Annotated in this window: 87 protein-coding genes and 2 tRNA genes (2 of these 89 cut by a window edge); 48 read left to right on the forward strand and 41 right to left on the reverse strand. The window is 36.2% G+C overall.

The window, feature by feature from the left end; all coding sequences use genetic code 11:
• From R2782_RS08980 to R2782_RS09000, 5 genes are all read right to left on the reverse strand, one after another.
• On the reverse strand, positions 1 to 453 hold the 5' portion of the coding sequence (locus R2782_RS08980) for a CoA transferase subunit A (RefSeq protein WP_371267901.1). It extends 246 nt beyond the left edge of the window; the window shows 453 of its 699 coding nt (coding positions 1–453); the start codon lies at positions 451 to 453; the stop codon falls past the left edge of the window.
• An 89-nt stretch (positions 454 to 542) separates the two neighbouring features.
• Entirely contained in the window at positions 543 to 2822 is a 2280-nt protein-coding gene (locus R2782_RS08985) for a penicillin-binding protein 1A (protein ID WP_371267902.1), read from the reverse strand.
• 1 nt (position 2823) lies between these two features.
• Positions 2824 to 3309: a gliding motility lipoprotein GldH gene (locus R2782_RS08990; protein ID WP_371267903.1), complete on the reverse strand. Its 486-nt coding sequence runs from the start codon at positions 3307 to 3309 to the stop codon at positions 2824 to 2826.
• Entirely contained in the window at positions 3293 to 4456 is a 1164-nt protein-coding gene (locus R2782_RS08995) for a stage 0 sporulation family protein (RefSeq protein WP_371267904.1), read from the reverse strand. The genes R2782_RS08990 and R2782_RS08995 overlap by 17 nt, the downstream gene beginning before the upstream one ends.
• Before the next feature lie 179 nt (positions 4457 to 4635).
• Complete coding sequence (locus R2782_RS09000; protein ID WP_371267905.1) at positions 4636 to 6003, reverse strand: rhodanese-related sulfurtransferase; 1368 nt, start codon at positions 6001 to 6003, stop codon at positions 4636 to 4638.
• 163 nt (positions 6004 to 6166) lie between these two features.
• Between R2782_RS09000 and R2782_RS09005 the strand changes: the two genes are divergently transcribed.
• Positions 6167 to 6424 (forward strand): hypothetical protein, encoded by a 258-nt coding sequence (locus tag R2782_RS09005; RefSeq protein WP_371267906.1) that lies wholly within the window; start codon positions 6167 to 6169, stop codon positions 6422 to 6424.
• A 17-nt stretch (positions 6425 to 6441) separates the two neighbouring features.
• Complete coding sequence (locus R2782_RS09010) at positions 6442 to 8505, forward strand: glycosyltransferase family 9 protein (RefSeq protein WP_371267907.1); 2064 nt, start codon at positions 6442 to 6444, stop codon at positions 8503 to 8505.
• A gap of 58 nt (positions 8506 to 8563) precedes the next feature.
• On the opposite strand, the gene R2782_RS09015 is transcribed toward R2782_RS09010, so the two are convergent.
• The 3 genes from R2782_RS09015 to R2782_RS09025 all read right to left on the reverse strand — a co-directional run bounded on the left by R2782_RS09015 (position 8564) and on the right by R2782_RS09025 (position 11901).
• The gene (locus R2782_RS09015; RefSeq protein WP_371267908.1) at positions 8564 to 8947 is read right to left on the reverse strand and encodes a hypothetical protein; all 384 of its coding nucleotides are present in this window, start codon (positions 8945 to 8947) and stop codon (positions 8564 to 8566) included.
• A 126-nt stretch (positions 8948 to 9073) separates the two neighbouring features.
• Complete coding sequence (locus R2782_RS09020; protein WP_026709649.1) at positions 9074 to 9484, reverse strand: BrxA/BrxB family bacilliredoxin; 411 nt, start codon at positions 9482 to 9484, stop codon at positions 9074 to 9076.
• Between the two features lie 116 nt (positions 9485 to 9600).
• A complete protein-coding gene (locus R2782_RS09025; RefSeq protein WP_371267909.1) occupies positions 9601 to 11901 on the reverse strand; it encodes a TonB-dependent receptor domain-containing protein in 2301 nt (766 codons plus the stop codon).
• Positions 11902 to 11987: 86 nt separating this feature from the next.
• Here R2782_RS09025 and R2782_RS09030 point away from each other — a divergent pair, with 86 nt between their 5' ends.
• Positions 11988 to 12641, forward strand: coding sequence for a metal-dependent transcriptional regulator (locus tag R2782_RS09030; RefSeq protein WP_188361460.1), 654 nt, complete (start codon positions 11988 to 11990; stop codon positions 12639 to 12641).
• Position 12642: 1 nt separating this feature from the next.
• Positions 12643 to 13464, forward strand: a complete 822-nt coding sequence (locus R2782_RS09035) for a ZIP family metal transporter (protein WP_371265993.1) — start codon at positions 12643 to 12645, stop codon at positions 13462 to 13464.
• 189 nt (positions 13465 to 13653) lie between these two features.
• On the opposite strand, the gene R2782_RS09040 is transcribed toward R2782_RS09035, so the two are convergent.
• The 4 genes from R2782_RS09040 to R2782_RS09055 all read right to left on the reverse strand — a co-directional run bounded on the left by R2782_RS09040 (position 13654) and on the right by R2782_RS09055 (position 19128).
• Positions 13654 to 15894, reverse strand: coding sequence for a TonB-dependent receptor family protein (locus R2782_RS09040; protein WP_371267910.1), 2241 nt, complete (start codon positions 15892 to 15894; stop codon positions 13654 to 13656).
• A gap of 139 nt (positions 15895 to 16033) precedes the next feature.
• On the reverse strand, positions 16034 to 18139 hold the full coding sequence (gene feoB, locus R2782_RS09045) for a ferrous iron transport protein B (protein ID WP_371267911.1): 2106 nt from the start codon (positions 18137 to 18139) through the stop codon (positions 16034 to 16036).
• Positions 18140 to 18147: 8 nt separating this feature from the next.
• Positions 18148 to 18381, reverse strand: coding sequence for a ferrous iron transport protein A (locus R2782_RS09050; RefSeq protein WP_371267912.1), 234 nt, complete (start codon positions 18379 to 18381; stop codon positions 18148 to 18150).
• 84 nt (positions 18382 to 18465) lie between these two features.
• Entirely contained in the window at positions 18466 to 19128 is a 663-nt protein-coding gene (locus tag R2782_RS09055; protein ID WP_371267913.1) for an SCO family protein, read from the reverse strand.
• A gap of 116 nt (positions 19129 to 19244) precedes the next feature.
• Here R2782_RS09055 and R2782_RS09060 point away from each other — a divergent pair, with 116 nt between their 5' ends.
• Positions 19245 to 22625 carry a T9SS type A sorting domain-containing protein gene (locus R2782_RS09060; RefSeq protein ID WP_371267914.1) on the forward strand — a complete coding sequence of 1127 codons (3381 nt, stop codon included), beginning with the start codon at positions 19245 to 19247 and terminating at the stop codon, positions 22623 to 22625.
• Positions 22626 to 22628: 3 nt separating this feature from the next.
• A complete protein-coding gene (locus R2782_RS09065) occupies positions 22629 to 24683 on the forward strand; it encodes a M13 family metallopeptidase (RefSeq protein WP_371267915.1) in 2055 nt (684 codons plus the stop codon).
• Positions 24684 to 24937: 254 nt separating this feature from the next.
• Here R2782_RS09065 and R2782_RS09070 read toward each other — a convergent pair whose 3' ends face one another.
• The 7 genes from R2782_RS09070 to R2782_RS09100 form a co-directional block, all read right to left on the reverse strand.
• Complete coding sequence (locus tag R2782_RS09070; protein WP_371267916.1) at positions 24938 to 26104, reverse strand: iron-containing alcohol dehydrogenase; 1167 nt, start codon at positions 26102 to 26104, stop codon at positions 24938 to 24940.
• 118 nt (positions 26105 to 26222) lie between these two features.
• Positions 26223 to 26804 carry a nicotinate (nicotinamide) nucleotide adenylyltransferase gene (gene nadD / locus R2782_RS09075; RefSeq protein WP_371267917.1) on the reverse strand — a complete coding sequence of 194 codons (582 nt, stop codon included), beginning with the start codon at positions 26802 to 26804 and terminating at the stop codon, positions 26223 to 26225.
• A 24-nt stretch (positions 26805 to 26828) separates the two neighbouring features.
• Positions 26829 to 27194 (reverse strand): four helix bundle protein, encoded by a 366-nt coding sequence (locus tag R2782_RS09080; RefSeq protein WP_371267918.1) that lies wholly within the window; start codon positions 27192 to 27194, stop codon positions 26829 to 26831.
• A 39-nt stretch (positions 27195 to 27233) separates the two neighbouring features.
• Positions 27234 to 27803, reverse strand: coding sequence for a guanylate kinase (gmk, locus tag R2782_RS09085; protein ID WP_371267919.1), 570 nt, complete (start codon positions 27801 to 27803; stop codon positions 27234 to 27236).
• A gap of 57 nt (positions 27804 to 27860) precedes the next feature.
• Entirely contained in the window at positions 27861 to 28721 is an 861-nt protein-coding gene (locus R2782_RS09090; protein WP_371267920.1) for a YicC/YloC family endoribonuclease, read from the reverse strand.
• Between the two features lie 92 nt (positions 28722 to 28813).
• A complete protein-coding gene (locus R2782_RS09095) occupies positions 28814 to 29695 on the reverse strand; it encodes a DMT family transporter (protein WP_371267921.1) in 882 nt (293 codons plus the stop codon).
• Positions 29688 to 30044 carry an arsenate reductase family protein gene (locus R2782_RS09100; RefSeq protein ID WP_371267922.1) on the reverse strand — a complete coding sequence of 119 codons (357 nt, stop codon included), beginning with the start codon at positions 30042 to 30044 and terminating at the stop codon, positions 29688 to 29690. The genes R2782_RS09095 and R2782_RS09100 overlap by 8 nt, the downstream gene beginning before the upstream one ends.
• Positions 30045 to 30198: 154 nt before the next feature.
• On the opposite strand from R2782_RS09100, the gene R2782_RS09105 reads away from it, so the two are divergent.
• Both R2782_RS09105 and R2782_RS09110 read left to right on the forward strand, forming a co-directional pair.
• Positions 30199 to 30272, forward strand: a tRNA-Ile gene (locus R2782_RS09105).
• 258 nt (positions 30273 to 30530) lie between these two features.
• Positions 30531 to 30758, forward strand: coding sequence for a hypothetical protein (locus R2782_RS09110; protein ID WP_371267923.1), 228 nt, complete (start codon positions 30531 to 30533; stop codon positions 30756 to 30758).
• Between the two features lie 20 nt (positions 30759 to 30778).
• On the opposite strand, the gene R2782_RS09115 is transcribed toward R2782_RS09110, so the two are convergent.
• On the reverse strand, positions 30779 to 31375 hold the full coding sequence (locus R2782_RS09115; RefSeq protein WP_371267995.1) for a riboflavin synthase: 597 nt from the start codon (positions 31373 to 31375) through the stop codon (positions 30779 to 30781).
• A gap of 58 nt (positions 31376 to 31433) precedes the next feature.
• Here R2782_RS09115 and pdxA point away from each other — a divergent pair, with 58 nt between their 5' ends.
• The 6 genes from pdxA (at position 31434) to accC (ending at position 36426) form a co-directional block, all read left to right on the forward strand.
• Positions 31434 to 32483: a 4-hydroxythreonine-4-phosphate dehydrogenase PdxA gene (gene pdxA / locus R2782_RS09120; RefSeq protein ID WP_371267924.1), complete on the forward strand. Its 1050-nt coding sequence runs from the start codon at positions 31434 to 31436 to the stop codon at positions 32481 to 32483.
• A gap of 84 nt (positions 32484 to 32567) precedes the next feature.
• Complete coding sequence (locus R2782_RS09125) at positions 32568 to 33107, forward strand: DUF177 domain-containing protein (RefSeq protein ID WP_371267925.1); 540 nt, start codon at positions 32568 to 32570, stop codon at positions 33105 to 33107.
• Between the two features lie 9 nt (positions 33108 to 33116).
• Complete coding sequence (gene rpmF / locus R2782_RS09130; protein WP_026709628.1) at positions 33117 to 33311, forward strand: 50S ribosomal protein L32; 195 nt, start codon at positions 33117 to 33119, stop codon at positions 33309 to 33311.
• A 161-nt stretch (positions 33312 to 33472) separates the two neighbouring features.
• Positions 33473 to 34471 (forward strand): beta-ketoacyl-ACP synthase III, encoded by a 999-nt coding sequence (locus R2782_RS09135; RefSeq protein WP_371267926.1) that lies wholly within the window; start codon positions 33473 to 33475, stop codon positions 34469 to 34471.
• Positions 34472 to 34491: 20 nt separating this feature from the next.
• Positions 34492 to 34986 carry an acetyl-CoA carboxylase biotin carboxyl carrier protein gene (gene accB / locus R2782_RS09140; protein ID WP_371267927.1) on the forward strand — a complete coding sequence of 165 codons (495 nt, stop codon included), beginning with the start codon at positions 34492 to 34494 and terminating at the stop codon, positions 34984 to 34986.
• A gap of 93 nt (positions 34987 to 35079) precedes the next feature.
• Positions 35080 to 36426 carry an acetyl-CoA carboxylase biotin carboxylase subunit gene (gene accC / locus R2782_RS09145; protein ID WP_371267928.1) on the forward strand — a complete coding sequence of 449 codons (1347 nt, stop codon included), beginning with the start codon at positions 35080 to 35082 and terminating at the stop codon, positions 36424 to 36426.
• Positions 36427 to 36507: 81 nt separating this feature from the next.
• On the opposite strand, the gene R2782_RS09150 is transcribed toward accC, so the two are convergent.
• The 3 genes from R2782_RS09150 to R2782_RS09160 form a co-directional block, all read right to left on the reverse strand.
• Positions 36508 to 38940: a ribonucleoside-diphosphate reductase subunit alpha gene (locus tag R2782_RS09150; RefSeq protein WP_371267929.1), complete on the reverse strand. Its 2433-nt coding sequence runs from the start codon at positions 38938 to 38940 to the stop codon at positions 36508 to 36510.
• Positions 38941 to 39073: 133 nt separating this feature from the next.
• On the reverse strand, positions 39074 to 40051 hold the full coding sequence (locus R2782_RS09155; RefSeq protein ID WP_371267930.1) for a ribonucleotide-diphosphate reductase subunit beta: 978 nt from the start codon (positions 40049 to 40051) through the stop codon (positions 39074 to 39076).
• Positions 40052 to 40309: 258 nt separating this feature from the next.
• Entirely contained in the window at positions 40310 to 40882 is a 573-nt protein-coding gene (locus R2782_RS09160) for a DUF3109 family protein (RefSeq protein WP_371267931.1), read from the reverse strand.
• A 127-nt stretch (positions 40883 to 41009) separates the two neighbouring features.
• Here R2782_RS09160 and R2782_RS09165 point away from each other — a divergent pair, with 127 nt between their 5' ends.
• Genes R2782_RS09165 through R2782_RS09175 form a run of 3 tightly spaced genes read left to right on the forward strand, consistent with a single transcriptional unit; the run spans position 41010 to position 42440 of the window.
• A complete protein-coding gene (locus R2782_RS09165) occupies positions 41010 to 41585 on the forward strand; it encodes a MarC family protein (protein WP_371267932.1) in 576 nt (191 codons plus the stop codon).
• Between the two features lie 39 nt (positions 41586 to 41624).
• Positions 41625 to 41825 carry a hypothetical protein gene (locus tag R2782_RS09170; RefSeq protein ID WP_248436639.1) on the forward strand — a complete coding sequence of 67 codons (201 nt, stop codon included), beginning with the start codon at positions 41625 to 41627 and terminating at the stop codon, positions 41823 to 41825.
• Positions 41826 to 41828: 3 nt separating this feature from the next.
• Complete coding sequence (locus R2782_RS09175; RefSeq protein WP_371267933.1) at positions 41829 to 42440, forward strand: FAD-dependent oxidoreductase; 612 nt, start codon at positions 41829 to 41831, stop codon at positions 42438 to 42440.
• Between the two features lie 58 nt (positions 42441 to 42498).
• Here R2782_RS09175 and R2782_RS09180 read toward each other — a convergent pair whose 3' ends face one another.
• From R2782_RS09180 to R2782_RS09190, 3 genes are read right to left on the reverse strand one after another with little or no spacing between them, the layout of a single operon-like run.
• Positions 42499 to 44070, reverse strand: coding sequence for a S41 family peptidase (locus R2782_RS09180; RefSeq protein WP_371267934.1), 1572 nt, complete (start codon positions 44068 to 44070; stop codon positions 42499 to 42501).
• A 20-nt stretch (positions 44071 to 44090) separates the two neighbouring features.
• Positions 44091 to 44519, reverse strand: a complete 429-nt coding sequence (locus tag R2782_RS09185; RefSeq protein ID WP_371267935.1) for a cytidine/deoxycytidylate deaminase family protein — start codon at positions 44517 to 44519, stop codon at positions 44091 to 44093.
• A 23-nt stretch (positions 44520 to 44542) separates the two neighbouring features.
• The gene (locus tag R2782_RS09190) at positions 44543 to 45136 is read right to left on the reverse strand and encodes a HupE/UreJ family protein (RefSeq protein WP_371267936.1); all 594 of its coding nucleotides are present in this window, start codon (positions 45134 to 45136) and stop codon (positions 44543 to 44545) included.
• A 174-nt stretch (positions 45137 to 45310) separates the two neighbouring features.
• On the opposite strand from R2782_RS09190, the gene R2782_RS09195 reads away from it, so the two are divergent.
• Complete coding sequence (locus tag R2782_RS09195; protein WP_371267937.1) at positions 45311 to 45742, forward strand: TerB family tellurite resistance protein; 432 nt, start codon at positions 45311 to 45313, stop codon at positions 45740 to 45742.
• Positions 45743 to 45898: 156 nt separating this feature from the next.
• On the opposite strand, the gene fbp is transcribed toward R2782_RS09195, so the two are convergent.
• On the reverse strand, positions 45899 to 46909 hold the full coding sequence (gene fbp / locus R2782_RS09200) for a class 1 fructose-bisphosphatase (RefSeq protein WP_371267938.1): 1011 nt from the start codon (positions 46907 to 46909) through the stop codon (positions 45899 to 45901).
• Between the two features lie 144 nt (positions 46910 to 47053).
• On the opposite strand from fbp, the gene R2782_RS09205 reads away from it, so the two are divergent.
• The 4 genes from R2782_RS09205 (at position 47054) to R2782_RS09220 (ending at position 52943) form a co-directional block, all read left to right on the forward strand.
• On the forward strand, positions 47054 to 47530 hold the full coding sequence (locus R2782_RS09205) for an N-acetyltransferase family protein (RefSeq protein ID WP_371267939.1): 477 nt from the start codon (positions 47054 to 47056) through the stop codon (positions 47528 to 47530).
• A 24-nt stretch (positions 47531 to 47554) separates the two neighbouring features.
• On the forward strand, positions 47555 to 48808 hold the full coding sequence (locus R2782_RS09210; RefSeq protein WP_371267940.1) for an aspartate kinase: 1254 nt from the start codon (positions 47555 to 47557) through the stop codon (positions 48806 to 48808).
• 122 nt (positions 48809 to 48930) lie between these two features.
• Positions 48931 to 52338, forward strand: coding sequence for a hypothetical protein (locus R2782_RS09215; RefSeq protein WP_371267941.1), 3408 nt, complete (start codon positions 48931 to 48933; stop codon positions 52336 to 52338).
• 68 nt (positions 52339 to 52406) lie between these two features.
• Positions 52407 to 52943: a hypothetical protein gene (locus R2782_RS09220; protein ID WP_371267942.1), complete on the forward strand. Its 537-nt coding sequence runs from the start codon at positions 52407 to 52409 to the stop codon at positions 52941 to 52943.
• A 50-nt stretch (positions 52944 to 52993) separates the two neighbouring features.
• Here the strand turns inward: R2782_RS09220 and R2782_RS09225 are convergent.
• Positions 52994 to 53067: transfer RNA gene (locus tag R2782_RS09225), tRNA-Ala, on the reverse strand.
• A 123-nt stretch (positions 53068 to 53190) separates the two neighbouring features.
• On the opposite strand from R2782_RS09225, the gene R2782_RS09230 reads away from it, so the two are divergent.
• Both R2782_RS09230 and R2782_RS09235 read left to right on the forward strand, forming a co-directional pair.
• Positions 53191 to 53367: a hypothetical protein gene (locus R2782_RS09230; protein WP_371267943.1), complete on the forward strand. Its 177-nt coding sequence runs from the start codon at positions 53191 to 53193 to the stop codon at positions 53365 to 53367.
• A 33-nt stretch (positions 53368 to 53400) separates the two neighbouring features.
• Positions 53401 to 53850, forward strand: coding sequence for a 6-pyruvoyl tetrahydropterin synthase family protein (locus R2782_RS09235; protein ID WP_371267944.1), 450 nt, complete (start codon positions 53401 to 53403; stop codon positions 53848 to 53850).
• A 74-nt stretch (positions 53851 to 53924) separates the two neighbouring features.
• On the opposite strand, the gene R2782_RS09240 is transcribed toward R2782_RS09235, so the two are convergent.
• The 3 genes from R2782_RS09240 to R2782_RS09250 form a co-directional block, all read right to left on the reverse strand.
• Positions 53925 to 55802 carry an OmpA family protein gene (locus tag R2782_RS09240; protein WP_371266712.1) on the reverse strand — a complete coding sequence of 626 codons (1878 nt, stop codon included), beginning with the start codon at positions 55800 to 55802 and terminating at the stop codon, positions 53925 to 53927.
• Positions 55803 to 55822: 20 nt separating this feature from the next.
• Positions 55823 to 56755, reverse strand: coding sequence for a type IX secretion system membrane protein PorP/SprF (locus R2782_RS09245; RefSeq protein ID WP_371266711.1), 933 nt, complete (start codon positions 56753 to 56755; stop codon positions 55823 to 55825).
• Positions 56756 to 56825: 70 nt separating this feature from the next.
• Positions 56826 to 63467, reverse strand: coding sequence for a choice-of-anchor L domain-containing protein (locus R2782_RS09250; RefSeq protein WP_371267945.1), 6642 nt, complete (start codon positions 63465 to 63467; stop codon positions 56826 to 56828).
• 209 nt (positions 63468 to 63676) lie between these two features.
• On the opposite strand from R2782_RS09250, the gene R2782_RS09255 reads away from it, so the two are divergent.
• Positions 63677 to 64423, forward strand: coding sequence for a UDP-2,3-diacylglucosamine diphosphatase (locus R2782_RS09255; RefSeq protein ID WP_371267946.1), 747 nt, complete (start codon positions 63677 to 63679; stop codon positions 64421 to 64423).
• On the opposite strand, the gene recJ is transcribed toward R2782_RS09255, so the two are convergent.
• Genes recJ through R2782_RS09275 form a run of 4 tightly spaced genes read right to left on the reverse strand, consistent with a single transcriptional unit; the run spans position 64420 to position 68220 of the window.
• Positions 64420 to 66108 carry a single-stranded-DNA-specific exonuclease RecJ gene (gene recJ / locus R2782_RS09260; RefSeq protein WP_371267947.1) on the reverse strand — a complete coding sequence of 563 codons (1689 nt, stop codon included), beginning with the start codon at positions 66106 to 66108 and terminating at the stop codon, positions 64420 to 64422. The two genes, R2782_RS09255 and recJ, sit on opposite strands and share 4 nt — an antisense overlap.
• A gap of 21 nt (positions 66109 to 66129) precedes the next feature.
• Positions 66130 to 66552: an OsmC family protein gene (locus R2782_RS09265; protein WP_371267948.1), complete on the reverse strand. Its 423-nt coding sequence runs from the start codon at positions 66550 to 66552 to the stop codon at positions 66130 to 66132.
• A 30-nt stretch (positions 66553 to 66582) separates the two neighbouring features.
• Positions 66583 to 67260: a 16S rRNA (cytidine(1402)-2'-O)-methyltransferase gene (gene rsmI, locus R2782_RS09270; RefSeq protein WP_371267949.1), complete on the reverse strand. Its 678-nt coding sequence runs from the start codon at positions 67258 to 67260 to the stop codon at positions 66583 to 66585.
• The gene (locus tag R2782_RS09275) at positions 67261 to 68220 is read right to left on the reverse strand and encodes a hypothetical protein (protein ID WP_371267950.1); all 960 of its coding nucleotides are present in this window, start codon (positions 68218 to 68220) and stop codon (positions 67261 to 67263) included. It abuts the gene before it with no gap.
• Between the two features lie 102 nt (positions 68221 to 68322).
• Here R2782_RS09275 and R2782_RS09280 point away from each other — a divergent pair, with 102 nt between their 5' ends.
• The 10 genes from R2782_RS09280 (at position 68323) to R2782_RS09325 (ending at position 79680) form a co-directional block, all read left to right on the forward strand.
• A complete protein-coding gene (locus R2782_RS09280) occupies positions 68323 to 68943 on the forward strand; it encodes a thymidine kinase (RefSeq protein WP_371267951.1) in 621 nt (206 codons plus the stop codon).
• Between the two features lie 3 nt (positions 68944 to 68946).
• The gene (locus tag R2782_RS09285) at positions 68947 to 71388 is read left to right on the forward strand and encodes a bifunctional UDP-N-acetylmuramoyl-tripeptide:D-alanyl-D-alanine ligase/alanine racemase (RefSeq protein WP_371267952.1); all 2442 of its coding nucleotides are present in this window, start codon (positions 68947 to 68949) and stop codon (positions 71386 to 71388) included.
• Positions 71389 to 71454: 66 nt separating this feature from the next.
• Positions 71455 to 71862 (forward strand): large conductance mechanosensitive channel protein MscL, encoded by a 408-nt coding sequence (gene mscL, locus R2782_RS09290; protein ID WP_371267953.1) that lies wholly within the window; start codon positions 71455 to 71457, stop codon positions 71860 to 71862.
• A gap of 139 nt (positions 71863 to 72001) precedes the next feature.
• Complete coding sequence (locus tag R2782_RS09295; RefSeq protein WP_371267954.1) at positions 72002 to 73003, forward strand: aspartate-semialdehyde dehydrogenase; 1002 nt, start codon at positions 72002 to 72004, stop codon at positions 73001 to 73003.
• 32 nt (positions 73004 to 73035) lie between these two features.
• Positions 73036 to 73614, forward strand: coding sequence for a hypothetical protein (locus R2782_RS09300; RefSeq protein ID WP_371267955.1), 579 nt, complete (start codon positions 73036 to 73038; stop codon positions 73612 to 73614).
• Between the two features lie 76 nt (positions 73615 to 73690).
• On the forward strand, positions 73691 to 73993 hold the full coding sequence (locus tag R2782_RS09305) for a hypothetical protein (RefSeq protein WP_371267956.1): 303 nt from the start codon (positions 73691 to 73693) through the stop codon (positions 73991 to 73993).
• A 77-nt stretch (positions 73994 to 74070) separates the two neighbouring features.
• Positions 74071 to 76452, forward strand: a complete 2382-nt coding sequence (locus tag R2782_RS09310; protein WP_371267957.1) for a TonB-dependent receptor — start codon at positions 74071 to 74073, stop codon at positions 76450 to 76452.
• 12 nt (positions 76453 to 76464) lie between these two features.
• Positions 76465 to 77019 carry a type 1 periplasmic binding fold superfamily protein gene (locus R2782_RS09315; protein WP_371267958.1) on the forward strand — a complete coding sequence of 185 codons (555 nt, stop codon included), beginning with the start codon at positions 76465 to 76467 and terminating at the stop codon, positions 77017 to 77019.
• Positions 77020 to 77176: 157 nt separating this feature from the next.
• Positions 77177 to 77527 (forward strand): DoxX family membrane protein, encoded by a 351-nt coding sequence (locus tag R2782_RS09320; protein WP_371267959.1) that lies wholly within the window; start codon positions 77177 to 77179, stop codon positions 77525 to 77527.
• Between the two features lie 86 nt (positions 77528 to 77613).
• On the forward strand, positions 77614 to 79680 hold the full coding sequence (locus R2782_RS09325; RefSeq protein ID WP_371267996.1) for a prolyl oligopeptidase family protein: 2067 nt from the start codon (positions 77614 to 77616) through the stop codon (positions 79678 to 79680).
• A gap of 76 nt (positions 79681 to 79756) precedes the next feature.
• Here the strand turns inward: R2782_RS09325 and mtgA are convergent, their stop codons facing one another.
• Both mtgA and R2782_RS09335 read right to left on the reverse strand, forming a co-directional pair.
• Positions 79757 to 80437, reverse strand: coding sequence for a monofunctional biosynthetic peptidoglycan transglycosylase (mtgA, locus tag R2782_RS09330; protein ID WP_371267960.1), 681 nt, complete (start codon positions 80435 to 80437; stop codon positions 79757 to 79759).
• Between the two features lie 3 nt (positions 80438 to 80440).
• Entirely contained in the window at positions 80441 to 81556 is a 1116-nt protein-coding gene (locus tag R2782_RS09335; RefSeq protein WP_371267961.1) for an NAD(P)/FAD-dependent oxidoreductase, read from the reverse strand.
• A gap of 241 nt (positions 81557 to 81797) precedes the next feature.
• Between R2782_RS09335 and R2782_RS09340 the strand changes: the two genes are divergently transcribed.
• The 6 genes from R2782_RS09340 (at position 81798) to R2782_RS09365 (ending at position 91887) form a co-directional block, all read left to right on the forward strand.
• Positions 81798 to 85460, forward strand: a complete 3663-nt coding sequence (locus R2782_RS09340; protein ID WP_371267962.1) for a reprolysin-like metallopeptidase — start codon at positions 81798 to 81800, stop codon at positions 85458 to 85460.
• A gap of 88 nt (positions 85461 to 85548) precedes the next feature.
• The gene (locus R2782_RS09345) at positions 85549 to 87453 is read left to right on the forward strand and encodes an alpha/beta fold hydrolase (RefSeq protein WP_371267963.1); all 1905 of its coding nucleotides are present in this window, start codon (positions 85549 to 85551) and stop codon (positions 87451 to 87453) included.
• Positions 87454 to 87531: 78 nt separating this feature from the next.
• Positions 87532 to 88680 (forward strand): aminotransferase class I/II-fold pyridoxal phosphate-dependent enzyme, encoded by a 1149-nt coding sequence (locus R2782_RS09350; protein WP_371267964.1) that lies wholly within the window; start codon positions 87532 to 87534, stop codon positions 88678 to 88680.
• Positions 88681 to 88749: 69 nt separating this feature from the next.
• Entirely contained in the window at positions 88750 to 89370 is a 621-nt protein-coding gene (gene bioD, locus R2782_RS09355; protein ID WP_371267965.1) for a dethiobiotin synthase, read from the forward strand.
• A gap of 48 nt (positions 89371 to 89418) precedes the next feature.
• Positions 89419 to 90684, forward strand: a complete 1266-nt coding sequence (bioA, locus tag R2782_RS09360) for an adenosylmethionine--8-amino-7-oxononanoate transaminase (protein WP_371267967.1) — start codon at positions 89419 to 89421, stop codon at positions 90682 to 90684.
• 36 nt (positions 90685 to 90720) lie between these two features.
• On the forward strand, positions 90721 to 91887 hold the full coding sequence (locus R2782_RS09365) for a beta-ketoacyl synthase N-terminal-like domain-containing protein (RefSeq protein WP_371267968.1): 1167 nt from the start codon (positions 90721 to 90723) through the stop codon (positions 91885 to 91887).
• A gap of 1 nt (position 91888) precedes the next feature.
• Here the strand turns inward: R2782_RS09365 and R2782_RS09370 are convergent, their stop codons facing one another.
• Complete coding sequence (locus R2782_RS09370) at positions 91889 to 92368, reverse strand: regulatory protein RecX (protein ID WP_371267969.1); 480 nt, start codon at positions 92366 to 92368, stop codon at positions 91889 to 91891.
• A gap of 129 nt (positions 92369 to 92497) precedes the next feature.
• Here R2782_RS09370 and R2782_RS09375 point away from each other — a divergent pair, with 129 nt between their 5' ends.
• The 5 genes from R2782_RS09375 to R2782_RS09395 all read left to right on the forward strand — a co-directional run bounded on the left by R2782_RS09375 (position 92498) and on the right by R2782_RS09395 (position 106259).
• Positions 92498 to 96403 carry a choice-of-anchor D domain-containing protein gene (locus tag R2782_RS09375; protein ID WP_371267970.1) on the forward strand — a complete coding sequence of 1302 codons (3906 nt, stop codon included), beginning with the start codon at positions 92498 to 92500 and terminating at the stop codon, positions 96401 to 96403.
• Positions 96404 to 96574: 171 nt separating this feature from the next.
• On the forward strand, positions 96575 to 101233 hold the full coding sequence (locus R2782_RS09380) for a reprolysin-like metallopeptidase (RefSeq protein WP_371267971.1): 4659 nt from the start codon (positions 96575 to 96577) through the stop codon (positions 101231 to 101233).
• Positions 101234 to 101411: 178 nt separating this feature from the next.
• Positions 101412 to 105953: a lamin tail domain-containing protein gene (locus tag R2782_RS09385; protein WP_371267972.1), complete on the forward strand. Its 4542-nt coding sequence runs from the start codon at positions 101412 to 101414 to the stop codon at positions 105951 to 105953.
• Positions 105925 to 106071 carry a hypothetical protein gene (locus tag R2782_RS09390; RefSeq protein WP_371267973.1) on the forward strand — a complete coding sequence of 49 codons (147 nt, stop codon included), beginning with the start codon at positions 105925 to 105927 and terminating at the stop codon, positions 106069 to 106071. Before R2782_RS09385 ends, R2782_RS09390 begins: the two co-directional genes overlap by 29 nt.
• 26 nt (positions 106072 to 106097) lie before the next feature.
• Complete coding sequence (locus tag R2782_RS09395; RefSeq protein ID WP_371267974.1) at positions 106098 to 106259, forward strand: T9SS type A sorting domain-containing protein; 162 nt, start codon at positions 106098 to 106100, stop codon at positions 106257 to 106259.
• A gap of 231 nt (positions 106260 to 106490) precedes the next feature.
• Here R2782_RS09395 and bioB read toward each other — a convergent pair whose 3' ends face one another.
• The 3 genes from bioB to R2782_RS09410 all read right to left on the reverse strand — a co-directional run bounded on the left by bioB (position 106491) and on the right by R2782_RS09410 (position 109940).
• A complete protein-coding gene (bioB, locus tag R2782_RS09400) occupies positions 106491 to 107588 on the reverse strand; it encodes a biotin synthase BioB (RefSeq protein WP_371267975.1) in 1098 nt (365 codons plus the stop codon).
• Positions 107589 to 107676: 88 nt separating this feature from the next.
• Positions 107677 to 109011: an HTTM domain-containing protein gene (locus R2782_RS09405; protein ID WP_371267976.1), complete on the reverse strand. Its 1335-nt coding sequence runs from the start codon at positions 109009 to 109011 to the stop codon at positions 107677 to 107679.
• Positions 109011 to 109940, reverse strand: a complete 930-nt coding sequence (locus tag R2782_RS09410) for a bifunctional riboflavin kinase/FAD synthetase (RefSeq protein ID WP_371267977.1) — start codon at positions 109938 to 109940, stop codon at positions 109011 to 109013. Before R2782_RS09410 ends, R2782_RS09405 begins: the two co-directional genes overlap by 1 nt.
• A 164-nt stretch (positions 109941 to 110104) precedes the next feature.
• Between R2782_RS09410 and R2782_RS09415 the strand changes: the two genes are divergently transcribed.
• Together R2782_RS09415 and R2782_RS09420 are read left to right on the forward strand one after the other, a co-directional pair.
• Complete coding sequence (locus R2782_RS09415; protein WP_371267978.1) at positions 110105 to 112756, forward strand: reprolysin-like metallopeptidase; 2652 nt, start codon at positions 110105 to 110107, stop codon at positions 112754 to 112756.
• Between the two features lie 105 nt (positions 112757 to 112861).
• Positions 112862 to 115343, forward strand: partial view of a reprolysin-like metallopeptidase gene (locus tag R2782_RS09420; protein ID WP_371267979.1) — the 5' portion only. Its footprint extends 797 nt past the window's final position; only the first 2482 of its 3279 coding nucleotides appear in the window; the start codon lies at positions 112862 to 112864; its stop codon lies off the right edge, out of view.

The following is a 115343-nucleotide window of genomic DNA, read 5'->3' on the forward strand; positions in this document are numbered from 1 at the left end:
ATCAGCTTTGTAAGCTTCTTCCATTACATACATTTTTCCATTGAATTCGCGGGTTTCTTTTCCTTCCGCCACTTCGGTTCCATATCCGGCAGGTGTAAAAAAAGCAGGGATTCCATGTTGAGCAGCTCTGCATTTTTCGGCTAAAGTCCCCTGTGGGGTAAGTTCTACTTCTAATTCTCCCGATAACATTTGACGTTCAAATTCTGCATTTTCTCCAACATAAGATGAAATCATTTTTTTTATTTGCTTTTTTTGAAGAAGTAATCCCAATCCAAAATCATCTACTCCTGCATTGTTCGAGATACATGTGAGGTCAGTTACATTCATCTTAACCAACTCAGCAATGCTGTTTTCAGGAATGCCACAAAGGCCAAATCCACCAAGCATAATGGTCATATTATCGGTAATTCCAACAAGAGCTTCTTGAACAGAATTTACTTTTCTTGTAATCATATTGTTTGTTTGTTTTCGAATTTTAAAGGTATAAAAAAATGGGCTTTTTGCAAAGTCCATTCTTTTATAATTATTTTTAGATGAATTTTCTAAAAATTGAATTCATCTAAGTCTTGATCAAAATCCAAGGTGTCTTTAGCCGCTTTCCAACAATCTACTTTTACAGTAATGTTTTCGGGTCTTTCAAAAGGATCTTTAGATACATTAAGTTTTTTGTCTTTGTAGCATTTATCCATGTAGATTCCCCAAATTGGCAATGCCATTGTGGCTCCTTGTCCCATGGCAGTAGTATTAAATCGAGCAGAACGGTCTTCACATCCTACCCAAACACCTGTACATAGGTTTGGAACAAAGCCCATAAACCATCCATCGGAATTATTTTGAGTAGTTCCGGTTTTTCCGGCAATTGGGTTGTCAAGTTTGTAATCATAATGCCTGAATCCTGCCCTACCTCCTCGAAGTCGGGTTCCTGTTCCATCCTCGGTTACACCTTCCATTAATTTTACAACTGCATAAGCAATATCTTGACTCAAAACATCATGACTTTCCGGGATGTTCTCATAGATAATATTCCCGTTTTTATCTTCGATACGGGTAATCATCTGTGGTTTGATGTAAATACCTTTGTTGGCAAAAGTACTGAATGCAGCCACCATATCATGTACTGTAATTTCAACGGCACCTAGACAAATGGATACTTGTTCAGGGATTTCAGCAGAAACGCCTAATTTATGCGTTAAATCTATAACTGCTTTTGGACCGGTTTTATCAATTAATTTGGCAGAAATGGTGTTTACGGAATTTGCTAATGCTTTCTTTAAATTAATCATTCCTCTATATTTACCATCCGAATTTCTTGGTGTCCAATCGGCACTAACGTTATGCCTTCCTCTACGAATGGTAAAGGGAGCATCAATAATTGAATCACAGGGAGACATTCTTAGTTCTTGTATAGCTGTGGCATATACAAATGGTTTAAAAGTTGATCCTACTTGTCTGGCTCCTTGTCCGGCATGGTCATATTGGAAGTGTTTATAATTGATACCGCCCACCCACGCTTTAACGTGTCCGGTTTGCGGTTCCATTGAAATCATACCGCTTCGTAAAAAATGCTTATAATACCGAATGGAATCCATGGGGGTCATAATTGTATCACGCTCTCCCTTCCAAGTAAAAACCCTCATTTCTGTTTTTATATCAAAGGATTTGATGATTTCCTCTTCACTTTTATTTTGGGCTTTCATCTGTCGCCAACGCTCTGAATTTTTCATTGCTCTTTTTAACAGTCTTGTTGTTTCATCCTCTGTAATTCTGTAAAAAGGAGCATTTTTGTTTTTCTTCTGACTTTTAAAAAATTCTGCTTGTAGGTTTTTTAGATGTTCGTGTACCGCTTCTTCGGCATGTTTTTGCATGCGAGAATCAATGGTTGTGTAAATTTTTAAGCCATCGTTATAGATGTTGTATTCTGTGCCGTCCGGTTTTTTATTTTCTTTTACCCATTTTTTCATGTAATCCCGGAGGTATTCTCTAAAATAAGTAGCGATTCCTTCTACATGGCTTTCCGGATTAAAATCTAAAATGATTGGTTTTTTTTCCAATTGAGCTTTGGCTTCCGGTTCTAAAAAATTGTTTCTTACCATTTGATTGAGAACAGTATTTCTTCTTTTTAGAACTAATTCTTTTCTTTTTTCTCGGGTTGGATTGTATAAAGAAGGGTTTTTTAGCATTCCCACTAATAAAGCACTTTCTTCAATTGTTAACTCTTTTGGTTCTTTCCCAAAATATACTTTAGCGGCAGATTTTATTCCCACTGCGGTATTTACAAAATCAGCCCTATTTAAGTATAGAGCAATAATTTCGTTTTTGGTGTATTGCCGTTCAAGTTTTGTAGCAATAATCCATTCTTTAACTTTTTGGACCATTCTAAAAAGAATAAATCGAGAGCCTTCACCGTGGAATAATAATTTAGCCAATTGTTGTGTAATTGTACTAGCACCTCCATCAGCTCCTAATTTTAAAGCTGCCCCAAATGTTCTTCGGGCATCTATACCGGAGTGTTCATAGAAGCGTTCGTCTTCTGTTGCAATTAGAGCGTCAACTAAGTGTTTTGGGAGTTCTTCATATTTTACCGGAGAACGATTTTCTCTATAAAATTTACCTAAAACCACACCGTCTGAGGAAATAATTTCAGTAGCTAAATTAGAATCAGGATTTTCCAGTTCATCAAAACTGGGCATAGAGCCAAATAAACCAAAATTAGCAAATACAAAAAAGAGAACTACACCACCCAAACCAAAGAAAAATACTTTCCAGAATTTTTTTTGATAGTAAGCGATGTCTTTTGCAGACGAATTATTTTTTTTTGCCATATTATTCTACTTTTTCTATTCGTAAACCAACGTCAGTAACGCCATCTAGCGTTTCAACCCCTTCAATTTTACCTGATTTTCTAACAGCTTGTTGAATGTTGATAAAATATTTTCCTACTTTAGGAAATGTAAAATTCTCTTTGTAAAACAATTTGTTTTCTTTTGTGTCTGTAATTCCTTTCCCCATCAAAGAACCATCCGGATTAGCCATTTCATATTCTAAAGTGTCAATAATGATTTTTTTATCCGGTTGTTCCATTTCTACAATTAAAAACAAATTGCGAAAAGGGTAATTGTTATTATTGCGAATCGTAACAAATAAATTTTTACGTAAAGAGGAATCTTTTTCTTCATATACAAAAGAAATAATGCTGTCCTTATGCCAAGTGTTACCTACTTTTTGGTATTCATCAAAAAGCCTTCTTTTGTCACATGACGTGCAAAAAATTACTAGCAAGACAAAAATCAGACTACTTTTTTTGATCATTTTTAACTGATTTATTTGGTCTTCTTTTTTTGTTGTTATTTTTTTTCTTTTTAGGTTGATCAAAACGAGTCAAACTTTCTTGCCCCATCGCATTATTAAAATCTTGCTTTGGTTCTTGAGCTATATCTAAAGCAAAATCCTCCAAAGAACTTACTTTTCTTTTTTGTTTGTTTTCCGCTACTATTTCTTTTACCTGAGCAATTTCTAAAACATGCCAATTAGCCATGTTTTCGGCATAAGCATACCACATTAATCCTTTAAAAATATCTTGTTTTTGGCAATACGCCACTCCTTTTTCAGTCTCCAATTTAGTTTCAAAGTCAGGAAAATCTTTCAAGACATCCATATAGGTGTCTAACTCGTAGTTTAAACAACACTTTAATTTTCCACATTGTCCGGCCAATTTTTGAGGGTTTAAGGAAAGTTGCTGGTAACGAGCGGCAGATGTATTAACACTTCTAAAATCAGTCAGCCAAGTGGAGCAACATAATTCTCTGCCACAAGAGCCAATTCCCCCTAAACGAGCTGCCTCCTGACGGAAACCAACTTGTTTCATCTCAATTCGGGTTTTGAAAGATTGGGCGTATTCTTTAATCAATTGGCGAAAATCTACGCGGTCTTCTGCGGTGTAATAAAAAGTAGCTTTAGAGCCATCTCCTTGAAATTCAATATCGGAAATTTTCATTTGCAATTGTAAACGAATCGCAATTTCACGAGCCGTAACCTTCATAGGTTCTTCCTTAGCACGAGCATCGGACCAAATATCAATATCTTTTTGAGACGCTTTTCGATAGATTTTAGTGATTTCAGAGCCCGAAGGATTGACACCTTTTTTCTTCATCTGAACCTTTACCAATTCTCCGGTAAGTGTGACAATTCCGATATCATGACCCGGAGAAGCTTCCGTGGCCACAATATCACCAATAGAAAGTGAAATTTTTTCAGTATTGCGGAAAAATTCTTTTCTTCCGTTTTTAAATCGTACTTCAACACAGTCAAACTGTTCCTGACCACTTGGCAAACTCATGTTGGAAAGCCAATCAAAAACTGTTAATTTGTTGCAGCTGTCGGTGCCACAAGTCCCTTTATTTTGACATCCTTTGGGAGCTCCTTCTTTACTCCCGGTAGAACAATTTGTACAAGCCATAATTTTATATATTGGTCATCTCGTTATGTATAACAAGACTACAGATAGTAAACGTTAAGTGTGTAAAGATAGTATTTTTTGATAGAAGTAAACGGGAAGTTTTTTCAGATTTTTAAGATTCAAAAAACCCCATTTCGAAAAATTGAAATGGGGTTTGATAATTTTTATTAATTAAAAATTTATTGGATATACTTAAATAATTTATCAGACAAACGAATACGAAACGGAACAGTAAAAGTCAATTTATCACCTGGTTTTGCGAGATTACTTTCTTTTCCATTTACAAAAATTTTATCTAAAATCAATTCCTGATTTCCAGTGGTTGGTCCGGAAATTAAAATTTTATCTCCTGATTTTACATCCTGATTTTCAATCAAAAACAAACCTACTTGAGCCTTTGTATAATAATGTTCGGCATTACCAATCAGTATTTTTTTACGTTTGATGCGTTCGCGAATGGGTTTTGGTTTTTCTATTTCATTTGCAATAGCTAAAGATGTATCACTTAATTCACCGGAATGTTTGAATTTTAAAGCGGGGGATTTTCCTTTTTTGAAAATCATGTTTCCTTTTTGGATTCCTTTTCTCAATTTGACTTGTTCAGCTAATGGTAAATGAATGATTTTCCGACATTCTGAAGAACAACAGTTATCCATTTTTTCTTTGCATTCATCACATTGGATGAATAATAAATGACAACCATCGTTCACGCAATTGGTATGATTGTCACATGGTTTTCCGCATTGGTGACATTGCGAAATAATATCTTTTGTGATTCTTTCGCCTAGACGATGATCGAACACAAAGTTTTTACCAATGAATTTACTTTCCAAACCTTCTTGTTCAATTTGACGTGCATATTCAATAATTCCGCCTTCTAATTGATAGACGTTTTTGAAACCTTTATGTTTAAAATAAGCACTGGCTTTTTCGCAGCGAATTCCACCTGTGCAATACATTAAAAGATTTTTTTCTTCTTTAAGGTCTTTTAATTGGTCTTCAATAATAGGAAGCGATGCTCTAAATGTATCCACATCAGGGGTAATCGCTCCTTTAAAATGACCAATTTCACTTTCATAATGATTTCTAAAATCAACTACAATCGTGTTAGGGTCTTCTAAAAGTTGGTTGAATTCCTTCGCTTTTAAGTGAATTCCTTTGTTGGTGACATCAAAAGAGGAGTCGTCAAGACCGTCGGCTACTATTTTATGTCGTACTTTTATGGTTAATTTTAAAAAGGAATGATCGTCTTGTTCGCGAGCCATGTTCAATCGAATACCACGCATGAAATCATATGCTTCCAGCGTATCTTTGAATTGATAAAAATAATCTGCCGGCAACGAAAGTTGAGCATTAATTCCTTCATGAGCTACATATATTCTACCCAAGACATCCAGCGGATTCCATGCTAGGAACAAATCATCTCTAAATTTTTTAGGGTCTTCAATTTTGGCATAGGCATAAAAAGACAACGTAAGGCGTTGCTTGCCGGCTTGATCTATAAGTTCGGCTCTTTCTTCTGCCCTCATCGTGTTATACAGTTGCATGCTATAAACGTTTTAGGGTTAATTCAATAAGATAAATTCTAAATGGAAGAATTCGTTACAAAAATAAACAATTTAAATTAAAATTTAGGGTAGGGTTTTTATTTAATCATTTGTTATTATAAAGTTAAAACGATATATTTGTTTAACCAAACCTTTTGAGTTTATGAATAGACGTAATTTTTTAAAAAATTCAGGAAAGGTGATACTCGTCAGTTCAGCTTTAGTAATCACCGGAAATTTAGTTACCTCTTGTTCGTCGGATAGTGATGATTCATATGATGATGGCTACTACGACGACGGTTATTATGACGATGGCTATTATGATGACGGTTATTATGAGGATGGTTACTATGACGATGGCTATTATGATGACGGTTATTATGACGATGGTTATTATGACGATGGTTATTATGATGATTAATCACCTATAACAATTCGTTGAACAAAGTACTTTTTTTACATGATACAAACATCTCGTTAAAAAGAGGTGCAGAATTAACTATAACCCAATTGGTCAATCTCGGCATACAATTGGGTTACTTAGTTGAGACTGATTTGTTGACTAATTTTGAAGTAACAACGAGTAAAATTCAACAAACCGATTTAATTGTATTGAATAGTACTTCTCGGTGCCGATTTGAAAAAAAGTTACTTCGTTATTTAGTTGATGAAAATATAAACTACATCAAAATTGAATTCGACTATAATTTTTGCATTCGAAGAAATATTTTATGTACGGTCGATAGAGGAATTCGAAACTGCTGCGACAACGAAAAATATCATTTATATCATGAAGTCTTCGGGAATGCAAAGTTGAATGCGTTTCAATCTCCCAAACATTTTGAAGACCATTATGCTTTTTATGGCGAATCGGTTGCGAATAAAATAATTATGCCTCCAACCGTTGAGGTCGAAAAATTGCAAGTTTCTGAACTAAAAAATGAAACAGTCATTCCTTTCTTTGGTGATGTTAGTTATTTAAAAGGTGGCGAAGCATTGCTTGATTATGCTCTTGAAAATCCTCAATTTACGTTTCAAGTATACGGAAAAAATGAATTGAGAAGAGAATTACCTTCTAATGTTTTTTTGAATGATTATATACCAAATGAAGAAGTTCTAAAAATTCTAGGACATTCAAAATACTTTTTCTGCAAGCCTGTTTGGCCCGAACCTTCTGGTAGATTGGCCGCAGAAGCTTTTTTGTCCGATTGTGAAATGATTACAAACGATAGAGTAGGAACTTGGTCGTTTGATTTTTATCCCAACAATAAAGAAAGAGCGAAAAAAGAAATGAAAGAAACGCCACAACTATTTTGGGATAATGTGGGTCGGATTTTAAACCAAAATGAAGCTGAAACGGTTCCTGATTTAGGTAATGTTTTGGTTTATAAAAGTTATGGTGGTTTAGGCGATATTTTTTTCTGTTTGCCAAGTTTAATCCATTTAAAAGAAGTTTCAAAATCGGTGAGTTTTGCGGTTCATCCCAGATTAGTTTCTTTCTTTACCAGGTATTTTAAAGAAATTACCATTGTGGATGAAGAAAAAATCAAAGAAAAGGAAGCCAATTTTGAAAAAATCATCGAATTAGGAAATTATCCTGCTTTTCGTGGTTATGATTTGCCTCATGCTTTGCGATATTCTACACATAAAAAAGTAAAACAACACGCTATTCAGCACCACATTGACGGATTGGCAAAATTTCATAAGAATTACTCCAATCAATACAAAGGTTATCCCTATTTTGAAAGAGATACCGATTATGAAAACCCCTATTATACCGTTCATCCCGGTGCCGGTTTTTTACTAAAAATTTGGCCAACAGAAAATTATGCTAAATTAATAGAAGAACTCCATCGTTTGTTCCCTAAACTAAAATGTAAAATTATTTTAGGGAAAGAAGATCCTAATCCCGCTGATTTTTTTACCAAAGAAATGCCTCATATCGATTATGTTACAGGTGGTTTAGATGATATTGGTAAAGTCATGGAGCGTGCTTTTTTCCACATAGGAAACGATGCGGGAATTACCCATGTAGCCGGTGCGTTTAACGTACCAACTGTTGGAATTTACGGCCCAACCGGTCCCGGTTCTTGGGGGAGTTTTGCCGAGTTCAACGAGATTATTTGGGGCAAAAAAGGGAATTGTGAATTACGATGTAATTATGATGTGATTATCAATTGTCCTGATCGGGTTTGTTTGTCTTCTACAACCGTTCCAAAAGTGTTGAGTGCGTTATATACACTTTTGCAAAAAGCCTACGAAGATTTGGCTGTTGAATTAAAAGTGAACCCTCTTTTAGAAGTTGATTTTTCTGAAAAAGATTGTTTGCTCAAAATAAATGAAAATGAGTTATTGATTGAATACCGTGATTTGACCATGAAAAGTTCGGTTGAAGAAATTCTAAAAGGAAATTTCAAAGAAAATTATTCCGAAGATGAAGAATCATTGATTCATGTTTTTATGGAACAACAAGTGCTATTTTGTATTCCAGAATTAAAATAAAGAAAAGAGCGTTGTTTTTCTATGGAACAACGCTCTTTTAAATGGCAATGAACTTTCATTAATTATCTACGATAATACAACTGCCATTGTCACATTCCACTGTTTGGGGAGGTAGAACAAAAGCACAGTCCGAAACTGCATTCGTTTGAATGTTGTATTCTAAATTTAATTGATTATAACTTTCAACCATAGCCTCTAATTCATTTAAATCAACAGAGGAAGGAAAAGTTAAATATTCAATAGGGCCGCCACAAGGTTTTACGCCAAATGCAATGGTGTTGCAGTTTTCTGAATTTTCGCACTCAAAACTGTCGATATAGTCTACAATTTCCTGTTTCAAGAGATTTAATTGTTGCTCTGTAATCGGATCCTGACGATCTTCATCACACTGAAAACTTTGAAGCAATAAGGCTAATACAAATAATTTTAAAATAGATTTCATAGCTTTTTTTATTGGTTAACATAGGTAAGATGAAATTTTTTTTAAAGGTTGCGTTATTCACGAAAATAAAAAAACCCTTTCGAAATTAATTTTCTGAAAGGGTTTCAGTTATAAACTTTTATTTTCTTAACAAAACTCGTTGTACGCATCTTTTAAGTTCTCAGCTATCATTTCGGCAGGACGCCCTTCAATGTGATGACGTTCTAACATGTGCACCAATTCACCATCTTTAAACAAAGCCATACTTGGCGACGAAGGTGGAAACGGAAACATATGCTGTCTTGCTGCATCAACGGCTTCTTTGTCTACACCGGCAAAAACAGTCACTAATTGGTCTGGTTTTTTGGCACCGTCAAGACTCATTTTTGCTCCCGGTCTTGCATTTCTGGCAGCACATCCACAAACGGAATTTACAACTACTAACGTTGTTCCTTTTTGTGAAATTGCATTTTCTACTGCTTCTGCACTATATAATTCTTGAAAACCTACTTCCGATAATTCGGCTCTCATGGGTTTTACCATTTCTTCTGGATACATACTTATTTAAGATTTATGATTGTTGATATTTGATTTTTTGATTATGCAAATTTACTAAGTTTTCAATTTCAATTGTTGATTTCAATCATAAAGATTTGTTATGATTCGATAGCATATTACAACAAATCGGTTCCAATTTTCAGTCCAATAAAAACGGTTCTGGGGCGAGATGGACCATAAATATAACTTGCATCTCTATTTACACCCGAGTCAAAATCGTTTTGATACTGATTGAATAAATTCTGAATTCCGCCACTCAATTGAAGATGTAATTTTTCTTTTACCACAAATGTATACGAAGATTTTAAATTGACTTCATAAAAATCTCCCGTTTTTTCCAAACGGTCTTCAGCAATAAATCCTGCATAATGTTGAGCATACATTTTTCCGGTGTACACCAAAGAAATATTGTTTTGAAAGGCTTTTTTGGGTGAAAATGTCGCCATTAAATTTCCATATACATTTGGCGAACGGAAGAAATTTCTATTTGTATTCGTTGAGTTTTCACTCCATTGAACCGCTTGGTCATACAATGCTTTTTGAATGGTTGCTCCTGCTTGAAATTGCCACTTTTGTCCAGGAGCATATTTTGCTTCTAAGTTCACACCATATACATCAGCACCTTTTCCATTGCGTTTTTCCCAAATGGTTTCTGTAAGTTGTTCTAAAACAAATGGGTCGTTTAATCGGGTGTAAAAAGCTTCAAATGTTAATCCGGCTTCAGAATTCGGAGAAACTTTACTCCAATCTAATGAAGTTAAAAAGGAATGTGATGTTTCTGATTCTAATCCATCTGCCAGTTCAACCAAAGCAACTTCACCGGCTGCAATTCGGGCGTGAATGTCTTCCGAAAAAACTTGCGGAGCTCTAAATCCTTTGGCATAACTGTTTCGCCATTGTAAATTTTCTTTAAAATTGTAGAGAATATTTAGTCTTGGGTTGAAAATCACAGCCTCATCGGCAGCATTATGAAAATCGGCTCGTAATCCGCCTAAAACTTTTAGTTTTTCATTGACTTTCCATTCCTGTTGAGCATAAATTCCCAAAATATCTAACGTTTGATTGACGAACGCATTATAACCCGGTTTCGCATCCAACATCTTTTCTTTTTTGTATTCGGCTCCGGTTGTCAAAGTGGCCGATCCGCCTAAAAATGATTCTTGTTTTCTATTGTATTGAGCTCCACCAATCCAAGTTATAACCTCAGTATTTCCGTAACCACGAATGCTTTCTTCATAGTCTATATTTCCAAATTCATCATCCGCACGACCACCATAAAAGTTATCATTTTTGGATTGTTGGGTGTTGAAATAAACGGCATATTTGTTCTTTTCATCTTCCGAATAATTTTCAAACGTGAGTCCGCCACCCACCATTTTGGAAGTAATTTGTTCTGTAGTAAGAGCTTCAAACGGTTGCAAATCAAAACGGTTTTCGCCTCCACGTCTAAATTCATTTACGGTGTGAAATTCAGCTGTAATTTTACTTCTTTCAAACGGGCGGTAAAACGATTTGAATCCGAACGTTCGGTTTTGCATTGTCGTAATTTCTGTAAAATTGTCATCATTTGCATCAAAAGAATCACGGTCACGAAGCATTGCAAAAAGTTGAATGCCTAAATTCAAATCATCTGATAAAACGGTTCCGTTTAAGGTTAACGCTTTGTCTGGCACATTTCCGTCAATTAGGCCTAAATGGGAATTGATTTCAAACGAATTTTCTATCGGATCTTTGGTAATGATGTTGATGGTGCCCGCAATCGCATTCGACCCATATAAAGACGAACCGCCACCACGAACCACTTCAATTCGTTCAATCATATTGGTTGGAATTTGATCCAAACCATATACACCATTTAAAGCTGAAAAAATCGGTCGGCTATCCATTAAAATTTGAGAATAAGCTCCATCTAAACCATTCATTCGAACTTGTGAAAATCCGCAGTTTTGGCAATTCGTTTCCATCCGCAAGCCAGGTTGAAAACTCAATCCTTCGGATAAACTGATGGCTTGTGCTTTTTGTAAAACTTCTGAATTGGTAACCGTTACAATTACCGGTGCTTCTGTTCTTTTTTGTAATCCGCGTGTAGCTGAAACAACTACTTGATTGAGTCCGAAAACACTTTCTTCTAAATTAAAATCCAAATGAATTTTTCCTCCCGAAGGAACATTAATATTTTTTTCTTGGTTTTTAAAGCCGATTGCTTGCACGATAATGGTTTGCTTTCCTGACGGAACTTCAATGGAATAATTTCCGTTTTCATCAGACGAAGTCCCTGTTGTTGCATTTTTTAAAAGAATACTCGCAAACGGAACCGCTTGACCTTCAGATAAAATATGACCCACAACCGTTCCTTTTTCTTGACCTTGTGAAAATAGAGTAAACAATAAAACAACTAAAAGTATAATTTTTTTCATACCAAAAAATAAATTTAGACAAAACTAAAAATTATTTTACTTATATCAAATTATCTTAGTATATTTGTTTTCAATTAATTGAACTTATGACCTATTCGGAAGAAAATTATATCAAAGTAATTTATCATTTATCGTTGGTTTCGCCTAAAGGAATTAATACCAATGCGATTGCAGGGATGATTGAAAGCAAGGCTTCTTCGGTTACGGATATGGTGAAGAAATTAGCCGAAAAGGAATTGGTTGACTACCAGAAATACCAAGGTGTGACACTCACTCAAAAAGGATTACATGCGGCCAAAATGATTGTGCGAAAACATCGATTGTGGGAAGTTTTTTTAGTAGAAAAATTAGATTTTACGTGGGATGAAGTACATGATTTAGCCGAAGAATTGGAGCACATTAAATCGGAGAAATTAATCAATCGATTGGATGAATTTTTAGGCTTCCCTAAAGAAGATCCGCACGGTGATCCGATTCCTGATCGATATGGGCAAATGATCAAAGTGGAAAAACAATTACTTTCAGAAGTTGGTTTGAACAAAAAAGTGATGTGTTTGGGTGTAAAAGACAGTTCGCCTAGTTTTTTGCAATATTTAGATAAGCATCAAATTTCGTTAGGCTCTGAAATTGAAATTATCAATAAAGAAGCTTTTGATATGTCGTTGACTATTTTAATGAATGGAAAAGAGATTTTAATCTCAAATAAAATTGCCGGAAATTTATTTGTAAAAGTAATCTAATATGTTTGATAGCATTGTTGCTTATTTATCGAGTATTGACCCCATTTTAGCGGCTTTGTTTGCCACGTTATTTACTTGGTTTTTAACCGCTTTGGGAGCTTCGGTAGTGTTCTTTTTTAAAACCATGAATCGTGCCGCTTTAGACGGAATGCTCGGTTTTACCGGAGGTGTAATGGTTGCAGCCAGTTATTGGAGTTTGCTTGCACCTGCTATTGAAATGTCGGAAGGGGAAGGATTTGTAAAAGTGATACCCGCCGCAGTTGGGTTCATTCTAGGAGCTTTTTTCTTGTTCGGATTGGATAAATTGCTACCCCATATCCACATCAATTTTAAAGAAACCGAAGGGGTAAAATCACCTTGGCAAAAAACAACGCTTTTGGTTTTGGCTATTACCTTGCACAATATTCCTGAAGGGTTAGCGGTTGGCGTTTTATTTGGTGGTGTTGCGGCAGGAATTCCCGAAGCATCCATTGCAGGAGCTACAATTTTAGCGATTGGAATTGGTATTCAAAACTTTCCGGAAGGAATTGCTGTTTCCATGCCGTTGAGACGAATGGGAATGAGCAGAAAAAAGAGTTTTTTATACGGGCAATCTTCCGCTTTAGTCGAGCCCATTGCCGGCGTTTTAGGAGCGGTTGCAGTAACGTTCTTTACACCAATTTTGCCGTATGCTTTAGCATTTGCTGCCGGAGCAATGATTTTTGTAGTGGTGGAAGAAGTAATTCCGGAAACGCAACAAGACAAACATACCGATATTGCAACACTCGGATTTATTGGTGGATTTGTGGTGATGATGAGTTTGGATGTGGCGTTAGGGAGTTAGTGACAACCACAATCATTACCGCCACAATTTTTTTTCGATTTCTTTTTACCAAAGAAATGAAAATAAAGAACAGCAATTGCAATTCCTAAAATGATAAATGCGATTATTTCTTGAAAATCAATCATACTACAAAGATAAAAGGTTCTCCATCAAAAACAGAGAACCTTTAACAAACAAATAAAACACTTTTTAAAATTGTGCTGTAATTCCGAAATGGATTCCAAATGGCATTCCCGGACGTAAACCGGCTGGTACTCTTGAAACAGCGTATTCTATATCTAATAAGTTCACGATATTACTCATCAAACTTACTTTTTCGGTTAAATGATATTTAGCAGAAGCATCCACAATAAAATTGCTTTTCACCAATTCGTTATCCGGAATTGAACCTTGTCCGGCAACCGTTCTAAATTGATCATTGTACTTTCCACTGATGGAAATGTTGAATTTTTTGTGCTCTAATCCGGCAATGATTGAAAATTGATTTTTTGCTATATAAGGTATTTCATCTCCTGCTTCAATTTCTCCCCACGCTTCGGTATCACTTTCAAAGTTGTTTTTTAATTCTGTATCTGTTAATGTATAGCTAAATGTAATTGGTAATTTGAATTTAGAATTTTCATCATTCAAAAGATCATACGAAACCAAAACTTCTAAACCTTGCACTTGAGCTGCTCCGGCATTAAATAAATCGCCTGTTCCTGTTCCGCCTGCTGCGTTCGTATCTGCACCTTGCAAACGGTTGAAATCGTTGTAAAAAGCGATGATTTCTCCGTTTAATGCCTTTTTAGCAAAACGGAATCCGGCTTCATAATTCATACTACTTTCGCCCTTATCTTCATCATTCACACCAGGAGGTGAAAAGCCTTTGTGTAAACTTGTGAATGCGGTATAACTATCATTAATTTTATATAAAACCCCAAAACCGGGAATGTATTCTTCTGTTCGGTTTTGTCTGCGGTTTAAATTTTCTCCGGTTCGGTCTAAATCGGCTGTACCGTAATTTAAACTGCGACGAATGATATTTTCATAACGAATTCCGGGAGAAAACGTAAACTTTTTAAAGGTCAAATTATATAAGATATGAGCGGAAACTGCTTCTGCACTTTCTACACGATTATCTTGTGTACCCGGAGTTCCGGTAGCCGTTCTGAATAAGGCATTATTTTGAATTTTATAACGATCATCCCACTGGAAACGGTCTTCGCTGTCTAAATGATATCGAATTCCAAAATCAATATCATGGTTAACAACCTCACTGTTTAATTTAAAATTTAATACGGTTTGAATTCCTTCTGCTAAATAACCACGATTGTTATTTCGTACTCTTAATGCATTATCTGCGGTATTTACTGCTCCCGTAATAATGTCGTAACCCGCTTGATTATCTTCAGGATTATCTAAAATGGAAGCTAATGAAACGTTTGAACCACCCACATTCACATCGTGTAATTTGTACCAGTTTCTTTTGAAATTATTGCGGTAAGCTTTTGTTGTAACAGTTAAATAATCAACCGGAATGAACAAATGCGTTAACATCAGTTGGTCGTGTTTTGTATCGATTTTATCAGCTTCAGAAGATAAATAACGACGGTATGGATTTTTATCAAAGTCAGATTGAGTTAATCCTAAATAGGTTTCATCAGAATATTCATTTGATAATTGAGCTTTCAACGTCAACGATTGAAACATTTTTGCTTCCGGATTGGTGTTTACTCTGAACTTTGCTACATAATCATTTCCGTTATAACCGGTTGTTTTTTTGCTAAAGTCGATGGTTTTAAAACCTTCAGAATTACGATTATTATATTCAACTAAATAACCGAAGTTTTTAAAATTATCACCAACATTCACGTAAGTATTTTTAGTATCAAAACTTCCCATAGAAGCCACCACTCTTCCCGAAAATTTTGATGGAATTTGATTTGAAACCATATTGATTGCTCCTCCGGTTGTGTAAGGGCCGTATTGAATTTGACTTCCACCTTTTAAAATTTCAAAACTTTGAATTCTATTTGCCGTTGGAAAATAATAAGCAGCCGGAGCAGAATAGGGTGCCGGAGCAATCAAAATTCCGTCTTCCATGATGGTAATTTTTGAAGCTCTTGATGGACTCGTTCCTCTTAAACCGATACTAGGGCGAAGACCAAAGCCTTCCTCTTCTACAATATTTACACCGGGAACCGCTCTCAATATTCTGTTTATATCGGTATAATTGAATATTTTTAGTTCTTCAGGTGATATAAAATAAGTTGAACCTGCTCTGTTCTTTGCTTTGAATTTACTTCCTACCAAAACATCGGCATTAACCGTAACACCTTCTAGTCTTCTTACAGTGTCATTTAGTGCTAAATCGTCTTGAGATTCTGAATTTTGAGCAAAAGAAAAGCCTGTTAAAGCAAGCAGGCAAAGAGCAATTATATTTTTCATTATTGTTATTTAGATTTAATATAAGTTGCAAAAGTAGTCATAGATTTTATTTAGACAAAATATAAATAATAAAAATAAAAAGTTTTTTGTAAGCTTTTGAAAATTAAATCTTTCTAAATTTTAGGAAATGAAAGTTATTTTAATTCAGTACTTGAAAAGCAAAAAAAGCTACTAAATAAGCAAGTCCGCTCATGAACAAAAGTTGAATAATTGGCCATTTCCAAGTATTCGTTTCTTTTTTTACCACCGCTAACGTACTCATACATTGCATGGCAAAGGCATAAAAAAGTAATAAAGAAATTCCGGAGGCAAAGGTATAAACGGGTTTTCCGGATGTTAGATTTACTTCTTTTTTCATTTTTTCTTTGATTGTTTTTTCTTCATCAGAATGACTTCCAACACTGTAAATGGTGGCCATCGTTCCCACAAAAACCTCACGGGCAGCAAATGAAGCAACAATTCCTATTCCAATTTTCCAATCATATCCAAGCGGTTCAATTACCGGTTCAATTGTTTTTCCGATAATTCCAATGTAAGAATTTTCAAGTTTAAACGAGGCAATTTTATCTTGAAGTTCATTATCCGTAAGCGAATGATTTTGTCTTTTAGTAGTGATGATTTCTTCCGCTTTTTCAAAACTTTCGCTCGGGCCATAAGAAGCCAAAAACCAGAGTATAATTGACAAAGAAACGATAATTTTACCTGCTCCAAAGACAAAGGTTTTTGTTTTTTCAAGTACATTTAGTCCTACGTTTTTGTAGTATGGAATTTTGTAATTAGGCATTTCGATAACAAAAAAGCTTCTCGATTTGAGTCGGAGTATTTTATTTAAAATCATTGCCGAAAGAATTGCTGTTAAAAATCCTAAGGTATATAACAACATTAAGGTAAGTCCTTGTAAATTTAAAAAACCAAAAATTCTTTTGTCAGGGATAATTATAGCAATTAATATGGCATAAACAGGAATTCTAGCTGCACAAGTAGTAAATGGAGTGACCAAAATGGTGATTAATCGTTCTTTCCAGTTTTCAATGTTTCTTGTTGCCAAAATGGCAGGGATAGCACATGCCGTGCCAGAAACTAAAGGAACAACACTTTTCCCACTCATACCAAATCGTCTCATTGTTTTGTCCATTAAAAAAACAACCCGACTCATATAGCCACTTTCTTCCAAAAGAGATATAAACAAGAATAAAAAAGCAATTTGAGGAATAAAAATCACGACACCACCAATTCCCGGAATTATTCCCTGTGAAACTAAATCATTCAATTTTCCGGAGGGTAAATAATCACTTACCCAGCTACTCAAAAAAGCAAATGATTCGTCAATCCATTCCATTGGAACACTTGACCATTCAAAAACCGATTGAAAAATCAGGAACAAAACCGCAAAGAAAATAATATAACCACTTATTTTGTGTGTGAGAATTTTATCAAGTTTATTTCTAAAATCAGTAGCTTTAGTTAAATCTTCTTTTTTTCCTTCTTTTAGAATTTCATTAATAAATTGGTATCGTTTGATGGTTTCTTTATGTTGTAATTTTTTCAATTCTTCATTTGTCTTTGAAAAAGAATTAGTTTGCAATACTTTTTTTGAGAGTTCACCAAAGTTAACATCTTGTGATATTACTAGCCAAAGTTTATAATTTTGATGATTCGGATATATTCTTCGAAGATTATCAAAATATTCTGAATCAATTTCCGATGCATTTAGACATGCTTCGGTAGATAATTCTTTATAATTAAGAATCATTTCTTTTAATTCAGTTATACCTGTTGATTTTCTTGAACTAATTAGGGCAATTTTAGTTTTTAAGGCAATTTCTAATTTTGGGATATCCAATGAAATTCCCCTCATCTCCATTTGATCAGCCATATTGATGACTAAAATGGTTGGAATTTCTAAATCTTTTATTTGAGTGAAAAGGAGTAAGTTACGCTTTAAATTTTCAACTTCTGTAACCACAACCGCAACATCGGGATAATCTTTGTCGTTTTTATTTAGTAGTAATTCAATGACCAGATTTTCATCTAATGAATTGGTGTTTAAACTGTAAGTTCCCGGCAAATCTAAAATTCTAGCTTTTCTATTTTGAGCTAAAGAACAATAACCTACTTTTCGTTCAACGGTAATACCAGGATAATTTCCAACTTGTTGATTAAGTCCGGTTAACTGGTTAAAAAGGGAAGTTTTTCCGGTATTCGGATTTCCAATTAGAGCAACTTTTATAGTAGAAATATTCATTCAGCAATTTAGTTTTGAATGATTTCGACAGCAATTTCTCTAGCTGTCTCCTTTCGGATGGCCAAGTGAGTGCCATTCATATTTAAATATAATGGATCGCCAAAAGGAGCCGTTTGTATTAATTCAACCGTATGACCTTCCATGCAACCCATTTCAATTAATTTCAACGGGATGGTTTCTAAATTAAAAGCTACGATGACAGCTTTTTCACCTTTTTTTAGTAGATCAACAGTTGTTTGCAAAACTTATTTAGAATAAATATAAATACAAAAGTAGTTTTTTTTTATCAAATGCAATTGATAAAAATCATGAATGGATTTATTTGTTTATTCTAATAAAAATCGGATATCATCAATCAATCGTTTGATTTCTTCCTTATTTGTCCCATCATAAAATCCGCGAACTCTTCTTTGTTTATCTATTAATATAAGGTTCTCCGTATGAACCATATCATATAATTCTCCTTCAGTTTCGGTTTTTACTGCCAAGTACGATTTTCGAGCTATATAAAAAATGTCTTTTTTATCACCGGTTACCAAATTCCATTTCGAATCAATAACTCCTTTTTCTAATGCATATTTTTTTAAAATCGGCACACTGTCAATATCCGGCATTACAGTATGAGACAAAAGCATTACATCCGGAATACTTTTAAAAGTATTTTGAATTTCTACCATATTGTCTTGCATTATGGGGCAAATGGTTGGGCAAGTGGTAAAAAAGAAATCGGCAACATAAATTTTTTCTTCATAGTTTTTTTGTGTAACGAGTTCACCATTTTGATTGGTAAATGAGAAATCTGCAATAGTATGGTATTTGCTTACATGCTGAATAGTGCTATCAACCAACTCAGGATTTACATCAGAAGGATTGAAAATTGGAAGTTTTTTCTTTGGCGTTAATAAATGGAAAGAAATGGACAGGAAAATAGCAGAAAAAGTAACAAAACTTAAAATTTGAAATTTATATTTTTTGATGTAGCGTAGCATTGCCTTTGTTTTTGCAAAGGTAAAAAAGTAAACGTCAAAACTTCTCTTTAGACAACTGTTAATTAATAGTTATCAATTGAAAACGTTTTTCTATTTTTGATTAAAATTCAAACTTAATGAGGAAGCATCTATTTCTTTTATTAATAATTCAATGTTCTTTCGCAATTGCTCAATTTAATCCAATCGCTCCATGGATGGAAAATGTTAAAAAAAAGAATAAAGAAGAGGCAACACTTGATGAAATTAAAACTGCTTTTGATGCGTATTGGGGAGAAAAAAACCATAAAGCAAAAGGGAGTGGGTATAAACCTTTTATGCGTTGGGAAACACATTGGCAAAATAAAGTTGATGAAAATGGTTATTTAATGACGCCTACCCAAATGTGGGAAGCATGGAATAAAAAGAGAGAAAGATTGCTGGGTCGGGAAGAAATATTAAACGACATTAGCAATTGGGAGCCTATAGGGCCTTTTAATCACATTAACACAGGTTCTTGGTCATCGGGTCAAGGACGTGTGAATGTGGTAGTAGTTGATCCCAACAATCCAAATAAAATATATATTGGTGCTCCCGCAGGTGGGATTTGGAAATCTACTGATGCAGGACAAAATTGGACACCTTTGTCCGATTATTTACCTCAAATAGGTGTGTCAGGGATAGCTATAGACCATACTAATCCAGACATAATTTACATAGCTACCGGTGATAAAGATGCCAGCGATACATATTCGATAGGTGTATTAAAATCTACTGATGGAGGATTGACTTGGAATACTACCGGATTGACATTTAGCAATACCTCAACCGTTGCAGCAGATATATTCATGCATCCTAATGACCCTCTAACATTATGGGTAGCAACGAGTGCAGGACTTTTTAAAACCTCGAATGGCGGAACAACTTGGACAAACAACCTCAGTGGAAATGTAAAAGATTTAAAATTGAAACCCGGCAATCCAAACATTGTTTATGCTGTTACTAACAACCGTTTTTATCGCTCAACCAATGGCGGAAATAGTTTTACAATGATTACCTCAGGCATGCCGGCCAATTCCGGACGTTTAATTATTGATGTAACGCCTGCAAATCCTGAATATGTTTATGTATTGAGTGCCAGAACAAATTGGAGTCATCAAGGGCTTTATAAATCAACAAATTCCGGAATTAATTTTACCATTACTGAAAATTCGGCAGATATTTTCGAGGCCAATCAAGCTTGGTTTGATTTAGCTTTAGCGGTTTCAGACACCAATCCGGAAGAGGTGTATACCGGCGTATTAAATATTTGGAAATCTTCAGATGGCGGAAATAATTTTACAAAAATCAATAGTTGGTCAAATCCATTCCAAGCTACTTACACGCATGCGGACATTCATTTTTTACGTTTTTATGATGGCGTGCTATATTGTGGTAGTGATGGAGGAGTGTATGTTTCTGCTAACAACGCAACTTCGTTTACAGATTTAACTGCTACAGCTCAAATTGGTCAGTTTTATAGAATTTCTGTTTCTAAACAATCAAGCTCAAAGATTGCCGGCGGTCTGCAAGATAATGGAGGTTATGCCTTAAGTAATAATCAATGGAAAAACTTTTATGGAGCAGATGGTATGGAAACCGCCATCGATCCAAATAACAGTAATAAATACTACGGTTTCATTCAAAACGGAGGAGGTTTATATTTCACCAATAATGCCGGGGCAACTCTCTCAGGAAGTGTAGGAGCTCCGGATGGTGAGGATGGTAATTGGATCACACCTTTAGTTTTTAATTCCGTTGGAGAATTATTTGCCGGTTATTCTAGTTTATATAAGTTAGTGGGTAATAATTGGCAAAACGTATCCATTAATACAAGTTTTGACGGTAATATTGAACGAATTATTGTAGATCCTTCCAATGATGATATCATGTACATAGCAGATGGGGAAGATTTATATAAAAGCATAAACCGTGGAGAAACATTTGATTTTCTTTTTTCTTTTTCTTCCAATATTACTTCTGTAGAGGTAAATGTGCACAATAATAATATGATTTATATCACGTGCTCAGGCATCAACGGAGTAGTTTCGAGATCAATTAATGGAGGTGTTTCATTTGCTAACCTCGCACAAGGACTTCCTCCAATTGGGAGAAATATCATCAAACACCAATCAAATCATCCATTAAATCCTCTATATTTAGGAACAAGTTTAGGGGTGTATTACCGAGATGATTCTTTGAATGCATGGATTCCATATGATACTAATTTGCCCAATGTAGCTGTTACTGATTTAGAAATAAATGTGTTGGATGGAAAAATCATTGCATCCACTTACGGAAGAGGTGTTTGGCAATCTCCAATTCCATCACAATTAGCAGAAAATGAAATTGCATTACTTAGCATCGAAAATCCTGTAGCTTCAAACATTAATTGTAACACAGAAGGGATATCATTTTTGGTAAGAAATACAGGGGCAACTTCAATAACTAATTTTACATTAAATTATAGCATCAATCAGATGGAATCAACTTATGAATGGAGTGGTAACTTACCTTCACAAATATCCACTACAGTTGAAATTCCAAACGTTGTTTTTGAAAAAGGAATTTCTACAATTTTTGCGAATGTTGTTCTGGTAAATGATGCCTTTGAAAATAATAATTCATTAACCTTACAAATTTTAAACAATGATGATGGTGAAGTAGGGGTAGTAAATACTTTTGAAACAGAGGATTCTACTTTGTTATCTAATCATGAAGGTTCGGAGGATAGTTGGCAACGAGGAATTCCTGCAGGAACATTATTAAACCAAGCTGCATCCGGAGCAAATGTATATGCAACAAATTTAGATGGAAATTACATCGATTTCACCAAAGCCTACTTATATTCACAATGTTATGACCTCACACAAATTACAAACCCAATAATGCGTTTTAAATTAGCGTTTGATATCGAAGAAAATTGGGATGTGCTTTACGTGGAATATTCAACTGATTTTGGTGAAAACTGGGCGGTTTTAGGAACAGCGAATGACCCAAATTGGTACAATAGTGATCGAAGTCCGGAAACTGCAAATGATTGCGATATTTGTCCCGGTGCTCAATGGACCGGAACAAATACTAATTTAGAAGAATACAGTTATCTCTTGAATGCTTTTACGAATGAAAGTAACATTATCTTTCGTTTTGTATTTCATTCAGATTATACAATCACAAAAGAAGGTGCTGTTATTGACGATTTTGTTATTGACGGAACATTATCAACAACAGGTTTTGAAAATACAACCATAGCGGTTTTCCCAAATCCTACAAAAGGAATTTTCACCTTGTCACATCGGAATTTTAACCCACAAAACATAGACATATATGATGTTACGGGTAAAAATATTTTGTCTGTGGTTAAAACTGATTTAACCGAAAATCAAACCGAATTAAATTTATCACACGTTTCAAATGGAGTTTACTTTATTAAAATTTCAAATGAAAACGGACAAACTGTTCAACGAATAATTAAAAATTAAGAAATGAATACAATTAAAAAAAATTTGGTTTACGTACTGACATTGTCCTCCTTAATGGTTGGATTTGCTCAAGAAGAAAGTGAAGAAACCATCGGGATTAACTTAGAATATATGGACAAGTCGGTTAAACCAAGTGATGATTTTTTCCGATTCGTAAACGGAAATTGGTTAGATAAAAATGAAATTCCTGCCGATAGAACCCGTTGGGGAAGCTTTGATGAATTGCGAAAGAAAACGGATGACGACATGAAAGTTATCCTCAATGAAGCTTTGCAAAATGCGGCTTATACAAATGAAACTGATCAAGGAAAAGCTCTGAATCTTTACCGTTCAATTATGGATACGGTTTCCAGAAACAAACTCGGCATCAAACCGTTGGAACCCTATTTAAAAAAAATCAATGCGGTTAAAAACGTTTCCGATTTAAAAAAACTTTTAATCGAAATGGAAACCGAAGGCGGAATCGGATTTTTTGGTGTTAATGTTGGTACGGATGCGAAAAACAGTAACCGAAATATCGTGAGTGTTGGGTTAGGAAGTCTCGGACTTCCGGATAGAGATTATTATGTTTCCGATGAAAAAGACAGTAAAGAAAAAAGAGAAAAATACCATGCTCATATCATTAAAATGATGAGTTATTTGGGCGAAAAAACTTCAAAAGCCAAAATTAGTGCGGATAAAATTTTAGCTCTCGAAATTGCTATGGCAACACCTCGTTTAGACCGAGTGGAAAGAAGAGACAGAAGAAAAACATACAACCCCATGACGGTGGACGAGCTTCAAAAATTAACACCAACGATTAATTGGACAGAATATTTAAAAGGAGTTGGTTTACCGGTCGTCGATACTTTGATTGTGTCGCAACCCAAGTACATGACTGCATTAGAAACTATTTTCAAAGAAAATAAAGTGGATGATTGGAAAGCGTATATGCGTTGGACATTATTAAACCGTTCAGCCGGAATGCTTTCTACTGAAATTGAAAATGCAAATTGGGAGTTTTTCGGACGAACACTGACTGGAGCTATCAAACAAAGACCGTTAGATGAAAGGGCTTTACAAAATGTGAATAGGTCTTTTGGTGAAGCATTAGGAAAAATTTATGTTGAGAAAAAATTCCCACCCGAAGCCAAAGAAAAAGCTAGAAAAATGATAGATAATGTTTTTTTAGCCTTTGAAAACAGAATCAATGCTTTACCTTGGATGGCACCATCAACCAGAGCAAATGCAATTGCAAAGTTAAAAAAATTCAATGTAAAAATCGGTTATCCTGATAAATGGAAAGACTATTCAAAAATAACTATAGTCAGTCCAAAAGAGTGTGGAACTTATTTTGAAAATTCAAAACGAATTACCAAATGGCGTAACGATGAAAATTTTGCCAAATTAGGGAAACCGGTTGACAAAACCGAATGGGGAATGTCACCTCAAACGGTAAACGCTTATTATAGTGCGTCGTTTAATGAAATCGTTTTCCCGGCAGCTATACTCCAGCCTCCATTTTATGATTACAGAGCTGATGAAGCTGTAAATTATGGTGGAATAGGAGCTGTAATTGGTCATGAAATTTCACATGGTTTTGATGATAGCGGTTCGCGTTACAACGCCGATGGAAATTTAGTCAATTGGTGGAGTGAGGAAGATTTAAAGCAATTTACCGAATTAGGCGGAGCTTTGGCAGATCAATATTCGCAATTGGAACCGATACCGGGAATTTTTGTGGATGGTAAATTTACGCTTGGTGAAAATATTGGCGATTTAGGTGGAGTAAATGCCGCTTTAGACGGATTAAAAATTCACTTAAAACAAACCGGAAACCCTGGTTTAATTGATGGTTTTACTCCGGAACAACGTTTCTTTATTTCATGGGCAACCATTTGGAGAAGCAAAGCCAGAGATGAAGCAATAAAAAATTTAGTAAAAACGGATACCCATTCTCCTGGTCAGTACCGAGCCTATGTTCCGCTTCAAAATGTGGATGCTTTTTATGAAGCATTCAACATTAAACCGGGCGATGGAATGTACATTGCCGAAGACAAAAGAGTGCGAATTTGGTAATTAAGTTAAAATATTAATAATCAATACAATAAATTATAAAACCCAACGTTGTAACTCAACAATCATTTGAATAAAGCAAGTTAGAGTTAGTTAAATTTTGTTTTGGTGTTTTGAAAAAGGCGTTCCGAAAATTACTTTCGGAACGCCTTTTGAATTTTTTTTCTGAGTTACTGAGACTCTGAGAAATTGAGCTTCTAAGTAATACGATAATGATTGCATTTTTATCTCAGCCACTCAGCTACTCAGTAACTCTCTTAATAACTCATCTCCACAATTTGTCTCACTTTTTCCAACGTGATATTTTGTTTTTCTCCCATCGCTTTCCATCCTCTTTCTTCAAAACGATTTACGATAAAATCAGAAGCTTTTTCATAATCAGAAGTATAAATAGAAAGTTTCGTTTCCATACCCATTTTATGAAGAAACTCAACCGTTTTCTCAATGGCTTGTGTTGCTTTTTCTTCAATTGAGTTTCCTTCTACTTTCCAAACGCGTTCACCGTATTGAGCCAATTTTTCTTTTTTAGAATCAAACATTACTTTGTATAAATTCGGACCAATAATGGCCAACGTTCTCGCGTGATCAATTTCATATAAAGCGGTTAATTCGTGCCCAATCATGTGTGTTGCCCAATCGCTCGGCACTCCTTTTTGAATCAATCCGTTTAAGGCCATCGTGGCACACCACATAAAATTGGAAGCCAATTTATAATCTGATGGGTTTTGAACCACATCCGGTCCAATTTCAATCAGCGTTTGCAAAATACTTTCGGCAATTCGGTCTTGCAATAAAGCGTCATGCGGATACGTGAGGTATTGTTCCATCACATGCGTAAAAGCATCGACTACGCCATTTTCCAATTGTCTTTTCGGTAAAGAAGCCACCACAGTTGGGTCACAAATCGAGAATTTTGGGAATAACGCACTTCCGCCCAAGGTTAATTTTTCTTGCGTGGCTTCGATGGTCACTACCGCACCCGAGTTCATTTCGCTTCCGGTTGCCGGTAAGGTTAAAACTGTTCCAAACGGAATGACTTTGGAAATATCTTTAAACAAAACGCGTTTTTTCAAAATCTCAATCGGATCTCCTTCAAAATTAACGGCTCCTGAAATAAATTTCACACCATCAATCACACTTCCGCCACCAACGGCTAAAATAAAATCGATTTTTTCATTGCGAATGATTTCTACCGCTTTCATCAAGGTTTCATAACGCGGATTGGGTTCGATGCCCCCAAATTCAACAATTTCAAACTCGGAAAGTGCTGATTTTACTTGATCATAAATGCCATTTTTAAAAATACTTCCACCGCCATACGCCAATAAAATTTTGCTGTTGGCAGGAACTAATTCGGATAATTTGGCTATTTGACCTTTTCCAAAAATGTAATTGGTTGGGTTGTATAATTCGAAGTTTGTCATTTGTATTTTGTTTAAGGGTTTAAATGTTTAAGCGTTTAAAAGAGACACTACTTAAACGGTTACAAAGTTACAAAACGATTGAGGAAACAAGTGGTAAAGGAGTGTTAAGAGTAGAGAATTACTTCCTATAAAACAAATTATGATCTAAAAACGCCCACACATTTTCGGGTAAAACGGCTCTCACATTTTTGCCGAGTTTGATGCTTTCGCGAATGAACGTAGAAGACAATTCTATCACCGGAGCACCTACACGATGAATTTTTGGATGATTGATAAATTGTTCATCAATCACCCCGGAATTTAATCTCGGATACACAAAAATGTCATGGTTTTGAAGAATTACTTCGTAGTTTTTCCATTTATGTAGTGAATTCAGGTTGTCTTCACCCATAATCAAAGCAAATTCATAATTCGGATATTTTTCCTGAAGATGTGCCAATGTATTGATGGTATAATTAGGCTGAGGTAATTTGAATTCGATGTCTGACGGTTTTATTTTCGGATAATCTTTGGTCGCCAAATGAACCATTTCCAAGCGATGATAATCATCCAACAAAGTGTTTTTTTGTTTATGCGGATTGTGAGGCGTAACCACCATCCAAATTTGATCTAAATTGGAATATTCAGCCATGTGATTGGCAATGATTAAATGCCCTACATGAATAGGATTGAAGGTGCCGAAATAGAGACCGATTTTCATAGATTAGTCCTTAGTGAATAGTCCTTAGTTTTTGATAGTTTTTGAAAAGGAATAGATCATTTTTGATTCTTCCTGAATCATTAGCATTAGCTCATCATATAAAGATTCATCTTTAACAAATTCTAATTCTTTGGAAATAATGAGTTGCGTTTCTATTTCGTTTAATGAGCCTTTAGCAATATCAAGAAAATAACTAAAAGATTTATCCGTATTTCTACCAAAACCTTCTGCAATGTTAGATGGAATTGAAACAGATGCTCTTTTTAATTGGCTTGTTAAAGCAAAACGTTCATCTTCAGGAAAATTTTTAACCAGTTTATATACTAAAATGACAATTCTTATGCCTTTTTGCCAAATAAGTAAATCTTTATATGAATTTACAGCTGCCATAAATATGTTTTTTATGTTTCATCCTCTAAGGACTAAGGACTAACTAAGAAACTCCCTCACCAATTCATATGCTTCTGCTTTCGCCACATCCAAATCATAATTTTTAATCACTTTGTCAAATTGGGGTGCGGTAGCTAATTCAACCGATGCTTTGGCAATTCGCATGTTGATTTTATCATCCGATTCTGTAGAGCGTTTTTTTAAACGAATTTTTAACTCATCAATACTCGGCGGTTTCACAAAAACGGCTAATGTTTCGGTTTTAAACTTCGATTTTATTCGTAATCCGCCGGCCACATCAATGTCGAAAATGACATTTTTTCCTTTGGCCCAAATGCGTTCGACTTCACTTTTTAAGGTGCCGTAAAAATTATCGCGATAAACCTCTTCCCATTCAACAAATTCTTCCGCTTTAATGTGGTTTTTAAATTCTTTTAGCGATATAAAATAATAATCTTTTCCGTGCACTTCTTCACCTCGTGGCTCTCGAGTGGTACAAGAAACCGAAAATTCCAAATTCAAGTCGGATTGAGCCAACAAATGTCGAACAATGGTAGTTTTTCCTGAGCCGGATGGTGCGGAGAAGACTAGTAATTTTCCTTTAGTCATTGCGTTGTTATCTTTTCTCTTTGTTCTTTTCTCTTTGTTCTTTTCTCTATTTTCTACTTACAAAACATTCAAAACTTGTTCCTTAATTTTCTCCAATTCATCTTTCATCATCACCACCAATTTTTGCATTTCAGAATGATTGGATTTGGAACCCATTGTATTGATTTCACGACCGATTTCTTGCGTAATGAAGCCCAGTTTTCTTCCATTAGCTTCGGTTCCGGCAATGGTTTCGATAAAATAATTCAGGTGATTTTCTAATCTAACTCGCTCTTCGGTAATGTCATATTTTTCAAGATAAAAAATCAACTCTTGTTCAAAACGGTTTTCGTCTACATTGGCTTCCAATTCTGCTAAAGCAGTCCGAAGTCGATTTTTTACGGTTTCAATTCGTTCGGCATCCATACTCACCGCTTGATTCATAAAATTTCGAATATTTTCGATTCGCATGATGAATTCGTTTTCTAATGATTTTCCTTCATCGATACGAAAAGAAGCAATGTTTTTCATCGCATCATCCACTACTTTTAAGATTTCATTCCATTCGTTTTCATCAATTTCATCACGCTCGGTTTTCAATGCGTCCGGCATACGAACGGCCATTTTCATCAATTCGGTTTCATCTGCATTCGGAATTACAGCTTTCATTTGATTAATATAGCCTTTAACAATCGGAACATTGATTTTGGAAGAAGTTTCTTCACCGGTAATTTCAATATAAATGGAAAAATCAACTTTGCCTCGCTCTAATTTCTGAGAAATAACATTGCGTAATCCCAATTCCATTTCACGATAAACAGAAGGCATTCGAACATTCAAATCCAATCCTTTACTGTTTAACGATTTAACTTCTACGGTTATTTTTTTGGTTGGAAGTTGCAACGAGGCTTTTCCAAAACCGGTCATTGATTGTATCATGCTTGTATAAAAATGTTTTCAAAGATAATTAAAAGTTTACAGTCTCAGTCTCAGTTTTCAGATTTACTGTGACTGTAAACTGCGACTGTAAACTACTTTTTATTCTGCGTTACCAAATAAACTCCCGTGAATATCAAAATAGCCGAACCTATTTTCACCCAACTCAATTCGTCTTTTCCTAAACTGATGGCAAAAATGGTTGCAAATAAAGGTTGTAGATAGATAAAAACGGCAACCGTAGTAGGTTTCAATTCCCGCATGGAAACCAAGTTTAATAAATACGTTAAAAAAGTTGAAAAAATGACGACAAAACCAATTTTCCAGTAAATATCGGTAGGAACTAATGACCAATTTACGGCGTCAAATTCACTCCACCCAAAAGGTAATACCATTAAAAAACCAAAACTATAAATCCATTTTACAAAGGTGAATGCGTTGTATTTATCCATTAATTTTTTAACGATGATAAGGTAAAAACCATAAGAAACGGCATTGATAAACACCAACAAATTTCCTAACATTTCGTTAGGTGCATTAATCATCGATTTTCCGTAAAGTATGAGCGAAACTGTTCCGGCCAAACCCAAAACGATACCGAATACTTTTCTTTTTAGCATCCGTTCTTTCATAATAATGGCTGAAAGAATAAGTACAATCATAGGTGTGGTAACCATCAAAACCGCTCCCATGATGGGCGAAGTGTAACTCAATCCTTTAAAAAACGTGAGCATATTTAATGCTACTCCAAAAAATGCAGCGGCTATTATTCTGGGGAAATCAGAGGTGGCAATTTTTTCTTTTGGTCCAAAAAAGGAAACCATCCAAAACAATAAAACAGAGCCACCCACCCGAAGAACGATGAAACCAAATGGCTCAATAAATTCGGGCATTACGTCTTTGGCTATGGTAAAAGTGACCCCATAAATAATAGAAACCATGGTGGCCGCCATTAATGCCCAATGTCTTTTACTCATTTGCTAAAAAATCAATGGCAGCTTGTACAGTTTTAGGACTATTTCCAACAAAAATGGCATTATCAATCACAATTACCGGACGATTCAGAAAAGTGTAATGTTCTAAAATATATCTTTTAAAGTCTGATTCGGTGAGTTTTTCATCTTTTAACCCCATTTCTTTATACAGCTTGGCTCTTTTACTGAAAAGCACTTCATAGTTTTCTGTAAGTTTATGAATTTCTTCCAATTGCTTAACAGTTATGGGGTTTTCTTTAATATCTTGAAATAAAAAGGTTGATGTATTGGGAAGTGATTTAATGATTCTTTTACAAGTATCACAGGTTTTGAGATAGTATATTTTTCGCATCGCATTATTTTTTTGCAAAAGTAAGTACTTTTTGAGGAATTCTAAATCAACAAATTAAAGTGATGTTAACCCAAACAATTCATGCGAACTACAATAAAATCGATTTATATTTTGAGTAAATCAAAAATAGTAGTAATATTGCACTCTCTAAACCGGTCCTATAGCTCAGTTGGTTAGAGCACCTGACTCATAATCAGGTGGTCCCTGGTTCGAGCCCAGGTGGGACCACAGTGCCTTCCAGCAGGAAGGCTTTCTTTTTTTGAATAGAAAGTTTTTTGAGTTTTTACAAACCAAAGTCAAACATTTTACGTTAATATAATTTTGAAATCAAAGTTGTTAACAAAAAAAATGTACTTTTGCCGAGGATTTGAGAAATTCATAGATTTGATTTAAAAAAAAAGTAACATAGTTTTTGTTTTATAGAGATTTTTACTTTATTTGTCAAAATATTTTGTTAAAGAGAAAATTTATTTACATTTACACCCTATGAGAATTGTTCCAAATAAGTTTTTAACTACCCTAATGGGATGCTTTATAGGAATGGTTTCGATATCGTCTTATGCCTCTGCTACCACGAATATCCAAAACCCACCACCGCCTACACCACCTCCACCGGGCTTGCCGATTGATGGAGGAGTAGTTCTTTTGTTACTAATAGGATTGTTGCTAGCCTTTTACAAATATAACTTCAATCACAACATAAAAAAACGCTGAAATAGTTCAGCGTTTTTTGTCTATTCTTTTTTTCGTATTTCGTTTAATCGCATAACATATTTTCCGATAACATCAAATTCCAGATTAACAATTGTACCTTTAGTTATTTTGTGAAAGTTAGTGTGTTCATAAGTATATGGTATGATTGCAACACTAAACTCGTTTAATTTGGAGTTTACAACAGTTAGACTAACTCCATTGATGGTTATGGAGCCTTTTTCAATCGTAATATTGTTTAAAGAGGCATCATAGCTAAAAGTGAAATACCGGCTTCCATTTGCTTCATTTATGTCAATACACTCACCAATTTGATCAACGTGACCTTGAACAATATGACCATCTAGTCGGTCACCTAGCCTCATTGCACGTTCTAAATTTACGGAATCACCAATTTTTAATCTGTCTAAATTCGTTTTTTTTAAAGTTTCTTCAATGGCCGTAACAGTGTAATCATCGTTTTTTATCTCCACCACTGTTAGGCAAACGCCATTATGTGCAACACTCTGATCTATTTTTAATTCTGAGGTAATTTTAGAAGTGATGGTAAAATGAACATTACTCTGTTCTTTTACAATAGATTTTATTATTCCAAGAGTTTCTATGATACCGGTAAACATTTGTGGTTTTATTTTCTTAAATTTGCTCTTCAAAAATAGCAATAAATTAGGTCTTGTCATGGTAAAAAAAGCAGAAAATATCCTTGTCGGAATTTCAATAGGAGATTTAAACGGAATTGGAAGCGAAGTTGTTCTTAAAACATTTGAAGATTCCAGAATGTTGGAATTTTGTACACCGGTAATTTTTGCCAATGTAAAGATGCTGTCTTATTTGCGAAAAAGTTTTGATTCAACAGCAACATTACACGGAATAGATAAATTGGATCAAATTGTCCCAGGAAAAATAAATGTTTTTAATTTATGGAAAGACAGTTTTAATTTAGAGTACGGAGTTGCAAATGAAATTGTGGGGAGTTATGCAATTAAATCATTTGTAGCTGCCACAAAAGCTCTCAAAGAAGGAATTGTCGATGTTTTAGTTACAGCCCCAATTAACAAGTTTAACATACAGTCGGAAGAATTCAAATTTCCTGGACATACCGATTATTTAAACCAAGAACTTGAGGGTGATTCACTTATGTTGATGGTCAGCAATTCATTGCGAATAGGATTGCTTACCGATCATGTCCCGGTAACGGAAGTTGCTAAACACTTAACGGAAAAATTAATTGTTCAAAAAATAGCAACAGTAAAAAAAGCACTGATACAAGATTTTAAAATTGGAAAACCTAAAATTGCTCTTTTAGGACTAAATCCTCATTGCGGTGATAATGGTGTTATAGGAAACGAAGATGACGAAATTATTCGACCCGCTCTTAAAAAAATATTTGATTCCGGTACTCTTGTTTTTGGACCTTATGCTGCGGATAGTTTTTTTGGAAATAATATGCATGACAAATTTGATGCTGTTGTTGCATGTTATCATGATCAAGGATTAATTCCTTTTAAAACATTATCTTTTGGGAGTGGTGTGAATTATACTGCGGGATTAAACAAAATAAGAACATCACCCGATCATGGTACAGCTTTTGAAATTGCCGGGAAAAATAAAGCCGATTTTAATTCATTTAGAGAAGCGGTTTATTTGGCAATTGATATCTACAAGGCTAGAATTGAATACGAACAAATAACCGAAAAACCACTCAAAATAAAGGAAAAACAGTTTTAAACAAAAAAATGTTTATAACGCACTTGGATTTGCGATAATTTTATATCTTTGCAAACCAAATTTTTGGGACAAATTGCTGTTGAGATGAAAGTATCTAATGAATATTTAATCCCTTTCATAGGATTAAAGCTAGGCAAACATCAATTTGACTATCAAATAGATAAAACGTTCTTTGATCGCTTCGAATACGATGAGTTTGAAAGTTGTAATGTGAAAGTAGATGTTGTTTTAGAAAAAAAAACAACCCTAATGGAATTGCATTTTAAGCATAAAGGAACTGTCAATGTTCCTTGTGACTTAACAGGAGAACCTTTTGATTTACCAATTAAAGGGAAAATCGATGTGGTAGTTCAGTTTGGAGATACTTTTAATGATGATAATGAAGAATTGCTTATACTCCCTCATGGTGAACACCAAGTAGACGTATCACAATACATTTATGAAATGATTGTGCTTTCAATCCCATTAAAAAGAACTCATCCCGGAATAAAAGACGGAACATTGAAATCGGAAGCAATCGAAAAATTAGAACAACTGACAGTCAAAGCGAAAAAAGAAGAGACAAAAGGTGAAGAAACAGACCCTAGATGGGATCAATTAAAAAAACTATTAACGGATAAATAATATAGTAAAATGGCACATCCAAAGAGAAAAACCTCGAAAACCAGAAGAGACAAAAGAAGAACTCATTATAAAGCAACTGCAGCACAAATTGCTACTTGCCCTATAACAGGAGAGGCACACTTATACCATAGAGCATATTGGCACGAAGGTAAAATGTACTACCGTGGTCAAGTTGTAATTGATAAAACAGAAGCTGTTGCTTAGTATTTTCTTATCGTATATAGATAAACTCTCACCTTGTGGGAGTTTTTTGTTATACCTATGTTTTAATAAAATTAGCCTTTCGAAAACAATCAAGTTTAGATTTTTTTTTGTAATTTCCACCTCTTATAACCTTTACGGTGAAAGAAAAATAATCAAACCATATGAGTAAAACAACGGCCGCTATAACCGCAGTAGGTGCTTATGTTCCTGATTTTGTGTTGTCAAACCAAGTGCTTGAAACATTAGTAGATACAAACGATGAGTGGATTACCACCCGAACAGGAATCAAAGAGAGAAGATTATTAAAAGAAGAAGGGAAAGGAACTTCTTTTTTAGCTATTAAAGCAGCCCAAAATTTAATAGATAAAAGCAATATTAATCCGGAAGAAATTGATTTAGTTATTGTAGCTACGGCTACTCCCGATATGCTTGTTGCTTCTACGGCGGTATATGTAGCTACTCAGATCGGAGCTACAAATGCGTTTGCCTATGATTTACAGGCGGCATGTTCAAGTTTTCTTTACGGCATGTCAACCGCAGCGGCCTACATTCAATCCGGAAGATACCAAAAAGTACTTTTGATTGGAGCCGATAAAATGTCATCTATTATAGATTATACCGACCGAGCAACCTGCATTATCTTTGGAGATGGTGCAGGTGCTGTTCTTTTTGAACCAAACAATGAAGGTCTCGGCTTACAGGATGAATATCTAAGAAGCGATGGTATAGGTCGCGAATTCCTAAAAATCGATGCTGGCGGATCCATTCTCCCTCCTTCTGAAGAAACGATAAAAAACAGGCAACATTTTGTTTTTCAAGACGGGAAGACAGTATTTAAGTATGCTGTTTCAGGAATGGCTGACGTGAGTGAGAAAATTATGCAGCGAAATAATCTTACTCATGATGATGTTGATTGGCTAGTGGCTCATCAAGCCAATAAACGGATTATTGATGCAACAGCAAACCGAATGGGAGTTGATGAAAACAAAGTGTTAGTAAACATTGAAAAATACGGCAATACTACTTCTGCAACATTGCCTTTATTATTGAGTGACTTTGAGCACAAGTTTAAAAAAGGGGATAACCTCATTTTTGCTGCTTTTGGAGGAGGTTTTACTTGGGGCTCAATCTATTTAAAATGGGCTTACAACAATAAATAAAAAAACTAAACTAAAATATCATGGACATTAGAGAAATTCAAAACCTAATTAAATTTGTAGCTAAATCTGGTGCTACAGAAGTAAAGCTTGAAATGGATGATTTTAAAATCACAATCAAAACTACTGAGGCAGGAGCTGCTGAAGCCTCTTATTTTCAACATTATCCTACGTCACAACCAATACAACCAATGATACAACCAGTTGCGGCACCTTCTACACCGGCACCGGTAAGTCAACCTAATCCAGTTACCGCAACAGCTGATGATAATGCTAAATATGTTACAATTAAATCACCTATGATTGGTACATTATACAGAAAACCAGCTCCCGATAAAGCACCATTTGTAGAAGTTGGAGCTACAATTTCTAAAGGTGACCCGGTTTGTGTGATTGAAGCAATGAAATTATTCAATGAAATTGAATCTGAAGTTTCAGGAAAAATAGTCAAAATTTTGGTTGACGATATGTCCCCCGTTGAATTTGACCAACCTCTGTTTTTAGTAGATCCATCATAAAAAAGTTAGAAGTTAGAAGTTGGGAGTTAGAATCATTTCTATCTTCTTAATTGTCTAATTGACACATTGTCTAATTATCTAATTGAAAAAAATATGTTTAAAAAAATATTAATAGCCAATCGAGGAGAAATTGCTCTACGTGTAATTAGAACTTGTAGAGAAATGGGTATTAAAACGGTTGCTGTTTATTCTACAGCTGATGCTGAAAGTTTGCATGTGAAATTTGCAGATGAGGCAGTGTGTATTGGCCCGCCACCTAGTAATCTCTCGTATCTAAAAATGTCAAATATTATAGCCGCGGCAGAAATTACTAATGCCGATGCGATTCATCCTGGTTATGGGTTTTTATCGGAGAATGCCAAATTTTCTAAAATTTGTCAAGAACATGGAATCAAATTCATTGGTGCGTCTCCTGAAATGATTGATAAAATGGGTGATAAAGCAACCGCTAAAGCTACGATGAAAGCAGCCGGAGTGCCATGTGTTCCTGGTTCTGATGGTATTTTAGAGTCGTTTGAACAAGCCAAAAAAGTGGCTAAAGAAATTGGTTATCCGGTGATGATGAAAGCTACTGCTGGTGGTGGTGGAAAAGGAATGAGAGCCATATGGAAAGAGAACGAATTGGAAAAAGCGTGGGAAAGTGCCCGTCAGGAAGCTGCAGCTGCTTTTGGAAACGATGGTATGTATATGGAGAAGTTGATTGAAGAGCCTCGTCATATTGAAATTCAAGTAGTGGGTGATGCTTACGGAAAAGCATGTCATTTGTCTGAAAGAGATTGTTCTGTTCAACGCCGTCACCAAAAGTTAACGGAAGAAACGCCATCTCCGTTTATGACAGATGAGTTGAGAGAAAAGATGGGTGAAGCCGCTGTAAAGGCTGCTGAATTTATCAAATACGAAGGAGCAGGGACTGTAGAGTTTTTGGTAGACAAGCATCGAAATTTTTATTTCATGGAAATGAATACTCGTATTCAGGTTGAGCATCCTATTACTGAACAAGTAATTGACTATGATCTCATTCGTGAACAGATTTTAGTTGCAGCAGGTGTGCCAATTTCAGGTAAAAATTATTTACCACAATTACATTCCATTGAATGCAGAATAAATGCGGAAGATCCGTATAATGATTTCAGACCTTCACCAGGTAAAATCACTGGTCTTCATGCTCCTGGCGGACATGGAGTACGTCTAGACACGCATGTGTATGCAGGATATACCATTCCGCCTAATTACGATTCGATGATTGCGAAGTTAATTACTACTGCACAAACAAGAGAAGAAGCTATCAACAAAATGAAACGTGCGTTAGACGAGTTTTATATAGAAGGAATTAAGACCACTATCCCGTTCCATAGACAATTGATGGAGGAACCGGATTATGTTGCCGGAAATTATACTACAAAATTCATGGAAAGTTTTAAAATGAATGATCCTGAATAATTTAAAATAGTTCAATAGAAATGCCCCAAATAAAATAAATTATTTGGGGCATTTTTTTGAAGATGGTTTAAACTTAATTATTTATGAGCCACACATCTCACAATCGTCAGGACCTGCATTTTTCGCCATTTCAATCATAGCCCGATATTCTTCCGGAGTCATTTCAACAGGTTCGTTTAATACTGAGATTGACTCTAATTTTTGGATGACTGGTTGTGGTTTTGCTTCTATTGGTTCTGCTTTCTTGTCGTTATTCAAAGTGAATTTAATAGCATCAACGGCAGCTTTTGTACGTAAATAGTACATTCCTGTTTTTAGTCCGGATTGCCACGCATAAAAATGCATTGAAGTTAATTTAGCATACGTTGCCCCCTCCATAAACAAGTTTAACGATTGGGATTGATCAATAAAGTAACCTCGTTGACGTGACATATCGATAATGTCTTTCATACTCATTTCCCAAACAGTTTTATATAATTCTTTAATGTTATCAGGAATAACATCGATATTTTGTATCGAACCATTATGACGCATGATTTCTTGTTTTAAAGAATCGTCCCATAAACCAAGATTAACTAAATCTTCTAAAAGATGTTTATTAACTACAATAAATTCACCTGAAAGTACTCTTCTTGTATAAATGTTGGATGTGTACGGTTCAAAAGCCTCATTGTTGCCCAGAATTTGTGACGTAGAAGCAGTTGGCATAGGGGCTACTAACAATGAGTTTCTCACACCGTGTTCTACTACTTCTTTACGCAAACTCTCCCAATCCCAACGCCCGGATAAATCGCTGTCTTTTAATCCCCAAAGGTTGTACTGGAATTCTCCTTGCGAAATTGGTGATCCTTTAAATGTAGAATAAGGACCTTCTTCTTTTGCCATTTCCATAGAAGCGGTTACAGCAGCAAAATACAATGTTTCAAAGATTTCTTGATTCAATTGTTTGGCTTCATCGCTAGTGAAAGGCAAACGCAATAAAATAAAAGCATCAGCCAATCCTTGTACACCCAATCCAATTGGTCGGTGACGCATATTGGAGTTTTCTGCTTCCGGAACGGGGTAATAGTTTCTATCAATAACGCGATTTAAATTTCGGGTTACTCGCTTGGTTACTTCAAATAAACGGTGGTGATCAAACTGACCGTTTTCAACAAACATAGGTAGTGATATAGAAGCTAAATTACAAACAGCAACTTCATCCGGTGCAGTATATTCCAATATTTCTGTACACAAGTTAGATGATCGAATGGTTCCTAAATTCTTTTGGTTCGATTTTCGGTTCGCAGCATCTTTATACAACATGTAAGGTGTTCCGGTTTCAATTTGCGACTCTAAGATTTTCTCCCAAAGTTCACGAGCACGAACAGTTTTTCTTCCTTTTCCTGCTTTTTCATACGAAGTATATAATGCTTCAAATTCATCTCCATATACATCGCAAAGACCCGGACATTCGTTTGGACACATTAACGTCCAAGTAGAATCTTCCTGCACACGTTTCATGAATAAATCGGATGTCCACATGGCAAAGAATAAATCTCTGGCACGCATTTCTTCTTTACCATGATTCTTTTTCAAATCCAAAAATTCAAAAATATCAGCATGCCATGTTTCTAAATAAATGGCAAAACTTCCTTTTCTTTTTCCACCGCCTTGGTCTACATAACGAGCGGTATCGTTAAAAACACGTAACATCGGTACGATTCCATTTGATGTTCCGTTTGTCCCACGAATATAAGATCCGGTTGCACGAACATTGTGGATAGAAAGTCCGATTCCACCCGCTGATTGTGAAATCTTAGCAGTTTGTTTAAGGGTATCATAAATTCCGTCGATACTGTCATCTTTCATAGTTAATAAAAAACAAGATGACATTTGCGGTTTTGGTGTTCCGGCATTAAATAGGGTAGGAGTAGCGTGTGTGAAGAATTTTTTCGACATTAATTCGTAGGTTTCTTTCACTGCTTCAATATCATTCAAGTGAATTCCAACTGAAACACGCATCAACATATGTTGTGGTCGTTCTACAATTTTTCCGTTTATTTTTAGTAAATACGAACGTTCTAATGTTTTGAAACCAAAATAATCATAATTAAAATCCCTATTATAAATAATCATGGAATCCAATGTTTCAGCATTGGCCATAATGGCGTTATATACTTCTTCAGAAATTAATGGTGACTTTTGCCCTGTACGTGGATTCACATAGTGGTACATGTCTGACATTGTTTCTGAAAACGATTTTTTGGTGTTTTTGTGTAAGTTAGAAACAGCAATGCGAGCCGCTAACTGAGCATAATCCGGATGAGCAATTGTCATCGATGCTGCGGTTTCAGCTGCTAAATTATCTAATTCTGATGTAGTTACACCGTCATACAATCCTTCAATCACTCGCATGGCGACCTTTACAGAGTCTACCAAATCATTTAAACCATAACATAGTTTTTTAATTCTATCCGTGATTTTGTCAAACATTACCGGTTCTTTGTGACCGTCTCTTTTTACTACATACATACTGTTACATGTTTTTTAAAACAGAAAATCCCTTTTCTGTTTTGGGTTATTTGTTAGTTGAGTTTGGGAAGCTAATCCCGGTTTTGAACACTGAACCCTTCGAGGGTTTGAAACCCTTGAAGGGTTATAGTTATTAAAAATCTGCGTCGAAACTGATTTTCTGAGCATCTGAGTCATTGTTCATTACTCCGGCTTTTTGGTATTCTGCTACACGTTTTTCAAAGAAATTGGTTTTTCCTTGTAGTGAAATCATATCCATAAAATCAAATGGATTAGCTGAATTATAGACTCTTTCACATCCTAATTCTACCAATAATCGATCGGCTACAAATTCTAAATATTGTGTCATTAACGTGGCATTCATCCCGATTAAACTTACGGGAAGTGATTCGGTAATAAATTCTCTTTCAATGGTTAACGCATCGGTAATGATTTCTTTGATTCTTTCTTTTGATACTTTGTTTACCAAATGATGATTGTGTAAGTGCACGGCAAAATCACAATGAACACCTTCGTCACGTGAAATTAATTCGTTTGAAAAGGTTAATCCCGGCATTAAACCACGTTTTTTCAACCAAAAAATGGAACAAAAAGCACCGGAAAAAAAGATTCCTTCCACAGCTGCAAATGCAATTAATCGCTCAGCGAAAGAATCAGAGCCTATCCATCGTAATGCCCAATTGGCTTTCTTTTGAATAGCTGGGAATACCTCAATTGCGTGGAATAATTGATCTTTTTCTTTTTCATCTTTTACATACGTGTCAATCAATAAAGAGTAGGTTTCACTGTGGATGTTTTCCATCATGATTTGAAAACCGTAGAAAAATTTTGCTTCCGGATATTGTACTTCATTTACAAAGTTTTCTGCTAAATTTTCATTTACAATTCCATCTGAAGCTGCAAAAAAAGCCAAAATGTGTTTGATGAAATATTTTTCATCTTCATTCAATTTTGTATTCCAATCGGATAAATCTTGGTGTAAATCAATTTCTTCTGCGGTCCAAAAACTCGCTTCCATCTTTTTATACCATTCCCAAATATCGTGATGTTTTATTGGAAAAATAACAAATCTGTCTTTATTTTCTTGCAAAATTGGTTCTACTGCTGCCATCTTTTTCTGTTTTAAGTATTATTTATGAATATTATTTGGTGATAGAGAGTTACAAAGATTGCAATTCAAATTGGTAAATAAAAGTCAAACTTATTCACAATCGAGGATAGTTTTTAACAACGAATAGTTTTTTTCTTACTTTTTAAAAAGAAAACTAAATAACTGTTAATCAATGATTTGAAAACCACTTTATTAGTGATTACAAAGGAATTCTTTCTGTTGTAAAGTCATTTCAGAAAAGGAAAAAGGACTAATGAATTATCCTTTTTTTTGATATTCTTCCCCCACTTTTTCAAGTTCGCGATACCACTCTTCGCCAAATTTTCGAACTAAAGCATCTTTGACGAATTTATAGACCGGAACTTCTAATTCTTTACCTAAAGAACAAGCCGGACTACAAATATCCCAACGGTGATAATTCACAGCCGCAAAATCGGAAAAGTCTTTTACTCTAATGGGATACAAATGGCATGAAACCGGTTTTTTCCAAGACACGATTCCTTGATTATAGGCTTGCTCGATGCCACATAAAGCGGTTTTTCCGTCAAAAATCACGTAGGCACAATCTTTTCCGCCTATTAATGGTGTTTCCAATTCGCCGTCTTCGCCTTTAATCCAAGTTCCTTGACTTTCAACAGCTTCAACTCCTTCTTTTCGAAGAAAGGGTTTTACTTTAGGATATATCTCTTCTAAAATTTTAGTTTCTTCTTCACTTAAAGGTGCACCAGCATCGCCATCAACACAACAAGCTCCATGACAAGCGGTAAGATTGCAAACGAATTCTTTTTCCAGAATTTCTTCTGAAACGATGGTTTTCCCTAGTTGAAACATTTTAAAAAGTGCAAAGTTATAAGGATGCAAAGGTACAAAGGTTTCCTTAAAACTGTTTGCAATTATTAACGGTTTTTTGAGAAAAAGCCAATTTAAAAACTTTATTTTTGCCGAAAATTTGAATGGTATGGGATTAGATTTAAGAGAAATTTTTACTGCAACAATGGTTCTTTTTGCTGTAATTGATATTGTGGGAAGTGTTCCAATTATCATTGATTTACGTCAAAAGGCAGGACATATTCAATCTGAAAAAGCATCCATAGTAGCTGCCGTGATTATGATTGCTTTTTTATTTGTGGGGGAAACAATACTTAAATTAATTGGTATTGACATTAACTCTTTTGCTGTTGCCGGAGCATTTGTTCTCTTCTTTTTAGCGTTGGAAATGATTTTAGGAATTAAATTATACCGTGATGAAGATCACGGTTCTACCTCAATTGTGCCGATTGCTTTTCCGTTGATTGCAGGAGCAGGAACAATGACGACTATACTTTCGATTAGAGCAGAATTTCAAACCATTAACATCATCATCGCTATTGTACTTAATATTATATTGGTGTATGGTGTTTTAAAATCATCTGCCAAAATTGAACGTTTTTTGACCAAAAACGGACTCAGTGTGATTAGAAAAGTGTTTGGTGTAGTGCTACTTGCCATTGCTGTTAAATTATTTGCGGCTAATGTTAAAGGTCTTTTTGAATAGTTTGATAAAACCTACCTTTGTTTCATTATTTTATTAGAAATGAAAATTTTCACTTACATTATTATTGCATTAGCTTTCGGATTAATTATCTTTAATGTAACTCAATTGGATTTTAACAATCTTTTTGAACAGGAAAGTATGATTGCTCTAATCGGAATTGTGGCTGCTTTTTGTGCAATTATTATACTTCTTATATTTAGAATGTCGAAATCAATAGAAGACAAACTAAAAGACCAATAAATTATGTTGGATGTACTTATTATTGGGGGTGGTGTTTCCGGAGTTTCATGTGCTCTTTTATTAGGTTCTGCTCATTCAAAACCATTTGCTTTCGATAAAAAAATCGCGATAATTTCACATCAAAAAGCTTCTTCACTGCAAGATGCGTTGTTTAATAATGCATATGGTATTGAAGCCGGAAAATTGGGCAGTGAGTTATTAACGGAAAGTTTGGCTCACCTATCATCTGTTTATCCTCATATTCAACAAATTCCAAACGAAAAAGTATTAAAAATTGAAGGTGAAAACGGAAATTTTTTGGTTATCACCAATAAAAATGTTTATCATACAAAAGTAATTGTGATAGGTGTTGGAGCAGGAAATCCTTTTTCAATTGAAGGCTTGGAAGAATATGTAATACCACACCAAAAAACCAATCCTGAAAAAAACCGGATTCAGTTGAGAAATCATGATCATTTGGTTAAAGACGGCATCTATGTTTGCGGTGTTTTAGCCGGATGGCGAAGTCAATTATCTATTGCTGCCGGAAGTGGTGCAGCTGTGGCTACCGATATTTTAACGCTATGGAACAGCGGCGTGGATGTTCAGGTACACGATAGTGCTCGGGTAAAGTAGTTGTCTGTTATCTGTTGTCAGTTGTCGGAAAATCAGAAATTAAACTTTGAACAAAAGTTTACTTCTTCAACACTTCCTGAATCATCAAATCGGTTTTCAATCGAATGGAAAAATATTTTTCTTCATCAAACAATTGACGGGCAAATTCTGCCATCAAATAGTTTTTGACTATTGGTTTGTGACTTTCTAAATTTAATGAAACGCCGTTAGAGTTAAGATAATTTTCAAATTTTTCTACATAGACATTAGTTGCCTCAAACTTCTTTTTAAAAGATTCAAAAGGCAATCCTTCAAATTCTTTTCGGTTTTGGTCTAATTGTTCAAACACAAAATAGCTTACAATTCCGGATTGCATTAACATTTCGGTGGCTTCGTCGCCGTGTTTACCATTTAAAGGGACAAAAATATCCGGAATAATTCCACCACCACCATACACAGTTCTCCCTTTTAACGTCTTGAATTTTAAACTATCGGCTACTTTAATACTGTCTTTTTCGTATAATTCTCCGCTGTAAAAACGTTTTTCAAATTCATTAAAGTAACTTTCATTTCCTTCAACATACGGTTTTTGAATAGAACGTCCGGAAGGGGTGTAATACCTAGCCACGGTCAAACGAACAGCCGAGCCATCGCCCAAAGGCATTTCTCTTTGCACCAAACCTTTTCCAAAAGAGCGACGTCCTATAATCAAACCTCTATCGTTATCTTGAATGGCTCCGGCTAAAATTTCGGAAGCTGATGCAGAATTTTCATTAATTAAAACAATTATTTTTCCGTTTTCAAAAAGTCCTCCCCTAGTTGCTTTTGTTTTGTCTATGCGTCCTTTTTTGTTTTTAGTGGAAACAATGGGGGCGTCTTCAACAAGAAATTCATCAGCAATTTTTACAGCTTGATCTAAATAACCGCCGCCATTATCTCGCACATCAATTACGATGGTATTAGCATCATTTTTTTTAAGGCTTATAAGTCCTTCTTTAAATTCTTTATAGGTTGATTCGGCAAAACGATTAATTTTGATATAGCCAATTGATGGATCAATCAGCAAAGCAACATCAACACTTTTTATCGGAATGACATCGCGTTTTAATTTGACTTTAAGTTGCTTGTTCTCACTTTTTCTGAATAATGTTAAGGTAACTTCAGAACCTACTTCACCTTTTAATTTCGAGAAAAGAGAGTCATTGGGTAGTTTTCTTCCGAATAATTTATATTTATTGGCATACAAAATTCTGTCTCCTGATTTGATTCCGGCTTTTTCAGAAGGCCCTCCTTGCAGAGGTTTGATGACAGCAACAGAATCTTTATACATATAAAAATTGACACCGATACCCACAAAATCACCCCGCATGGACTCAGAAACCTCTGCAAAGTCATCTTTAGAAATGTAAACCGAATGTGGATCAAGTTTTTCCAAAATTCCATTGACTGTTAAATCAACAATACTATCCGTATCAACCTGATCAACGTAATCTCTTTCGATAAAATCTATTAAACGATTCAGTTTGTTTTTATGGACATTAGGTAAGAATGAAGTGTTCAAAGAATAGGAGCTTAGTTTTCCGCCTACAATTACACCTAATGCAATGGCAGAAAAGAGTACTATTGGCCAATATACTTTTTTAATTTTCACTAAATAAACTATTTAGAAATTTATTCTAATTCTTCAATTAATTCAATTTCAACACCAGCTTTTTCTAAAAACTGAAGTCCACTATTGTCTTTATATCCTTCGTGATAAACCACTCTTTTTATGCCGGATTGATGAATTAATTTGCTACATTCTTTGCATGGTGACAAAGTTATGTATAGTGTTGCTCCTTCACACGATTGTGTTGAACCAGCTACTTTTAAAATGGCATTTGCCTCAGCGTGCAACACATACCATTTTGTAAGGTTGTTTTCATCTTCACAGCAATTCTCAAAACCGGAAGGAGTTCCATTATAACCATCCGAAATAATCATGCGGTCTTTTACAATGATTGCTCCAACTTGTTTCCGTTTACAATAGGATAAACGACTCCATTCTTTGGCTATACGAAGGTAGGCTTTGTCGTATTTATGTAGTTTTTTTTTATTCATTTTTTAACATCTTGTGTAGGCTATTATCCTTTCCAAATAGCATTGTCAATAATCATCGGGAGCACTACTCCAATGACAAAAGCAGATACGACCAATGTCCAATCTCGTTTAGAAAAACGGAAAAAGGTTTGAACAATGTACGATAAAAGTAAAACAATTAAAACAACTATAAGTTGAGCTGTTTCAATTCCTAAGGCAAATTCCAAAAGCGGTACAATCTTATCAACTGTATCACCGGGTAAAATAGACTTGAAATAATTTGAAAACCCTAATCCATGAATAATTCCAAAGAAAAGAGTAATAAAAGCAACAAAGGTAATACTCTCTTTTTTTGCCGATTTTCCGGCAGTGAAAAGATGATAAAGAGCAGTGATTAAAATAGTGATTGGAATAAGAAACTCAACCAAACTTGCTTTAATCATAATAACGTCAAATACAGAAAGCAGCAAAGCTAAAGTATGACCTAATGTAAAGAGTGATACCAAAATTAAAACACGCTTCCAATCTTTAAAAGCATAAGGAACTGTTAATGCAATTAGAAAAAGGACATGGTCGTATCCCTCAATATCCAATACATGTTGAAGGCCAATGTTGAAGTATAACCAAAATTCTGACATAGATTAATAGATTTTAAACTTAGGGTGTTCAAACTTACGATTTATTTTGAAACGTTTGAAATTGAATCTTTTAAAATGATGTTAAAGAGTAGTGGTTTTTGAAAAGAATTTTTCTGGTTTACCTAAAAAAACACGAAATAGATTTATATTTGCTAAATAATTAAAAACAAACTTATGTCAATTTCAGATTTATTTGATAGTGGATTTAAAAACAGAAATAAAGGTCATTTTTCAGCGATTGTTCGGGTAGCTTTGAGTGATGGAGACATCACCCCAGAAGAAAAAGAGTTTATCGATAGATTAGCTAAAAATTTGGAAATTTCACCGGATGAATACGACGAAATAATGGATAATCCTTTAAAATATCCAATTAATCCTCCTTATTTATATATCCATCGCTTAGAGCGTTTATATGATTTGGCTCGTATGGTATATGCTGATCATGTTTTAGGACCAAAGCAAAAAGAAATTTTAACCAAATTTGCCTTGGCTTTAGGTTTTACACCGGGAAATGTTAATTACATTGTTGACAAAGCATTATCACTGCTGATTCTAAATGTAGATTTAGATACTTTTATTTTCGAAATGCAAAACATGAATAAATAAAATGACGTCTTGTCATAATAAAAATGCCCAAATAGTGTTTAACTTTTTTGGGCATTTTTTATGGGAAAAGTGGTTAAGAATGATTGTGCAATTAAATTAGAATATTTGTTGTATTTTAGTAGTTGAATTTATAATTGGCTAATTAATAAAGCGTTATTACTTTCTATATTTCGCCATAAACTCTTCCGCTTTTTCAACCATTTTTCGACTTCCACAAAAGAAAGGAACGCGTTGGTGTAATTCGGTTGGTTGTATTTCCATAATACGTTGGTAACCATCTGAAGCTTTACCACCGGATTGTTCGGCTAAAAAAGCCATTGGATTGCATTCGTATAATAAACGAAGTTTACCATTGGGAGCTTTTGAACTCGTTGGGTAAATGTAAATTCCTCCTTTAATCATATTACGATGAAAATCGGAAACTAAACTTCCTATGTATCGTGAGGTATACGGGCGATCATCCTCTTCTAACTGACAATATTTAATATAATCTTTTACTCCTTGAGGAAAATGAACATAATTCCCTTCATTAATCGAATAAATTTTTCCGGTTTCAGCATAGGTCATATTTGGGTGCGATAAATAGAACGTACCAATGGCAGGGTTCAATGTAAATCCGTTTACACCGTGACCTGTTGTGTAAACTAACATAGTTGATGTTCCGTAAATAACATAACCCGCAGCAACTTGATTTACACCGGGTTGTAAAAAATCTTCTGAAGTTACAGGCGTTCCAACAGGAGTTTTTCTACGAAAAACAGAGAAAATAGTTCCAACCGAAACATTTACATCGATGTTTGAAGAGCCGTCTAAAGGATCCATTAATACAACATATTTGTTGTTGTGCGAATTGTCACTTCCGGCAACCGTAATGAATTCATCATTCTCTTCAGAGGCAATACCACACACAATTTCACGATTAATAAGGGTTTGAATGAATACTTCATTGGCATATACATCCAATTTTTGTTGGTCTTCTCCCTGCACATTCTGTTCACCTACTGCACCTACAATATCTACTAATCCGGCTTTATTTACTTTATAATTGACCACTTTGGCAGCTAGCCTGATTGAATTAATAATACGAGACAATTCCCCTGTCGAATATTGGAATTCTTCTTGTTTTTCAATAATAAACTCACCAAGTGTTTTGTTTCTTTCTTCCATTGCGAAAACGTTGTAGTAGTGTTAGTGGCACAAATATCGAAATTTTTGTGATATAATCAGATTATTATTTTGTTATGTTAAAGAATTGTACTTTTGCATTTGTTTACTAGCTCTATTAAAGGGTGGTAGAAAAACTCCTAAAGAATGAACATTAGAAAAGGGAAAATAAATGATATGCCAGCCGTTCTAGGTTTGATTCAGGAACTTGCTACATTTGAGAAAGAACCTGAGGCGGTTGTGATTACAGTTAACGATTTAGAACGTGACGGTTTTGGAGAAATTCCTCTTTTTCATACGTTTGTGGCAGAGATGAATAATGAAATTATTGGAATGGCCTTGTTTTACTATCGCTATTCTACTTGGAAAGGTAAAACAATACATTTGGAAGATTTAATAGTAAAAGAAGCACATCGTGGAACTGGAGCCGGCTTAGCATTATACACTGAAATCATTAAACAAGGCAAGATAGATAAAGTGCGACGCATTGAATGGAATGTGCTGGATTGGAACGAATCCGCCATTCGGTTTTATGAAAAATCGGGGGCAAAAGTGTTGGATGATTGGCGAGTAGTGCAGATGAATGAAGAAGGAATAAATAGATTTTTGATTAATGATTTTTGATATTGACTAAGACACATTAAACGAATGAAAATATTCAAATTTGGAGGAGCATCGGTAAAAGATGCTGAAGGCGTAAAAAATGTATTGTCGGTTTTACAAAAGGTGGGGCATGAAGACGTCTTGCTCGTGATTTCTGCCATGGGAAAAACTACAAATGCGTTGGAAGTGGTGATTAAACATTATTTTGAAAAATCTCCTGAATTAAAAGCGTCGATTCAAGAGGTGCGAAAATACCACAACCAAATTTTATTAGAACTTTTTGAAGACGATAAACATCCGGTTTTTAAAGCGGTGAATTTTCATTTTGAAGAACTGGATTATTTTTTGAGTCACAATAAGTCCCCAAACTACAACTTTGTGTATGACCAAGTGGTGAGTTACGGAGAAATTATTTCAACCACCATTGTAAGTCATTATTTTAATTATAGCGGACTAAAAAACAATTGGTTAGATGTTCGCCAGTTCATCAAAACGGATGCTACGTATCGTGATGCAATCGTAGATTGGGAGCAAACGCAAACCTTGATTTCCAAAAATGTAAAGAAAAAAGCCTTGAATATTACGCAAGGTTTTTTAGGTTCAGATGAAAATAATTTCACCACCACTTTAGGAAGAGAAGGTTCAGATTATACAGCGGCTATTGTTGCCTATTGTTTAAATGCGGAAAGCGTAACGATTTGGAAAGATGTCCCCGGTGTTTTAAATGCTGACCCCAGATACTTTGAAAATGCAATTTTATTGAATCAAATTTCATATCGAGAAGCCATTGAATTAGCCTTTTATGGAGCTTCAGTTATTCATCCCAAAACACTACAGCCTCTTCAGAGAAAAGAAATTCCATTGTTGGTGAAATCTTTTATAAACCCACTTTTACCCGGAACAAGAGTGTATAAAGGAGCCGACCTAGAACCTCAAGTATCCTGTTTTATTGTGAAAAAAAATCAACTATTGATTTCACTTTCCTCCATCGATTTTTCATTTATTATGGAAGAAAACATTAGCGAAATTTTTGCATTATTTCATCAATATAAAGTAAAAGTTAGTCTAATTCAGAATACTGCCATTAGTTTTTCAGTGTGTATTGAAGATAAATTTGGCAACTTTCCGGAACTAAAAACTATTCTTTCCAAAAAATTCAAAGTAGCCTATAACGAAAATGTATCACTTTACACTATCCGCCATTTTACGGAAAAAGCAGCTCAGATGGTAGAAGAAAATAAAACCGTTTTGGTAAAACAGATTAGTAGAGAAACGTTGCAAGTAGTGACGAAGGAGTAATTCTAGTCTTTCTCAAGTAATAAGTTTATTTGTAATTGTATAGTGAACAAGGAATAATATGTTCTTATTGATTTTTACCCCTTCAAAAATACTACTTTTGAGTTTTTGGAGTTTGTATAATTATGTTGAAAAAGGGCTTTTTAGGGATATTGTTACTCTTGGTTTCCGGGTTATGGGCTCAGGAAAACGAAACACCTTATAAAAAGAAAAGAATTACCGTTTCAACCGATACAATTTCGCTCGAAAAAGGGAGTATTAACAAGGAGTTTTTCAAAGTTCTAGACGGAAATGGTAATCCGATTGACACAGCTTTTTATAACGTTAACTTCCAAAAAGGGACATTCGTTTTTAAAAATAATTTTCAAACCTACGACACGCTAACCGTTCGTTATCTCACTTTTCCTGAATTTTTAACCAAAACATACAGTGTCTATGATGAAAGTAAGGTTGTTCCTAACTCTAAGGGAAAAGGTCAATTGTACTCACTTTCCAAAGATAGAATCAATAACTTTAAACCTTTTGATGGACTTACCACTTCTGGGAGCATTACCAGAGGTGTTACCATTGGAAACAATCAAAATGCAGTTGTCAATTCAAATTTAGATTTGCAAATTGTTGGAAAATTGTCTGATAAAGTAAGTTTACGAGCTTCCATTCAGGACAATAATATCCCTTTACAAGAAGGTGGTTATTCGCAAAAGTTGGACGAATTCGACCAGATTTTTATCGAATTGTATTCGAATAAATGGACTATTCGAGCTGGGGATTTGTTTTTAGAAAACAGACAATCCCGCTTTTTGAATTTTAATAAAAAGGTACAAGGTCTTTCTACACAATTTCAACTGGGCGAAGAAGGAAATAAAACCACCCTTTTTGCCTCGGCTGCTTTGGTTCGTGGTCAATATGCCAAAAGTACTTTTGTAGGTCAGGAGGGAAATCAAGGGCCATATAAACTCAGAGGAAACAACGGTGAGTTATATGTATTAGTGATTTCCGGTTCTGAACGGGTTTTTGTCAACGGCATTCTCTTGCAAAGAGGAGAAAATAATCATTACACGATAGATTACAATGCCGGAGAAGTAACCTTTACTTCACTTTTCCCCATCAATTCCGAAATGCGGATAAACATTGAATACCAATATTCTGACCGCAGTTTTACCCGATTTGTAACCTATGGCGGAGCAACACACGAAAGAGAAAAATGGAGTATTGGAGGATTTATATATTCTGAAAATGATGTCAAAAATCAACCTCTGCAACAAGATTTGTCGCAAGAGCAAGTTGAAATTTTACAAAATGCGGGCGATAACATCAATCTGATGAATGCTCCTTCTGCGTTTGAAGATTCCTTTTCTGAAAACAAAGTTTTGTACCGAAAAATAACTGTCTCCGGTGTGGAAGCTTTTGAATTTTCTAATAATCCGGAAGAAACTTTATTCAATGTTCGTTTTTCATTGGTGGGAAATAACCAAGGGAATTATATCTTAGCCAACAACCAAGCGGTGGGTAGAATTTACCAATATATTGAACCCATAAACGGAATTCCGCAAGGAAATTATGAACCGATTATTCGACTGATTGCTCCTACCAAAATTCAAATTGCCACCGTGATGGGAAAATACAATCCATCCGACAAAACCAATGTTGATTTTGAAATAGGCATCAGCAACAATGATTTGAATTTATATTCCAATTTAGATAATGAAGACAATCAAGGTATCGCAGGGAGGCTTAATGCCAATCAACGCCTTTTTACCAAAAAATGGACATTGGATGCCTTTGCAAATGTGCAATTTATACAAAAAGATTTCAGAACCATAGAGCGATTGTTTACCATCGAATTTAATCGGGATTGGAATTTGACTTCTCCTACCGGAAATCAAAGTTTGGTTATTTCCGGTTTACGATGGAACGATCCTGAAAAAGGTTTTGCCACTTATCAATTGGAAAAATTAGACTTTTCCGATAATTTTTCGGGAATCCGACATGTGTTGAATGGAAGATTTCGGCATAAAAACTGGACCGTTTCCAACAACAGTAGTGTGATGAAAAGCGATGGCTCTGTTGCCAATTCCACTTTTGCCCGAAGCGAAACCCTAACCAAATATGATTGGAAAAAAAATTGGGTGGGTGGTTCACTTCGATTGGAAGACAATAGCGAGAAAATTGTTGCCACCAACACTTTTTCTCCGCTCAGCCAACGGTTTTTAGAATATGGCGGTTTTGTTGGTCGTGGAGATTCAACCAAAGTTTTTATGGAAATTGGCTATTTACATCGCGTGAACGACAGTTTGCAAAATGGGTTTGTACAACGGGTAAACCGTTCGCATTCCTATTACTTAAAATCGAGATTATTGCAAACTGAAAAAAGTGATTTAAGCGTTTTTATCAACTATAGAAATTTAGCATTTGAAGATAAAACGCGTCCAAACGAACCTTCGTTGAATTCCCGTATTTTGTATAATGACCGATTTTTTAAACAATTCCTTTTGCTGACCACTGCTTATGAAACCGCTTCAGGAACCTTGCCACAACAAGAATTTACCTATTTGGAAGTAGAACCCGGACAAGGTGTTTTTATGTGGAATGACTATAACGGCAATGGTATTCAGGAATTACAGGAATTTGAAGTCGCTCCATTTCCCGACCAAGCCAAATATGTTCGAGTATTTTTACCGAATCAAATATTCGTAAAAACGCATCAAAACAAGTTTTCCGTTTCACTTACGATGAATCCTTCCATCTGGCAAAATGAGACAGGATTTAAAAAGTTTTTGTCCTACTTCTACAATCAAACTTCGTTTTTAATTGACCGAAAAATCGAACGCAATTCCGATAATTTCAACCTCAATCCGTTTAATAGTGATGAATCAGAATTATTAGGATTGAATTCGAGTTTTATGAATAGTTTCTTTTTCAACCGTGGGAAACAACATCATTCGGTTACCTATACCATTTTGAAGAGCAGAACCCGCAATTTATTATCGATTGGTTCACAAGAAAACATCAATTTTGCTCATCAAGTGCAATATGCTCATTTGCTAAAAAAGAGTTGGCTGTTTGCCTTGTCGGGAAAAACATTAACCACCGAAAGCATTTCTGATAATTTTCCGGCACGCAATTTTGATGTGTTAGGTTATCAAATTGCTCCGAAATTGAGTTATTTATTTTCAAAAAATACGAGTTTGGATGTGTTTTATGAAATGCAAAACAAAGAAAACCAATTAGGTAATAGTGAAACTTTAAAACAAAGCAGATTAGGTACTTCCTTCACGTATGCAGGCGAGAAAAAATTCACCATGAATGGAGAGTTTTCGCTTTACAACAATGATTTTACAGGCGATGCTTTATCAGCAGTAGGTTTTCAAATGTTAGAAGGTCTTCAACCCGGGAGAAACCAAACGTGGCGATTACTCATCCAAAAAAACTTGACCCAATATTTAGATGTAAATATCAATTACCAAGGAAGAAAAAGCGAAACCAGTGATACGATTCACACGGGAAGTATCCAGTTACGAGCATTTTTTTAAACCAATTTGTTAAAAATAAAAGCATTTCTTTTTTAATGATTATATTTGAATGGATAAAAACGAATGTTATGCAATCAAAATCGATAGTACTTTTCCTTTTGGGAAGTTCACTTTTTTTCACTTCCTGTAAAAAAACAGAGGAAGCACCGGCTTCAAAAGAACAAAAAACAGAAACAACTGCGAAAGAAACACCGGCTTCAAATGATGTTTCCAATATAACCACCACTCCGGCTCCGGCAGCTAACCAAACGGCTACTCCGGCAGGGCAACCACCAAAATTAAATCCACCACATGGTCAACCTTTTCATCGTTGTGAAATTGCCGTTGGAGCACCTTTAGACGGTTCTGCACCGGCACAAGGGGCAACACCTGCTCCTGTTCAACAAAATGCCCCGAAATCATTTTTTAAAACGGTTCAAAGTGAGCAACAAGCCAACGCAACTCAACCAGTAGCCACAGCTCCAACAACACAAGTAAAACCGACTTCCACTCCAACACCAACCACCGCAAAAGTAGATGGTCCAAGACCAAAAAATAATCCGCCACATGGTCAACCGCATCACCGATGTGATATTAAAGTGGGTGATCCATTACCGGATGCCTAAAATTATGAAACAAAAAAAACCGCAATCTAATTAGACTTGCGGTTTTTTTGTGGAGAAGATGGGGCTCGAACCCACGACCTTTTGGCTGCCAGCCAAACGCTCTAGCCAACTGAGCTACATCCCCAAATCGAAGGCAAATTTAAGTAAATTTATTTTATTTTATCTCTTTTCTGTTTTTAATTTTTCTGAGCGATCAATTGTACTTTAATTTGTAATTTTGTTCGGATTCTTTTTACTATAATCGAAAATGAAAAACTTGCTTTTATTCGTTCAAGCTGTTGATATTGAAGATAAACTAAAAAATGCTCCTGACGATTCCTATCAAATTGGTTTGATCATTGGCTCATTTATTCCTTTTATTGTGTTGGTGGGAATTGCCTATTGGATGTATTATGCGGCAAAAAAAAGAGAAAATAAATCCTAGCATTACCTATCTTTGTGCCGAAATAAATGTGAAATGGCAAAAATTAGAATTACCAAACAATTTAGTTTTGAAACCGGACATGCCCTTTACGGTTACGATGGAAAATGTAAAAATGTGCACGGGCATAGTTATAAACTTTCCGTGACGGTTATTGGAACACCGATTACAGATCATTCAAATGTAAAATTCGGAATGGTAATTGATTTTGGTGATTTAAAAAAAATTGTAAAAGAAGAAATTGTTGACCAATTTGACCACGCTACCGTTTTTAATCAAAACACACCACATATTGAATTGGCTAATGAGCTAAAAAATCGTGGTCATCATGTTATTTTAGTAAACTACCAGCCAACCAGTGAAAATATGGTGATTGATTTTGCAGAAAAAATCAAAAAAAGACTCCCTAATACCATCGAATTGCATTCTTTAAAATTACAAGAAACAGAGACATCCTTTGCTGAATGGTATGCGTATGACAACTAATACTCATCTTGATTATAAAGAAAACCCCTGAAAGTAAATTGTTTCAGGGGTTTTGTTTTATTGTTACTGTTATTTTATTTCTTCACAATCAAGAACTCACTTCGTCTGTTTTCTGCGTGTTGTTCTTCGGTGCAAGCGTCTTTACAGTCTGTTTTAGGTTCTGTTTCACCCATTCCTTTACCGGAGATTTGTTCTTTTGCAATTCCTTTTGACAGGATGTACTGAACCGTTGATTTAGCTCTGGCATCGGATAATCGTAAGTTGTATGCATCACTACCTCTGTTATCGGTATGTGATTTAACTAAGATAACCATCGCTTTGTTGTTTTGTAAAACTTGAACCAGTTTGTCTAACTCAAAGGCTCCCTCTTGGGTGATGTTACTTTTGTTAAACTCGAAGAATATCGGGTTAAGGATAATCTCTTTCTCGGTCACAATTACATCAATTGGGTTCAAGGCGGCTTCTACTTTTCTTGCCTCGCCTTTGCTGGCTGCTACCGGGAAGGTATTGCTCTCATAACCGTCTTTTGAGGCTTGTATCGTATAGGCTTTGTTACACTCTACATAATACGCCACCTCACCATTGGCTCCTGATGTTTCTGTAGCAATCACGTTTTTCTTATCATCCACAATGGCTACTTTAGCATTGGCAAGTACTTTGCCTGTTTTAGCATCAGTAACTACTGTGATTACCTCTACGCCACATACGGGTGTAGCAAGGTAAATATTATCAACACCCGAGCGGTTGGTAGACAAAAATCCGATGTTCTTCTCTGCATTTAACGAAAATGCAAAATCGTCTTTCTCACTGTTAATTGGTTTTCCTAAGTTGGTTGATTCACCTTTGGTCATATCATAGGCAAAGACATCCAACCCACCAAACCCTTGTCTGCCACTTGAGGCAAAATAAAGCGTTTTGTTGTCTTCTGTAACAAACGGGAAGTTCTCCTCGCCTTCGGTGTTTACTTTAGGTCCTAAGTTCTCCGGTTCGCCATAAGAACCATCTGCATTAACGGCCACTTTCCAAATATCTGTTCCACCGATACTACCGGGTCTGTTGGAAGCAAAATACAACGTTTTACCGTCTTTACTCAAGGAAGGGTTTCCGGTAGAGTAGGTATTGCTATTGAATGGCAATTGGGTGATGTTTGACCATTTCCCGTTGGCCATGGTAGCCTTAAACAAGTTGACTTGACCTAACTTGGCATTGATGGATTTGTCTTTCTCATAGCCGTCTTTTTCTTTAAAACTCTCGCTTGAAAAATAAATCGTGTTTCCATCAGCACTAAGGGAAGAAGGGCCATCGTGCCATTTTGAATTTAAATCGCCTACCGGCTCTGCATTAGTGATGGTTCCATCTACATTATAAGTGGCTTTATAAATATCCAAATAGGGCTCTTCGTTCCAACCGTAGTTCTTTCTGGCTCCGTTTCGGGCACTGGTAAAGTAAAGGTTATTTTGGTGTAATACCGCTCCAAAATCTGATTTTTCACTATTGATATCCAGTGACTTTACATCAAACTTCTTTTGTTTGTCTAGTAAACTCGGAAGGTAGTTTGGATTGGCTTTAAAATCTTTTGCTCGTTGATCACTAGGTGCTTTGGAGGCAAAACTTTGCATTTGTTTGTTGGCCTCTTCATACTTACCTTGTGCTTTGAGCATTTGGGCATAACGGTAGTAGGTTTCGGCATCTTGTGGTGTTTCAACGGCTCTGGCGTACCACTTGGAGGCTTCCGAGGCGTTAAAGGTGTTGAAATAACTGTCGCCCAACTGTTTGTAAACATACCCGTCTGCTTTTCCTTTCTCGGTCAGTTTAAGGTATTCTTGGGCGGCATCAACATATTCCAATCGTTTGAAAAGCTTATCGGCTTTTTGGGTGTCTTTATTTTGGGCACTAAGTGAGGTAAGACTTAAACTTACAATACTTAGAATCGATAGATATACTTTTTTCATCGTTTGAGTTGCTTTTTAGGTTAGAAAAATCGTGGTGAACGGGATACTTTCTTGGGGAAATTTACATCAAACAACAAGAAAAACTCGTGTGAAGAAGGAGTGGTGATATTCAAATCTGAGACGATGTGATCATAGGCATAACCAACACGAAGATTGGGGGTGATGGCATAATTAATCATCGCTCCAAAACTGTCTTCTAGACGATAGGTCGCTCCAATTTCAAACTTCTCAAAGAATAAAAAGTTGGTCGATACATCCAAGGAAGTAGGTGCGTTAAAAGCTGACTTTAACATTGCAAAGGGTTTGAATTTTGTGTTCGGACTCAAATCAAAGACATATCCCGCTGTTAAAAAGTAGTGCGAAACCTCCGAACCAAATTCTCTCTCTTGTCCATTATCGCGTAAATCCAAATGTTTTGACTTAAGCATATTGGGAACCGAAAAAGCAATGTAATACTTGTTGGTGTAATAAAAGAGTCCTGAACCAATGTTCAAATACGTGTTACTGATGTTTTCACTAAAAGCCGGGTCGTTTTCCTGTGGGAGCGTGTTGTATACATCGCTAAACAAACCAACATTATGAAAGGTAAGCCCCGCTTTTAATCCAAAAGCCAATTTGTGCTCTCCGCCTAAGTTAAGCGTATAGGAGAAGTCAGCATACGCATTGTTCTCTTCTACAGGTCCTATCTTATCCGAGATAACACTCAATCCTAACCCCACATTTCTTCCTACGGGCATGTGTCCGGAAAAAGTAGCTGTGGTGGGAGCATCTTCAATGTCAACCCATTGTTTTCTGTAAAGTAATCCAAAGGATAGATTCTCTTTACTCCCTGCATAGGCCGGGTTTATTACGTTCATATTATACATGTACTGTGTATAATGTGGATCTTGCTGGGCTTTGGTTTCAAAGAAACTAATCGCGGCGATCAATGTTGCAAAATATATTTTTCTCATTTCTTTATAGGGTTTATTTTTTTAAACTCACCATTACTGTTTTTCTGTAATGGTGAGTTATGTATATCTACTAACGCTCTCTGTTGATATAAATCCAACCGGTTTTAGCTTCAATGTTATTGAACTCTATCACAAAGTAGTACGTACCATCGGGTAATTCATCACCGCTATTGGTTTGTCCATACCACTGATTGCTGTAGTTTGTTCTATCATATACCTTAGTTCCGTAACGGTTAAAGATAGATAACTTTCGAACATCAAAGTCTGTTAAATCAAAGAAATCATTCAGCCCGTCAGCGTTTGGTGAAATCCCTTTTTGAATGCCGCAATTCTTTATCACTACCTCAAAAGATGATTCGTCAAAACATCCTTGCGATGTTCCGGCATAAATGTATACCATTTGATCTTCTTCCAGAGCTTGTCCGGCAAATAATTGAGTGCCGGTGGCACCGGGACCTGTGTAATACGCATTACCTGTTGATAATTCCGGTAAGAAGTAGCGTGTACACTCTTCAACATCACTTAACTCATCTGCCTCTACTGATACAAAAGTAACCGTAAAGCTAGACTCTGATGAACATCCTGCTAAAGTACCCTGAGCAAAGATATAAACCGTTTGCGGAGTAGTACTAACGGTAACTGTGGTAAGTACATTACCCATTCCGTTTGGCTCTGAATAGTAAACACCATTGGTTAACGCCGGTAACACATAGTCTCCATCTGTAGCACAAAGTATTTGGTCTACACTTGTATCAACCAATGGTCGGGCAATAACCTCAACAGTCATCGTCTGTGTTGTAGCACAAATACCTTCACTTGGCTCAAAAGTATACGTGGTTTGTCCTGCTGTTGCACTACTAAAGGCAGGACTCCATGTTCCTGTAATTCCATTTTGTGATGTCTGGGGTAAACTTGCTGTTTCTCCCACACACAATGGACCTACTTGTGCAAAAGTTGGCACAACTCTATCGTTGATTGTAATGAACACCGAAACAACATCAGCACATTCACCCATAGCAGGAGTAAATACATACTCTACATTTTCTCCAGGAACAGAAGTGTCTATTGCCGAAGGATTCCATGTTCCATTTATACCATTCTCTGATACAGAAGGTAAAGCATTCGGAGTATCATCTAAACAATACGTTGTGGTTAAAGCCGTAAATAAAGGCGTTGCTGGGGTACTGATTGTTATTGTTATTACTGTTGTATCTTGACACTCAACACTCGCATCAGGGGTAAAGGTATAAGTAGCTTCTCCCAAGGTAGCCGTATCAATGACTGCCGGTGACCATGTTCCCGGTACAGAATTGTTCGAAACCGGTAAAGCATCTGCCATAGCTCCCTGACAATACGTGGTAGTTATCGGTTCAAATGTAGCCACAACAGTAGGACGAACTTCAACACTTATTGTTGTCGCAATAGCACATTCTTGTGTGCCATCCGGTGTAAATGTGAAATCAAACATTCCCGGTACACTCGTGTCAATCACTCCACTCCAAGTTCCCGTTACGCCCTCTAAAGAAGTAGTCGGTAAAACCGGTGGCTCTACTCCCTGACATACTGATATAACATCGAACGTTGGTAATATCTCAGTGGATACCGTGACAGTAAAGCTACTTTGATCTATACAGTTTGGAACAGTTTCAGAACTTGCATAAATGTAAATCGTAGTTGTTTCTGTAATAACTTCTCCTGGAAGTAAGGGTGTTCCTAAACCATCTGCTTGAGTATAATATGCATTATTAGCACTTAAATTAAGTAATGTGTAACTTTCACAAACTGTTACATCTGTAAAAACATCTGCAACTATTGTGTTAATTGTGATAGTAAACGATTCTTCATCAGAACAATCATTGTTTTGAACATAAACAAATAGCGTGGTTGTTTCTGTAATTTCTGTACCGGCAATCAGTTGCTCTCCGGCTCCACCTGTTTGTGTGTAATAATTTCCAACTGAAAGTTCAGGAAGTACAAAAATATCACAAGCTGAAATATCCTCAATTGGTTCTACATCAACAAAAGGAATAACTGTCACCGTTGAAGATGCTGTATTAGCACATCCTCCAAAGTCAACAGTAACTTCATAAATACCAGCTGTTGTTACAGAAATTGAACTGGTTGTATCAGGAAGTGGATTGGTATCAACTGTCCAAAAATAAGAAACAGAATTCGGATCATAGTTGGTTGGTGTTACTTCAATCGTTCCTGTAGCACCTTCGCAAATAGAGAAATCAGCCGTTATCGTAAACTGAGGAGTTAAGTCTTCAACAATTAATTGAAAATTATTCAACGCAAAACAGTCACCACTCACAGGAGAAACTCTGACATAAATGGTTTGAGGATTTTCTGTATTGTTAAATGCAGTTGGATTAGCAATAACGTTTTGATTAAGTGTAGCGTCTTCTTCAGTTAAATAATATCCAATAACATAATTGTTTCCTAAAGGAGCTGTCAACGGCTCATCATTTTGAGTTAAATCAAACGTACCAAAGCCTGATGCACTACAGAAGTATAAATCATTTGGTTCACCAGTTACAAAATCATCAAAATATTCAATCACAATCGAATCTGAAGTACTACAATTGGTGTTAGTATATTGTGCTATAAGCGTGTATTGTCCCGACTCATCAACTACAATAGAAGAACCTGTTTCTTCAGCAATAATATCTCCATCTAAAAGCCATTGGAAGGTAAATGTTTCCGGGTTTAAACCCGAATCAATTACTGTAGTATCTCCAGGACACAAAGCATTTCCGGAAGCAATTAAAAAGTCTTCCCCTAATTCAATATCACCAATATTGAAACTTCCACCTTTTAAGAATACAGCTGAATCGAAAGAGTTATCTAAACGATCAGCGATAACCAACTTAATACGGTAGGTGTTATTAGGGATAACAGTAGATGAGGCTGTCATTGGGATAGTTAATCCGTTGAAATTAGTAGGGGCTCCCAAAGGATTTAATCCGGTTGGTAACTCATAGAAATTATCAAAATATTCAGGATTTACAGAATCACAATCAGGGTTGTGAGCCTGATCACGAATAGTAACAACTGATACAGGAACATTTGTATTAGGAATTACTGCAAGATTGGTTGTAGTATTAGTGCTTAAATCAGTTAATAAAAAAGCAAAGGCATCTGAAAAATTACATTGATAGGTTCCATATTCTTCAGAGGCAAAAATAAAATCAAAACTCATAAAATCCGTTAATGGAACAAAATCAAACTCAATAATTGAAGCATTTCTTGAATTCATAGGATTGCCAGTTGCAGCTAGAACAATTGCTTCCAAATCATTATCTCCAACCCAAGCTTGATTACCATCACCCAAGTCAGTTAGATTTGGACCCGGGGCACTTGCTGCATTACCTGTTGTCATTACAATTCCATTTTCAAAAGGGAATGTTGATCCATTTTGTTCAAAATAACCTATTCCATTGGTAGATCCAAAATTACTTCCCGTAGACCAAGTAATGTTACTCACCAACGCACAAGTAGAATTAATCAAAACGTCTTGTACCAATTCCGGCACAGTATATTGCGTAGTATTTGCTGAAATTGGAGGAGGAATAGTACCAATACAAATATCAAAAGTAGAAGTTTGATTTGGAGTTGCTGTCCATGTGTAAACTCTAATTTTATAGGTTTGACCAGGGGTTAAATTTGTAGCAACACTCTGATTAGCATCACTGCAGTATAATTGTGTTAAATTTCCACACTCATCCCCTTCATATAAAACATGAAATAAATCTGCGGTAGAGCCGGTAACATTTAATAAATCAATAGAGTGTGCAGTTGTTTCTGCTACAAATTCAAACCAAACATCATCATCGTCTGTTCCAAAACAAGTGTTAGGTTGTGAGGAGGCTGTTGCACCAATAACAGTTCCGCTTACAGTTTGTCCACAATTTGTATCCGGATTTACAGGGACAGAAATTGCGTTATCACACTCATCATTTGCAATTAAAGTAACAAAAGCTCTTGGTCCGGCCCAATTACTTAAGTCATTTATGTCACATATGGCTCTTACATAAAACACATAAGCAGTTCCGGGATTTAAATCATTTACTGTATATGTTGGTTCTGAAACAACAACACCTGTATCTGTTGGAAGAGGTGCAGGAGAACCGGCAGGTAAAATGATTACTTCCCATGATGTGGCTGTTCCAATTTCATTCCAAGTTAAGGTAGCACCGGTTTGTGTTAAAGCTGAAGCTACTAATGTATTTGGCTTAGGACAGCTTGGCGGTGTACAACTCACAAAGCCAGAAAATAATGTTGTGCCTTGTGTTCCTTCACCCGGTAATTTTATAAACAATTGTTCTCCAAAAGGATCAATAATTTCAACGCCTACTTCAAAGGCAAAATTACCACCTGTATTCCAGAACAATTCAAAAGGTAAATTATCACAAAGTGGTACTGTGACAGTAACCGGTCCCAAACCATTTGTAAAAGTTGGGCCAATAACTCCAACTACAATACCATTTTGTGTGACATTCATCGTGTTTCCATTCCATCCATCACCAAAGCTATCGGTCAAAACAAAAGAATACAAACATTGTTCAGACACCTCACAAATAGTTGTATTAAACGTTGTTGGTGCTGTCCAATTACTTGGTGTAGGCGTTGAACAAATTGCTCTAACATACACATCATATAATGTAGCGGCTGTTAAATCGGTTAATTCATACGAATTACCAGTAACAACTTCACCAGTACTGACTTCTGTTGGTGCGGGAGAACCTGCAGGTAAAACAATTACCTCGTACTGGGTTACTCCGGTAATAGGAGGCCATGATACTGTAGCAGAGGTGTCTCCGATATTAGTAACGGCTACACCGCTTGGGGGTAAACAAGCCGGATTATTACAATCTACAATTCCAGAGTATAAGACGCTACCAACCAATCCGGGTGAAGATGTTGTTAAAGCATACAGTGTCTGATTAAACTGAGGAGGGTTAATGATTGAAACTCTAACTTCTGTAGGGAAGCCACCACCATTTTGCCAGAATAAATCAAAAGGCAGTCCGTCACAAAGCGAAACAGTAATATCTACCGGCCCAGAGCCATTTGTAAATGTTGGCCCTAAAGTTGCCACAGTAATTCCGTTTTGTCGAACTAACATTGTTGCTCCATTCCAACCATCACCAAAACTGTCCTGCAACCTAAAAGTGTAGGTACACTGTTCACTTGGGTCACAAATAGTGGTATTAAACAAAAATGGTCCTGACCAAACACTGAATGTCCCGTCGCCACAATCTGCTCTAACATAATATTGGTAGGCAGTTGCTGGTGTCAATTCATCAACAGGAAAATCTATGTTAGTTGTTGCAAGTTCACCTGAACCACTTGGAATACCTGAACCCGCGGGTTGTACCGCCACTTCCCAAGCTGTTGCACCACTTGGATTAGACCATGAGAGTTCTGCAGATGTTTGTCCTATGTTAGCTGCGGAAAGTGAAGCTGGTGGTGGACAATTAACAACTTGCAGCGTTAAAGTATAAGCAACACTTTGTGGTGCAGCCCAAGTTGAAATAACAATATAATACGTTTGACCGGCAGTTACCGGTAAATCAATCACTCTGGGAGTTTGATCTCCATTGGCCACACCGGCAACACAACTAACTCCAACATTTGCACAACTGTTATATACGAATAATCCGGACCATGATCCGGTAGGTGTCATTGTAATATTAATAACACCATTATTTTGTGCTGTGAATGAATAAAAAACATCATCTCCATCTAAGAAACCACTAGCACTTCCACAACCTGTACCCGGGCTTCCATTAACATCATCTCCATATCCGGAAGTGTTGTCTGTAGTTGAATAAGGTAAAGAGGTTATTTGGATAGGGGCATTACACGTTTGTCCGGGAGAAGTGGTTAAAAAATTTGCCGGACCAACCCATTCACTATTACTCTGTTCGCAAACCGCACGAACATATACTTCGTATTGAGTTGTAGCCGAGAGTCCGGTTGCATTGTAGGAAGTTCCGGAGACTACTTCACCAGATCCGGTAGGAGTGTTAGGGAATTCCACTATTTCAACTTCAAATTGAGAAGCCCCACCGGGATTATCCCAAGTAATCGTGGCACTATCTAACGAAATACCACCTACTTGTATGTTTTCCGGATTGATGCACTGTTCGACCAATCGCATATCATCTACAATCCATCTGTCTCCGGTGGGAGCAGCTGTAGGTTGAGTGACCAACATGACAAAAGCAATGTATATATCTTGTCCAGCAAATCCTGCAACTCCTAAATCGACTGTTTTTTCTTCGCAGATGTTGAATATTGTATTCAACTCCGCCTCAGTCCATTGAGCTACTATGGTAAATCCACTGGTTTGAGAGACTGTAGAAACTCTAATTTGGTAAGTTGTGTTATCAAATCCATTGATTGTGGAACGTGTAGAGAACAATAATTGACCGTTTTGAGGAACGGTCATTAGGTCAGTTACCATCCATTTTTCAGAAGTGTTTCCAACGCCAATGTTTTCACGACCATTTACAAAGGCAGAAATTGTTCCCTCACACACCGTTGGGGGATTGGTTACTGTTGAGATGGTAGTCCATTGATTGGTACCAAATCCATTATTATATACTGTCCATCCGGTTGGAATTCCTCCTTCAAAATTCTCTTGAGAAAAGGAAACCGTTCCGGTCAGTATAAATAACAGCAGTAGTAAAGTAATTTTTTTCATAAAAATAAAGTTGTTTAGGTTGTTGTTATTTAGACAACTAAAATAGAAAAAAAAACATGGAGGAAAATGCAAAAACGATAAAATGAAGGAATCAACGATGTAATTCACAAAAAAGCGGTAAAATGTTTAGATATTCACAAAAAAGCCTTTTTTTGGGAATAAAATGAGCAACAAACATTTTTTGTATCTTTGACATTCAAAATAATAATTTGAAAACAAAAATATACTTTGCATCTGATCAACATTTTGGGGCTCCTACACCTGAAGCTAGTTTCCCAAGAGAACAAAAATTTGTAGTTTGGTTAGATGAAATCAAACAGGATGCAACAGCTCTTTTTTTACTTGGCGATTTATTCGATTTTTGGTTTGAATACAAAACGGTTGTTCCCAAAGGATTTGTGCGTGTTTTAGGCAAATTGGCTGAACTTCGCGACAATGGTATTCCGATTTATTTCTTTGTTGGCAATCACGATTTGTGGATGAACGATTATTTTGAAAAAGAATTAAATATTCCTGTTTTTCATGATAATCAAGAATATACATTTGACGGGAAAACCTTTTTAATTGGTCACGGCGATGGAAAAGGTCCGGGGGACAAAGGTTACAAACGCATGAAAAAAGTGTTTACCAATCCTTTTTCAAAATGGTTGTTTCGATGGTTGCATCCGGATATTGGCGTGAAATTAGCTCAATATTTATCTGTTAAAAACAAATTAATTTCCGGAGATGAGGATATCAAATTTTTAGGCGAAGAAAACGAATGGCTTGTGCAATATGCCAAACGAAAACTGACATTCAAACACTATAATTATTTCATTTTCGGCCATCGCCATTTACCCATGCAATTGAAAGTAGGTGAAAATTCAACCTACATCAATTTAGGCGATTGGATTGGTTATTTTACATACGGAGTTTTTGATGGAGAAAAATTTGAGTTGAAAGAATTCAAAAACTAACGAACATCTTTCGCTCTTAATTGAACCGTAACATTTCCATTGAACTCATTTTCATCAATACAAAAAGCCATTTCAAACGGTTGATGATTTTTGGTTAGCTCTAATTTTTTTCCTAAACCAAAACCTATTACGCCAAAACCTTCTGAGTTATTTTGTTTGACAAATAATTTCAAATGTTCATCGTTTTGACCTAGTGTTTTTCCATAACCGGTATCCACAACATTTTTTGCCATAAAAACCGGAGTCATGTTTTCGGGACCGAATGGTTCAAATTGATGTAAAAGACGAATTAGCTTCGGATTAATTTCTGTTAAATCTATTTCGGCATCAATTGAAATTTCTGGAATTAACAAATCGGGATGAATCGTTTCCTGAACTACTTTTTCAAATGCATCTTTAAATTGTATATAATTTTCTTCTTTCAACGTCATTCCTGCCGCATACATATGTCCGCCAAACTGTTCTAAATGTTCGGAGCATTTTTCCAATGCATTATACACATCGAAATCTTTTACAGAACGAGCTGAGGCGGCCAATTTATCGCCACTTTTCGTAAAAACTAAAGTCGGTCTATAATAGGTTTCCGTCAAACGCGAAGCGACAATTCCAATTACACCTTTGTGCCAATTTTCATTGTAAACCACGGTTGTGAATTTTTCTTTTTCGTTGTTTTCTTCAATTTGAGCCAAGGCTTCAACAGTAATTTGTTTGTCTAAATCTTTTCGATCCAGATTATATCCTTCAATCTCAGAAGCAAATTGTTCCGCTTGTTCTAAATTAAATTCAGTCAATAATTCAACTGCGTGATTGCCGTGCTTAATTCTTCCGGCGGCATTAATTCGAGGTGCAATGATAAAAACGACATCGGTTATCGTGAGTACTTTTTTCTTTACATTTTGAATCAATGCTGTAATTCCGGGACGTGGATTTAAATTGATTACTTCTAAACCAAATTTAGCCAAAATGCGATTCTCTCCCGTCATCGGAACAATATCTGCCGCAATGGCTGTAGCAACCAAGTCTAAATACGGAATCAAATCATCAATTGTTTCTCCTCTATTTTGTGCCAATGCCTGAATTAATTTAAAGCCAACTCCGCAACCACAAAGTTCGTCATACGGATAAGTACAATCACTTCTTTTTGGGTCTAAAACGGCGATGGCTTCGGGTAAAATTTCACCCGGACGATGGTGGTCACAAATGATGAAATCAATGTTTTTTGCTTTGGCATACGCCAAGTGATCGATTGATTTTATTCCACAATCTAAGGCAATGATTAACGAAAAACCATTGTCATCAGCAAAGTCAATTCCTTTATATGAAATGCCGTAACCTTCGTCATAGCGATCCGGAATATAGGTGGCGATATTAGGATAAATCGTTTTTAAGTAGGAAGAAACCAGTGAAACAGCCGTTGTTCCATCCACATCATAATCGCCAAAAACTAAAATGTTTTCTTGATTAGTAATAGCTTTTTCAATTCGTTGAACTGCTTTATCCATATCTTTCATCAGATACGGATCATGCAAATCGTTTAAAGACGGTCGAAAAAATTGTTTGGCTTGATTAAAAGTTGTGATGCCTCTTTGTACTAAAAGTGAGGCGATAAGTTTGCTAACATTAAGTTCGTTAGCTAATTGCGAAACCAACTGTGGTTCCGGCTTTGGTTTGATGGTCCAACGCATAGTGTATTAATTTTGAATGGCTTATACTTTTGGATGGTACTCAATTTTCACATCCACTTGGGCAAATTTACGAAACATTTCCATAACGCCACAATATTTTTCTACTGATAAATTGACAATTTTTTGTAATTTCTCTTTTTCTAAATCATTTCCATAAAAATGGTAAACCACACGAACCGAATGATAATATTTGGGATGTTCTTCCGTCAAATCACCTTCTATATCAATGTGAAAGGAATGTACAGCAATTTTCATCTTGGGTATTAAAGACGCCACATCCATACCGGTACAACCCGCCAACGCATCCAACATCAGAGCCTTTGGACGAAGTCCATTGTTTGTTCCACCAATTTCAATATCGGCATCAATTCTGAAATTTCCTCCGGGATTGGTCGCTTCAAACGCCATTCCACCTAACCATTTTGTAGAAATTTGATGTGTCATTCCAAAGTAATTTTAAAATAAGACGTGTTTTTATTTTGAAGATTTTCCACCAACTACCACTACAATTTCACCTTTGGCGGGTTTAGCTTCAAAATGTTTTAAAACATCAGCTGCTGTTCCGCGAACGGTCTCTTCGTGCAATTTTGATAGTTCTCTGGAAACAGAAACTGTTCTTTCAGCACCAAAATACTGCACAAATTCGGCTAAAGTTTTATTTAATTTGTGTGGAGAAACATAAAAAATCATCGTTCTAACTTCTTCGGCTAAAGCTAAAAAACGTGTTTGTCTTCCTTTTTTGTCTGGGAGAAACCCCTCAAATACAAATTTATCGTTTGGCAAACCGCTGTTCACCAGAGCGGGAACAAAAGCGGTTGCTCCAGGCAGACATTCTACGTCAATATTATTTTCCACACAAGCTCTAGTGAGTAAAAATCCAGGGTCGGAAATCGCTGGTGTTCCGGCATCGGAAATTAATGCGATGGTTTCTCCGGCTTGCAAACGTTTGATCAAACCTTCCACCGTTTTGTGTTCGTTGTACATGTGATGGCTTTGCATGTGCGTTCCAATCTCAAAATGCTTCAACAATTTTCCGCTGTTTCGAGTGTCTTCGGCTAAGATGCAATCTACTTCTTTGAGCACTTTGATGGCTCTAAAAGTCATGTCTTCTAGGTTTCCGATGGGTGTGGGAACGATGTAGAGTTTGCTCATCTAGGCAAATTTTTTCTCCACCAAATTCATAAAACGATCGGCATATTCTTCTTTTCCTTCCCAATTATTATAATCGGGTTTTACCATATCCACAATAAATTGTTGCACTTCTTCAAACGAATCGTAGGTGCTGATTTGCGAAACGACACGGTTAAAATCTTCGTTACTACCACCAAACAGATGTTTTACAAACGCAATACGATCGTTTAAACCAATGTTGATTCCTTTAATTAGTGTGTCGTTTAGGGAAGAAGTTTTTATTTCTGTTTTTGCAGCAAAGGACTCTACTTTGTTTTCAAATTTTACCTCATGGATACCTGTTTCTTCAATTTTTTCAAATGAAATTTCGGTTACTTTTTCCACTTCTTTCGGAACGTCATTTACTTTTACAAATTCCGGTTCTTTATAATCTGTCCCAAGTAAATCTTCAAACGAAATTTGTTTTTGTTCCATTTTGGCAGACGGTTTTTCCTCTTCTTCAGATGCTAGTTCAAACAACGGACTAAAAACAGATTCCTCTTTTTCATCTTTTATTTCTTCTTGGACAGGTTCTGCTTCCGCTTCCATTGTAATATCATCCTCCTCTACTACAACTATTTCTTCTTCCACCTCTCTTTCCACAACTATTTCCTCTTCAATAGTTTCTTCTGGAACCACCTCTTGAAGAGCCTCCTCTTCAACGGTTTCGGCAGAAATTTCTGTATCAACTTCCTGTTTTTTTTCTTCCGCTACAACAACTTCCGGTTGAGTTGGAGTTTCAGTAAAAAGTTTTTCTTCTAATTTTTCTTCTGAAATTTCATTTTTCAGCACGTTAATGTTTTCTTCATAAAACCGAAGAACCGCTAACTTTTCATATAATTTTTGAGCTTCCTGATGCAATTGAACGACATCTTCTTTTCCTTTTAATTTTAAAATGCGGTGTGCAATACTAATTAAATCTGCTTCTAACTTTTTCTTCATAACTTTTACAATTATATTGAATTTAGCGAATGGAATTTTATAAATTTGTTTCTGATACAAAATAACATAAAATATGTTATTCTTTAGCTAGAAAAGTAGAAAATGTTTCTTGAAAATACCGTAAATCATAAAGAACAATTTGGCTGGATCGAAGTTATCTGCGGTTCGATGTTCTCAGGAAAGACAGAAGAACTTATCCGCAGACTCAAAAGAGCTCAGTTTGCTAAGCAAAAAGTGGAAATTTTTAAACCGGCCATCGATACGCGTTATCATGATGAAATGGTGGTTTCGCATGACGCAAATGAAATTCGTTCTACACCTGTTCCAGCTGCTGCTAACATTCGAATTTTAGCTCAAGGCTGCGATGTAGTTGGTATTGATGAAGCACAGTTTTTTGATGATGAAATTGTGACCATTTGCAATGATTTAGCCAATTCAGGCATTCGAGTAATTGTAGCCGGTTTGGATATGGATTTTAAAGGAAATCCTTTTGGCCCAATGCCGGCATTAATGGCAACAGCTGAATATGTGACAAAAGTGCACGCCGTTTGTACCCGAACCGGAAATTTAGCCAATTACAGTTTCCGAAAAGCTGACAATGACAAATTGGTTATGTTAGGTGAAACCGAAGAATACGAACCATTAAGCAGAGCCGCATACTATCATGCTATGCGTGAACAAGCCGAACACAAAATTGAAGCTGAAAACAAATCAAAAAGCTAAGCCGTGAGTCTCGTTGTCAACGATATTATTCCTCAACTTCAAGCTGAATTTTTTGGGAATCATCCTGAAAAAAGTATTAAGAATGTTTCAATTGATAGTCGATCGTTTCAAAATAATCAACATACATTATTCTTTTGTATCATCGGACCGAACCACAATGGTCATACTTTCATAAAAGAGCTTATTGAAAAAGGTGTTTGCAATTTTGTGGTTTCCGAAAATGTTGAATTTGTTGAAGGGGTGAATTTTTTAAAAGTGGAAAACACCTTGGTTGCTCTGCAACAATTTGCCGCTTTTTATCGAAAAAAATTCAGTTTTCCTATCATTGGCATCACCGGAAGTAACGGAAAAACCATCGTAAAAGAATGGTTGAATTTTTTATTGAGTCCCGATTATAATATTATCCGAAGTCCGAAAAGCTATAACTCTCAAGTAGGTGTACCGCTTTCTGTAATTGGAATTAACGAACAGCACAATTTAGGCATTTTTGAAGCGGGAATTTCCACCGTAAACGAAATGCAAAACTTGGAAGCCATCATTCAGCCTACCATAGGAATTTTAACGAATATTGGTTCTGCTCACGATGAAGGTTTTGAGAATTTGGGCCAGAAAATCAAAGAAAAATTAAAACTTTTCCCAAATGTAGACGTGCTGATTTACAACAAAAATAAATCGATTGATGCTTTTTTACCTCCCAACATCAAAACGTTTTCTTGGAGTTCGAGTGATCAATCGGCAGATGTGATGATACATCATAAAACCACAAATAAAAGAACATCTCTGAATGTTACCTATCACGAAACTTGTTTTAAAATTAGCATTCCATTTTCTGATGAGGCTTCTATTGAAAATGTGATTCAGTGTTTGATGGTCATGTTTTATTTTAAGTATGATTTTGACACCATTCAAAATCGCTTGTCGCTTTTGTATCCGATTGAAATGCGGTTAAAAGTGAAAAAAGGCATTAACAATACGACCATCATCGACGATAGTTACAGCTCTGATTTTCAATCGTTGAAAATTGCTCTCGACTTTTTAGAAAACCAAAAACAACACCATAAAAAAACCTTGATTTTATCGGATATTTTTCAAAGTGGTTTGGAAAATGACGAATTGTATTCGCGTGTTTCACAAATGGTGATTTCCAATAAAATCAGTCGTGTGATTGGTGTAGGCGAAACTATTTCACACTATAAACAAAAATTTTTAAACGGCGTAACGTTTCTTTCTCAAGCCGACTTCTTAGCTCATTTTGACAGTTTACTTTTTGAAAATGAAACTATTCTCATCAAAGGGGCACGCAGTTTTCATTTTGAAGAAATAGTTTCGTTGTTAGAAGAAAAAACACATGAAACGGTTTTGGAAATTAACTTAAATGCTCTTTCTCACAATTTTAATTTTTACAAAGCTAAGCTAAAACCGGAGACCAAAATGATGGCGATGGTCAAAGCGTTTAGCTATGGAAACGGCGGTTTGGAAATTGCCAAATTGCTCGAATACCACAAAGCAGATTATTTAGGAGTGGCTTTCGCCGATGAGGGAATTGCTCTCAAAAGCAACGGAATCCAATTACCAATTATGGTCTTAAATCCTGAATCTACCAGCTTTGAAGCTATTATTCAGCATCAATTGGAACCCGAAATTTACAGTTTAAAAGGATTGAACGCCTTTTTAAAAATAGCCAAACAAAAACAGTTAAAACAATTTCCGATTCATCTGAAAATTGATACCGGAATGCATCGATTAGGATTTGATGAAATTCACTTGGAAGAATTGATTTCTATTTTAAAAAACGGTAAATCCGTTCAAGTGAAAAGTATTTTGTCGCACATGGCAACGAGTGATGATTTAACACACAACGATTTTGCTTTGGAACAAATTGAAAAATTCAACAGTATTTCTACCTACATAAGTAAGCAATTAGAAATTAATCCGATTCGGCATATTTTAAACACGTCCGGAATTTCCAATTATCCGCAAGCTCAATTTGATATGGTTCGGTTAGGAATTGGTTTATATGGTATTTCAAACGATGCAAACGAGCAAAAGTTTTTGGAAAATGTAGGCACTTTAAAATCGGTGATTTCTCAAATCAGAACCATTCAAGCCGGAGAAAGTGTAGGTTACGGTCGACGCTTTATGGCTGAAAAAGAAACCCGAATTGCCACCATTCCTATTGGTTATGCTGATGGAATCAGAAGAAGTTGGGGCAACGGACTCGGTTTTGTCATCATCAACAACCAAAAAGCCTCGATTGTTGGCAGTGTTTGTATGGATATGTTGATGGTGGATGTAACCGAAATTCCTTGTTTAGAAGGTAATGAAGTGATTGTTTTAGGCGAAAATCCATCCGTTACGTTTATGGCTAAGCAATTAAATACTATTCCGTATGAAATTCTGACCGGAATTTCACAACGCGTGAAGCGAATTTTCTACAGAGAGTAATTTTTTTATTGCAATTGTTAAAATTTTAATTAACTTCGTTTTAACAAAACTTTAAAAACTAAAATTATGTTGAAAGAATTTAAGAATTTTATCATGACCGGCAATGTTATTGAATTTGCCGTGGCAGTAATTATGGCAGGAGCTGTAGGAGCTGTAGTGAATGGATTTGTAAGTGATATAGTGATGCCAATTGTTGGAATGGTAACTGGTGGCGTTGATTTTTCAGAAATGAAAGTTATTTTACAAGCCGCTGTAGCTGAATCAGAAGGTGTTGCCGCTGTTCCTGAAGTAGCCATCCGTTGGGGAGCTTGGGTTAATACCTTAGTGAACTTGGTAATTGTTGGTTTAGTAATGTTTATAATTATTAAAGGTTACAACAAAATGAAAAAACCGGTTGAAGAAGCTCCAGCTGCACCGGCCGGACCAACACAAGAAGAATTATTGGCTGAAATCAGAGATTTATTGAAAAAATAGTCGTTCCGCTACACTATATATTCTGACTAAACCCCGACTTGTTCGGGGTCTTTTTTTACAAAAAACCAAAATTTTGTGAAACTGATTTTTTTCATCGCACTATTCTTTACTTTTGTACTTTAAATTTAAAAATTCACACATGAGAGTTGCAGTTGTTGGTGCTACCGGAATGGTTGGCGAAGTTATGCTTCAAGTTTTAGCGGAGAGAAATTTTCCGATTACGGAATTAATTCCGGTTGCTTCTGAAAAGTCGGTTGGAAAAGAAATTGAATTCAAAGGAAATAAATACAAGGTCGTTGGATTGCAAACAGCTGTTGAAATGCGTCCTGATATTGCTTTATTTTCTGCCGGAGGAGAAACTTCCTTAGCTTGGGCACCCAAATTTGCTGAAGCAGGCACAACTGTAATTGATAATTCTTCTGCTTGGCGAATGGATCCTACCAAAAAGTTAGTGGTTCCTGAAATCAATGCTTCGGAATTAACCAAAGACGATAAAATCATTGCCAATCCTAACTGTTCAACGATTCAAATGGTAATGGTTTTAAATCCGTTACATAAAAAATATAACGTAAAACGAGTAATTGTTTCCACGTATCAATCCATTACCGGAACGGGTGTAAAAGCGGTGCAACAATTAGAGAATGAGTACCACAACATCCAAGGAGCTATGGCGTATCCATACCCCATCCATAGGAATGCCATCCCTCAATGTGATGTGTTTGAAGACAACGGCTACACCAAAGAAGAAATGAAATTGGTTCGTGAAACCCAAAAAATTATGGGCGACAGAAGCATTGCCGTGACCGCAACTGCCATCCGAATTCCGGTAGTTGGCGGACATAGTGAAGCGGTGAATGTAGAGTTTTTGAATGATTTTGAGGTGAATGAAGTGCGTTCGATTTTACACAACACACCGGGCGTGACCGTTCAGGATAATCTAGACACCAAAACCTATCCGATGCCCATTTATGCTCAAGGAAAAGATGATGTTTTTGTAGGTAGAATTCGCCGTGATGAAAGCCAGCCCAACACCTTAAATATGTGGATTGTAGCGGATAATTTACGCAAAGGTGCTGCAACCAATACGGTGCAAATTGCGGAGTATTTGGTGGAGAATAAATTAGTTGGCAACAAAAAGTAAGAAAATCCACAATGTCAATTTAACAATATAAAATGAAAAAAGAATGGATTCAGTTGATGATTGAAAATGAAACATTAAAACTCAAATTTACAGATTTGTTAATTCACTATTCGATTGTTATATTCCTATTGCTTCCATTTGTGTTGAGTCTTTTTAGTTTCGTTCAAAAATATATATTGCATAATTATAAAGGAGTAAGAAGTCCTGAAGAAATGTTCTTAGCAACTTTACCCTTTGGAATAATTGCCATTGCTTTTTACTTTATTCAAAGAAATAAACTAAAATTCAAAACTGTTGAAACTAACCTTTCAAAAGATAAAATTAAAGAGATTATTGAACAGACAGCTGAAGAACTAGAATGGTATCCTGAGATAATTAACGAGAGAATAATAATCGCGAAAACTCATCCCAAATGGTGGACTGGAAGTTGGGGTGAACAGATAACAATTGTATTCGATAAATCACGGTTAATGATAAATAGCATTTGCGATCCTAACAAAAAAACTTCTGTTGTGTCAATGGGCAGAAATCGGAAAAATGTAAATACTTTGATAGAAAACATAAAAATTGCCAATCTGAATAGCAGTTTAACACAACATTACCATACTTAAAAGCTGCTTAGTTTAGAGCTTTTCCCTACCTTTGCATCCAATGAAAAAGAAATTAGCAATACTAAACCTGTATTTAATGTCGGCAGTATTGTTCACGATACTGTTTCAGTCATTGCATACCTATCAATATTTAGTGGCTGATGATGTTGAGGAAACCGAAGTTTGTCATCATTCGCACGATGGTTTATCGCATCAACATTCGGAAGAAAGTTGTTCCATCTGTGATTTTCATTTTTGGTTTTACACTCAACCGGAGGTACTAACGTATCGTTTTGATTTACTGATTAAACCTGTTCCCTATTTAATTAAGGAACAAGCCATTATTTCTACCTTTTCAGGTTCTCTTTTTTCGCATCGCGGACCGCCGCAAACTGTTTAAAATCTCAAAAACAAAAAATAGTCATTTGCTACATCAATAGTAATGACTCCATGTGTTTTATATTTTGAACCGGAAAAATGCGATACTTTTTTATCCTTTTCTTCTTGTTGTCGTTTGGATTTTCGAGCTATGGTCAATTCACGTTAAGTGGAAAAATCACCAACGAAAAAAACCAACCGCTAACCGGAAGTCACATTCATACCAAGTACCTGAATACCGCTAGTAACCCAATTGGCGAATTCGAAATCAACGGTTTGCCCAAAGGCGAATTGCGGGTGTATATTTCCTATGTGGGCTACACTACCTGTGATACGCTGGTGGATATGACCGAAGATGTGGTGCTGAATGTGCAATTGAAACCTTCCGAAACGAAATTAGAAACGGTTACCGTCAAACAAAAAACGACCAAAGTCAGCAGTAGTGTATCAGAGCAACAAATTTCGAAAGCGGCTATTGAGCGAAACAGTTCCAAAACCTTGGCTGAAGCCTTGAAAGAAGTTCCCGGGGTATCCCTTTTGCGAACCGGGACTTCCATTGTGAAGCCGGTGATTAACGGTTTGCACAGCAGTCGAGTGCCCATTTTTTCCAATCAAGTTCGCTTGGAAGACCAACAATGGGGAACGGAACACGCTCCAAATTTTGACTTAAATGCAGCCGGAAAAATTTCAGTTGTCAAAGGTGCTTCGGGCTTGCAATACAGTGGCGATGCGGTGGGCGGCATGGTAATTATCGAATCAATTCGTGTGAAACAAGATACGTTGTTTGGTAAAACGATTGTCAGTGGTTCATCCAACGGTCGTGGCGGAACGATAAGTTCGAGTATTCACAAAGGAAATTCGGAAGGATGGCGATGGAATGCGTTGGGAACGTTCACTTATTTTGGTGATCGGGAGGCTCCGGATTATGTTTTGTCCAATTCCGGAAATCGAGAACTGAATTTTTCTGGTGATGTTTCGTATGTGAAAGAAAACTACGAATTATCGGCTTTTTACAGTTTGTATAATGCCACAATTGGTATTTTGAGTGCTTCCCACATTGGCAATGTGACCGATTTGTATACTTCCATCAACAATCAAATTCCGTATAGAATTGATGATTTCACCTATTCGATTGAACAACCCAAACAAGCCATTCAGCATCATTTATTTAAGTTCAATTATTTGCAAAAGCTGGATGAAAGCAGTTCGATTTCTACTTTTTATTCGCTTCAATTCAACAACCGAAATGAATTTGATTTGAGATTGGGTGAAGATGCCAACAAAGCGGCTTTGGATTTGGAATTGACCACACATTCTCTACAATCGGATTATAAAAAGGAATGGGAGCGATTTACATTGAAAACCGGAATCAGCGGATTGTTTCAAAATAATTTTGCCAATCCAAGAACGGGTGTGCGACCTTTGATTCCGACTTATGTTCGATTTGATGGAAGTGGGTATGGCATCGGAACCTATGAAATCAAAGAAGATTTGGTGCTTGATGGCGGAATCCGATATGATTTTTCTACCATCGAAGCAACGAAATATTATTTGAAATCACGATGGGACGAACGCGGTTATCAAGCTGATTTTGGTGACATTATTGTGGGTGAAGCGGCAAGCCAATGGTTGACCAAACCGCATTTTACCTTTCATAATGTTTCGGCGAGTTTAGGTATACGAAAAGATTTTCAATCGGATTGGAAATGGTTGAACAACTTGAGTTTGTCGAACAGAAATCCGAATCCATCTGAATTTTTCTCTGATGGGTTACATCATTCAACCGGACAAATTGAGTTGGGTGATTTACGTTTGAAAAAAGAAGAATCGCTTAAATTTTCTTCTTCTTTATCGAAAAATGGAAAGTCGTTTTCAATGGAAATCAACCCATTTTTGCATTACATTTCTAATTTCATGTATTTACGACCCATTGGTTTTGAAACCACGATTCGCGGAGCATTTCCGGTTTGGGAATTTCAACAAACGAATGCCCGCTTAATGGGGCTCGACTTTCATTCGACTTGGAACATCCGCTCCAATTGGCAACACAAATTTTCGTTTGCCTACGTAAACGGCGAAGATGTATCCAAAAATCAACCGTTGATAAACATGCCGCCGATGACGATTTCTACTTCCATCCACTTTAAAAAACCGGAATGGAATGGATTGCTTTTAGAACTTCAATCGGAGACCGTTTTTCGTCAAAACCGTTATCCTAATTTCAATTTTGAAACGGATATTATTGTGGATGGCGAATTTGTTCCGGTTTTGGTTGACATCAGTACTCCGCCAAAAGGGTATCAATTGTTTCATTTTTATTCGGAAATGAAGGTGAAGACTTTCAAAAATTTGGAAACCACAATCGCTTTATCCGTTCAAAATATATTCAACACAAACTACCGTGACTACTTAAATCGCCAACGCTTTTTTGTGGATGAAATGGGTAGAAACATACAATTTCAATTAAAATTTAATTATTAAAAAACACAAAAAATGAAAAATTTAAAAATGATGGCTTTAGCCTTAACAACAATCTTCATATTAAACTCTTGCAGTAATGACGATTCGCCGGTTGTTGAAGAAGAATTAATCACCACTTTAACCGCAACATTTGTAGGTGGCGGACAAACCATTACCTTAACCTCAAGAGATGCAGATGGAGATGACCCGAATGATCCGGTCATCACCGTAAGTGGAAATTTTGCTCCTTCAACTACGTATACCGGTTCAGTTCAATTTTTGAATGAATTGGAAAATCCGGCGGAAAATATTACGGAAGAAATAGAAGAAAAGGATTTGGAGCACCAAATATTTTATCAAATTTCTAATAGCTTAGGCAGCTTTACCTATGCTGATTTTGACAGTGACGGAAATCCGCTTGGATTAGCGTTTACCTTTACAACCGGAGCGAACCCGGGTACCGGAAGTTTAACCATTATTTTAAGACACTTATTAAACAAAAATGCAGCCGGTGTTGCAGAAGGCGATATAAGTAATGCCGGTGGTTCCACCGATGTTGAAGCTTCTTTCCCTGTTGTTGTTGAGTAGTAAAAAAGATTGTCAAAAAAAGCAAACGCAGTCGTTGGGTTTGCTTTTTTTATTTCATATTGTGAATTTTATAAACTATTTTTTAGTAATTTAGTTATTTTAATGTCATTTTCTAACTAAAATCTTGTATAATATGAATTCACAATTTACCAAACTAATGAGAATTTTACTGGGAGCTATTTTGATAGTTTTTGGTTTAAACAAATTTTTAAATTTTATTCCGGCTCCCGAATTACCAGAAAACGCTGCTGATTTTATCAATTCATTAGCCTCTACCGGATATGTTTTACAAGTTGTTGGAATTGTGGAAATAATTATAGGAGCATTACTAATGTTAAATAAATGGGTGGCTTTTGCTTTAATTGTTTTGGTTCCTATTTCAGTAAATATTTTACTCTTTCACTTGTTTTTAGATATTCCCGGTATTAGTGGAGCTTTACTCGTTACCGTCATAAATGGGGTGTTGATGTATAAGCTTTGGCCCAAATACAAACCTTTATTTAACTAAAATTAACATCTTGTTTGACTACTTTTGTAGGATCAATCAATTATTCAATGAAAAAATCAATATCAACATTTGCAATTGTTTGTGTGATGAGCATAAATGCACAAACTAATTCTCAAATACAATATCCTGAAACGAAAAAAGGAGAAGTAAAAGACACTTATTTTGGAACGGAAGTAAACGACCCTTATCGTTGGTTGGAAGACGACCGTTCTAAAGAAACAGAAGAATGGGTAAAAGCCCAAAACGACGTTACGTTTGCCTATTTAAACACCATTCCTTATCGTAATCAAATTAAAGAACGATTAGAGAAACTTTGGAATTACGAGCGTATTTCGGCACCATTTAAAGAAGGTGATTATACGTATTTCTATAAAAATAATGGTCTTCAAAATCAGTCGGTTTTATACCGAAAAGATAAAACCGGTAAAGAAGAAATATTTTTAGACCCAAATACATTTGCAGCGGACGGAACAACTTCTTTAGCGAATTTAGAATTTTCTAAAGATGGTTCATTGGTTGCCTATTCCATATCTGAAGGAGGAAGCGATTGGAATAAAATTATTATCATGGATGCGGTTTCAAAAAAGGTGTTGGAACAACCCATTGTTGATGTAAAATTCAGTGGCATTTCTTGGATGGGAAATGATGGTTTCTTTTATTCCAGTTATGACAAACCGGAAGGAAGTGAACTTTCTGCTAAAACCGATCAACATAAATTATATTATCATAAACTAGGGACTGCTCAAAAAGAAGATAAAGTGATTTTTGGTCTTAACGAAAAAAGAAGATATGTTAGCGGTGGCGTTTCGGAAGACCAACAATATTTGATTATCACAGCGGCTAATTCTACTACCGGAAATGAATTATACATCAAAGATTTAAGCAATCCAAACAGTAAGTTAGAAACGATTGTGGATAATTTTAATAGTAATAATTATGTAATTGATAATGTGGGTTCAAAATTATACATCGTTACGAACTTGAATGCTCCTAATCAAAAAATTGTAACAGCGGATGCCAAAAATGCCAAACCAGAGAATTGGAAAGATTTTATTCCTCAAACAGACTATGTTTTATCGCCCTCAACCGGTGGTGGTTATATTTTTGCCCGTTATATGAAAGATGCTATTTCTCAAGTGGTTCAGTATGATTATGAAGGAAAAGCTATACGTGAAGTGAAACTACCTGGCGTAGGTTCTGCCGGAGGTTTTGGAGGGAAAAAGACAGAAAAGGAATTATATTTCTCTTTTTCCAATTATGTTACACCGGGAACGATTTATTCCTTTGATCCAAAAACAGGAATATCAAAAGAATACCAAAAGCCCAAAGTAGATTTCAATTCTGCCGATTATGAAAGTAAACAAGTGTTTTATACTTCTAAAGACGGCACCAAAATTCCAATGATTATTACACACAAAAAAGGATTGAAATTAGATGGTAAAAACCCAACCATTTTGTATGGATATGGTGGATTCAACATCAGTTTAACGCCAAGTTTCAGTATTACCAATGCTGTTTGGATGGAAAATGGTGGGATTTATGCCGTAGCCAATTTGCGTGGTGGCGGCGAATACGGGAAAAAATGGCACGATGCAGGAACACAAATGAAAAAGCAAAACGTATTTGACGATTTTATTGCCGCCGGCGAATATTTGATTGCTCAAAATTATACCTCTTCCGATTATTTAGCGTTACGTGGAGGTTCAAATGGTGGATTGCTTGTTGGTGCCGTAATGACCCAACGTCCGGATTTAGCCAAAGTAGCTTTGCCTGCAGTGGGTGTTTTAGATATGTTGCGTTACCATACGTTTACAGCCGGAGCAGGTTGGGCATATGACTATGGAACAGCCAATGACAGCAAAGAAATGTTTGAGTATTTAAAAAACTACTCGCCAGTTCACAATGTAAAAAAAGGAGTAAAATATCCTGCTACTTTAGTCACAACCGGCGACCATGACGATAGAGTCGTTCCGGCTCACAGTTTTAAATTTGCCGCGGAATTGCAAGACAAACAAGCGGGAGAAAACCCTGTCTTGATTCGAATTGATGTGAATGCCGGACATGGAGCCGGAAAACCAATTTCTAAAACCATTGAAGAAAATGCCGACATTCAAGCGTTTACATTATATAGTATGGGAATAAAGAAAATTTAAACCTACGTTTCGAAATTCAAAACCACTTATTCTAAAATTTTATTTTAGAATAAGTGGTTTCTTTTTTACAGTCCATTTAATATTCAATCTTCCCCAAATAACTCATTTGTTTAACAATGAAGTTTTTTCTTCGGTTAATATAATTAGAAGAATTAGAGGCTTTAAATTTTCTCGGATTAGGCAAAATAGCGGCAATACCTGCTGCTTCTCTTGGGGTTAAATTTTTGGCATCTTTTCGATACCAAACGCGGGATGCTTCTTGTGCTCCATAGACGCCGTTACCCATTTCAATACTGTTCAAATACACTTCCATGATGCGTTCTTTTCCCCAAATGAGTTCGATGAGAACAGTGAAATAGGCTTCCAATCCTTTACGTAAATAACTTCTGCCTTGCCATAAAAAAACATTTTTTGCCGTTTGTTGCGAAATCGTGCTTCCTCCACGCAGTTTTTTTCCTTTTTTGTTGGCTTCCATGGCTTTTTCAATCGCCTCAAAATCAAAACCATTGTGGGTTAAAAAATGACTGTCTTCACTAGCGATTACTGCTTTTTGTAAATTAATGGAAATTTCCTCAATCGGCACCCAATCGTGACTGCAAATCATTTCTTTGCCTTCTTTTTTTTGTTCAATCGCTCTAATCCCCATTAAAGGCGTAAAAGGAACCGGAACAAATTTGAAAAGAATCACTAAAAAAATAGAAATTCCAAAAAACCACAACATTGCTTTCCAAAAGAAGCGGACTATTTTTTTTATCATATATTAATCAATTAAATCTGCTAATTCTTTACCCACCAAACTACCAATTGCCACACCCATTCCGCCAAGACGCACACCGCAATACACATTTTCACTCAACTGTTTCACAATTGGCTTTTTGTGATTGCCAACGCCCATAATCCCACTCCAACGGTGTTCAATTTCAAACGATTGGTTGGGCAAAATTACTTCTTTTAGCAATTGCTCCAACTTGTTTTGAATGATTTCTGTTTGAGCTAATGCTGTGGTAGTTTCTCCTTCAAAATCTAAATTTCTTCCTCCGCCGAGTAATATTCTATCTTCAAAATTTCTGAAATAATAATACCCTTTATCCAAATGAAACGTTCCTTTAATGTCTAAATTTTGGATTGGTTTGGTAATCAGAACTTGAGCTCTTGCCGGTTTTACTTCACCATTGGTCAGTTTCTTCGCAAATCCGTTAGTGGCAAAAAACAATTTCTTAGTTAGAAAAGAAAAATCATCTAACACAACTTCCACTGCATTATTTTTTTCAATAAACGAAGAAACAGTTTGTTGATTTAAAATTAGAATATTGTTTTGAACTGCTAATTTCAACAATTGTTGCATCATGTTTCCTGTATCAATCTGAGCTTCATACGGATTAAATAAAACATATTCATTAATCCCTTTAAAGGCGAATCGATCCACTTGTTTTGAAAAAACGTCATTTTGAAAAAACGGTTTTAATAAATCATTGATAAAAGGTAGTTTTTGCAAACATTCTTCATACGTAGACTCATCTTCTTTCAAAAACAATTCATATCCGCCAAAAGGGTTCAAATCTAAAGCTTCATCGCCAACTCGCTTACGAAGAAATTGTAATCCTTCCCATCTTTTTTGGACCAATTGTAACACTTCTTCTTCCGTGTGCGAATTCAAATCATCCAAAATTTCAGAAACCGATCCAAAACATGCAAACCCGGCATTTTTTGTACTCGCTCCTTGCGGAAGAAAACCTTTTTCAAGCATTAAAATTTTAGCAGAAGGAAATTTTTCACGTAATTCAAGAGCACAATGTAACCCAACAATTCCACTACCTACAATCGTGAAATCTACATTTGTAAACCAATTTTTAAGTTCCCAAAAACTAAGTTGCATTATTCTGAAAAATTTTCATAAATGTACTTTATATTTTAATGGATAGGAAAAAATTTTGAATAGTGATGATTTTTACTGGATTTGCCTTTGCGTAAAAACTAAATTTTAACATAACCATTGTCAATATGTCAATATGTAAAACATATTTTTTTTAAATTGTTAATAAATTAATATAACCATCCGTTAACTGCATAAAAATAATTCTACATTTGGTTTTCTATTAACTAATCAACCAAAATGTATGAAGCTTAAATTACTTACTATTGCACTGTTGGCAAGTGTATGCTTTTTGAATGCTCAAGAGAAAAGCAATTTCTGGAAATCTTCTGCTCTAAAAAGTACGTCGACTCTTTTGGAGAGCAAAAAAGAAATTCCTCAAAGTAAAGTGTTTGAATTGGATATCAATGGTATTCAATCGGTCCTGGCCGCAGCCCCCGATCGGTTTGCACAGACCAAAAACGGGAAAGTCATTTCCTTTCCAAATGCTGAGGGAACAATGGAACGTTTTAGTGTGTATGAAAACGCAATTCTTGCACCTGAATTAGCGGCCAATTACCCCGAAATTAAATCGTATATCGGAATAGGAATAGACAATCCCACCGCCACGGTTTACTTTAGTATTTCTCCCTTAGGATTTCAATCCATGCAACTGAACGGAGGAAAACCAACTGTTTTTATCGAACCGCTTACCGAAGATTTACTTACATATTCAGTGTATAAAAAAGCAGATAAAGTAAAACATTTTTCTCCTTTTGAATGTGGTATTATTGATACGGTTACTGAACAGATTGATCCTTCTACACTTAGACCGAATGCTGATGACAGTACCCTAAGAACTTTTCGCTTGGCGGTTTCAACGACAGGTGAATATACTGCCTATTTTGGTGGTACAAAAGCACAAGCTTTAGCTGCAATCAACGCAACAATGACTCGTGTTAACGGTGTTTTTGAAAAAGATTTTGCAGTGAGAATGGTTTTAATTGCCAATACTGATTTAGTGATTTATACTAATGCCTCTACAGATCCTTATACAACCAGCTATAACAGTCAAGTTCAAAGTACATTAACTTCAGTTATTGGTGAAGCGAATTATGACATTGGACATTTATTTGTGAGAGCTTCTAACAATGGTAATGCGGGTTGCATTGGCTGTGTTTGTGTTAATGGTTCGAAAGGAAGTGCTTTTACGGCAGCCACAGTTCCTACCGGTGATTTATTTGATATTGATTATGTAGCTCACGAAATGGGTCATCAATTTGGAGCCAACCATACTTTTTCTTTCAGTAATGAAGGAACTGGAGCTAACATGGAACCAGGTTCCGGTTCAACCATTATGGGGTATGCAGGTATTACCGGTCAAGATGTGCAACCGAACTCTGACGCCTACTTTCACGCGTTTAGTATTCAACAAGTAACCAATAACGTTAAAAACAAAACTTGTCAGACGAATACAGCAACCGGAAATGCAGTACCAACGGCAAATGCAGGTTCAGATTATACCATTCCAAGAAGCACACCATTTATGTTAACCGGTTCAGGAACCGATGCTAATGGAGATGCCTTAACCTACGTTTGGGAGCAATTTGATAATGCTGCATCTAATGCAACGGGTGCAAGTTCTGCTGCAAGTGCTACTCGAACAACTGGGCCAACGTTTAGGTCATATAGTCCAACTTCGTCACCGGTACGATATTTTCCTAGAATGCAATCTGTTTTAGCGGGTGCTACTACAACAGCAGGCACAGAAATAACGGTTGAAGCTCTTCCTTCTGTCGCAAGAACGATGAATTTCAGATTAACTGTTCGCGACAACAGAGCGGGAGGTTCTGCTAACAACAGTGACGATATGGTGGTAACGGTCAATGGAACAGCCGGACCCTTTACGGTAACTTCACCAAACACAGCCGTTTCTTATCCCGCCGGAAGTACACAAACCGTAACTTGGAATGTAGCCGGAACAACAGCCAATGGTGTAAATTGTGCCAATGTTGACATTTTAATTTCAACAGATGGTGGAAACACATGGTCAAATTTAGTTACAGCAACGCCAAATGATGGTTCACAAGCAATTACAATTCCAACTACACAAGGAAATCAAAACCGTATTATGGTGAAAGGAAACAATCATATTTTCTTTGATGTTTCGAATGCTAATTTTACTATTACAGCAGGTTCATCGGATACCGTTGCTCCAACTGCACCAACTTTATCAGCAGCCGGAACGACCTCTACCTCTACTAACTTATCTTGGTCAGGTGCTACAGACAATGTGGGTGTAACCGGTTATGATGTTTACAGAGGAGGTGTATTGATTGGTTCTACTACAACTGCCACCACTTTTGCAGCAACCGGTTTAACACCTTCTACTACTTACACGTTCAATGTAAGAGCCAAAGATGCCGCCGGAAATGTGTCAGCAAACAGCAACACAGTAAGCGTAACTACACTTGCAGCAGGATTGACATATTGTACTTCACAAGGAAACAGTGTTGCAGATGAGTATATTGGAAGAGTTCAAATAGGAACAATCGATAATGCTACCGGGGGAGTAACCGGTTATGTAGATTATACATCACTATCGACCGATTTAACAAAAGGCTCAAGTGCTACAATTATCATAACACCCACTTGGACAGGTACAACTTATAGTGAGGGATATGCCGTATTTATTGATTATAATCAAGATGGGGATTTTACAGATGCCGGTGAAACTGTTTGGAGTTTAGCTGCTACAACTTCAACTCCTGTTTCAGGAAACTTTACAATTCCAACCACAGCAGCAACGGGCCCAACTAGAATGAGAGTATCGATGAAATACAACGGAATTCCAACAGCATGTGAAACATTTTCATATGGTCAAGTGGAAGATTATACCGTTAATCTTATAGTTGGAACAACAGATACAACAGCTCCTTCTGCTCCCACTAATTTAGCGGCTTCAGGCACGACGCAAACGACGACCAATTTAACTTGGAATGCGTCAACAGACAATGTGGGGGTCACTGGTTATGATGTATATAGTGGAACAACTTTATTAGGAACTGTGGCAACAAATTCTGCAGGAATTACAGGTTTAACAGCCTCTACAACTTATACTTTTAGTGTTCGTGCAAAAGATGCTGCCGGAAATATATCCTCATCCAGTAACGTTGTAAATGTTACAACATTGGCGACAGCAGGTAATGGAACGGATCTCTTGTTCTCTGAATATGTGGAAGGGACTTCAAATAACAAAGCACTAGAAATTGCCAATTATACCGGAAGTGCCGTTAATTTAAGTGGTTACTCAATTAGAAAGCAAACCAATGGATCGGGTTCTTGGGGAACTGCATTAAACCTCTCCGGTACCATTAACAATGGAGCAAAGTTCGTTATCGTACATAGTTCTATTAGTACTTCTTGTTATAATAGTTCAAATGCAAATATTTCAACCTCAGTCACAGCCATGACATTTAACGGAAATGATCCGGTTGGATTATTTAAAAATGGTGTATTGATCGATGTGATTGGAACTTTCAATGGAGGTTCGGCAAATTTTGCTGCCAATACAACATTGCGTAGAAAAGCATCAATTCTATCACCAAGTACAACGTTTAACAAAACGGCTGATTGGGATTCATTTTCTTCCAACACGTGCAACGGAATTGGAAATCGTTTAGATGAATCAGACGAAAATGGTTCTGATTTTGTTTTATATCCAAATCCTGTTAAGGGAGATCTATTAAGTATTGCCAACTTAGAAGGCGATTCAACGTATGTGATTTATAATATGATGGGACAAGAATTGGGTACAGGTAAAATTGAAAACCAAAGTATTTATGTAGGTTCTTTAGCCACAGGAACTTACTTAATTCAAATTTCAAACGAAACCGGTTCTAAAACAAAAGCATTTATCAAGCAATAGTTTAATTTGTTTAAAAAAGCCATCTCAATTGAGATGGCTTTTTTTATGCCAAAAAAATCGTTACTTTTAACGTTTTAATTTTTTTCAAATGAAACACATCATTTTAATCGTAACTTGTTTTATGGGATTAACCGCAGCTACTGCTCAACAAGTGTTGACACCGGAAATATTATGGGAATTAGGAAGGGTTTCCCCTTTAGGAATTACCAATGACGGTAAAAGTATTTTATATAAAGTGAGCACACCTTCAGTGGAAGAGAACAAATCCAATTCCAAAACCTATAGTATACCTGTTCAAGGAGGTTCAGCTTCTGAAATTACAGATACAAAAAGACTTTTAAAAGATAAAAATCTTTCCCCAGACGGGAAGTATATGCTAACTCACAAGGCCATAAAAATAGAAAAAATAAACGGGAAAGACATTTATCCTGAACTTGATAAATCAGATGTGCAAATTTATAACGGATTGAATTACCGTCATTGGGATACCTGGAACGAAGGTAATCATAACCACGTTGGTTTTGCAGAAGTAAACAAGGTAGATTCTTTTGTTGATATCATGAAAGATGAACCCTATGATTCTCCCCAAAAACCATTTGGTGGCGATGAAGATTATATTTGGTCAAAAGACGGGAAAAGTATTATTTATGTATGTAAAAAGAAATCAGGTACTGCGTATGCTATTTCTACCAACACCGATTTATACGAATACAATTTAGAAACTAAAACCACTAAAAATCTTACTGAAAGTAATTTGGGTTATGACACGCATCCCACCATTTCACCAAACGGGGAATTGTCTTGGTTGCAAATGAAACGCGATGGTTATGAAGCGGATAAAAACGACATCATCGTTCGATTCAAAGGAATAGATATGAACTTAACTGCCAATTGGGATGGTACAGTGGACAGTTTTAGTTGGAGTGCAGACGGAAAGAAAATCTATTTCTTAGCTCCGGTGGATGGTACTAAACAATTATTTGAAGTAAACTTTCCGGGTCTAACTCGAATTGCCATTACTGTTCGTCAAATCACTTCGGGTGATTTTGATGTAACGGATATTGTTGGATTTTCAGGAGATAAAATTATTGTGGGGAGAACTGACATGAACCACGCCAAAGAGATTTTTTCCTATGATTTTAAGAAAAATGCATGGTTTCAAATCACCAAAGTAAACGATGAAATCTACAGCAAATTAGCCTTGCCTAAAATTGAAAAAAGATATGTAAACACAACAGATGGTAAAAAAATGTTGGTGTGGTTAATTCTTCCTCCCAATTTTGATAAAACCAAAAAATATCCAACGTTGTTGTATTGTCAAGGCGGACCTCAAGGTGCATTATCACAGTTTTATTCTTTCCGTTGGAATTTCAGTTTGATGGCTTCACAAGGTTATGTAGTAGTGGCTCCCAACCGACGTGGAATGCCCGGTCATGGAGTGGAATGGAACGAACAAATCAGTAAAGACTGGGGCGGACAGGTAATGGATGATTATTTGTCTGCTATTGATGATGCAGCCAAGGAAAGTTATGTAGACAAGTCTCGTTTAGGAGCTGTTGGAGCTAGTTATGGAGGTTACTCCGTGTTTTATTTGGCAGGTATACACAACAAACGTTTCAAAACATTTATTTCCCATTGTGGTGTGTTTAATTTAGAAAGTATGTATGGAACTACTGAAGAAGTTTTCTTCACCAATTGGGATGTTGGTGGAGCTTATTGGGAAACCAACAATGCAGCTGCTCAAAAAACATTCAACCAATTTAATCCCGTAAAAATGGTAAACAAGTGGGATACTCCTATGCTTATTATTCAAGGAGGTAAAGATTACCGCGTGCCAATTGGTCAAGGACAAGAAGCGTTTCAAGCGGCTCAATTACAAGGTGTAAAAAGTAGATTTATCTATTTTCCGGATGAAAATCACTGGGTTCTAAAACCTCAAAATGCGATTGTTTGGCAACGTGAATTTTTTGGATGGTTGAAAGAAACGCTATAATGGAAACCATAAAATAGCCTTTACTGACCGGTAAGGGCTGTTTTTGGAATTGCTGACGAATTAATAACGCTACTTATCATGGATGCTTTTCCAGAAAAACTTTCTCAGAAATTATTGCAAAGAATAGAAAGTAACGCCCTGCGGCAATTAACAAAGCCCAATGAATTAGTTGATTTTTCCTCTAACGATTATTTGGGTTTAGCCAAAAATGAAGAAATATTTCAGCAAACACATGAATTTTTAGTTTCTAGAAATTACAAAGTAAACGGAGCGACAGGTTCGCGATTACTTTCAGGAAATCATGCTTTCTATTTTGAAGTAGAAAAATACATCGCTCAATTTCATCAAGCTCAAGCAGCTCTGATTTTTAACTCCGGATACGATGCTAATATAGGCTTTTTCAGCTCCGTTCCGCAACGCAATGACATTATTTTATTTGATGAACTTAGTCATGCTTCCATTCGTGATGGCATTCAAATGAGTTTAGCCAAATCATTCAAATTCAAACACAACAATTTGGTTGATTTAGAAAATTTACTAATCAAGCACACCCAAGCAACCGACAACGAACAACGGACAACCGTTTACATCATCACCGAGAGCGTTTTTTCCATGGATGGCGATTCACCTGATTTAGAAAAAATGATACAATTAGCTGAAAACTTCAACGCCTTTTTAGTAGTTGATGAGGCCCATGCCTTGGGCATTTTTGGAAAAAACGGCGAAGGTTTGGTGCAACAATTGAACTTACACGACAAGGTTTTTGCTCGAATCATCACCTTCGGAAAAGCATTAGGTTGCCACGGAGCAGCCGTTTTGGGGAGCGAACAGCTTGTGAACTATTTAGTCAATTTTGCCCGAAGTTTTATTTATACCACCGGATTATCACCCCATTCTGTTGCAACGATTTTCGTGGCCTATCAACATTTGTTAAAAAGTCAGCAAGATAGAGCAAAACTTATTCAAAACATTGCTTGTTTTAAGTCATGTCTTCCAACTTCCATTTTCCATCTTCCTTCCAATTCATCCATCCATTCCGTCATAATCCCAGGAAACGATCGAGTAAAAACAATTGCTCAACAACTCCAACAAAATGACTTTGATGTAAAACCAATATTGTCTCCCACCGTTCCCGAAGGACAAGAAAGATTGCGGTTTTGTTTGCATAGTTTCAATTCTGAACAAGAGATACGAGCTGTTTTAACTTTATTAAAAAAGATAATATAATTCTAATCTTTTCTAAAATCCTTGTGAACTTTCAGCATTCTTTGCGAACTTTGCGGTTAAATGTCCAACATGAAATTATTTATTACCGGAATAGGCACCGACGTAGGAAAAACAATCACAGCAGCCATCATCACCGAAGCCTTGGAAGCCGATTATTGGAAGCCCGTGCAAGCCGGTGATTTACATTTTTCCGATAGCCATAAAATACAATCGTTATTGTCAAATTCAAAAACAAAAATTCACCCGAACAGTTATGCTCTGCAAACACCAGCCAGTCCGCATTTTGCTGCAGAAATTGATGGAGTAACTATTGATATTAAAAAAATAAAAGTACCAACAACCAAAAATCATTTGGTGATTGAAGGAGCAGGCGGGCTTTTTGTTCCACTCAATCAAACTGAAACCATTCTTGAGTTAATTCAATCCGACTATAAAGTAATTGTGGTTTCACGTCATTATTTGGGAAGTATCAATCATACGTTGTTGACAATCGAAGCTCTTCAAAACAGAAAAATCGCTATAGCCGGAATTATTTTCTCAGGTGATGAAAACCCGGCTACCGAATCAATCATTTTATCTAAAACCGGGGTTAATTTTTTAGGACGAATTGACAACGAGCCGTATTTCGATCAAAATGTCATTTCCTATTACGCTGAAAAATTTAGAGATAATCTTCAATGTATCGTCTAACAATCAACAATCCAACAATCTAAAAATCTAACAATCCAAAAATCTCTCATGAACCTTTCCCAAAAAGATCAACTTTACAATTGGCATCCATATACCCAGCACCAAACCACCGGACTTTTACCAGCTATTGTTAAAGGAGAAGGTGTTTATTTGTGGGATGAAAACGGCAAGCAATACATTGATGCCATTTCCAGTTGGTGGGTCAATCCGTTTGGACATTCCAACCCAATCATTGCCGATGCGATTTATAAACAATTAACCACGTTAGAACACGTTTTGTTTGGTGGTTTTACGAATAAACCGGCTGTGGAATTGGCAGAAAAATTACTTTCCATTTTACCTTCCAATCAAAAAAAATTATTTTACTCCGATAATGGTTCAACCGCAGTGGAAATTGCTATCAAAGCCGCATTGCAATTTTTTTATAACAAAGGAGAAAAGCGAACCAAAATCATCGCTTTCGAAGAAAGTTTTCATGGCGATACCTTTGGAGCCATGGCTGCCAGCGGCATTACTTTTTTTACGGAAGCTTTTCAAGGTTCGTTGTTGGAAGTGATTCGGATTCCATTGCCAAAAGCAGAAAACAATAGCTTGACTTTGTTGGAAAATTTACTGCAAACCAATGAATTTGCCGCGTTTATTTTTGAACCGCTTGTACAAGGTGCTGCCGGAATGGTCATGTATGAACCACAAGAATTGAACAAATTAATTTCGCTTTGCCAAAAATATAAGGTGTTTACCATTGCCGATGAAATCATGACCGGTTTTGGCAAAACGGGAAAAACTTTCGCGAGTGATTATTTAACCGAACAACCTGATATGATGTGCTTGTCGAAAGCATTAACCGGCGGAACCATTCCGATGGCGGTGACAAGCTTTACACAAGAAATTTTTGATGGATTTTTGTCTAATGATGTGAGTAAAGCATTGTTTCACGGACATACATTTACCGGAAATCCAACCGGATGTGCCGCAGCTTTGGCAGCAATTGAGTTGCTTTTTTCTGCCGAAATGCAAGAAAACATCTCGCGGATTGAACAACAACATTTGCAATTTGTTCACCGATTGGAAAAGTTTCCCAACGTTCAAAATAGTAGAACTTTAGGAATCATTTTGGCCTTTGAAATTAGAAGAGAAACGGCAGTGAGTTATTATGGTGATTTCAGAAATAAACTCTATACTTTTTTTATTGAAAACGGTATCATTCTTCGTCCGGTTGGGAATACTATTTATGTTCTTCCACCGTATATTACCACCAATGATCAATTGGAAATAATTTACAAAACCATTGAAAAAGCCTTAGAGATAGTGTAAATTTGCATTTTATAAATTGACACAAATTCCTCTTTTTTGAACTCAAAAATCGCCATAACTTCCTTTGCTTCTGTTTCTCCTCTGGGAAATGATTCGGTTGCTGTCTGGGAATCCTATCAATCAGAAGATACCTTAATCAAGCCCAACCCAATCGGAACTTCTACTGTTTTTGCTTCTTTTTTATCGGAAGAAAGCAAACAAAAAGTAGCCGCTTTGCGTTCGTCGGAATCCAATTATAAATCACTAGACGATTCCGTTTTGTTTGCCATTTTTGCTTCGCGACAAGCAGTGGCAACGGCAAGATGGAAACCGGATACTGTTTTTGGCATTAACATCGGTTCCTCTCGCGGAGCTACGCAGTTGTTCGAAAAACACCACACGGAATTTTTATCCACCGGAAAAGCTCAGACGTTAGCTTCGCCAACCACAACGTCGGGAAACATTTCCAGTTGGGTGTCTCAGGATTTGCAAAACAACGGCCCTGAAATTTCACATTCCATTACGTGTTCAACCGCTTTACATGCGTTGCTGAATGGCATTGCTTGGCTTCGGTCGGGGATGGCCGATAAATTTTTAGTGGGTGGGAGTGAAGCACCGCTTACGCCATTTACCATTGCACAAATGCAAGCCATGAAGATTTATTCCTCGGCAGAAATTAATACTCCGTATCCGTGTAGAACCTTTGATTTTTCTAAAACCAAAAATACTATGGTGTTGGGAGAGGCAGCTGCTGTGATTTGTTTGGAAAACGGAGCGAAAAAAAACGCTATCGCCTATGTAGATGGATTTGGTTATGCCACTGAAAATTTAACCCATTCTGTTTCCATTTCGGCGGAGGCGACTTGTTTTCAAAAATCGATGAAAATGGCTTTAGGGAAAATGAATCCCGAAGAAATTGATGTGATTGTCACTCATTCTCCCGGAACCATTCAAGGTGACTTGAGTGAGAGAAAAGCAATAGAAATTGTTTTTGGAAAGAACCTTCCATTACTTACGAATAACAAATGGAAAATAGGTCATACTTTTGGAGCTTCCGGCATGTTGAGTGTAGAAATGGCGTTATTGATGTTGCAACATAATCAATTTATAAACGTTCCTTTTTTGGAGTCACAACAGCAAACCCGACCGTTACAAAAAATCATGGTCAATGCCGTGGGTTTTGGTGGCAATGCGGTGAGTATTGTGCTAAGCAAAAAATTATAGGTTACACTTTTTTTTCCAAATCTTTTATTTTTTCATACACCCAATCGCTTTCCCAACCTTTTCTAAGTAGTGTGTCGCAGCATTTTTTTCTTTTTTTTAGGGTGTTTTTTTCTGTAATAGAATCCCAAGTTTTTTCGGCCAATTCGTGAAAAGTGGTTTCATATTCTTCTTCGGGAATTTCATTCAACCCAACTTTTACCAGATAATCAGAAAGGTTTCGTTGTTTCAATTCGTTTGAAATTCTATTTTTTCCCCATTTTTTTTGGTGGAATTTACTAATGGAAAATAGCTTCGCAAACCGTTCTTCGTTCAGAAAATTATGATGAATAAGATGCACAATTATTTCGTCATGCCGATTTTGAGGAACCGATAAGGAATAGAGTTTTTGCACCACTTCGGCATGGCAACGTTCCTGGTAGGAGCAGTAATATTCCATCTTTTGAATGGTATCCAAAACGGAAGTGTTTGATAGTGAGTGCAATGCTAAAAATTTTAATATTTTTTTGTTAATAATTTAGTAACGCAAAGGTATTGAAATTCTGTAATTTAGCCGTAAATTTGTACCCGCTTTAATGAAATAAAAAGCAACAAAAAAACGATCATTTTTCAAATGAAAACAAAATTACTTTTTTTAGCACTTTTGATGAGTGTTTTTTCGTGGGGGCAAATTTTAACGTTTGACTTTGATGGTTATGCTGGTAATGAAGCCACAGGAACCTCAAATTTCAATAACCCAAACCTTACGACTTCCACAATTTCAAGAGGTGCCGGCTTAACTGCTGCAGGTAATCTTAATAGATTCAATGCAACAAGTTGGGCTTTGACCAATATTGCCAATGCGGTATCGGGTAATCATTACATGGAATTTACCATTACACCCAATTCCGGCTATCAATTCTCAGTATCATCCATTTTTGTTCAATTGCAAAGATCCAGCACAGGACCAAGTGCTATAGCTTTAAGAAGTTCTTTGGATGGTTATACATCAAATTTAGATGCGGAGTATGCTATTACGGATAATACAAGTACACAAACCTTTACATTTACATTTGCTCAACCTAATTCTACAACAGCGGTTACATACCGAATGTATATGTATGCTGAGTTTACACCAGGTTCAGGAGGTCCCGGAGACGGTGCAGGGAATGATATTGTTGTGAATGGAACGGTGACTTCAACAGTTCCTATGGCTCCGGTAATTACAAGTGATTTAAATGCTTCGGCTTTTGTTGGAGTTCCTTTTTCCTATACGATTTTGGCAGACAATACACCAACTTCTTTTAACGCAACAGGATTACCTCCCGGGTTTAGCATAGACACTGTAACAGGAGTTATTACGGGTACTCCCGGAGCAACGGGTACTTTTTTTGTCACCATCACAGCAACGAATGGAACTGGTTTCGATGAGCAAACCTTAATTTTAACCGTCACCAATCCCGGTCCGGAAATTAATATTCGAGGAGCTTCGGGTGGAACAAATAACATTATCAACGGTAATACGATTCCCAATGCCTTTAACAATACTTTATATGCAAGTATTGCTGTGGGAGCAAACCAAGACAAAGACTTCCGTATCGAAAACTTAGGGATTTCTAACTTAACACTCACGGGTGTACCCAGGGTTCAAATAACAGGAACGCATGCCGCCGATTTTACAGTAACCACACAACCGGCCGCTTCCATCGTTTCAGGAGCAAATAGTGTCTTTGTTATACGATTTTCGCCTTCAGCAGGTGGAGTAAGAAATGCAACGGTTACAATTATCAATAACGATTCCGATGAAGCACCCTATACGTTTGCTATACAGGGCGGTGGTTTAGCACCTGATATCAATATTGTAGGGAATGGAAATCAAGTGTTGTCAGGCAGTACAATTCCTGATTTGAATAACCATACCAATTTTGGTAATGCTAATGTGACAGCCGGAACTAAACTTCGCAATTTTTTTATTATCAATTTAGGAGGAGATGTTTTAGATATTACTAGTGTTACTATCACGGGAACACATGCAACGGATTTTACCGTAACAACCACACCATCGGCAAGTGTAGGATTAAACAGTAGTACTACATTAGGAATTACATTTGACCCCTCTGCATTAGGCTTAAGAGAGGCGTTAGTAACGGTAAACAATAATGTCCCCGGGAAAAGTCCGTTTACCTTTGCTATTTCCGGAGTAGGAATTGATTTTGATGAATGTATCATAGGAGGATCTTCAATATTTAAGACTCAGACTTTTGAAGGAGCTGTTGGTACAAATGTTTTGGGGTACACTGTTTCAACCGCATTAGGAGCAAATCCTCCCGTAATTACTGGGGGAACTGCATTTGGAGGTAGTAGAACAGTAGTTTCAAATAAATTTTTAAATAACAATAGTTTACAAGTAACTGGTCCCTATCCAAGTACATTTGACCCCAAAGCAAAAGTTATCGTGACATTTGATGTTGTTGATACATCGATTTATCAAGATGTGTCTTTTTATGTTAATATTGGAGCATATTCTACTAATGGAACACAAGGTCTTGATGTTTCGGATTGGGTAACTATCTCTGTAAGTGGAGACGGAGGAGCAACGTGGTCTCGAGAAGCCATTGTGAAAGGGAACAGTAATGCCATTTGGAATGTTTTTGGTGGAGGTACAACATTTACAAATCCTTTCAAAGGGTTGGACATTCCTTATGAAGTGCAGCCCACAGCTAATTCAGTAGCAAACGGGACAAGGTTATTAACTTTAACCAATTTGCCGCAAGTTACACAATTACAAGTAAAAATTGAATTAGATGTTGACCGTAATGATGAAGTATGGGTAATTGATAATGTGCAATTAAGAGGTAGATTACCTGTTCCTAAAACATGGAATGGAGTAGCTTGGAGCGGAGACGGATTACCACCAACCTCTGTAGAGAAAGCTATATTTGCCGGTAATTATAATACTAATATTCATGGCGATGTGACTGCTTGTGAATGCCAAATAAATTCACCTAGAATAGTTACAATTACTGATGGAAATTACATTCAATCTGCCGGTAAAATAGTAAACAACGGAACATTAAACGTTCAAAATAATGGTAGTTTGGTTCAATTAGATGATTATGCTGCGAACACAGGAAATATAAATTTAACCCGAACAGCCAATATTCGGCGGTTAGATTATGTGTATTGGTCGTCGCCGGTGGCTTCTTTCCCCGTGTTGAATATTTCACCATCTACACCTGCTGCAGTTGTGTTCAAGTGGTTGCCGACTATTGCCGGAAATTTTGGAAATTGGACAAACGCCAACGAAGATATGGTTCAAGGGAAAGGGTATATTGTAAGAGGTCCATCTTCTTTCAACAATACCATTCAGCCTTACAATGCTGCTTTTATAGGCGTGCCAAATAATGGGATTTTTACGCCTTCAATTGAACGTGGTTCCTATACAGGAGCAGGCTATCCTAGTCCGACCAATCCGGCCATTACTGTAACGGCCAATGATGATAATTTTAATTTACTTGGGAATCCTTATCCCTCAGCCATTCGTGCCTTGGATTTCTTGACTGAAAATACAAATATTGAAGGTTCAGTTCGAATTTGGACACATGGGTTATTGCCAAATGCGGCTTTTAATGATCCGTTTTATAATGATTTTGCGTATAATTATAACCCGAATGATTACATTGTACACAACGGAACAGGAACTGTAAGTGGGCCGTTAGGGTTTAATGGTTTCATAGCATCAGGACAAGGTTTTTTTGTTTTAATGAATGATGGGGCGGCAGCTTCTGAAACAGTAACATTTAAAAATTCTATGCGAAATGTTACACATGCTAATAACCAATTTTTCAGACAGTCTGACCAAATTCAAGGGGAACAAGATTTTAAAATTTGGTTAGATTTTATTCCGGAAAATGGGAATCCTGTTAGAACTTTAGTGGGTTACGTAGAAGGTGCTACTAATGAAAAAGACAGATTGTTTGATGCCTCAACCAAGGTAGATGGGACATCTAAAATGTATTCTTTAATTGATAATAAACCATTTATCATACAGGGAAGAGCTTTACCATTTGACCAAAATGATCTTGTACCAATGGGTTACAATACCTCAACAGCAGGAAGATTTACAATAGCTATTGCCGATGTTATTGGGTTAGGAGATAAAAAAATATATTTAGAAGATAAACTTCTAAACATTATTCATGACTTAACAGTTGCACCATATGTATTTGATTCAAATGTTGGCATTTTTGACACTCGTTTTGAGTTGCGTTTTAGTAATGAGACTTTAACTAACCCAGATTTTAATGCTATTACTGCAAGTGTTATTGCATTTGTTTCTAATGGTCAACTCCATGTTAAATCTACTTTGGAAAAAATTACTCATGTTGCTGTTTATGATGTTTTAGGAAGATTACTATATACTCAATCAAATCAGCCTACAAATGAATTTGCTTCAACTGTAAACTTTTCAAATCAAACAGTAATTGTACAAATCAAATTAGAAAATAATCAAATAATAACTAAGAAATTGATTTTGTAACGAAAAAGAGAAATAAATTAAGAAATCCCTTCCTTTTGTAGGACGGGATTTTTTGTTGAATGATGTATTTCATCGATTATTTAACATAACGGAGTTGATTTTGTTAAATTTTATTGAAGTTTTAAGTTTTTTTTATCATTTTTGGAAAACTAATTTCCAAAATACAAAAGAATGCCTAATTTAAAACAAATCCTACTCTTTTTTGTAGTGGTTGTTTTTTCGTTTGAAACGACTGCTCAACGCCAAAACCCATGGCAAATTGAAAACAAACAAACACCAGAATCGTATCCTAAAGTAAATAGAAGCAGTGTCCCCCAAGAGTACAAGGTTTTTTCTCTAGACTTACAAGAGTTTAAACAGCAATTGTCGGGAGCTCCTGTTAGAGGTCTTTTTAACGGTAGGTCAAACCATGAAATTCTGTTGCCAAATGCGGAAGGGGTTGTAGAACGATATCACGTAATGGAAACACCTATCATGGAAAAGGAACTTGCCGATAAATTTCCTATGATTAAATCGTATGCTGCTCAAGGGGTTGATGATCCAACAGCAGTTGCTCGTTTTTCGGTGACGCAATTCGGTTTACATAGTATGACTTTTTCTTCCAGAACCAGTACAACTTTTATAGATCCTTATACAATAAATCAACAGTATTATATTGTCTATAAAAAAGCAGATTTAATCGCTAACGATTCCAATTTTGACTGTTTAACAGAGGAAGGGATTTCTTTACCTTCAACCGAATTAGACAGAAATGCTTTTGAACATGATATTTTTAATACAGACGATAACACCTTAAGAACGTATCGTTTAGCTCAATCCTGTACTGCTGAATACGGAAATATTTTTGCAGGAACCGGGACTTTGGCTCAGCAAAAAGCAAATATTCAAGCTCAAATGGCTATCACTATGACACGTGTAAACGGGGTTTATGAAATAGATTTAGGCATTACAATGATTTTTGTAGCAAACAATGATGCAGTAATTTATTTAGGAGCTACGAATTCAGACCCTTGGACAAATGAATGGAACACTAAAACGGCTCAAACTTTAGATAGTGTAATTGGAGTTAATAATTATGATATTGGACATAATTTTAACACAACCGGAGGAGGAAACGCTGGGTGTATAGGGTGTGTTTGTAGAGCTGTTTCTCAGTCAGGAACGCACAAAGGAAGAGGTTATACCGGAAGAGCCAATCCAACAGGTGATGCTTTTGATATTGACTATGTTGCTCATGAAATGGGGCATCAATTTGGGGGTTATCATACCCAAAGTAATCAAAGTTGTCGTTCCGGAAGTGGGCAAACTGAAGTTGAGCCCGGAAGTGCCTCAACCATCATGGGATATGCTGGAATTTGCTCTGCCAATGTACAATCAAACAGCGATGCCTATTTTGCCTATGTAAACATCCGTGATATTATGGCGTATGTTAAATCTGCAAACGGAAGTTGTTCAGTAAATACACCAATAGCTAATCAAACACCGGTGGTTTCTGCCGGTTTGGATTATACTATTCCACGAAGTACCGCTTTTGTATTAACCGCTGAAGGTTCGGATCCGGATGACGATACATTATTGTATACCTGGGAACAACGCGACCCTGAAAACCCAGCTTCAAATGCTGCTCCAACTTCAACAAGACCGGCAGGACCAATGTTTCGATCAATTACTGGGACAACATCACCATCTAGATTTTTTCCTGCAATGGCGACTATTTTAACGGGAGCTACCTCTAATACTTGGGAAGTAGTTCCTTCAGTGTCCAGAACCATGAATTTTTCGGTAGTTGCACGTGATAACGTAGCCGGAAATGGTCAGACAAATTCAGATTTAATGTTGGTAACGGTTAACGCAGCTGCGGGACCATTCTTAGTAAATTCGCCCAACACCAACGTTTCTTGGCCAACAGGAAGTAATCAAAATGTTACATGGGATGTTGCCGGAACAACTGCTAATGGAGTTAATTCTCCTTTTGTTGACATTTTCTTATCCACTAACGGAGGAAGCAGTTTCCCTGTTTTATTAGCCAGTAAAGTTCCAAACGATGGTGCTGAAATAGTAACCATACCCAATACTACCGGTAACCAAAACCGCATTATGGTTCGGGGACACAATCACATCTTTTTAGACGTTTCGAATACTAATTTTACCATAGCAAGTAGTACACCTACTTTTGCTTTAGCTTTTAATGGTCAGACTGATGGTCAAAATAAAAGTGTTTGTCAAGGACAATCAGCCAGTTTTGATATAAGTTATTCAACTATTGGGGGTTTCTCCGGAACAACAACATTGTCTGTTAGCGGAAATCCATCCGGAACTTCAGTTAGTTTTTCGCAATCTACGATTTCAACCAATGGAGTAGTGCAATTGAATTTAAGTAACACGGAATCAGCTACTCCGGGAATTTATCAAATGACTGTAACCGGAACTTCAGGGTCAATTACCAAAACAGTTAATTTATATGTTGAGATTTTAAATTCAACATTTCAAATTGTTTCACCGGTTAATCCATTGGATTTAGTAACCGGTGTTTCGAATAATGCTGTAACAATAGAATGGGTAGCTGATCCGAGTGCTACCAATTATGATTTTGAATTGGCTAGTGATGTAGATTTTACGACGGTGTTAGTGAGTCAAAACGTTGCGACAAATCAATACACTGCCACAAGTTTAGACCAAAACACCAATTATTTTTGGCGAGTATTACCAAAAAACAATGGTTGTCAAGGAGAATTGAGTGCAGTATTCAGATTTACAACAGGAAGTGGAATTACTTGTGACCCGATAGTTAATTCAACCAATGTTCCATTAGCAATTTCGGCATCCGGTACACCAACAATCAATTCAACTTTAACAATACCTACTAATCAAAACCAAAGTATTGATAAAATTACAGTTACACTAAATATTACGCATACTTGGATGGCTGATTTAACCGTGACTTTAATCAGTCCATTAGGTACTCAAGTTCAATTGTTTTCAGGGCAATGTACCAGTCGTGATAATGCCGTTGCAACGTTTGATGATGAGGGTATAACATTAACTTGTCAAACAACAACGCCAACTATAACCGGTACGTTAATTCCGTCCCAACCTCTTTCAGCCTTAATAGGACAAAACACAGAAGGAACATGGACATTGCGGGTATTTGATTCGGCAAATCAGGATGGTGGAACTTTAAATTCATGGGGAATTACCATTTGTACAGCAGATGATACCCCTTTAAGTTGTGGTGATATTACTTCAGTTTGGAACGGAACAACTTGGAGTAATGGTTATCCGGTTAATAATGTAGCAGCCGTAATTGATGGTAATTTTACAGTTAGTAATGATTTAGAATGTTGTTCCTTCACGGTTAACAATTCTGCTCAAGTAATAGTTGAATCTGGAAACAATTTAATTGTAGAAAATGAAGTGTCTATTTCCGGAACGGCATCATTAACTATTGAAAGTAACGCAAACTTAATTCAGTTGAATAACGCTACTAATACCGGAAATATCAATCAATTTAGAGATACTAACCCATTAATGCGTTTGGATTATGTGATGTGGTCTTCTCCGGTTGATGGAACGCAAAGTTTGAAAGATTTTTCACCTTCCACGTTAAATAATCGTTTTTATAATTATGTGACATCCAGTAATATCTACACTAGTGTTGCTAATCCTTTAAACTCAACGTTTGATGTTGGAACGGGATATCTAATAAGAATGCCGGATAATCATCCAACAACTCCTACGATTTGGACAGGTGAATTTGATGGAGTTCCAAATAACGGAGAATTTAATATTGACCTGACTTATATTAGCGGAACTCAGAAATATAATGCTATCGGAAACCCTTATCCGTCAACTATAAATGCAGAGGCATTTCTACAATCAAATGCTTCAGAAATTGAAGGTACGCTCTATTTTTGGCGAAAAACAAATAATGCAGCCGGAACCGCTTATGCCACTTATACGCTTGGTGGAGCAACAACCACATCGCCAACCAGTCCGGTTCCAAATGGTACTATTCAAGTAGGACAAGGGTTTATTGTTGCGGCTCAAAATGTAACCAATCCAACGGCAACATTTAGTAACGATATGCGTGTAGACAATAATAGTAATCAATCTTTTCGCTCTAATTTTGGATTATCGGTAGCAACACAAAATGAAGCTGAACGACACAGAATCTGGTTAAATTTAACCAATCCTAATGGTTTCTTTAGCCAAATGATGGTTGGATATATGAGTGATGCTACCAATGATGTGGATCATTTAATTGATGGTAAGTATATTGGTGATAGCCAAATTGCTCTGTCTTCATTACTTGATAATGAAGAATATATAATCCAAGGAAAAGCACTACCTTTTGAAATAACTGATATTGTACCTTTACTATTCAAAACAAATTCACCCGGTAATTTTACCATTTCACTTGCCACAGTTGATGGATTGTTTGAAGGCGAACAACCTATTTTTTTAAGGGATAATTTACTTGGTGTAGTGCATGAACTAAAATCAGGACAATATACTTTTTCGTCAGAAGAAGGGTTTTTTGCCAATCGATTCGAAATAATTTATGAAGATGTTACCTTAGGAGTAAATAATCCAAATTTATCCGAATCTTTAGTAATTGCAACAGGAAATCAACAAATTGAGTTAAAATCCTCCTCTGAATTAATTCAAAATATTCAAATATTTGATGTGTTAGGAAGAAAGTTGTTCCACCAACAAGAGATTCAAACACAATCGTTTGTAGTGAAGGGTATACTTCCTGAAAACCAAGCTCTGTTAATTAAAATAGAGATGAATAATGGGCAAACTATTACGAAAAAAATTATTTTTTAATTTAGAATGATTATAAAAATTAAGAACCGGGCAAATTTGTCCGGTTTTTTTAATCTTAATAGTAAGAATCAACGTAACAGATTACCAATTGTTAACATATTAATAATGTAAATTGATGGTCATTTTTTACTTTATATGTAAATTTGTGATTGTCAAAAATTAATAAACTATTTAAATGATGAAAACAATTTTACTAAGAAAGATTATTAAATCTTTGCCGGTATTGTTACTGCTATTTACTTTCATTGGTAATGCACAATATGCGGTTGGTTTCGAAGACGCTACCAAGACGGGTTATGCCTCGGGTAGTGTGACTCTATCCGGGCTTCAATGGGATATGACTGAAGCTTTAATAGGGACATCTGCGAGTGATTATAAGGTAGACAACAACTCTGCTAGATTGAGGGGATATGGAGCTTCTTCTATTTCAATGATTGAAAATAAATCAAACGGTTTAGGCACATTATCATTTCAATACAGACGATATGGAACCGATGCACAAGTGGATTGGTTGGTGGAGTATTCGTTGAATGATGGAGGTTCTTGGACTCAGATTGGTTCAACTTTTACACCTCCGACTACTGATGATGTTCAAACATTTTCTGAAACTGTCAATGTTACGGGTAATGTTAGAATCAGAATTAAACGTGCTACAGAGACTGGGACAGCCAATAGAAGAATGAATATAGACAGTGTAGTTCTTACAGATTTTACTGGAGGATTTTCACCAACTATTACAGCTTCTACTTCTTCACTTTCTTCTTTCGGAGATGTAAACACTGGTAGCAACTCAACTAGCCAATCATTTACAGTAACGGGTTTAAATTTAACGGATGTTGTTGCAGTAGCAGCTTCAACGGATTTTGAAGTAAGTACAGATGATGTAACTTTTTCAAGTGGCTTTAATTTATCACAAACCGGAGGTTCGCTTGACGGAGAGCCCGTAACAATATATGTTCGTTTTTCACCAACATCTGCAGGACTTAACGATGGGACAATTACCTTGAGTTCTACAGATGCTGAAGACAAAATAGTAACGGTTTCAGGTACAGGGGTTGTGCCTACACCCGAATTAGTTGTTTCCACTAACTCATTACCTGATTTTGGTGATGTAACCGTAGGTGAAGAGTCCGTTAGCCAATCTTTTACACTTTCAGGAACTTTGTTGAGTTCGAATGTATTGATTGTAGCACCTGGTGATTTTGTGTTAAGTACTGATGATGTAAATTTTTCTTCCTTTTTAAATTTAGGACAAACCGGTGGAAATATCAACGGACAACCGGTAACCATTTATGTTCGTTTTCAACCTTCTTTTAGTGGGTTTACAGGCGGAGACATTGAAATATCGTCAACAGGAGCCACAACACAAATTGTTTCAGTGAGCGGAAATGGAACGGACCCAATTATTGATGCTCCGGTTGCAACAGCTGCTACTGATGTTCAGACAAATTCTTTTATAGCTAATTGGAATAGTGTCAGTGGAGCAACTTCTTACCGATTAGATGTGTCAACTAGTTCAACTTTTTCTGCACTTAGTCCCGGCACAACAACAACGGAGACGTTTACAACTATTGGAGGAGGCACTTCATCTTCATACTTAACTCGTTCTTGGACAGGAGTAGATGATGTGAATTGGACTGCTTTCAAATCAAGAACCGATCAAGTGGTAAATACAGGTGATGATGCCATTACTTTGCAAAACGCAGTGGATGCCTATTTAATCTCTGAAGAAATTGCAAACGGTTTAACAGCTTTAAGTTTTGATGTTAAACAAAATTTTGCTGGATCAGGGGGAGAATTAACGATTCGTGTATTTCACGGAGTAGGAATGGCAACAGAAACAAATTTAGGAACTTTTGCATACTCTGCAGCGGCTTCAACTTTTACTAGTGGTGCATTGAATATTACAGGTAATTTTATCATACGAATCGATAATAATACTGCAGCACGTCCGGCAATTGATAATTTGAGTTTCACAAGAAATTTGACCGAAGTACCTTCTTTTGTTGCCGGATATGAGGATTTAACTGTAAACGGCTTGTTTCAAACAGTGAATGGATTAACAGGAAATACTGAATACCATTATAGAGTAAGAGCATTTGACGGGACAACCTCTGAGAATTCAAATGTAATTACTGTTACAACCTTACCTGAAACAGATCCTATTATAACAACTTCAGAAATCTCCTTACCTGATTTTGGTAACGTCATTGTTGGTAATGATTCAACTTCTCAAAGTTTTACAGTAACTGCTGAAAATTTAACGGAAGGCGTTTTAGTGTCTGCATCACCTGATTTTTCTGTGAGTTTAGATAATATTTCCTTTTCTTCATCTGTAGTGTTAACACAAACTGCCGGAGTATTAGATGGCGAACCGGTTTCGGTATATGTGCGTTTTTCACCAACATCTGCTGGACTTAACAATGGTACAATTACATTAACTTCTGCAGGTGCTGACGATAAGACAGTATCAGTTGTAGCTACCGGATATATACCAACACCTGAATTAACAGCTTCAACAAATTCATTACCTGACTTTGGCGATGTAATTGTTGGCGAAGAATCAGGGAGTCAATCTTTCACGGTATCCGGGTCTTTTTTGACTGCTAATACTTTAATTGTTGCCCCAGGTGATTTTGTTTTAAGTACTGATGATGTTTCATTTTCTTCCTTTTTAAATTTAGGACAAACAGGTGGCAATATTAACGGACAACCGGTTACAATATTTGTTCGTTTTCAACCCTCTTTAAGTGGTTTTACCGGTGGTGATATTGAAATTTCCTCAACTGGAGCTACAACGCAAATTGTTTCAGTTAGCGGAAATGGAACGGATCCAATTATTGATGCACCGGTTGCAATTGCTGCTACTTCAATTGGAGCAGATTCTTTTGTGGCAAATTGGAATGCTGTAGATGGAGCTACAAGTTATCTTTTGGATGTTTATTCAGTAAGTGAAGGAACTCCTGCAACGGATTTATTTATTTCTGAATATGGAGAAGGTGCTCCCGGAAATAGAAAATTTGTTGAAATTTATAATGGTACTGGTGCAAGTGTTGATCTTTCTGAATACGAGCTTATGAGAGCTACTAATGGTGCGGGATGGCCAACAACAGGAACAGCAATTTTAGCTTTATCAGGAACTTTAGCAAATGGTGAAACACTAGTAATAGCTAATAATTCAACTGATGTTACAGGGGCAGATATCTACAATTCAGGTTTTGCAGGTTGGAATGGTGATGATGCCATCGGTTTATTCAAAAACGATGTATTAATAGATGTTGTCGGAACTCCTGACTTCGATCCTGGTTCAGGCTGGAGTGTTGCTGGAACTAATAATGCAACAGTTGATAATATTCTGGTTAGAAAATCATCTGTTGGTGTTGGAAATACAGATTGGACTGCATCAGCAGGAACCTCATCTGAAGATTCAGAATGGATAATTTCAAGAGTGTGGAATGCATCTGATCCTAGTACTCCAGCAACTTTGGGGGCTCATGATTTTGCCGGTAGCGGAAATAATATTGTCTATGTGTCAGGATTTGAAAATTTAACGGTGAATGGAACGTCTCAATTAGTTTCCGGACTTAACGCTAATACAACTTATTATTATGTTGTTCGTGCTGTAGATGCTGTTTCTACATCTGAAAATTCGAATGAAATTACTGTTTTAACCTTAAATCCAGTTCTTTGGTATGCTGATAATGATAACGATGGTTTTGGTGATGACAATGATACATTATTAGCCGTAGATCAACCTTTTGGCTACGTATCGGTAGGCGGCGACTGCGACGACACCAACAACACAGTTTATCCGGGAGCTGCAGAGATTTGCTACGATGGTTTAGACAATGATTGTGATGGTACCATCGACAATGGCTGTACGCCAATTGTATCGGTAGTTCAACCGGCACAGTGTGGAATAACGTTACCAACGATTGACAGTTATGTTTATGCTAACTTGGTAGCGGGAGCACAAGGATACCGTTTTAGAGTAACCAATTTATCAACCAATGAAGTACAAACTATTGACAGAGCCTTACGTGTTTTCCGTTTTACACAGTTAACAAGCTATGCTTTTGCAACCGAATATTCGGTTGAAGTTTCAGTGCGAATCAATAATGTTTGGCAACCGTTCTACGGGACACCATGTAATGTTTCTACACCGGATACCACTACACAAATCCAAGCTTCTCAGTGTAACACGGTTATCAGTAACGTGAATAATTCCATCTTTGCTGATATTGTACCGTTTGCAACGGGTTACCGCTTTAGAGTAACCAATACGTTGAATCCAATCGATGTACAAACTATTGATCGTCCGATTAGAGATTTTAGAATGACTAACTTGGCGAATGTTCAATACAATACAACGTACAATGTAGAGGTAGCGGTTAGAAATACAGATGGAACGTATTTATCGTATGGACCTGTTTGTAACATCACTACACCATTGTTCCCAACTGTTGGCTTGGAAGATGCACAATGTGATGAGTACTTAGTAAGTTCCAATACAGAAATCTTGTATGCGGAATCCTATCCGGGTGTTGAGCAATACAGATTCTTATTGGAGAATGTTAGTTTAGCTTACAGCCAAACAGTTGATAGAGCCACAAGAACAGTTACATTGAATAACTTCACAGGTTTAGTACCGGGTGAAATGTATACAGTGAGTAGCTATCCGCTTAAATGGTATGTGGGGACCTTACGGAAAATCATGTAGTGTTATTACTCCTGGAGGAGAAATCATTGTAATCCGACCAGGGGACTCAATGGGAGAAACAGAATTTAAAGCAATTGCTTATCCAAACCATTTGCGACAAGTTTCACTATTGATGTAAAAACTTCAAACACTGAAGCAGTAAGTTTGACAGTTTATGACATGGCAGGAAGACTTTTAGAAGTGAAAGAAGTGAAAGCACAAGATGTCACTAACTACCAATTCGGAGAGGGTTACCCTTCAGGTGTTTACAACTTGGTTGTAACACAAGGTAATGAAACAAGAACTGTACGTGTAGTAAAACAATAAAGCAAAGTCCTAGAGAACTAACGTTCTACTATACTAAGCTAATTAAAGTAAAGCCTCCGAATATTCGGAGGCTTTTATTTTAGTGAATTTCTGATTTTTTACTTTTTTTGGTTATCGTGTTTTTTATCAATTCGTTTTAAAGAGCTATCTATTCATTTCCTCATAAAATATTTAGGTTTTGAGAAAAGACATAGTTAGGTTTAGATAAAAGTAGTAGAAAATCAAAAAATATTAATTCTTAACTTGCTTTTTGTGAATAGATACCTCAACATTTCGCTCAATAGTATGTCCGGGTCTGGACCATTTTGGCTTTTCACCCAAGGCTTGAAATTTAGAATCTTGCGCTTCAACAGTTGTCGGCTGCATGATTTTTATGAAAGGTTTCTGAGGTTTTAATCCCAGCAAATCAAACATTTTCATGTCTTCATTGACATCGGGATTGGGGGTTGTTAATAATTTATCACCGGCAAAAATTGAATTAGCACCGGCAAAGAAACATAATGCTTGTCCCTCCCTACTCATTTCTGTTCTTCCGGCAGATAAACGTACTTGGGTTTCTGGCATTACAATTCGGGTAGTAGCAACCATTCTTACCATTTCCCAAATTTCAACAGGGTTTTGATTTTCCAGAGGCGTTCCTTCTACAGCAACTAAAGCATTAATTGGAACAGATTCTGGTTGAGGGTTTAAGGTGGATAATGCGACCAGCATCCCTGCCCGGTCTTCTATACTTTCACCCATACCAATAATTCCTCCACTACAAACTGTTACGTTTGTTTTTCTGACATTATCTATAGTTTTTAAACGGTCATCAAAACCTCTTGTAGAAATAACTTCTTTGTAATATTCTTCAGAGGAGTCAAGATTGTGATTATAAGCGTATAATCCGGCTTCAGCTAAACGATGGGCTTGATTTTCAGTAAGCATGCCCAAGGTACAGCAAACTTCCATGTCTAATTTATTAATCGTTCTAACCATTTCCAGCACTTGATCAAATTCGGGACCATCTTTTACGTTTCTCCATGCAGCACCCATACAGACGCGAGAAGAACCGGATGATTTGGCACGCAATGCTTGAGCTTTTACTTGTTGAACACTCATTAAATCGTTTCCTTCAATGTTGGTATGATATCTTGCAGCTTGTGGACAATAACCACAATCTTCTGGACAACCACCTGTTTTAATGGAGAGTAAAGTAGAAACCTGCACCACATTTGGATCATGATGTTCACGATGAATGGAGGCAGCTTCAAAAAGCAAATCCATCAACGGTTTGTTGTATATTTCGATAATTTCTTCTTTGGTCCAATTATGTTTAGTGATGCTCATAATATTGTTTTATAATTCAAAAATACTTATTTTATGAAGAAGTGTTTTAAAGAATGGAATAGATTTTTTAGAGAAGTAATCAACAAAATTATTTTTCGATTAATTTTCCATTTTTGTCATACAATAAAATCCAATCATTATGCCCAAAATAATTCCATTTTGCTTGTGCAAAATCAACGGTTGGATCAATAAAGGTTTTATATGGTTTATTATTTACAGAAAGTTTTGAATCGATAAAAATACTAACATCGATACCTTTTTCTGAAAATTCTTTTTTGATATGTTGAGCCATTTGCCACATTCCATCCGGTTTACTGGTAACTAAACTAAGTTGTTTTCGAGTTAGTTTTTCAACAATATTATAGGGAAGAACTTCGTTGATTTTTTTATCAATGACCTTAAAGTTTGTGATGCCACTTTTTTGTCTGAGCATCATTCGCCAACTTAATCGGTGAGCTTCTTCAGTCCACAAAACATCTCCTTTAATAAAATAATGTCTGATAGGGAGTATGAGTTGGATGATAAAAAAGGGTATAAAAAAGTAACTGATTACTTTTGAGAAAGGATAATTCTTGTTTACGTTTTCCGTTTGAAGTTGAGGTTTCTTTTTGAAAAAAATGTGTCGAATAGTCTCTGAAGGATAGAAAAAAACTATAAAACTCAACGCAAAATAAGGAAATATACCAATTTGTAAAGTAACAGAATTAAATAAGTGAAAAAGTAAACTGGCTATCAAGGCAAAGTTTCTTGTTTTTTTCCATAGTAGAGCGGGGATAATTAATCCGTCAAAGAAAATTCCGGAGTAGGCAATAAAAATGTGAAACCATTTTTCTGTAAACACAGATCCCAAAACAGGAAAACTTGATAAGCTAGAAAAAAGTATTCCGGTGAAAGTACCATCCAGCCAATCCGGGTAAAATTTGGCTAACGTGGCAAAAAAATAGACAATCGCCATTTGCGTAATCATTACCCATGAAATCCAACGAGGCATCGTCAAACTTTTTATAGATGGATTGTTTTTCGCATCCAATGAAGCATAGCGATTTGCAGGCAGGAACAACATTATTAAACATACTAAAATGAGTAAATAATAGTGGTTGTTATAGGAAGCCTTCTGCATTAAATAAACACTTGTCCACATTAAAGTATATAACGTCAATGAAATACGGTATTTATAGCCTAGCATGATGAAAAGACCAAGTATTCCCATGATACTAAAGTAAAAATACATCCCATAACCCGGAAGAGGAACTAAAAAGTCAAAGCCAATATGAGGAATTGAAATCGATGGATCTATTAAGTTTTTTTTAACCCAACCGGTAAAAATGGCTACAATACTTTCGGCCGCAATCAATAATCCGAAAGTCATTCTGAAAAGAATTAATGGGGCATTATCAATCGGGTCAAAAGCTTTTTTTAGCATTACAATGAATTTATATACTCAAGTGAAAGAGCCTTATCTTTGTGGAGTTGTTCTTTTAATTTTTCTATACTTTCAAATTTTTCTTCATCTCGGATTCGATTGATGAGTTGAATTTGTATTTTTTCATCGTACAAATCGCCTTCAAAATCAAAGAAATGAATTTCAATTGATTTAGAATTTCCGTTAACGGTAGGGTTAAATCCAATGTTCATCATACCATAGACCAAGTTGTTGTTCAGTAAACTTTGTACAATATAAACACCATTTTTAGGGATTAATTTGTAAGGCTCTTGAATTTTAAGATTGGCAGTAGGAAAACCTAAGGTTTTACCAATTCCTTTTCCTTTTACAATTTTACCTGTTAAAAGATAATTGTATCCGAGATAATTAGTAGCCAATTTTATATCTCCTTCATTCAATGCATTTCTAATTTTTGTAGAACTAACCGAGACTTCATTTATTTCCTGAGCGGAGATTTGTTCTACTTCAAAATCATATTTTTCTCCAAATCCAATTAAATCGTGAATATCAGCTGTTCTGTTTCTTCCAAAGCGATGGTCATAACCAATAATAATTTTCTTCACATTAAATTGATCTACTAAAATTGAGGAAACAAACTCTTCGGCAGTGAGTCTGGAAAAAGCTTGATCAAACGGATGTATAATAAGGTTATTTAAACCGGATTTTTTTAATAATTCTATACGTTCATCAATGGTGTTCAAAAGTTTAATTTCGTTATTATCTTGAAGTACCATTCTTGGGTGTGGGAAGAAAGTGAGCACTAGACTTTCACAATCACACAAAGATGAATTTTGAATTAGTTTTTCAATAATTTTGTTATGTCCGATATGAACCCCGTCAAAAGTACCAAGTGTTAGTACTGTTTTATTCTTAGGTTGGAAACTATATATAGAATGGAAAATTTTCAACGATTTTTTTCTACAAATTTAACTAATATTAAAATACCCGCAATAATTTTACTGTTAATAAGAAAATTCTAATAAAGATTCAATAAAAACGCGTGTAAATATTTAAAAATAAGAAAGAAATTGCAAAAATATGGTATATTTGTCACTTAATTAATTTCCAAAAAATGAAAAAATTAGTACTATTAACTTTATTAACAATTTTGTCATTTATTGACATGAATGCCCAAAAGAAAAATTTTTGGACACCAGTAAATGAAAACGTTACAGCAGTTGCTAAAACGGCTCAAAGAGAGTCATTCCCTACCAACTTTACGTTGTATAGTTTAAATTTAAACGAATTTAAAACGGTTTTAACCACAGCACCTAATCGTTTTTTGTCACAACAAGGAGTTGTTGTTGCCTTTCCAAATGCTAATGGTGAGATGGAGCAATTTGAATTGTTCGAGGCTTCAAATTTTGAGCCTGAGTTACAAGCTCAATACCCAGAGATTAGATCTTATGTTGGAATTGGTTTAGATGATAAAAAAGCTCAACTAAGAATGAGTGTCGACCCGAAAGGAGTACAAACAATGATTTTTAGAGCTGGTAAAAAAACGGAATTCATGGAGCCATATTCAGAAAACGGTTTAGTTTATGCCTCTTATATGTCTTCAAGACAAAAAGGGAAAATGCCTTTTACTTGTGCTACTGTTGATCATTCTGTTAGTAGTCGCCTTTCTGAAGAAGTTGACAATCAAGATATTTTCGCGAATAATGGTGTTTTAAAAACATTCCGATTAGCATTGTCTTGTACAGGTGAATATGGAACATACCATGGCGGTGCAGCAGGAGCTTTAGCAGCAATGAATGCCACAATGACAAGAGTAAATGGCGTTTTTGAAAGGGATTTAGCTGTCCGACTAAATATTATTGCTAATAATAATTTAGTTGTGTATACAAACTCTTCTACCGACCCTTATTCTCCCGCTTCCGGAATGGATAGTTGGAATTCTCAATTACAAACGACTTTAACAAATGTTATCGGAGAAGCAAATTATGATATAGGTCATCTATTCGGAGCCACTGGCGGAGGTGGAAATGCAGGATGTATTGGGTGTGTATGTGTAAATGGTCAAAAAGGGAGCGGTATTACTTCACCTGCTGATGGAGTTCCTGCGGGAGATTTTTTTGACATCGATTATGTAGCCCATGAAATGGGGCATCAATTAGGAGCCAATCATACTTTTTCTGAATGGGTTGAAGGAAGTGGAGTAAATGTAGAACCTGGAAGCGGGTCTACTATTATGGCTTATGCAGGGATTACAACCTACAATGTGCAAGGAAACAGTGATGATTATTTTACATATAGAAGTATATTACAAATTCAAAATAATTTAGCAAATAAACCTTGTGCTAATAATATTACCTTGAATAATCCTGCTTTAACAATAACATCAGGAGGAAACTGGACTATACCGAATGGTACTGCTTTTATTTTAACCGGTACTAATCCAACTAATAATGCTGGAGCAACTTTTACTTGGGAGCAAAATAATAGTGCAACGGGTGCGGTTACGGGAGCAAACAGTATTTGTTACCCAACAAAACCTGCGGGACCTAACTTTAGATCATTACCCCCAACAGATACACCTGTTCGTTACATGCCGGCTTTTAGTTCTGTACTTAATAACAACTTAACATCAACTTGGGAATCTGTTTCAACAATCGGTAGAACAATGGCGTTTACACTAACTGCAAGAGACAATATTGCCAATGGTGGACAAACAAATACGGCATCGACAAGTATCACAGTAAGTGGCACCGTTGGTCCATTTGCTATTACTTCTCAAAACACAAGCGGAATCTCTTGGAATCAAGGTTCAACACAAACAATCACTTGGGCGGTTAATAATACAACGACTTTGGTTGGTTCATCTAATGTAGATATTTTACTTTCAACCGATGGAGGACAAACTTTTTCTACTGTATTAGCATCTAATACGCCTAATGATGGAACAGAAAATATAACAGTACCCAATGTTGCGTCACAACAATGTAGAATTATGATTAGACCAACCGGCAATATTTATTATGCTTTGAATTTAGCTCCTTTTTCAATTGGTTATAGTTGTTCTATTATTTCAAATAATACTGTTGCTGCAATTGCAGACGGAGTTGGTGCTAATCAAGCTGGTGCGACTACGGTTTCTACTATAAACTCTACTGAAACAGGCAACATCGAAACGATTGAGGTTAATCTGAACATTACACATACTTGGATTGGAGATTTGGTTGTTGCACTTGTTCATCCTGATGGAACTTCAATTAATCTTTGGAATAGAACGTGTAATAACCCTCAAAATGGAAATATCAATGTAACGTTCCTTGATGGTGCAGGTACGATTGTTTGTGCAACTCCAACTACCGGAACATATAGCCCGGTTCAAGCCTTAGCTCCATTTATTGGAAAACCTAAGAGTGGAAATTGGACATTGAGGGTAACTGATTTTTATAATGGTGATGCAGGAACCTTAAATTCATGGTCAGTGAATTTTGGATGTACTCTTGGGAGCGAGGAGTTTAATGAGCTACAATCATTTGTAGTTTATCCAAATCCAAGCAAAGGGAATTTTACTGTTAGTTTTGATAATCCTTCAGATGATATGGTTAATATTTCTGTGATGGATATTAGAGGAAGAAAAATATTTGATAATGATTACCAATCCGGTTCAACATTTAATCAAGAAATTCAATTAGAAAATGCACAAAGTGGTGTTTATTTATTGAATCTTACCAATGGAAATCGTAAAGAAGTGAAGAGAATTATTATTGAATAAAAAGTATACTTTTTGTCAATACATTAAAAGACCGTCAAAACTGATGGTCTTTTTTTGGTTTTAATTATTCAAAATCAGTATTTTTAGCTTTTTAAAATCAACTTCATGAAAAAACTATTATTATTATGTTCTTTAATGGCTATTTACACCGGACATGCTCAACTAAATTTTTGGGAAAAGTCAGCTAGAGAAAACATAATGCCATCTCAAACAATCAAACGATTGACCATTCCAACTAACTATGAGGTGTTCTCTTTAGATTTGGAAAATTTTAAAACGACGCTATTATCAGCACCAAAAAGAGAGGTTTCTTCAGAGTCTAATCTCATCATGTCCTTTCCAAATGCTGAAGGTGAATTGGAGAATTACAGAGTTTATGAAGCTTCTGTTATGCATCCTAATTTACAAGCACAATTTTCGGATATTAGATCATATGTTGGTTTAGGTGTTGATAATAAAACGGCAATGATTCGTTTTAGCACTACATTGTTTGGTGTACATGCCATGCTTTTTGAAGGAAACAGAGAGGTACATTACATAGATACTTATACTAATGATTTAAGGGAATATATAGTTTATTCCAGAAAAAATATTCAACCAACTGAAGCTTTTAATTGTTTAGTTGAAGATGAATTAGTAGGAGAAATAGATGGGATTCATTTTTCGCCAAGAAATAATAATAGCATTTTTTCTGACACAGGGATTTTTAGAACCTATCGATTGGCAATGGCTTGTACGATAGAGTATGCTCAATTTCATTGGCAAGCTGCTGGAATGACTGCTGCAACTCCTGAAGTAACTAGAAAAACAGCCGTTTTAGCGGCTATGAACGTATCAATGACCAGAATAAATGGTATTTACGAAAGAGATATGTCGCTCACCATGCAGCTCGTGCCTAATAACTTAGATATCATTTTTATTACTAGCGATAACTTTAATAACAATAATGCAGGAACTTTGATTAATCAAAGTCAGACAGTTATTGATGGAATCATTGGTACTGCAAATTATGACATTGGACATACAGTTAGTACTGGTGGTGGAGGGTTAGCACAACTTAATGCACCATGTACTGGTAATAAAGCACGAGGAATTACAGGGTCTTTTGCACCAGTAGGAGACCCTTTTGATGTGGATTATGTAGCCCATGAAATGGGACACCAATTTGGAGCAACACACACACAAAATAACAATTGTCAAAGAACCGCTGCAACTGCAGTAGAGCCTGGAAGTGCTTCAACTATCATGGGTTATGCCGGAATTTGTGCACCAAATGTTCAAAACAACTCTGATGCCTACTTTCATGCTTTTAGTTTAGCACAAATGGATAATTTTGTATCTGGGGTAGGGAATTGTTCAAATAATATTTCTAATAATAATGACGCTCCAATTATTCAACCCATCCCAAATTATACGATTCCAAGAAGTACAGCTTTTGTTTTAGAGGGAAATGCTACTGATGCTAACGGTGATGGATTAACTTATTGTTGGGAGCAAACCGACACCGGTTTTGCAATTCAACCACCAACCGCTACGGATGCAACAAACGGACCAAGATTCCGTTCTAGAAATCCATCAACAAATCCAAATAGATACATGCCTATCATGGCAACGATTTTAACAGGAGCAACTTCCAATGCTTGGGAAGTGGTACCTTCCATTGCTAAAACAATGAATTTTTCATTAGTTGTGAGAGATAACAGAACACCTAATGGGGGACAAACCGCTAGAACAAATATGTCTGTTACAACTGTTGCTAATGCAGGACCATTCTTAGTAACAGCACCTAATACAAATGTTTCTTGGCAAGCAGGAACGAATCAGAATGTTACTTGGGATGTAGCCGGAACAACATCTAATGGCGTCAACACTCCTTATGTAGATATTTATTTATCTACCAATGGAGGCTCTAGTTTCCCTATTCTTTTAGCTAGTAGTGTGCCAAATGATGGCTCAGAAATAATTACTGTTCCAAACAGTGTTGGAACCACCAACAGGATTATGGTGAAAGGACATAATAATATCTTTTTAGATGTTTCAAATTCAAACTTTTCTATCACAGCTCCGGTATCAACTATGGCAATTGCCTTTAATGGAGTAGCAGGAGAACAAAACAAATCGGTATGCCAAGGTAGTAACATAGTTTTCAATTTAGCATATCAAACATTTGGTGGATTTAATGCCGACACAACTTTTTCTGCAACTGGAAATCCAACCGGAACTACAATATCTTTTAGTCCTACGTCTGCAAGCACACAAGGAAACATTCAAATGCAAGTAACAACCACCGCATCAACACCTATAGGATTGCATCCTATTATGGTAACGGCTACTTCCGGGTCAACGACAAAAACAGTGAATATGTATGTAGAGGTTGTCAGTGGAAATTTTTCAGATATAACGTTAACTTCACCAGCTAATGCTACAACGGTTGAACCTGTTGGAGTTGCTTTTAGTTGGACAGCAGACCCCAATGCAACACTTTATTCCATACAAATAGCTTCAGAACCTTCGTTTAATACCATTATTGAGGAGAATTCAGTGACTACAAACAGCTACGTTTCTTCCAGCTTACCTAATGCAACTA

Origin of the sequence: Flavobacterium sp. (genome assembly GCF_041392085.1) — a bacterium.
In the GTDB taxonomy this organism is placed as follows: domain Bacteria; phylum Bacteroidota; class Bacteroidia; order Flavobacteriales; family Flavobacteriaceae; genus Flavobacterium.

Coding starts and splice junctions, on each gene's coding strand:
- nadD (WP_371267917.1), bottom strand. CDS start 26,804: ATGAAAATCGGTCTCTATTTCGGCACCTTCAATCCTATTCATGTAGGG.
- R2782_RS09280 (WP_371267951.1), top strand. CDS start 68,323: ATGTTTCTTGAAAATACCGTAAATCATAAAGAACAATTTGGCTGGATC.
- R2782_RS08985 (WP_371267902.1), bottom strand. CDS start 2,822: ATGGCAAAAAAAAATAATTCGTCTGCAAAAGACATCGCTTACTATCAA.
- rpmF (WP_026709628.1), top strand. CDS start 33,117: ATGGCACATCCAAAGAGAAAAACCTCGAAAACCAGAAGAGACAAAAGA.
- R2782_RS09375 (WP_371267970.1), top strand. CDS start 92,498: ATGAAAACAAAATTACTTTTTTTAGCACTTTTGATGAGTGTTTTTTCG.
- R2782_RS09025 (WP_371267909.1), bottom strand. CDS start 11,901: ATGAAAAAAATTATACTTTTAGTTGTTTTATTGTTTACTCTATTTTCA.
- R2782_RS09125 (WP_371267925.1), top strand. CDS start 32,568: ATGAAAGTATCTAATGAATATTTAATCCCTTTCATAGGATTAAAGCTA.
- R2782_RS09350 (WP_371267964.1), top strand. CDS start 87,532: ATGGATGCTTTTCCAGAAAAACTTTCTCAGAAATTATTGCAAAGAATA.
- R2782_RS09150 (WP_371267929.1), bottom strand. CDS start 38,940: ATGTATGTAGTAAAAAGAGACGGTCACAAAGAACCGGTAATGTTTGAC.
- fbp (WP_371267938.1), bottom strand. CDS start 46,909: ATGGAAGAAAGAAACAAAACACTTGGTGAGTTTATTATTGAAAAACAA.
- R2782_RS09325 (WP_371267996.1), top strand. CDS start 77,614: ATGAGCATAAATGCACAAACTAATTCTCAAATACAATATCCTGAAACG.
- R2782_RS09020 (WP_026709649.1), bottom strand. CDS start 9,484: ATGTATCCAGAAGAAATGGTAAAACCCATGAGAGCCGAATTATCGGAA.
- R2782_RS09205 (WP_371267939.1), top strand. CDS start 47,054: ATGAACATTAGAAAAGGGAAAATAAATGATATGCCAGCCGTTCTAGGT.
- R2782_RS09305 (WP_371267956.1), top strand. CDS start 73,691: ATGTCGGCAGTATTGTTCACGATACTGTTTCAGTCATTGCATACCTAT.
- recJ (WP_371267947.1), bottom strand. CDS start 66,108: ATGCGTTGGACCATCAAACCAAAGCCGGAACCACAGTTGGTTTCGCAA.
- R2782_RS09040 (WP_371267910.1), bottom strand. CDS start 15,894: ATGAAAAATATAATTGCTCTTTGCCTGCTTGCTTTAACAGGCTTTTCT.
- gmk (WP_371267919.1), bottom strand. CDS start 27,803: ATGACTAAAGGAAAATTACTAGTCTTCTCCGCACCATCCGGCTCAGGA.
- R2782_RS09315 (WP_371267958.1), top strand. CDS start 76,465: ATGAAAAATTTAAAAATGATGGCTTTAGCCTTAACAACAATCTTCATA.
- R2782_RS09295 (WP_371267954.1), top strand. CDS start 72,002: ATGAGAGTTGCAGTTGTTGGTGCTACCGGAATGGTTGGCGAAGTTATG.
- rsmI (WP_371267949.1), bottom strand. CDS start 67,260: ATGAGCAAACTCTACATCGTTCCCACACCCATCGGAAACCTAGAAGAC.
- R2782_RS09060 (WP_371267914.1), top strand. CDS start 19,245: ATGAGGAAGCATCTATTTCTTTTATTAATAATTCAATGTTCTTTCGCA.
- R2782_RS09195 (WP_371267937.1), top strand. CDS start 45,311: ATGTCAATTTCAGATTTATTTGATAGTGGATTTAAAAACAGAAATAAA.
- R2782_RS09380 (WP_371267971.1), top strand. CDS start 96,575: ATGCCTAATTTAAAACAAATCCTACTCTTTTTTGTAGTGGTTGTTTTT.
- R2782_RS09275 (WP_371267950.1), bottom strand. CDS start 68,220: ATGAAGAAAAAGTTAGAAGCAGATTTAATTAGTATTGCACACCGCATT.
- R2782_RS09310 (WP_371267957.1), top strand. CDS start 74,071: ATGCGATACTTTTTTATCCTTTTCTTCTTGTTGTCGTTTGGATTTTCG.
- R2782_RS09160 (WP_371267931.1), bottom strand. CDS start 40,882: ATGTTTCAACTAGGGAAAACCATCGTTTCAGAAGAAATTCTGGAAAAA.
- R2782_RS09230 (WP_371267943.1), top strand. CDS start 53,191: ATGAAAAACTTGCTTTTATTCGTTCAAGCTGTTGATATTGAAGATAAA.
- R2782_RS09170 (WP_248436639.1), top strand. CDS start 41,625: ATGAAAATTTTCACTTACATTATTATTGCATTAGCTTTCGGATTAATT.
- R2782_RS09070 (WP_371267916.1), bottom strand. CDS start 26,104: ATGACAAACTTCGAATTATACAACCCAACCAATTACATTTTTGGAAAA.
- R2782_RS09320 (WP_371267959.1), top strand. CDS start 77,177: ATGAGAATTTTACTGGGAGCTATTTTGATAGTTTTTGGTTTAAACAAA.
- R2782_RS09245 (WP_371266711.1), bottom strand. CDS start 56,755: ATGAGAAAAATATATTTTGCAACATTGATCGCCGCGATTAGTTTCTTT.
- R2782_RS09080 (WP_371267918.1), bottom strand. CDS start 27,194: ATGGCAGCTGTAAATTCATATAAAGATTTACTTATTTGGCAAAAAGGC.
- R2782_RS09405 (WP_371267976.1), bottom strand. CDS start 109,011: ATGCTAAAAAAAGCTTTTGACCCGATTGATAATGCCCCATTAATTCTT.
- R2782_RS09340 (WP_371267962.1), top strand. CDS start 81,798: ATGAAGCTTAAATTACTTACTATTGCACTGTTGGCAAGTGTATGCTTT.
- R2782_RS09135 (WP_371267926.1), top strand. CDS start 33,473: ATGAGTAAAACAACGGCCGCTATAACCGCAGTAGGTGCTTATGTTCCT.
- R2782_RS08990 (WP_371267903.1), bottom strand. CDS start 3,309: ATGATCAAAAAAAGTAGTCTGATTTTTGTCTTGCTAGTAATTTTTTGC.
- R2782_RS09015 (WP_371267908.1), bottom strand. CDS start 8,947: ATGAAATCTATTTTAAAATTATTTGTATTAGCCTTATTGCTTCAAAGT.
- R2782_RS09115 (WP_371267995.1), bottom strand. CDS start 31,375: ATGTTTACCGGTATCATAGAAACTCTTGGAATAATAAAATCTATTGTA.
- pdxA (WP_371267924.1), top strand. CDS start 31,434: ATGGTAAAAAAAGCAGAAAATATCCTTGTCGGAATTTCAATAGGAGAT.
- R2782_RS09055 (WP_371267913.1), bottom strand. CDS start 19,128: ATGCTACGCTACATCAAAAAATATAAATTTCAAATTTTAAGTTTTGTT.
- R2782_RS09250 (WP_371267945.1), bottom strand. CDS start 63,467: ATGAAAAAAATTACTTTACTACTGCTGTTATTTATACTGACCGGAACG.
- R2782_RS09155 (WP_371267930.1), bottom strand. CDS start 40,051: ATGGCAGCAGTAGAACCAATTTTGCAAGAAAATAAAGACAGATTTGTT.
- R2782_RS09220 (WP_371267942.1), top strand. CDS start 52,407: ATGCAATCAAAATCGATAGTACTTTTCCTTTTGGGAAGTTCACTTTTT.
- R2782_RS09190 (WP_371267936.1), bottom strand. CDS start 45,136: ATGTCAGAATTTTGGTTATACTTCAACATTGGCCTTCAACATGTATTG.
- R2782_RS09300 (WP_371267955.1), top strand. CDS start 73,036: ATGAAAAAAGAATGGATTCAGTTGATGATTGAAAATGAAACATTAAAA.
- mtgA (WP_371267960.1), bottom strand. CDS start 80,437: ATGATAAAAAAAATAGTCCGCTTCTTTTGGAAAGCAATGTTGTGGTTT.
- R2782_RS09390 (WP_371267973.1), top strand. CDS start 105,925: ATGTGGGGACCTTACGGAAAATCATGTAGTGTTATTACTCCTGGAGGA.
- R2782_RS09345 (WP_371267963.1), top strand. CDS start 85,549: ATGAAACACATCATTTTAATCGTAACTTGTTTTATGGGATTAACCGCA.
- R2782_RS09090 (WP_371267920.1), bottom strand. CDS start 28,721: ATGATACAATCAATGACCGGTTTTGGAAAAGCCTCGTTGCAACTTCCA.
- accC (WP_371267928.1), top strand. CDS start 35,080: ATGTTTAAAAAAATATTAATAGCCAATCGAGGAGAAATTGCTCTACGT.
- R2782_RS09095 (WP_371267921.1), bottom strand. CDS start 29,695: ATGAGTAAAAGACATTGGGCATTAATGGCGGCCACCATGGTTTCTATT.
- accB (WP_371267927.1), top strand. CDS start 34,492: ATGGACATTAGAGAAATTCAAAACCTAATTAAATTTGTAGCTAAATCT.
- R2782_RS09030 (WP_188361460.1), top strand. CDS start 11,988: ATGACCTATTCGGAAGAAAATTATATCAAAGTAATTTATCATTTATCG.
- R2782_RS09000 (WP_371267905.1), bottom strand. CDS start 6,003: ATGCAACTGTATAACACGATGAGGGCAGAAGAAAGAGCCGAACTTATA.
- mscL (WP_371267953.1), top strand. CDS start 71,455: ATGTTGAAAGAATTTAAGAATTTTATCATGACCGGCAATGTTATTGAA.
- R2782_RS08995 (WP_371267904.1), bottom strand. CDS start 4,456: ATGGCTTGTACAAATTGTTCTACCGGGAGTAAAGAAGGAGCTCCCAAA.
- R2782_RS09185 (WP_371267935.1), bottom strand. CDS start 44,519: ATGAATAAAAAAAAACTACATAAATACGACAAAGCCTACCTTCGTATA.
- R2782_RS09210 (WP_371267940.1), top strand. CDS start 47,555: ATGAAAATATTCAAATTTGGAGGAGCATCGGTAAAAGATGCTGAAGGC.
- R2782_RS09165 (WP_371267932.1), top strand. CDS start 41,010: ATGGGATTAGATTTAAGAGAAATTTTTACTGCAACAATGGTTCTTTTT.
- R2782_RS09065 (WP_371267915.1), top strand. CDS start 22,629: ATGAATACAATTAAAAAAAATTTGGTTTACGTACTGACATTGTCCTCC.
- feoB (WP_371267911.1), bottom strand. CDS start 18,139: ATGAATATTTCTACTATAAAAGTTGCTCTAATTGGAAATCCGAATACC.
- bioB (WP_371267975.1), bottom strand. CDS start 107,588: ATGAGCATCACTAAACATAATTGGACCAAAGAAGAAATTATCGAAATA.
- R2782_RS09415 (WP_371267978.1), top strand. CDS start 110,105: ATGAAAAAATTAGTACTATTAACTTTATTAACAATTTTGTCATTTATT.
- R2782_RS09215 (WP_371267941.1), top strand. CDS start 48,931: ATGTTGAAAAAGGGCTTTTTAGGGATATTGTTACTCTTGGTTTCCGGG.
- R2782_RS09335 (WP_371267961.1), bottom strand. CDS start 81,556: ATGCAACTTAGTTTTTGGGAACTTAAAAATTGGTTTACAAATGTAGAT.
- R2782_RS09235 (WP_371267944.1), top strand. CDS start 53,401: ATGGCAAAAATTAGAATTACCAAACAATTTAGTTTTGAAACCGGACAT.
- R2782_RS09100 (WP_371267922.1), bottom strand. CDS start 30,044: ATGCGAAAAATATACTATCTCAAAACCTGTGATACTTGTAAAAGAATC.
- R2782_RS09175 (WP_371267933.1), top strand. CDS start 41,829: ATGTTGGATGTACTTATTATTGGGGGTGGTGTTTCCGGAGTTTCATGT.
- R2782_RS09110 (WP_371267923.1), top strand. CDS start 30,531: ATGAGAATTGTTCCAAATAAGTTTTTAACTACCCTAATGGGATGCTTT.
- bioD (WP_371267965.1), top strand. CDS start 88,750: ATGAAATTATTTATTACCGGAATAGGCACCGACGTAGGAAAAACAATC.
- bioA (WP_371267967.1), top strand. CDS start 89,419: ATGAACCTTTCCCAAAAAGATCAACTTTACAATTGGCATCCATATACC.
- R2782_RS09005 (WP_371267906.1), top strand. CDS start 6,167: ATGAATAGACGTAATTTTTTAAAAAATTCAGGAAAGGTGATACTCGTC.
- R2782_RS09385 (WP_371267972.1), top strand. CDS start 101,412: ATGAAAACAATTTTACTAAGAAAGATTATTAAATCTTTGCCGGTATTG.
- R2782_RS09035 (WP_371265993.1), top strand. CDS start 12,643: ATGTTTGATAGCATTGTTGCTTATTTATCGAGTATTGACCCCATTTTA.
- R2782_RS09240 (WP_371266712.1), bottom strand. CDS start 55,802: ATGAAAAAAGTATATCTATCGATTCTAAGTATTGTAAGTTTAAGTCTT.
- R2782_RS09265 (WP_371267948.1), bottom strand. CDS start 66,552: ATGACACATCAAATTTCTACAAAATGGTTAGGTGGAATGGCGTTTGAA.